At 69.9% G+C, this 112,078-nt stretch carries 90 protein-coding genes; 38 read left to right on the forward strand and 52 right to left on the reverse strand.

The features are described from left to right. Positions 1–133 precede the first annotated feature (133 nt). The 4 genes from ABDJ40_RS01275 to ABDJ40_RS01290 all read left to right on the forward strand — a co-directional run bounded on the left by ABDJ40_RS01275 (position 134) and on the right by ABDJ40_RS01290 (position 5,452). Complete coding sequence (locus tag ABDJ40_RS01275) at positions 134–550, forward strand: F0F1 ATP synthase subunit epsilon (RefSeq protein WP_347605046.1); 417 nt, start codon at positions 134–136, stop codon at positions 548–550. 168 nt (positions 551–718) lie between these two features. Then, positions 719–1,588 carry a D-hexose-6-phosphate mutarotase gene (locus tag ABDJ40_RS01280; RefSeq protein ID WP_347605049.1) on the forward strand — a complete coding sequence of 290 codons (870 nt, stop codon included), beginning with the start codon at positions 719–721 and terminating at the stop codon, positions 1,586–1,588. A gap of 84 nt (positions 1,589–1,672) precedes the next feature. Beyond that, complete coding sequence (gene hemE, locus ABDJ40_RS01285) at positions 1,673–2,761, forward strand: uroporphyrinogen decarboxylase (protein WP_347605052.1); 1,089 nt, start codon at positions 1,673–1,675, stop codon at positions 2,759–2,761. 570 nt (positions 2,762–3,331) lie between these two features. Continuing rightward, positions 3,332–5,452: a primosomal protein N' gene (locus tag ABDJ40_RS01290; protein WP_347605055.1), complete on the forward strand. Its 2,121-nt coding sequence runs from the start codon at positions 3,332–3,334 to the stop codon at positions 5,450–5,452. Positions 5,453–5,470: 18 nt separating this feature from the next. On the opposite strand, the gene ABDJ40_RS01295 is transcribed toward ABDJ40_RS01290, so the two are convergent. Together ABDJ40_RS01295 and ABDJ40_RS01300 are read right to left on the reverse strand one after the other, a co-directional pair. Continuing rightward, the gene (locus tag ABDJ40_RS01295; protein WP_347605058.1) at positions 5,471–7,984 is read right to left on the reverse strand and encodes an alpha/beta hydrolase family protein; all 2,514 of its coding nucleotides are present in this window, start codon (positions 7,982–7,984) and stop codon (positions 5,471–5,473) included. Then, entirely contained in the window at positions 7,981–8,943 is a 963-nt protein-coding gene (locus ABDJ40_RS01300) for an AEC family transporter (protein ID WP_347605061.1), read from the reverse strand. Before ABDJ40_RS01300 ends, ABDJ40_RS01295 begins: the two co-directional genes overlap by 4 nt. 93 nt (positions 8,944–9,036) lie before the next feature. Between ABDJ40_RS01300 and ABDJ40_RS01305 the strand changes: the two genes are divergently transcribed. Beyond that, the gene (locus tag ABDJ40_RS01305) at positions 9,037–10,089 is read left to right on the forward strand and encodes a serine/threonine-protein kinase (protein ID WP_347605064.1); all 1,053 of its coding nucleotides are present in this window, start codon (positions 9,037–9,039) and stop codon (positions 10,087–10,089) included. Positions 10,090–10,140: 51 nt separating this feature from the next. Here ABDJ40_RS01305 and ABDJ40_RS01310 read toward each other — a convergent pair whose 3' ends face one another. Further along, on the reverse strand, positions 10,141–10,956 hold the full coding sequence (locus ABDJ40_RS01310) for a substrate-binding periplasmic protein (protein WP_347605067.1): 816 nt from the start codon (positions 10,954–10,956) through the stop codon (positions 10,141–10,143). Between the two features lie 146 nt (positions 10,957–11,102). On the opposite strand from ABDJ40_RS01310, the gene ABDJ40_RS01315 reads away from it, so the two are divergent. The 3 genes from ABDJ40_RS01315 to ABDJ40_RS01325 all read left to right on the forward strand — a co-directional run bounded on the left by ABDJ40_RS01315 (position 11,103) and on the right by ABDJ40_RS01325 (position 16,542). Then, positions 11,103–13,172: a UvrD-helicase domain-containing protein gene (locus tag ABDJ40_RS01315; RefSeq protein WP_269632247.1), complete on the forward strand. Its 2,070-nt coding sequence runs from the start codon at positions 11,103–11,105 to the stop codon at positions 13,170–13,172. A gap of 156 nt (positions 13,173–13,328) precedes the next feature. After that, positions 13,329–14,462, forward strand: coding sequence for a Fic family protein (locus ABDJ40_RS01320; protein ID WP_347605071.1), 1,134 nt, complete (start codon positions 13,329–13,331; stop codon positions 14,460–14,462). Between the two features lie 100 nt (positions 14,463–14,562). Continuing rightward, a complete protein-coding gene (locus tag ABDJ40_RS01325; protein WP_347605074.1) occupies positions 14,563–16,542 on the forward strand; it encodes a PEP/pyruvate-binding domain-containing protein in 1,980 nt (659 codons plus the stop codon). Between the two features lie 121 nt (positions 16,543–16,663). Here ABDJ40_RS01325 and ABDJ40_RS01330 read toward each other — a convergent pair whose 3' ends face one another. Together ABDJ40_RS01330 and ABDJ40_RS01335 are read right to left on the reverse strand one after the other, a co-directional pair. Next, entirely contained in the window at positions 16,664–18,988 is a 2,325-nt protein-coding gene (locus ABDJ40_RS01330) for an alkaline phosphatase D family protein (protein ID WP_347605077.1), read from the reverse strand. Between the two features lie 88 nt (positions 18,989–19,076). After that, positions 19,077–20,588 carry an OmpP1/FadL family transporter gene (locus ABDJ40_RS01335; RefSeq protein ID WP_347605080.1) on the reverse strand — a complete coding sequence of 504 codons (1,512 nt, stop codon included), beginning with the start codon at positions 20,586–20,588 and terminating at the stop codon, positions 19,077–19,079. A gap of 263 nt (positions 20,589–20,851) precedes the next feature. Between ABDJ40_RS01335 and ABDJ40_RS01340 the strand changes: the two genes are divergently transcribed. After that, the gene (locus tag ABDJ40_RS01340) at positions 20,852–21,544 is read left to right on the forward strand and encodes a lysoplasmalogenase (protein ID WP_347605083.1); all 693 of its coding nucleotides are present in this window, start codon (positions 20,852–20,854) and stop codon (positions 21,542–21,544) included. On the opposite strand, the gene ABDJ40_RS01345 is transcribed toward ABDJ40_RS01340, so the two are convergent. The 3 genes from ABDJ40_RS01345 to ABDJ40_RS01355 all read right to left on the reverse strand — a co-directional run bounded on the left by ABDJ40_RS01345 (position 21,545) and on the right by ABDJ40_RS01355 (position 24,400). Next, the gene (locus ABDJ40_RS01345) at positions 21,545–22,399 is read right to left on the reverse strand and encodes a LytR/AlgR family response regulator transcription factor (protein WP_347605086.1); all 855 of its coding nucleotides are present in this window, start codon (positions 22,397–22,399) and stop codon (positions 21,545–21,547) included. A gap of 73 nt (positions 22,400–22,472) precedes the next feature. Then, positions 22,473–22,874 carry a hypothetical protein gene (locus tag ABDJ40_RS01350; RefSeq protein ID WP_347605088.1) on the reverse strand — a complete coding sequence of 134 codons (402 nt, stop codon included), beginning with the start codon at positions 22,872–22,874 and terminating at the stop codon, positions 22,473–22,475. After that, a complete protein-coding gene (locus ABDJ40_RS01355; protein WP_347605091.1) occupies positions 22,871–24,400 on the reverse strand; it encodes a sensor histidine kinase in 1,530 nt (509 codons plus the stop codon). The genes ABDJ40_RS01350 and ABDJ40_RS01355 overlap by 4 nt, the downstream gene beginning before the upstream one ends. Before the next feature lie 282 nt (positions 24,401–24,682). On the opposite strand from ABDJ40_RS01355, the gene ABDJ40_RS01360 reads away from it, so the two are divergent. Next, positions 24,683–26,527, forward strand: coding sequence for a methyl-accepting chemotaxis protein (locus tag ABDJ40_RS01360; protein WP_347605094.1), 1,845 nt, complete (start codon positions 24,683–24,685; stop codon positions 26,525–26,527). Between the two features lie 11 nt (positions 26,528–26,538). Here ABDJ40_RS01360 and ABDJ40_RS01365 read toward each other — a convergent pair whose 3' ends face one another. The 4 genes from ABDJ40_RS01365 to ABDJ40_RS01380 form a co-directional block, all read right to left on the reverse strand. Then, complete coding sequence (locus ABDJ40_RS01365; protein WP_347605097.1) at positions 26,539–27,081, reverse strand: DUF4124 domain-containing protein; 543 nt, start codon at positions 27,079–27,081, stop codon at positions 26,539–26,541. Positions 27,082–27,204: 123 nt separating this feature from the next. Further along, positions 27,205–27,774, reverse strand: coding sequence for a YceI family protein (locus tag ABDJ40_RS01370; protein ID WP_347605100.1), 570 nt, complete (start codon positions 27,772–27,774; stop codon positions 27,205–27,207). A 44-nt stretch (positions 27,775–27,818) separates the two neighbouring features. After that, the gene (locus ABDJ40_RS01375) at positions 27,819–28,433 is read right to left on the reverse strand and encodes a YceI family protein (RefSeq protein WP_347605103.1); all 615 of its coding nucleotides are present in this window, start codon (positions 28,431–28,433) and stop codon (positions 27,819–27,821) included. A 35-nt stretch (positions 28,434–28,468) separates the two neighbouring features. After that, entirely contained in the window at positions 28,469–29,014 is a 546-nt protein-coding gene (locus ABDJ40_RS01380; RefSeq protein WP_269632234.1) for a cytochrome b, read from the reverse strand. A gap of 182 nt (positions 29,015–29,196) precedes the next feature. Here ABDJ40_RS01380 and ABDJ40_RS01385 point away from each other — a divergent pair, with 182 nt between their 5' ends. The 5 genes from ABDJ40_RS01385 (at position 29,197) to ABDJ40_RS01405 (ending at position 38,930) form a co-directional block, all read left to right on the forward strand. Beyond that, on the forward strand, positions 29,197–29,772 hold the full coding sequence (locus ABDJ40_RS01385; RefSeq protein ID WP_347605106.1) for an HD domain-containing protein: 576 nt from the start codon (positions 29,197–29,199) through the stop codon (positions 29,770–29,772). Positions 29,773–30,139: 367 nt separating this feature from the next. Next, positions 30,140–31,987: an ATP-binding response regulator gene (locus tag ABDJ40_RS01390; RefSeq protein ID WP_347605109.1), complete on the forward strand. Its 1,848-nt coding sequence runs from the start codon at positions 30,140–30,142 to the stop codon at positions 31,985–31,987. Then, on the forward strand, positions 31,965–36,110 hold the full coding sequence (locus tag ABDJ40_RS01395) for an alpha/beta fold hydrolase (protein ID WP_347605112.1): 4,146 nt from the start codon (positions 31,965–31,967) through the stop codon (positions 36,108–36,110). Before ABDJ40_RS01390 ends, ABDJ40_RS01395 begins: the two co-directional genes overlap by 23 nt. Beyond that, a complete protein-coding gene (locus ABDJ40_RS01400) occupies positions 36,107–37,771 on the forward strand; it encodes an alkaline phosphatase D family protein (protein WP_347605115.1) in 1,665 nt (554 codons plus the stop codon). The genes ABDJ40_RS01395 and ABDJ40_RS01400 overlap by 4 nt, the downstream gene beginning before the upstream one ends. A 97-nt stretch (positions 37,772–37,868) precedes the next feature. Continuing rightward, positions 37,869–38,930: an alpha/beta fold hydrolase gene (locus tag ABDJ40_RS01405; protein WP_347605118.1), complete on the forward strand. Its 1,062-nt coding sequence runs from the start codon at positions 37,869–37,871 to the stop codon at positions 38,928–38,930. Positions 38,931–38,956: 26 nt separating this feature from the next. Here the strand turns inward: ABDJ40_RS01405 and ABDJ40_RS01410 are convergent, their stop codons facing one another. The 4 genes from ABDJ40_RS01410 to ABDJ40_RS01425 form a co-directional block, all read right to left on the reverse strand. Next, positions 38,957–39,802 (reverse strand): DUF6683 family protein, encoded by an 846-nt coding sequence (locus tag ABDJ40_RS01410; protein WP_347605121.1) that lies wholly within the window; start codon positions 39,800–39,802, stop codon positions 38,957–38,959. 35 nt (positions 39,803–39,837) lie between these two features. After that, complete coding sequence (locus ABDJ40_RS01415) at positions 39,838–41,517, reverse strand: hypothetical protein (RefSeq protein WP_347605124.1); 1,680 nt, start codon at positions 41,515–41,517, stop codon at positions 39,838–39,840. Between the two features lie 161 nt (positions 41,518–41,678). Next, positions 41,679–42,089, reverse strand: a complete 411-nt coding sequence (locus ABDJ40_RS01420; protein ID WP_347605127.1) for a GFA family protein — start codon at positions 42,087–42,089, stop codon at positions 41,679–41,681. Further along, positions 42,082–42,570 carry a VOC family protein gene (locus tag ABDJ40_RS01425; RefSeq protein ID WP_347605130.1) on the reverse strand — a complete coding sequence of 163 codons (489 nt, stop codon included), beginning with the start codon at positions 42,568–42,570 and terminating at the stop codon, positions 42,082–42,084. Before ABDJ40_RS01425 ends, ABDJ40_RS01420 begins: the two co-directional genes overlap by 8 nt. A 183-nt stretch (positions 42,571–42,753) precedes the next feature. Between ABDJ40_RS01425 and ABDJ40_RS01430 the strand changes: the two genes are divergently transcribed. Then, the gene (locus ABDJ40_RS01430; RefSeq protein ID WP_347605133.1) at positions 42,754–43,260 is read left to right on the forward strand and encodes a GNAT family N-acetyltransferase; all 507 of its coding nucleotides are present in this window, start codon (positions 42,754–42,756) and stop codon (positions 43,258–43,260) included. Between the two features lie 196 nt (positions 43,261–43,456). Here ABDJ40_RS01430 and ABDJ40_RS01435 read toward each other — a convergent pair whose 3' ends face one another. From ABDJ40_RS01435 to ABDJ40_RS01475, 9 genes are all read right to left on the reverse strand, one after another. Continuing rightward, on the reverse strand, positions 43,457–43,849 hold the full coding sequence (locus ABDJ40_RS01435; RefSeq protein WP_347605136.1) for a DUF1801 domain-containing protein: 393 nt from the start codon (positions 43,847–43,849) through the stop codon (positions 43,457–43,459). A gap of 18 nt (positions 43,850–43,867) precedes the next feature. Continuing rightward, positions 43,868–44,275, reverse strand: a complete 408-nt coding sequence (locus tag ABDJ40_RS01440; protein WP_347605139.1) for a VOC family protein — start codon at positions 44,273–44,275, stop codon at positions 43,868–43,870. After that, positions 44,272–44,781, reverse strand: a complete 510-nt coding sequence (locus tag ABDJ40_RS01445; RefSeq protein ID WP_347605142.1) for a helix-turn-helix transcriptional regulator — start codon at positions 44,779–44,781, stop codon at positions 44,272–44,274. Before ABDJ40_RS01445 ends, ABDJ40_RS01440 begins: the two co-directional genes overlap by 4 nt. A gap of 88 nt (positions 44,782–44,869) precedes the next feature. Further along, positions 44,870–46,045: an alkane 1-monooxygenase gene (locus ABDJ40_RS01450; RefSeq protein WP_347605145.1), complete on the reverse strand. Its 1,176-nt coding sequence runs from the start codon at positions 46,043–46,045 to the stop codon at positions 44,870–44,872. Positions 46,046–46,108: 63 nt separating this feature from the next. Beyond that, a complete protein-coding gene (locus tag ABDJ40_RS01455; protein ID WP_347605148.1) occupies positions 46,109–46,570 on the reverse strand; it encodes a DUF3224 domain-containing protein in 462 nt (153 codons plus the stop codon). A gap of 121 nt (positions 46,571–46,691) precedes the next feature. After that, complete coding sequence (locus ABDJ40_RS01460; RefSeq protein ID WP_347605151.1) at positions 46,692–49,403, reverse strand: M16 family metallopeptidase; 2,712 nt, start codon at positions 49,401–49,403, stop codon at positions 46,692–46,694. A gap of 91 nt (positions 49,404–49,494) precedes the next feature. Further along, positions 49,495–50,220: a site-2 protease family protein gene (locus ABDJ40_RS01465; RefSeq protein ID WP_347605154.1), complete on the reverse strand. Its 726-nt coding sequence runs from the start codon at positions 50,218–50,220 to the stop codon at positions 49,495–49,497. Next, positions 50,217–51,191: a DUF2167 domain-containing protein gene (locus ABDJ40_RS01470; RefSeq protein ID WP_347605157.1), complete on the reverse strand. Its 975-nt coding sequence runs from the start codon at positions 51,189–51,191 to the stop codon at positions 50,217–50,219. The genes ABDJ40_RS01465 and ABDJ40_RS01470 overlap by 4 nt, the downstream gene beginning before the upstream one ends. 198 nt (positions 51,192–51,389) lie before the next feature. After that, a complete protein-coding gene (locus tag ABDJ40_RS01475) occupies positions 51,390–53,417 on the reverse strand; it encodes an Ig-like domain-containing protein (protein ID WP_347605160.1) in 2,028 nt (675 codons plus the stop codon). 320 nt (positions 53,418–53,737) lie between these two features. Here ABDJ40_RS01475 and ABDJ40_RS01480 point away from each other — a divergent pair, with 320 nt between their 5' ends. Continuing rightward, complete coding sequence (locus ABDJ40_RS01480; protein ID WP_347605163.1) at positions 53,738–55,345, forward strand: S41 family peptidase; 1,608 nt, start codon at positions 53,738–53,740, stop codon at positions 55,343–55,345. Between the two features lie 83 nt (positions 55,346–55,428). Here ABDJ40_RS01480 and ABDJ40_RS01485 read toward each other — a convergent pair whose 3' ends face one another. After that, positions 55,429–58,986: an indolepyruvate ferredoxin oxidoreductase family protein gene (locus tag ABDJ40_RS01485; RefSeq protein ID WP_347605166.1), complete on the reverse strand. Its 3,558-nt coding sequence runs from the start codon at positions 58,984–58,986 to the stop codon at positions 55,429–55,431. Between the two features lie 879 nt (positions 58,987–59,865). Here ABDJ40_RS01485 and ABDJ40_RS01490 point away from each other — a divergent pair. The 3 genes from ABDJ40_RS01490 to ABDJ40_RS01500 are packed head-to-tail and all read left to right on the forward strand — an operon-like array spanning position 59,866 to position 63,897. Then, positions 59,866–61,182, forward strand: coding sequence for an HlyD family secretion protein (locus tag ABDJ40_RS01490; protein ID WP_347605169.1), 1,317 nt, complete (start codon positions 59,866–59,868; stop codon positions 61,180–61,182). Further along, positions 61,179–63,299 (forward strand): peptidase domain-containing ABC transporter, encoded by a 2,121-nt coding sequence (locus ABDJ40_RS01495; protein ID WP_347605172.1) that lies wholly within the window; start codon positions 61,179–61,181, stop codon positions 63,297–63,299. The genes ABDJ40_RS01490 and ABDJ40_RS01495 overlap by 4 nt, the downstream gene beginning before the upstream one ends. 52 nt (positions 63,300–63,351) lie before the next feature. Next, positions 63,352–63,897 carry an Lrp/AsnC family transcriptional regulator gene (locus tag ABDJ40_RS01500; RefSeq protein WP_269632209.1) on the forward strand — a complete coding sequence of 182 codons (546 nt, stop codon included), beginning with the start codon at positions 63,352–63,354 and terminating at the stop codon, positions 63,895–63,897. Positions 63,898–63,904: 7 nt separating this feature from the next. Here the strand turns inward: ABDJ40_RS01500 and ABDJ40_RS01505 are convergent, their stop codons facing one another. Both ABDJ40_RS01505 and ABDJ40_RS01510 read right to left on the reverse strand, forming a co-directional pair. Beyond that, positions 63,905–64,462, reverse strand: coding sequence for a lipocalin family protein (locus tag ABDJ40_RS01505; protein ID WP_347605175.1), 558 nt, complete (start codon positions 64,460–64,462; stop codon positions 63,905–63,907). Positions 64,463–64,543: 81 nt separating this feature from the next. Next, the gene (locus ABDJ40_RS01510; protein ID WP_347605178.1) at positions 64,544–65,449 is read right to left on the reverse strand and encodes a LysR family transcriptional regulator; all 906 of its coding nucleotides are present in this window, start codon (positions 65,447–65,449) and stop codon (positions 64,544–64,546) included. A gap of 74 nt (positions 65,450–65,523) precedes the next feature. On the opposite strand from ABDJ40_RS01510, the gene ABDJ40_RS01515 reads away from it, so the two are divergent. After that, positions 65,524–66,519, forward strand: a complete 996-nt coding sequence (locus tag ABDJ40_RS01515) for a sodium-dependent bicarbonate transport family permease (RefSeq protein ID WP_347605181.1) — start codon at positions 65,524–65,526, stop codon at positions 66,517–66,519. A 33-nt stretch (positions 66,520–66,552) separates the two neighbouring features. Here ABDJ40_RS01515 and ABDJ40_RS01520 read toward each other — a convergent pair whose 3' ends face one another. The 3 genes from ABDJ40_RS01520 to ABDJ40_RS01530 are packed head-to-tail and all read right to left on the reverse strand — an operon-like array spanning position 66,553 to position 67,929. Then, entirely contained in the window at positions 66,553–67,245 is a 693-nt protein-coding gene (locus ABDJ40_RS01520; RefSeq protein WP_347605184.1) for an ArsR/SmtB family transcription factor, read from the reverse strand. Positions 67,246–67,249: 4 nt separating this feature from the next. Continuing rightward, positions 67,250–67,594 (reverse strand): antibiotic biosynthesis monooxygenase family protein, encoded by a 345-nt coding sequence (locus ABDJ40_RS01525; RefSeq protein WP_347605187.1) that lies wholly within the window; start codon positions 67,592–67,594, stop codon positions 67,250–67,252. Beyond that, entirely contained in the window at positions 67,591–67,929 is a 339-nt protein-coding gene (locus ABDJ40_RS01530) for an NIPSNAP family protein (protein WP_347605190.1), read from the reverse strand. The genes ABDJ40_RS01525 and ABDJ40_RS01530 overlap by 4 nt, the downstream gene beginning before the upstream one ends. A 167-nt stretch (positions 67,930–68,096) precedes the next feature. Here ABDJ40_RS01530 and ABDJ40_RS01535 point away from each other — a divergent pair, with 167 nt between their 5' ends. After that, complete coding sequence (locus ABDJ40_RS01535; protein WP_347605193.1) at positions 68,097–69,146, forward strand: transporter; 1,050 nt, start codon at positions 68,097–68,099, stop codon at positions 69,144–69,146. Positions 69,147–69,545: 399 nt separating this feature from the next. Further along, positions 69,546–69,950 carry a hypothetical protein gene (locus ABDJ40_RS01540; RefSeq protein WP_347605196.1) on the forward strand — a complete coding sequence of 135 codons (405 nt, stop codon included), beginning with the start codon at positions 69,546–69,548 and terminating at the stop codon, positions 69,948–69,950. Between the two features lie 139 nt (positions 69,951–70,089). Here ABDJ40_RS01540 and ABDJ40_RS01545 read toward each other — a convergent pair whose 3' ends face one another. From ABDJ40_RS01545 to ABDJ40_RS01570, 6 genes are all read right to left on the reverse strand, one after another. Next, on the reverse strand, positions 70,090–71,076 hold the full coding sequence (locus ABDJ40_RS01545) for a type 1 periplasmic-binding domain-containing protein (RefSeq protein ID WP_347605199.1): 987 nt from the start codon (positions 71,074–71,076) through the stop codon (positions 70,090–70,092). 252 nt (positions 71,077–71,328) lie between these two features. Next, complete coding sequence (locus ABDJ40_RS01550) at positions 71,329–73,773, reverse strand: two-component system response regulator (RefSeq protein WP_347605202.1); 2,445 nt, start codon at positions 73,771–73,773, stop codon at positions 71,329–71,331. Continuing rightward, positions 73,770–75,683 carry a PAS domain-containing protein gene (locus ABDJ40_RS01555; protein WP_347605205.1) on the reverse strand — a complete coding sequence of 638 codons (1,914 nt, stop codon included), beginning with the start codon at positions 75,681–75,683 and terminating at the stop codon, positions 73,770–73,772. The genes ABDJ40_RS01550 and ABDJ40_RS01555 overlap by 4 nt, the downstream gene beginning before the upstream one ends. A gap of 143 nt (positions 75,684–75,826) precedes the next feature. Then, positions 75,827–77,797 (reverse strand): RDD family protein, encoded by a 1,971-nt coding sequence (locus ABDJ40_RS01560; protein ID WP_347605208.1) that lies wholly within the window; start codon positions 77,795–77,797, stop codon positions 75,827–75,829. A 72-nt stretch (positions 77,798–77,869) separates the two neighbouring features. Continuing rightward, entirely contained in the window at positions 77,870–78,748 is an 879-nt protein-coding gene (gene nadC, locus ABDJ40_RS01565) for a carboxylating nicotinate-nucleotide diphosphorylase (RefSeq protein WP_347605211.1), read from the reverse strand. 44 nt (positions 78,749–78,792) lie between these two features. Then, on the reverse strand, positions 78,793–79,494 hold the full coding sequence (locus ABDJ40_RS01570; protein ID WP_347605214.1) for a fumarylacetoacetate hydrolase family protein: 702 nt from the start codon (positions 79,492–79,494) through the stop codon (positions 78,793–78,795). 108 nt (positions 79,495–79,602) lie between these two features. Here ABDJ40_RS01570 and ABDJ40_RS01575 point away from each other — a divergent pair, with 108 nt between their 5' ends. Then, entirely contained in the window at positions 79,603–80,670 is a 1,068-nt protein-coding gene (locus ABDJ40_RS01575; RefSeq protein ID WP_347605217.1) for a septal ring lytic transglycosylase RlpA family protein, read from the forward strand. 88 nt (positions 80,671–80,758) lie between these two features. Continuing rightward, complete coding sequence (locus ABDJ40_RS01580) at positions 80,759–82,294, forward strand: methyl-accepting chemotaxis protein (protein WP_347605219.1); 1,536 nt, start codon at positions 80,759–80,761, stop codon at positions 82,292–82,294. Positions 82,295–82,316: 22 nt separating this feature from the next. Here ABDJ40_RS01580 and ABDJ40_RS01585 read toward each other — a convergent pair whose 3' ends face one another. Then, entirely contained in the window at positions 82,317–83,063 is a 747-nt protein-coding gene (locus ABDJ40_RS01585) for an SDR family oxidoreductase (RefSeq protein WP_347605222.1), read from the reverse strand. Positions 83,064–83,163: 100 nt separating this feature from the next. Between ABDJ40_RS01585 and ABDJ40_RS01590 the strand changes: the two genes are divergently transcribed. Both ABDJ40_RS01590 and ABDJ40_RS01595 read left to right on the forward strand, forming a co-directional pair. Further along, positions 83,164–84,318, forward strand: coding sequence for a GGDEF domain-containing protein (locus tag ABDJ40_RS01590; protein WP_347605225.1), 1,155 nt, complete (start codon positions 83,164–83,166; stop codon positions 84,316–84,318). Next, a complete protein-coding gene (locus ABDJ40_RS01595; RefSeq protein WP_347605228.1) occupies positions 84,312–85,475 on the forward strand; it encodes a GGDEF domain-containing protein in 1,164 nt (387 codons plus the stop codon). Before ABDJ40_RS01590 ends, ABDJ40_RS01595 begins: the two co-directional genes overlap by 7 nt. 18 nt (positions 85,476–85,493) lie before the next feature. Here the strand turns inward: ABDJ40_RS01595 and ABDJ40_RS01600 are convergent, their stop codons facing one another. After that, positions 85,494–87,119, reverse strand: a complete 1,626-nt coding sequence (locus ABDJ40_RS01600; protein WP_347605230.1) for a GGDEF domain-containing protein — start codon at positions 87,117–87,119, stop codon at positions 85,494–85,496. 158 nt (positions 87,120–87,277) lie between these two features. Next, a complete protein-coding gene (locus ABDJ40_RS01605) occupies positions 87,278–88,795 on the reverse strand; it encodes a CoA-acylating methylmalonate-semialdehyde dehydrogenase (RefSeq protein WP_347605233.1) in 1,518 nt (505 codons plus the stop codon). Between the two features lie 149 nt (positions 88,796–88,944). Here ABDJ40_RS01605 and ABDJ40_RS01610 point away from each other — a divergent pair, with 149 nt between their 5' ends. Continuing rightward, positions 88,945–89,898 carry a LysR family transcriptional regulator gene (locus ABDJ40_RS01610; protein ID WP_347605236.1) on the forward strand — a complete coding sequence of 318 codons (954 nt, stop codon included), beginning with the start codon at positions 88,945–88,947 and terminating at the stop codon, positions 89,896–89,898. 193 nt (positions 89,899–90,091) lie between these two features. Here ABDJ40_RS01610 and ABDJ40_RS01615 read toward each other — a convergent pair whose 3' ends face one another. Continuing rightward, entirely contained in the window at positions 90,092–90,655 is a 564-nt protein-coding gene (locus ABDJ40_RS01615) for a flavodoxin family protein (RefSeq protein ID WP_347605239.1), read from the reverse strand. A 340-nt stretch (positions 90,656–90,995) separates the two neighbouring features. Between ABDJ40_RS01615 and ABDJ40_RS01620 the strand changes: the two genes are divergently transcribed. Beyond that, positions 90,996–91,691 carry a YecA/YgfB family protein gene (locus tag ABDJ40_RS01620; RefSeq protein ID WP_347605242.1) on the forward strand — a complete coding sequence of 232 codons (696 nt, stop codon included), beginning with the start codon at positions 90,996–90,998 and terminating at the stop codon, positions 91,689–91,691. 42 nt (positions 91,692–91,733) lie between these two features. Here the strand turns inward: ABDJ40_RS01620 and ABDJ40_RS01625 are convergent, their stop codons facing one another. The 4 genes from ABDJ40_RS01625 to ABDJ40_RS01640 all read right to left on the reverse strand — a co-directional run bounded on the left by ABDJ40_RS01625 (position 91,734) and on the right by ABDJ40_RS01640 (position 97,508). Then, complete coding sequence (locus tag ABDJ40_RS01625) at positions 91,734–94,160, reverse strand: S9 family peptidase (RefSeq protein WP_347605245.1); 2,427 nt, start codon at positions 94,158–94,160, stop codon at positions 91,734–91,736. 29 nt (positions 94,161–94,189) lie between these two features. Next, on the reverse strand, positions 94,190–94,720 hold the full coding sequence (locus ABDJ40_RS01630; protein WP_347605248.1) for a GNAT family N-acetyltransferase: 531 nt from the start codon (positions 94,718–94,720) through the stop codon (positions 94,190–94,192). A 61-nt stretch (positions 94,721–94,781) separates the two neighbouring features. Then, positions 94,782–96,107, reverse strand: a complete 1,326-nt coding sequence (locus ABDJ40_RS01635) for an Hsp70 family protein (RefSeq protein ID WP_347605251.1) — start codon at positions 96,105–96,107, stop codon at positions 94,782–94,784. A gap of 84 nt (positions 96,108–96,191) precedes the next feature. Next, the gene (locus ABDJ40_RS01640) at positions 96,192–97,508 is read right to left on the reverse strand and encodes a D-amino acid dehydrogenase (RefSeq protein WP_347605254.1); all 1,317 of its coding nucleotides are present in this window, start codon (positions 97,506–97,508) and stop codon (positions 96,192–96,194) included. 192 nt (positions 97,509–97,700) lie between these two features. On the opposite strand from ABDJ40_RS01640, the gene ABDJ40_RS01645 reads away from it, so the two are divergent. Both ABDJ40_RS01645 and ABDJ40_RS01650 read left to right on the forward strand, forming a co-directional pair. Continuing rightward, positions 97,701–98,657, forward strand: coding sequence for a LysR family transcriptional regulator ArgP (locus ABDJ40_RS01645; protein ID WP_347605257.1), 957 nt, complete (start codon positions 97,701–97,703; stop codon positions 98,655–98,657). A gap of 307 nt (positions 98,658–98,964) precedes the next feature. After that, positions 98,965–99,192, forward strand: a complete 228-nt coding sequence (locus ABDJ40_RS01650) for a hypothetical protein (protein WP_347605260.1) — start codon at positions 98,965–98,967, stop codon at positions 99,190–99,192. Between the two features lie 45 nt (positions 99,193–99,237). Here ABDJ40_RS01650 and ABDJ40_RS01655 read toward each other — a convergent pair whose 3' ends face one another. Both ABDJ40_RS01655 and ABDJ40_RS24720 read right to left on the reverse strand, forming a co-directional pair. Further along, a complete protein-coding gene (locus ABDJ40_RS01655) occupies positions 99,238–99,660 on the reverse strand; it encodes a universal stress protein (RefSeq protein ID WP_269632177.1) in 423 nt (140 codons plus the stop codon). 567 nt (positions 99,661–100,227) lie between these two features. Next, the gene (locus ABDJ40_RS24720) at positions 100,228–100,536 is read right to left on the reverse strand and encodes a helix-turn-helix domain-containing protein (protein WP_430765583.1); all 309 of its coding nucleotides are present in this window, start codon (positions 100,534–100,536) and stop codon (positions 100,228–100,230) included. A 213-nt stretch (positions 100,537–100,749) separates the two neighbouring features. Between ABDJ40_RS24720 and ABDJ40_RS01660 the strand changes: the two genes are divergently transcribed. The 5 genes from ABDJ40_RS01660 to ABDJ40_RS01680 all read left to right on the forward strand — a co-directional run bounded on the left by ABDJ40_RS01660 (position 100,750) and on the right by ABDJ40_RS01680 (position 103,482). After that, positions 100,750–101,265 carry a hypothetical protein gene (locus ABDJ40_RS01660; protein WP_347605263.1) on the forward strand — a complete coding sequence of 172 codons (516 nt, stop codon included), beginning with the start codon at positions 100,750–100,752 and terminating at the stop codon, positions 101,263–101,265. Between the two features lie 67 nt (positions 101,266–101,332). Then, positions 101,333–101,965 (forward strand): antitoxin Xre/MbcA/ParS toxin-binding domain-containing protein, encoded by a 633-nt coding sequence (locus tag ABDJ40_RS01665; RefSeq protein WP_347605266.1) that lies wholly within the window; start codon positions 101,333–101,335, stop codon positions 101,963–101,965. Positions 101,966–101,988: 23 nt separating this feature from the next. Beyond that, a complete protein-coding gene (locus ABDJ40_RS01670) occupies positions 101,989–102,483 on the forward strand; it encodes a hypothetical protein (protein ID WP_347605269.1) in 495 nt (164 codons plus the stop codon). Further along, complete coding sequence (locus ABDJ40_RS01675) at positions 102,461–103,009, forward strand: Uma2 family endonuclease (protein ID WP_347607328.1); 549 nt, start codon at positions 102,461–102,463, stop codon at positions 103,007–103,009. The genes ABDJ40_RS01670 and ABDJ40_RS01675 overlap by 23 nt, the downstream gene beginning before the upstream one ends. Further along, positions 103,006–103,482 (forward strand): hypothetical protein, encoded by a 477-nt coding sequence (locus tag ABDJ40_RS01680; RefSeq protein WP_347605272.1) that lies wholly within the window; start codon positions 103,006–103,008, stop codon positions 103,480–103,482. The genes ABDJ40_RS01675 and ABDJ40_RS01680 overlap by 4 nt, the downstream gene beginning before the upstream one ends. A 158-nt stretch (positions 103,483–103,640) precedes the next feature. Here the strand turns inward: ABDJ40_RS01680 and ABDJ40_RS01685 are convergent, their stop codons facing one another. The 4 genes from ABDJ40_RS01685 to ABDJ40_RS01700 all read right to left on the reverse strand — a co-directional run bounded on the left by ABDJ40_RS01685 (position 103,641) and on the right by ABDJ40_RS01700 (position 107,016). After that, positions 103,641–104,705, reverse strand: a complete 1,065-nt coding sequence (locus ABDJ40_RS01685) for a glyoxalase superfamily protein (protein ID WP_347605275.1) — start codon at positions 104,703–104,705, stop codon at positions 103,641–103,643. Continuing rightward, positions 104,687–106,234 carry an IS66 family transposase gene (gene tnpC / locus ABDJ40_RS01690; protein ID WP_430765584.1) on the reverse strand — a complete coding sequence of 516 codons (1,548 nt, stop codon included), beginning with the start codon at positions 106,232–106,234 and terminating at the stop codon, positions 104,687–104,689. Before tnpC ends, ABDJ40_RS01685 begins: the two co-directional genes overlap by 19 nt. Before the next feature lie 63 nt (positions 106,235–106,297). Further along, complete coding sequence (gene tnpB, locus ABDJ40_RS01695; protein WP_347605278.1) at positions 106,298–106,633, reverse strand: IS66 family insertion sequence element accessory protein TnpB; 336 nt, start codon at positions 106,631–106,633, stop codon at positions 106,298–106,300. Continuing rightward, on the reverse strand, positions 106,630–107,016 hold the full coding sequence (locus ABDJ40_RS01700; RefSeq protein ID WP_347605281.1) for a transposase: 387 nt from the start codon (positions 107,014–107,016) through the stop codon (positions 106,630–106,632). The genes tnpB and ABDJ40_RS01700 overlap by 4 nt, the downstream gene beginning before the upstream one ends. 297 nt (positions 107,017–107,313) lie before the next feature. Between ABDJ40_RS01700 and ABDJ40_RS01705 the strand changes: the two genes are divergently transcribed. Then, positions 107,314–108,210, forward strand: coding sequence for a YfgM family protein (locus ABDJ40_RS01705; RefSeq protein ID WP_347605284.1), 897 nt, complete (start codon positions 107,314–107,316; stop codon positions 108,208–108,210). A 237-nt stretch (positions 108,211–108,447) separates the two neighbouring features. Here ABDJ40_RS01705 and ABDJ40_RS01710 read toward each other — a convergent pair whose 3' ends face one another. Continuing rightward, a complete protein-coding gene (locus ABDJ40_RS01710) occupies positions 108,448–110,505 on the reverse strand; it encodes a hypothetical protein (protein WP_347605287.1) in 2,058 nt (685 codons plus the stop codon). A gap of 462 nt (positions 110,506–110,967) precedes the next feature. Here ABDJ40_RS01710 and ABDJ40_RS01715 point away from each other — a divergent pair, with 462 nt between their 5' ends. Then, on the forward strand, positions 110,968–111,621 hold the full coding sequence (locus tag ABDJ40_RS01715; RefSeq protein WP_347605290.1) for a hypothetical protein: 654 nt from the start codon (positions 110,968–110,970) through the stop codon (positions 111,619–111,621). Positions 111,622–112,078: the final 457 nt, after the last annotated feature.

The following is a 112,078-nucleotide window of genomic DNA, read 5'->3' on the forward strand; positions in this document are numbered from 1 at the left end:
GGACAGGAAGTCCGGCTGTGCGCGGCGCCTAGCCTGAGACCCGACTGCTTGCTTCCTGCACCTTCTTCCTCGCTTGGGGCGAGGGTTGGGAAGCAGACGACTTACTTCAACTTCAACGCTAGAAAGATTGAACATGGCAACCATTCATGTTGACGTGGTGTCCGCCGAGGAGAGCATCTTCTCGGGCGAGGCCAAGTTCGTCGCGTTGCCGGGTGAAGGTGGTGAGCTGGGCATCCTGCCGCAGCACACGCCGCTGATCACCCGCATCAAGCCCGGCGCGGTGCGCATCCAGCGTGCTGACAACGGCCAGGAAGAGTTCGTGTTCGTGGCCGGTGGCATTCTGGAAGTGCAGCCGAACCGCGTGACCGTGCTGGCTGACACCGCCATCCGCGGCAAGGACCTGGACGAAGCCAAGGCCACCGAGGCCAAGAAGCTGGCCGAGGAAGCGATGAAGAACGCCAAGAGCGACATCGACTTCGCCAAGGCGCAAGGCGAGTTCGCCGCCATGGCTGCCCAGATCGCAGCCCTGCGCAAGTTCCGCAAGAAGTGAGGGCCGCCGCCCTCAGCCTGCCCCCGGGCCGCTGAGCGGTGGTCTTCCCACGGCGCCCGCCGACGCAAGTCCGGCGGGCGTTGTCTTTTCCCTTTCCGGATTTCAGCCGATTTCAGCCGAGGTCCTCGAATTCAGGCAGCATCCGCCGCCACCCCACAGGTTCCCGCCATGCCCACGCCCATCGCCCTGACCCGCCACCACGGCCTCGAAGCCCTGGAACTCGTCGCGCCCGATGGCGCCCGTGCGGTCCTGCTGCTGCACGGTGCGCACCTGACTTCCTGGATCCCCGCGGGCGGGGAGGAGCAGCTGTACCTCTCGCCCCGCAGCACCTTCGCAACTGGCCAGGCCATCCGCGGCGGCGTGCCCCTGATCTTTCCGCAGTTCAGTGCGCGCGGCCCGCTGATGCGCCATGGCTTCGCCCGCACCAAGCCCTGGCAGCTGCTGCAGGCCGAGCAGGGCGCCGACGACGCCCTGGCTGTGCTGCAGCTCACCGACGATGCCGCCACCCGCATGGTCTGGCCGCATGCCTTCTCGGCCGAGCTGTCGGTACGGGTCAGCGGGCAGAGCCTGGACATCGAGCTGGCCGTGGAGAACACCGGCGACTCGGCCTTCGACTTCACCGCCGCCCTGCACACCTATCTGCGCACCGGCGCGCTGGACGCCACCAGCCTGCGCGGCCTGGCCGGCCTGCACTACTGGGATCAGGTGAAGAACGCCGAGCAGCTGCAGCGCAGCGACCTGGTCCTGCCCGGCAGCCCTGGCTGCGAGGATCTGGACCGCATCTACTACCAGCTGAAGAACCCGCTGCAGCTGATCGATGAATCCGGCCCGCAGCGCCGGGCCCTGGACCTCCTGCAGCAGGGCTTCGAGGACACCGTGATCTGGAATCCGGGCGCCGCCAAGTGCGCGCAGCTGGCCGACATGCCGGCCGAGGGCTACCAGCACTTCCTGTGCGTGGAGGCCGCGGCCATCGAACGCCCGGTGCTCCTGCAGCCGGGCGAGGTGTGGAGCGGCATGCAGAGCCTGCGTCTGGCCTGATGCTGAAGGCGCCCGGGGCGCGATGCGCCTCTTCTTGATCCAGCCCCGGCATGACCTGGCTCAAGACGCCGATAATCGCGGCCCATGAGCGCTCCCCTGCAAAACGACACCTTCCTGCGCGCCTGCCTGCGCCAGCCGACCGACTACACGCCCGTCTGGCTGATGCGCCAAGCCGGCCGCTACCTGCCCGAGTACCGCGACACCCGCGCCCAGGCCGGCAGCTTCATGGGCCTGGCCACCAACACCGACTACGCCACCGAGGTCACGCTGCAGCCGCTGGAGCGCTATCCGCTGGACGCCGCCATCCTCTTCAGCGACATCCTCACCGTGCCCGACGCCATGGGCCTGGGCCTGTCCTTCCAGCAGGGCGAGGGACCCAAGTTCGCCAAGGTCGTGCGTGACGAGGCCGCCGTGGCCGAGCTGGCCGTGCCGGACATGGACAAGCTGCGCTACGTCTTCGACGCCGTCAGCTCCATCCGCAAGGCGCTCAATGGCCGCGTGCCGCTGATCGGCTTCTCGGGCAGCCCCTGGACCCTGGCCTGCTACATGGTCGAGGGCGGCGGCTCGGACGACTACCGCCAGGTCAAGGCCCTCATGTACAGCCGCCCGGACCTGATGCACCGCATCCTGCAGGTCAACGCGGACGCCGTGGCTCAGTACCTCAACACCCAGATCGAGGCCGGCGCACAGGCCGTGATGGTCTTCGATTCCTGGGGCGGGGTGCTGGCCGACGGCATGTTCCAGGAGTTCAGCCTGGCCTATTCGCGCCGGGTGCTGGCCCAGGTCAAGACCGAGCATGAAGGCCAGCGCATCCCGCGCATCCTCTTCACCAAGGGCGGCGCCCTGTGGCTGGACGAGATCGCCGAGGCGGGCGCCGATGTCGTCGGCCTGGACTGGACGGCCAACCTGGCCAAGGCCCGCGCCCAGGTGCAGGACCGCGTCGCCCTGCAGGGCAATCTGGACCCGAACGTGCTGTTCGCGCCGCCCGAGGCCATTCGCGCCCAGGTCCGCCGTGTGCTGGACAGCTTCGGCCGTCCGCAGCGTGCCGACGGCGGCTGGGGCGGCCATGTCTTCAACCTGGGCCATGGCATCAGCCAGTTCACGCCGCCGGAGCACGTGCTGCACCTGGTGGACGAGGTGCACCAGCACTCGCGCCGTCTGCGCCAGGCCTGATCCCGGCTGCTGCGCCAGAATGGCGGCCAGCCGCCCTCTGGCCAGCGCAGCAGACCTTGCGGAGGGCCAGCCGGATGGGCCGGGAGCGGGCTGCGTCGCAGTCCAATGAATCGCAGGCCATGAGCGGGCCATGAGCGGGGCAATCGCCGCGCAAGGCCCGTGAATCAACGGCCCAATGGCTGTGAAGTCTGCACAGTAAGTAGACACTTATCCCCAAAAAGGGGGCGGGCGTTCCAGCTTGTGGCAATTGCTGCGGCGCATCTCGGGGTTTCCACGATTGCCGGCTAAGTGCTTGATTTTATTGATGTTGATCAGTTCGCATCGCGAATCGGCAGTCCGCAGGGGCGAACGGACCAGGGCAGGGCGGGACCAGCAGCCCGGCGGTGAGCGCAACTTTTGCACAAAGTTATCCACAGCTTGGGAGCGCTCCGCGCCAAGAGCCTGGATGAATCAAGCAGTTAGCGGGGATTTCGAGGGCAGACATGCAGAAAACGCGGCAAGTGCGGCAGGCTTTCCAGGGCTCCGGCCCGGCCTTCGCCTGTCGGGCCGCGAGGGCTCCGGAGGCGATCGATGAGCGCCGCTGACCAGGCCGAAGCACCCTCGGCGGGCCCGCTGCACCGCCTGCAGGTGGCCGTTGATGCGCCCCAGCACAGCGGCCTCAGCGATCCCCTGAGCTACCGCGCCGCACAGGCCTGGCCACCGGGCACCCTGCTGCAGGTGCCCCTGGGCAAGCGGGAGCTGCTGGGCCTGGTCTGGGACGCGCCAGGGCAAGACCTGGCCCCCGGGGGGCAGGTCTTGCCTGATGAGGAGCTGCGCGAGGTGGGCGAAGTGCTGGACGCCTTGCCGCCGCTGTCGGCGTCCTGGCGCCGGCTGCTCGAGTTCGCCGCGCAGTACTACCAGCGCGCCATCGGCGAGCTGGCCTTGTCCGTGCTGCCACCGCAGCTGCGCGAGGTCAGCGCGAAGCAGCTGCAGGCCAAGCTCAAGAAGCTGGCCAAGCTGCCCCCGCCGCCGGTGCCCGAAGCGCCGCCCGTGATGCCCCAGCTCAGCGAGGCGCAGCAGGCGGCCCTGGCCCAGCTGGACGGCATGCTCCAGGCCTCTCCCGAGGCGGCAGCACCGACGCCGGTACTGCTCTATGGCGTGACCGGCAGCGGCAAGACCGAGGTCTATCTGCGTGCCGCCGAGCAGGCCCTGGCGCAGGGGCGGCAGGTGCTGGTGCTGGTGCCCGAGATCAACCTCACGCCGCAGCTGGAGGCCCGCTTCGCGGAGCGCTTCGCCGGGCGGCGCATCGTCTCCCTGCACAGCGGCCTCACGCCGGCGCAGCGCCTGCAGAACTGGCTGGCCGCCCACCTGGGCCAGGCCGAGCTGATCCTGGGCACGCGCCTGGCCGTCTTTGCCTCGTTGCCGCGCCTCGGGCTGATCGCCGTGGACGAGGAGCACGACCCCAGCTACAAGCAGCAGGACGGTGCGCGCTATTCGGCCCGTGACCTGGCGGTCTACCGGGCGCGGCTGGAGAAGGTGCCGGTGATCCTGGGCTCGGCCACGCCCTCGCTGGAGAGCTGGCACCACGCCAACACCGGCCGCTACCAGCGCCTGGTGATGCCCCAGCGCATCGGCGGCGGCGCCATGCCGCGGGTGCGCCTCTTCGACATGAACACCCTGGCGCGCACAAAGGGCGTGACCACGGCCCTCACCGCGCCCCTGCTGGAGGCGCTGCGCCAGCGCCTGGCTCGTGGTGAGCAGAGCCTGATCTTCCTGAACCGGCGCGGCTATGCCCCGGTGCTGCATTGCGGCGAGTGCAACTGGAAGAGCGACTGCCCGCACTGCAGCGCCTGGCGCGTCTTCCACAAGGGCGACCGCAGCCTGCGCTGCCACCACTGCGGCTTTGCCGAGCGCGTGCCGATGGCCTGCCCGACCTGCGGCAACCTGGACATCGCCCCCCTGGGTCGTGGCACCGAGCGCCTGGAGGAGCAGCTGGCGCAGGCCCTGCCCGGTGCCCGCGTGGCCCGCATCGACGCCGATTCCACCCGGCACAAGGGCCAGCTCGAGGAGCAGCTCGGCGCCGTGCATGCGGGCGAGGTGGACATCCTCGTGGGCACGCAGATGATTACCAAGGGCCACGACTTCCGCCGCATCACGCTGGTGGCCGCGGTGAACCCGGACGGCGCGCTCTTCTCCAGCGACTTTCGCGCGCCCGAGCGCCTCTTCGCGTTGCTGATGCAGGCCGCCGGCCGCGCGGGGCGCGATGCCGAGGTGGCTGCGCGCAGCGAGATGTGGGTGCAGACCTGGCACCCGCAGCACGCGCTCTACCAGGCCCTGCAGCGGCACGACTACGAGTTCTTTGCCGCCAGCCAGCTCGCGGAGCGCGAGTCTGCCGCGCTGCCACCCTTCTCGCACCTGGCCCTGATGCGGGCCGAGGCGCGCACCGCCGAGGGCGCGCAGGCCTTTCTTGAGGCGGCCGCGGCGCTGGCCCAGGCGCTGCCGGATGCGCAGCAGGCGCTGATCTACCCGCCGGTGCCCATGAGCGTGGCCCGCGTGGCCAATGTGGAGCGCTTCCAGATGCTGATCGAATGCGGCCAGCGCTCGGCCCTGCAGCGCCTGCTGTGGCACTGGCTGCCCCTGCTGCAGGCACTCAAGCGCGAGCACCGCGGCCTGCTGCGCTGGGCCATCGACGTCGACCCGCTGGCCATCTGAGCCCTGCGCGCGGCGGCCTCAGCGCGGTGCCGAGGCCTTGCCCTCGCGCGGTTCCCGGCTCTCGCGCGGGTCGCCCAGCCAGGTCTTGAGCCAGCGGCTCATCTCCCACTGCACATGGCCGGCGGACTCGCGGGCGCTGTAGCCGTGGGATTCCAGGGGCAGCATCGTGAGACGCACCGTGCCGCCCAGGCCGGACAGCGCGTGGTACAGGCGCTCGCTCTGCAGCGGCGGCGTGCCCGCGTTGCCGTCCTGCTCGCCGTGCAGCAGCAGCAGGGGCTCCCTGATCTGTGGTGCGTAGAGCAGGGGCGAGAGGTTGAGATAGACCTCCTTCGCATCCCAGAGTGAGCGGCGCTCGCTCTGGAAGCCGAAGGGCGTCAGCGTGCGGTTGTAGGCGCCGCTGCGGGCGATGCCGGCCTTGAAGAGGTCGGTGTGCGCCAGCAGGTTGACGGCCATGAAGGCGCCATAGCTGTGGCCGCCCACGGCCATGCGTTTCGGGTCGGACACGCCCAGGTCCTCGGCCTTGTCGATGATGGCGCGGGCGTTCATGGTGATCTGCTCGATGAAGCCGTCGTTCACCGTCTTCAGGTCGCCCACGACGGGCATGTGGGCGTCGTAGAGCACCACGAAGCCGTCCAGCAGCAGGGCCAGGGGGCTGATGCCGTTGAAGCTCAGGAAGCGGTTGGGGGCGCCGCTGACTTGGCTGGCGATGGAGGCGTCGCTGTATTCCATCGGATAGGCCCAGACCAGGGTGGGGCGGCGCTCGCCCTCCTTGTAGTCGGGCGGCAGGTACATCCAGAAGGACATGTCCACGCCGTCCGAGCGCTTGAAGCTGATGAACTCGCGGCGGATCCTGCGCAGCTGCGGCGTGTTGTCCTTCAGCCGTGTGAGGGCCTGCAGGCTGTTGCCCGAGGCCAGCTCGCGCAGCGCGAGGTTGGGCGGCTCGCTGGCACTCTCGCGGCTGAGCAGCAACTGCTTGCCGCCTTCCAGCACGGCCAGGGGCGTCTCGTAGCTGCCCTCGGGCGACTGGAACAGGCGCTGGGCGCTGAGGTCCCGCAGCGAGAAGCGGTCCAGGAAGGGGCGATCACCCTTGGGGCTGGCGCCGGGGCCCGTCATCAGCAGGTCGCCGCCCAGGGTCTGCACCACGAGGTGGCCGTTGGGCAGCAGGCGCGTCAGCGGCGTGCCGGGGTGGCGGAAGCGCTCGCGCTGGCTGAACTCGAACAGGGGCTTGCTCTGCGTGCCCTTGAGCGGCAGCAGGTAGCTGCGCTGCCAGGCGCGCTGGCGGTCGACCTCGGTGAGCAGGGCGTTCTGGCCGTCGTCCAGGAACTGCAGGCGCGAGAAGCGGTGCGGCATGCGCTGCACTTCCTGGGGCTCACCGGTGAAGGGCGGGTCCAGGCGCATCACGCGGTCGCGGAAGGCCACGCGCTGGGCCGGGTTGCCGCCGTCCAGAGCCTCGATCCAATAGACGGCCGCATCCTTCATGGGTGAGGCATAGAACACGCGCGGCCCGGGCAGCACGCCGTCGATGGCCACGCCGCTCTTCAGGGGCATGCGTGCCAGCTCGCGGATCAGTTTGCCGTCGCGCTGGCGCACTTCCACGGTGGTCGGGAAATCGTCCCAGGGCAGGCGGTAGCTGAAGGGGCGGCTGATGCGCTCGGTCAGCAGGTACTGGCCCTCGCCCACGCTGCTCACGCTGCTGTAGAGCTGGGGCGGGCCGAGGTCCCGGCTGGCGCCGCTGGCGAGGTCCACCCAGGTCAGCACCGAGCGGGCGTGGTACTCGAACAGGGCTTCGTCCTGCGGGCCGTGCAGCAGATCTGGATGGGTGCGCTCGGGCGAGGCCAGGCCCCGGCTTTCCTCGCTGATGGGCTGGGGCGCCAGGCGGGGCGGCGGGCCGCGGTGGTCGGGCACGCTCAGCACGACCAGCTCGCGCGGGTTGAGCCACGCCTTTTCGCCCTGGGCCAGCACCTCGTTGAGCCGCAGGCCCTGGATGGGGCGCACGGCGCCGCTGGCGGTGTCGCCCACCCACAGCTCGTTGGCCCGCTCCATGCGGCGTTCGATGAGGAAGCGCTGGCCGTCGGGGGCCCAGGCGAAGTCATGCCACAGGCCGCCGGCGGGCAGCTCGACCACGCGTTCCGGCGCGTCCGGCTGCAACAGGGCCCTCAGCCGCAGGCGCCGGATGGCGGCTAGGCCTGGCGCCACGCCGCTGCCGGCGTCGAAGCGGGTGCCGGCCAGGTGCAGGGTGGGGCGCTGCAGGTCCTCGACGGTCGAGAAGCGGCGCGTCTCGATCAGCGCCAGCTGCTGGCGGTCCGGCGAGGGGAGCAGGCGCGGCAGGGGCGCGGTGTCCAGCAGCTCGCGCACGGCGGGCGAGGGTTGCTGGTAGCCGGCTGCACCGGCGGCCGTGGGCAACAGGGCGCTGGCAAGCAGCAGGCCGGGCAGGACGGTGAGGGCGTGGCGGAGAAGGCGCATGGCGGCGGGGGCAGGATGCCGCGCACGATAGCGCACGCGGCTGACGGGGGCATCGAGGCCCTGGCTCATGGCTGCGGCACCAGCCAGGTCGCCAGCCCGCTGAAGCTGAAGAAGGCGATCACGGTGGAGGCCATGATGATGCGGGCGATGCGACCGTTGTCCGCCCCGTAGCGCTCGGCCAGCAGGGAGACATTGCTGGCGCTGGGCAGGGCCGCAGCCAGCACCAGCACATGCAGCTGGAAGGGGCTGAGGTCCAGGCCCATCTTGACGGCGGTGGCGCCGAGCAGCAGCACCAGGGTCGGGTGCCCGAAGAGCTTGATGAGGGCCACCGGCAGGTAGCGCTCCGGGGGCGTGCGCGTGTGGGCATGCTGGCCGGCGCGCCACAGCACCGCGCCGATGGTGAACAGGGCCACCGGCGAGGCGGCATCGCCCAGCATCTTGACCACCGTCATGAGCATGGGCGGCAGGGTGTAGCCGCTGACCGAGCTCAGCGCGCCCAGGGCGATGGCCCAGGGCAGGGGGTTGGACAGCGCGCCCTTGAGCGCCTGCCAGAGGGCCACGCGCCAGTGGCTGCCGCCGGCATCGTGGGCCCGCGCCAGGGCGATGCACAGGGAGCTGGTCACGATGAGGTCGGCCAGGATGGTGCAGATCACCGGCGCCGCCGCGGCCTGCCCCATCAGCGCCACCAGCAGGGGCACGCCCATGAAGCCGGTGTTGGGGAAGGCGGCGACCAGGGCGCCGAAGGAGGCGTCCTTGAGGTGGGTGACGTCGTCCAGCGTCAGGAACAGGGTCACGCCCACGATCAGCAGGGCCGAGGCCAGGTAGACCGCCAGCACCGCCGGGCTCAGCAGCTCCAGCAGCGGCGTGCTCGCGCCGAAGCGGAACAGCATGCAGGGCAGCGCGAAGAAGAGCACGAAGGTGTTGAGCCCCGGGATGGCGCTTTCCGCCAGCAGTCCCCGGCGTGCGGCCAGGTAGCCGCAGAGCACCAGGGCGAAGAAAGGCACGGTGACGGCGATGACGGCTTGCATGAGGCGCGAGTATCGCAATACGGGCTTGTATCCAGCTGAAAAGGGGGGGACCGTCTTTGTGCGCTGGCGCTTACATTTACGCCTGCAATCTGTATGAACGCTCCGCTGCCCGAAGGACCGGCCACCGCGCCGCCCGACCTCGATTCCCCCCTGCATGTGCTGCCGGTCGGCGAGCGCCTGGGTGTCTGGCGCATCGTCGAGGACATCCAGGTCTGCGCCTCCGGGCACTGGTACCGGGGCGAGCACTCGCTGGCCGCCGAGCAGCAGGTGGCGGTGCTGGTCTACGAGCAGGCCGCCGATGCCGCCCTGGTGCTGCTGCGCTTCGCCGAGGAGCAGCCCGGCCTGCAGAGCCTGCGGCACGTCGACATCTCCCTGCCCCAGGACAGTGGCCTCACCGCCGACGGCCTGCCCTACGTGGTGCTGCGCTGGATGGAGGGCCAGCCCCTGCTGCCCGCCGCAGCGGAGTTGCCCCTGCGCAAGCGCCTGGAGCTGGTCTGCGACCTCTGCGACCTGCTGGAGGTGCTGCACGAGCATGGCCAGGTCCTGCGCGAGCTGGACCCGGGCACGCTGTGGCTTTCGCCCGAGCAGCGCCTGCGCCTGATGGGTCAGGGCCTGGCGCCCATGATGGCCGCCGAGGGCCCGGGTGACTTCGGCTACAGCTCGGCCGCCATTCCTCTGCTCGCTCCCGAACAGCTGGACGGCCAGCCGCCCCACCTGGCCAGCGAGGCCTATGCGGTGGGCATGCTCATGTGCCTGCTGGTCAACGGCCGCCTGCCGGGCAGCGACAGCCTCATCGTCGGCCACCTGGGCGCGCCGGTGCATTCGCTGGCGGCCTGGGTGAGCCTGAGCCTCGGCGAGCGCCAGGCCTTGGACGCCATGCTCAGCAAGTCCACCGCGGCCAGCATGATGGAGCGCTACACCACGGCCAAGGCCCTGGCGGATGACATCCGCGCCTGGCTGGCCGGCGAGGTGCCCTCGCCGCTGCCGCCCACGCCCACGCTGTCCATGCCGCGCATCAAGCCCAGCCGCAAGCAGGCACCGCCGCGGCGGCCGGCCTGGCGCCAGTGGCTGCTGCCGGGCATCGTCGTCGGCGCCCTGGGCGTGCTGGGCCTGGCCCTGTGGGCGATGAGCCACCTGCGCGGCTGAGGGCGGCAGGCCCCGAGCCCATGCCATGGCCGGGCGAGCGCATCCCGAGGCTCAGGGGCTGTAGGCCCGCGCCGGCAGGCGCCACAGCGCATTGCTGGCGCCGTCCATCTCCGGCAGGCCCACGCCCCATTTCTGGTTGAGCCGCGGCCATTCGCCCGTGCGCCTGAGCTGCTGCAGGGCCAGCTCCAGTGTTTCGCACAGGGCGGGTCCGGGCGGCTGGCGCGAGCAGGCGAAATGCCCGCGCAGCTGGCCGATGGCGGGCCCCTCCACAGGACCCAGCTGCTGCAGCAGGCCCAGATGGGCCAGGACCGGCTGGGTGTTGCGCTCATTGGTGGCCAGCAGGGCCACGCGGCCGGTGCGCAGCATGCGCAGGCCGGTCTCCACGTCGCGCACCGTGGTCAGCCGCAGCAGGGGGCGGGCCTGCTCGAAGGCCTCGCCATAGGCCCAGCCGGCCACCTGCGCGATCTCCAGGCCGGCCAGGGCGCGGTAGTCCCCCTGCCAGTGTGGGCGCGGCGCGGGGCCGCCGTAGAAGACCAGGCGGTCCTCGTAGAAGGCCGAGGGCGCGAAGACGAAGCGCTGCTCGCGCTCGGGCGTGCGGTAGGGGCCGATGAGGATCTGGGCCTGGCCATGCTCGACCATGGCCTGGGCGCGCGGCCAGGGGTAGTGCTCGAAGCGCAGCTGCCAGCCCCGCTGCTGGGCGACGGCCTGCAGCAGCTCCACCGCCAGGCCCTCCGGCGGATTGCCCGGCACGGGCATGAACAGCCGGGGAAAGCTGGTGCCCACGGCCAGGACCTGCTGCGCCATGGCGCCAGACGCCATCACCACGACGCACAGGCCTGCCACCCACCCCCGCCAGCGACCCATCATGAGGCACCTTCCCTGTCCAGGTGGGCAGATGATAGGGAGGGGCAGGGCGGCTGTCAGCCCTGGCACCGGGTGGCAGCAGGGCTGTCAGGGGCGGCTTGTATGATTCGCGGCCCGGTGCCGAGGGCGCCGGATCAGCCCCTGCCGCCATGTCCGCCGATCCCACTGCCACCCTGAATCCCGCCCAGCTCGAAGCCGTGCACCATCTGCACGGGCCCTGCCTGGTCGTGGCCGGTGCGGGTTCGGGCAAGACCCGCGTGATCACCACCAAGATTGCCCGTCTGCTGCAGGCCGGCTACCAGGCGAAGAACATCGCCGCCATCACCTTCACCAACAAGGCCGCGCAGGAAATGCGCGAGCGGGCCAAGGGCCTGGTGGGCGCGCGGGCGGCCAAGGACCTGGCTATCTCCACCTTCCACTCCCTGGGCGTGCGCCTGCTGCGCGAGGAAGGCACGCGGGTTGGCCTGAAGGAGCAGTTCTCCATCCTGGACAGCGACGACGTGCTGGGCGTGCTGCGCGATGCCGGCGGCACCACCGACGCCAACATGGCCAAGCAGTGGCAGTGGACCATCTCGCTGTGGAAGAACATGGGCCTGAACGCCGAGATGGCGCTCAAGGCCGCCAAGGACGAGCAAGAGCGCGTGGCCGCCGTCGTGATGGGCCGCTACCAGGAGCGCCTGGCCGCCTACCAGGCGGTGGACTTCGACGACCTCATCAGCCTGCCCCTGAAGCTGCTGACCGAGGACGCCGAGGCCCGCGGCAAGTGGCAGGACACCCTGCGCTATGTGCTGGTGGACGAATACCAGGACACCAACTCCGTGCAGTACGAGCTGCTCAAGGCCATCGTGGGCGAGCGCGGCATGTTCACCGCCGTGGGCGACGACGACCAGAGCATCTACGGCTGGCGCGGCGCCACCATCGAGAACCTCAAGCGCCTGCCGGTCGACTACCCCAATCTCAAGATCATCCCGCTGGAGCAGAACTACCGCTCCACCGGCGCCATCCTGCGCGCGGCCAACAACGTCATCGAGACCAATCCCAAGCTCTTCCAGAAGAAGCTGTGGAGCGAGTACGGCGACGGCGAGCCCATCGCCCTGGTCGAGGCCGACGGCGAGGAGCACGAGGCCGAGCGCGCCGTGGCCCGCATCCAGGCCATCCGGGCCAGCCTCGGGGCCAAGGTCAAGTTCGCGGACTTCGCCATCCTCTACCGCGCCAACCACCAGGCGCGCATCTTCGAGCAGGCCCTGCGCCGGGCCGAGATCCCCTACAAGGTCAGCGGCGGCCAGAGCTTCTTCGACAAGAGCGAGATCAAGGACCTCTGCGCCTGGCTGCGACTCTTGGTCAACCAGGACGACGACCCCGCCTTCCTGCGCGCCGTCACCACGCCCAAGCGCGGCATCGGCCACACCACCCTGGGCGCGCTGAGCCAGTTCGCGGGCCGCTGGAAGATCAGCATGTACGAGGCGCTGTTCTCGGACTCGCTGTCCACCGTGCTCAACAAGAAGGCCATCGGTTCCCTGCACGAGTTCGGCCGTTACCTCAATGACCTCGAGTACCGCGCACGCCATACCGAGGGCGCCGAGGACGCCAAGACGCTGATGCTGGAGTGGCTCAAGGACATCGGCTACGAGCAGCACCTCTACGACAACGACGAGAACGAGAAGGCCGCCGCCGCGCGCTGGAGCAACGTCCTCGATTTCGTCGACTGGGTGGCCAAGCGCTGCGGCGGCCAGCTGGCCCAGGACGGCGGCGCCACCTTCGAGGAGCCCAAGCAGACGGTGCTGCAGGTCGCTCAGACCATCAGCGTGATCCTGTCGCTCTCCGAGCGCGGCGAGGAGCAGGACCAGGTCGTGCTGACCACCCTGCACGCCTCCAAGGGCCTGGAGTGGCCGCATGTCTTCCTGGCCGGCGTCAACGAGGGCCTGCTGCCCTTCAAGGCCGACGACGAGGAGATGACCGCCCAGCGCCTGGAGGAGGAACGCCGCCTCATGTACGTGGGCATCACCCGCGCCCGCACCACGCTGGCCGTGAGCACCCTGCGCCGCCGCAAGAAGGCCCGCGAGATGGTGATGGGCATCCCCAGCCGCTTCATCGCCGAGATGCGACTGCACGAGTCCGGTATCAAGGAAGACCCGCGCGAGAAGCTCAAGCGCATGCGCGAGGAGCTGGCGGCCAAGGCCGCGGCCGCGGCCGCGGCGGCGAAGCAGAACGAGCGCTGAAGGGGCTGCTGCCCGTCACGCTAGGGGCGCCGCGCCCTGCCGGTGCTGCCGGCGCCTTCGCTTTGCGCAGACAATGCTGCCACCCCCAAGCGCGGCTGAAGTTCGGCCTGCTGGCATCGCATGATCCCCCCGCCCTGCGGCAGGAGCGCGCCCCGCATGAGATTCGAGACCTTTGTTGCCGGCCAATGGATGCCGCGCTACCAGTACAAGAGCTTCGAACCCACGCCCATCAACGGTGAATGGCAGTGGGAGGACCCGCACATCGCGGTGCTCCTGGAGCAGGCGAACCGGGCGCTGGGGGAGCTCAACGCCTTTTCGCTGATCGTTCCCGACGTCGATCTTTTCATCCAGATGCATGTGGTCAAGGAGGCGCAGACCTCCAGCCGCATCGAGGGCACGCAGACCGAGATGGACGAGGCCCTGCTGCCCGAGGAGCAGGTGCTGCCCGAGAAGCGCGATGACTGGCGTGAGGTGCACAACTACATCGACGCAGTGAACACGGCCGTCGCCGCACTGGCCGAGCTGCCTCTGTCCAATCGCCTGCTCAAGCAGACGCATGCCACGCTGATGCAGGGCGTGCGCGGGGAGCACAAGCAGCCGGGCGAGTTCCGCAGCAGCCAGAACTGGATCGGCGGCTCCAGCCTCCAGGACGCCGCCTTCATCCCTCCGCATCATGAAGGCGTGGCCGAGCTGATGAGCGATTTGGAGAAGTTCCTTCACAACGAGGCGGTGGCCGTGCCGCACCTGGTGCGGATCGCGCTGGCGCACTACCAGTTCGAGACCATCCACCCGTTCCTGGACGGCAACGGGCGGATCGGGCGGCTGATGATTCCGCTGTACCTCGTGAGCTGCGGCATCCTGGCCAAGCCCTCGCTGTACCTCTCAGACTTCTTCGAGCGCAACCGGGCCAGCTACTACGACGCCCTGATGCGGGTGCGGACCAGCCATGACCTCATCCACTGGGTGCGTTTCTTCCTGAGCGGCGTGGCCGAGACCGCACGCAAGGGACGGGATGTGTTCCGGGCGGTCCTGCAGTTGCGCACTGAAGTCGAGCAGCAGGTGATGAGCCTGGGCAAGCGAAGTGCGACCGCCCGCGAGGCGCTGCACCTGCTCTACCGCAAGCCTGTGGTCACGGCCGGGCGGTTGGTGGCCGAGCTGGGCATCAGCACCCCAACTGCCAACGTCTTGATCCGCGAATTCGAGCGCCTGGGCCTCCTGCGCGAGAACACGGGGCGCCAGAAGGGGCGCGTCTATGTCTTTGATCGCTACCTCAGCTTGTTCATAAGTTAAAGAAGATCCGTTTTCTTTACCTTAGATGGCACTTAAAGTAAACATGGTGTGGATCGTTGGCCGGCCCGCACTGCTTCCAAGCACAGCAACTTCCTGCCTCATGTCGTTTCGACTTTGTCTTGCCATCCTGCCTCTGGCCGCTGCCGCTGCCGCCATGGGCACGGCCCACGCCCAGACCGAATCCAAGCCCTCCGCCCTCGTCGCCCAGCGCATCGGTCGGCCTCAGCTGGCGTTGGCGCCCGACCCCGCGCCCTTCCTGAGCGAGCTGCCGGATCGCGCCAGCTTCGACCGCATGGCCCGCGTCTACGACCCGGGCACGCCTGAGGCGCAGCCGCATGTGCTGTTCGTGATCGACCGGCAGGCGGCGCAGGGCAAGGTCTATTTCGTCAACACGCGGCGCCATGCCCTGCATGAGGACTTCCTCAAGGCGCGCCATCTGGTGACCAGCTGGGAGCCGGGGGTGCGCACGCGGCTCTACCAGCAGCCGCAGCGGCGCTTCATCCTGGGCATGGTCAGCTGGCAGCCGCAGCTCAAGGGCTTTGTCTTCGAATTCTGGGAGGGCGACCGCCAGACGCCCGAGCTGCTGCGCACGGCGCAGGCGGTGCTGGCTCGCGACATGAGCTTCGCGCCCCTGCGCTTCAAGGCCAATGCCGCCCAGCACGAGCAGGTGGCGCAGGAGGCCGGCATCGAGGCGGTGACGCAGGCCCAGCTCATCGCCGGCCGCAGCGCGCTGGCCTACAACCCGGGGCGTGCCTTCGGCCGCCTGCGCCTGGTGGAGGATATCGAGCAGGTCGACGACCTCGCGCCGGAGGACATCGTCGTGCTGCGCGAGGCCCCGCTGGCGCTGCCGCCGGTGGCCGGCGTGATCCTGGCCTCGCCCTCGACGGCACTCTCGCACGTCAACCTGCTGGCCAAGGGCTGGGGCATTCCCAACCTCTACCTCAAGGACGCCTGGCAGCAGCTGCAGGGCCTGGACGGGCAGACGGTGTGGCTCGACGTGCGGCGTGGCAGCCAGCGGATCGAGGCGCGCGCCGAGGCGCCCGCCGGCTGGCGCCCGGTGTCACGGCAGGCCAAGGCGCGTCTGCTGAGCGCGCCGGACCTGCGCCGCCAGCAGCCTCTGCCCCTGGCGCAGATGCGCCTGAAGGACATGAGCGCCTGTGGCGGCAAGGCCGCGCGCCTGGGCGAGCTGCAATGGCTGCAGTCGCAGGGCCGGCTGCCGGCCACGGCGCCGGTGCCGGACGGCTTCTGCATCCCCTACGGTGCTTTCGCGGCCTTCATGGCCCAGCCCGAGGTGAAGGCGCGGGTGGCCCAGGCGCTGTCGGAAGGTGGCTTCGAGGGCAGCCCCGGTCAGCGCCGCGCTGTGCTCTCTCGCCTGCGCGAGGACCTGCTCGCCATGCCCCTGCCCGCCGGCCTGGAGGCGCAGTGGGAGCAGCAATGGGAGCGGCAGCTGGCCCGCGCGGGCGTCTTCGTCCGCAGCTCGTCGAATTCGGAAGACCTGGCCAACTTCAGCGGTGCCGGGCTCTACAGCACCGTGCCCAATGTGCGCACCGAACTGGCCCGCGCGGTCAAGACCGTCTGGGCCTCGGCATGGAATGCCGAGGCCTTCGAGGCCCGGCGCCAGGCCGGCCTGCGTCATGAACAGGTGCAGATGGCCGTCCTCGTGCAGAAGGCCGTGGACTCGCGCATGTCCGGCGTGATGATCACCCGGGACCCCTTCGACGCCACGCGCAGCGGCGTGGTCTATGTCTCGGCCAAGCGGGGCATCGGCATCAAGGTGGTGGAGGGCAAGCGCATTGCCGAGCAGGCGCTCTTCGAGGAGCGCAGCGGCGCCATCGAGCGCCTCTCCAGCTCGGCGGAAAGCACCGAGCTGCGCCTGGACGAGTCCGGCGGCCTGAAGGAAGTGGCCGTGGCCTCGGCTGCGGTGCTGCAGGACGCGCAGGTGCTGGCCCTCTCGCGCCTGGCCCTGGCCATCCGCCGCGAGCTGGGCGGCGTGGAACAGGACATCGAATGGGCCATCGACGGCGAAGGCCGCCTGGTGATGCTGCAGGCACGGCCCTTCGTGCAGCGCAGCGCCTACTGAGCGCCTGACGGGGTCAAGCGCCTGGCGGGGTCAGGTCTTGCCTTGCGGCGCTTGCGCACCCGCGCCGCCATGAAAAAGGGCTGCCCGAAGGCAGCCCCTTGCATGAGCGGGTCGCGGGGACTCAGCTCACCGTCAGCGTGGCGCTGCCGCTGGGCACGCGCACGGTCTTGACGCTGGCGATGGCGTCGGTGGGCGCGGCGCCGCCGCTCAGGCGCTTGACCTTCTTGAACTGGCAGACCAGCTCGGTCTTGGACAGGCTCACCACCGCATAGCCCTGGGCATCCGTGTCCGCATGCTTGATCCAGGGGTTGTTGAGCGCGGGGGCGGCGCCGGTCGTGGCGTTGGCCAGCGGGTTCAGGCGCTTGACGATCTCGCTGGAAGGCACGGACGCAGGCGGGATGCCCAGCGCCGCGGCCAGCTTCTGCTGGATCAGGCCGTAGAGCGTCATCGCTGCTGCCGAGCGGCCGGTCGCGGCCAGCATGGCGATGGTGCCGGCGATCACGCCGCCCATGCCACCCGTGAGGGTCTCGTCGAAGGTGTTGATGATGGCCGTGGACAGGCCCGGCGTAGGCTGCACCGCGGCGGCCGGGATCATGCCGGCCTGGATCGCCCCCATCACCGCTGCCTGGACGGCGGCCGTGTTGCTGAGGTCGGTCACGCCCGCGGCCTGCGCGATGCCTGCCGACAGCATCTTGATCGCGATGCCTTCGGCCTCGGCCTCGCTGGTGGCCACCAGGGGCTTGAGGTCGCTGAAGCCCGGCTGGCTGGCGGCGCCCAGGAAGTAGCTGAAGAAGCTGTTGGAGGACATGCCGGCGGTGACCAGGTCCACCATGGCGGGCACGGGCGTCGCGGCCTTGTAGTCGACCATCACCTGGCCGGCGTAGAAGGCGTGGATGTCACCGGTGACGGCCACCACGTTGCTGATCTTGTTGTCCACGATGTGCTTCATCAGCGCCTGGCGTTCGGCGTTGTAGCCGTCCCACTGGTCGGCGTTGAGGATGAAGCGCTGCTTGAAGGCCGCGGGGGCGGTAGGCAGGGCGGCGCCGTCCACGCTCATCTTCAGCAGCGAGGTCTCGTTGCCCCAGATCTTCCACTGGGCGGTCGACGCCGTGAGGGTCTGCAGGAACCACTGGCGCTGGGCGGCGCCCAGCACGCTCACCAGACCCAGCGGGTCGGGCAGCTGCTTGCCGGCGGCCAGCTTGGCGGCCTCGACGGCGTTGAGCGTGGTCTCCGGCACCATGTAGCGGGCGCCGATGGAGCCGATGGCCTGGCCGGTCAGTGGGTTGGGGGCGGCCTCGGGGATGAGGTGGTCGGCGCGGTAGAGGCGCTGGTCCGTCATCACCAGGTGCATCAGCTTGCCGAACTTCAGCTCGCGGTAGATGCGGATGTTGCTGATGCCGTAGCCCGGGTCCAGCGTGAAGCTGACGTCGGCCGGCATGAACTCGAACCAGGCCTGGCTTGCCGAGCGGCGGCGCGAGGTCTGGGCGGTGTTGTCGCCCACCGAGGTGGCGGCATTGAACGTGCCGTTGTCGTAGGTCTCGCGGTCCTGCCAGCAGTCGTCGGAGAACTCGTGGTCGTCCCAGATGGGCACGAAGGCGAAGCGCTCGTGCACGGCCTGCAGGCGCGGGTCGCTGCGGTAGCGCTTGTAGAGGTAGCGGTAGTCAGCCAGGGTGGTGGCGTACTTGCCCTTGCCGGGCAGGTCGCTGCCATTGGGCAGCAGCAGGGCGGTGTGGGCAGGCTCGACGCCGCCGGCCTGGTAGTCCGCACCCACGGCTTCGTAGATGTAGTCGCCCAGATGCACGACGAAGTCCACCGGTTCCTTGGCCAGCTCGACCATGCCGGCCCAGTGGTTCACGCTCCAGTCCTGGCAGGTGGTGAAGGCGAACTTGAGGCTGTCGATGTCGGCGTCGGTCGCGGGGGCAGTCTTGAAGCGGCCCACCTTGGAGCGGCTGTCGCCGGCCTGGAACTGGTAGAAGTAGGTGGTCGCCGCCTTCAGGCCGCTGATGCGGTGGCGCAGGGTGTTGTCGTAGAAGGCGTAGACGGGCACTTCCAGGTCGGCATCGAAGCTGCCGGCCAGGGCGGTGTTGCTGCCCAGCAGGGCGCTGTTGTCGGCGGCGGTGATGCGCAGGCGGACCTTGAAATTGGCGTCGACGCTGGCGGGCGTGATGTCATCGGCGCCGGCCGGCACCACGCGGGCCCACAGCAGCACGCCATCGCTGCGCGGATCGCCCGAGGCCACGCTCTGCGGGAACTTGTAGGCGCCGCTGGCGGATGCGGTCTCGGGCAGCGGGGTGCTGCTGCCGGGGAAGGTCTCGGGCAGGGGCAGCACGGTGCTGCCGTTGTCACCGCCGCCCATGCAGCCGGCGAGGCCGCCCAGGGCGGAGGAAGCGGTGATCAGGGCGCCGGTCTGCACGACCGAACGGCGCAGGAAATTGCGACGGTCCATGAGGGACTCCAATCAGGATGAGGGCGGGAGCACTGGGGCTCCCGCGGGGTCAGGTCTTGTCCGGGTAGGGGACGGTATCGAGGCGCGTTCAGAAGCTGTGGTTCAGCTGCAGGCCCAGCGTGGTGGCCTTGCTCTGGTAGTTGCCACGCACGGTCGCATTGCTGCAGTTGCAGGGCTTCTCGCCTTCGCCGTCGTCGGTGATGGACATGGGGGCGTCCTTCAGCTTCACATAGCCCAGGGCCAGGTCGACGCTGGTCTGGGCGCTGAACTTCCAGTTCATGCCGAAGGCCAGCCAGTCGCGGTCGGAATCCGGCAGGGCGGCTCCGCGGTACTGGCCCTGCACGGGCGACTTGTCGCGTGCGGCGCCGGCACGCAGGGTCAGCTTGTCGTTGAACTGGTACTGGGCGCCGACGGAGGCGCGCCAGACGTTCTTCCAGTGCTCGGGCGTGATGGACGGCGGCGTGGTGCTGTCGAACTTGATGCGCAGCTCCTCCAGCGTCGACTGGCGGTGCCAGGTGGTGTCGGCCATCAGGGCCCAGCGCTTGTTGAGCTGGTGGAAGATGTGGAAGGACACGGAGTCCGGCGTCTTCACCTCCAGGCTGGCGCCGGAGTCGTTGTGGTCCAGCTTGCCCTTGCCGTCATAGGGCGCGCCGGTGGCGGCGGCCAGCACGTTGGCGGGCAGGGTGGCCGGCTGGGTCCAGTCGGCGCTGCCCTTGAGCTTGTGCCGGATGCCCGAGCGCCAGGCCACGCCCACGCGGGTCTGCTCGTCCAGCTCCCACAGCAGGGCCAGGTTCATGCCCAGTCCCCAGTCCTGTCCCTTGACGTGCACGCCGCCGTCGAACATGGGATTGGCATAGACCTGGGCGGCCTGCTGCTGCAGCTGCACGGCGATGCCGGAGGCGCCCGCCGCGGCCGCCTGCTGAGCCGCGGCCAGCAGGCCGGCGGCATAGGCGTTGCCATAGGGCACGGCGCGCTTGATGTCACCGTGCATGTACTCCAGCGTCAGGCCGGCGGACACCGAGAGCTGCTTGGCCGGCTTCCAGGCCACATTGGGGTTGAAGGCCAGAGACTTCAGCTCCACGAAGTTGACGTTGTAGCGGCCACCCCAGTCCGGGCGGTAGTCCAGCTTGGCGCCGGAGGGCACGAAGATGCCCAGGCCGTAGGCCAGATCGTCGGAGGCCTTGTAGGCGCCGTAGAGGTGCGGCACGAAGGTGGCCTTGGTGGGCTCGACCACGTCGCCGGCCACCGAGGTGGCCTTGGGCTGGAAGCCCGAGCCCGGCAGGCTGATGTAGGAGCCGGCATCGGTGAACTTCACCTTGGGGTCCACGTAGTCCAGCACGCCGCTGACATGCCAGCCCTTGCCCAGGCGGGTCAGGCCGGCGGGGTTGGTGAAGATCGTGCTGGCGTCGACGGCTTCCGCGCCGTTGGAGTTGGCCGTGCCTTCGGCGGCCGCGCTCTGGGTGCCGAAGCGGTAGCCCGAGGCCAGGGCCTGGCCGGCGCACAGGGCCAGGCCGGCAAGCGCCAGCAGGCGCAGGCGGGGGGCGGAGCGTTGGGGGCGGTCGGCGTGCGCGCGCGCGCCAGCCTGCAGGATGCGGTGCATGGAGGTCTCCTCTTTGTCGTGGTGACGGAGAGCGACGCGTCGCTGTCCGGGATCACATGGGAGACCGATTCTGCGAAGGCTTTGTTGCAAGGGGGCGAGGGAAAATGCCGGGGCTGTCGTTCGCCGCCGACGAATCGCGATGGATTAGAGACTTGTCTCCAGAACGACAATGTGCTGGGGCTCCGGGCGTCCTCGATCCTCACCGGCGCCTTGCGGGCTAACCCCGGCGCCGCACGGCACGGGCCGCGGCCAGAATGCCGGCCATGCGATCTCCCTTCCTGCTGCCTCTGCTCATCCTGGTGTCCGCCTGCATCGCCATCGCCTCGCTGGGCGGTCTGGGCCTGAGCCCGGAACTGGGCTTCGCGGCCAAGCCGCTCACCACCATCCTCATCCTGCTGTGGGCCTGGCCCCGGGGGGCAGACAGCGCCCGGGCGGCCCGCTGGCTGCGCTGGGGCCTGCTGTTCTCCCTGGGGGGCGACGTGGCCCTGCTGTGGCCCGAGGCCGGCTTCCTGCCGGGCCTGGTGAGCTTCCTGATCGCCCATCTCTGCTACATCGTGGGCTACTGCCAGCGCTCGCGCTTCGGCCGGCCCTGGTGGCCTTTCGCGCTCTACGCCCTGGTGGCGGGCGCGGTGCTGCACCGGCTGTGGCCGGGCATTCCGGGCGATCTGCGGATCCCCGTGCTGGTCTATGTGGGCTGCCTGGCCAGCATGGCCTCCCAGGCCTGGGCCTGGTGGCGCAGCAGCATGGGCGGGCCGGACGAGGCCCTGGCGCGGCGCGCGGCCTGGGGCGGCACGCTGTTCCTGTTCTCGGACGCGATGATCGCGATCAACAAGTTCGCCTTTGCCGGCCAGCTGCCTCACGCCACGCTGCTGATCCTCAGCACCTACTGGCTGGCGCAGTGCTGCTTCGTGGCCAGCCTGCGCCCGGCGCTGGCGCCGGACGAGGCGGGGGGCTGATCACATGCCCTTGAAGAGGTGGGTGTAGCTGCGGCTCACCTCGAGCTTCTCGGTGAGACCCTTGACGGCCACCAGCTGGCGGCCGCGGAAGTCCCGGCTGATGCCGGCGATGGCCTTCACATTGACCAGCGTGGAGCGGTGGATCTGCCAGAACAGCTGCGGGTCCAGCTCGTCCACCAGCTCCTTGATGGGCTTGCGGATCAGCGCCTCGATGCCGGCGGTCTGGACGCGGGTGTACTTCTCGTCGGAGATGAAGAAGAGCACGTCCTCGACCGGGATCATCTGGATGCTCTGACCCACGGTGGCCTGGATCCACTGCAGGTACTTGGGCGCCCCGCCGGGATTCAGCTGGGCCGAGAGCTTGTGCAGCAGCTGCTGCATGGGCTGGCCGGTCGGCAGGGCGGCCGTGGGCGCCTCGCCGGCCTCGGCCTCGCTGCGCTGGGCCAGGCGCTTCTTGACCCGCGCCACGGTGATGGCCAGGCGCTCGCGCTCGGCGGGCTTGAGCACGTAGTCCGCCACGCCCTGCTCGAAGGCCTCGACGGCGTACTGGTCATAGGCGGTGATGAAGACGATCTCGGGCACCAGCCAGCTGTCGTCGTCCGGGAGCTGCACGATCTGGCGGGCGGCATCCACGCCGGTCAGGCCCGGCATGCGGATGTCCAGGAAGACCAGGTCCGGGCGGTGCTCGCGACACAGCTCCACGGCTTCCAGGCCGTTCTTGGCCTCGGCCACGATGTCCAGCTCGGGCCAGACCTCCATCAGCCGGCTGCGCAGCTGCTCCCGCATCAGGCGTTCGTCGTCGGCCAGCACGGCGCGGATGCGGCCGTCGGCGCTGTCTTGGGTGGTGTCGTTCATGGGCGGGATGCTAAAGGCGTCAGGTGGCGGGCGGGGCTACAGGTTGACCCGGAGACCGCCCCGGATGGCGCGCTCAGGGACGGGGCGCCGGTGCGGCCGCCCGGGCCTTGGGGCGACGCAGCAGCAGCCACAGCACCAGGATCACCAGGAAGGCCGGCGAGAACACCACGGCGCCCACGCCGCAGAACACCAGCACCAGCAGGCCCACCACGCCGCCCACGATCAGCAGGGGCAGGCCCACGGCGAAGAGCAGCACCAGGGGCAGCACGATGAAGCACACCAGCCCGCCAACGCCCAGGCCGATCAGGGCGCCGATGAAGTCGCCGAGGTCCGGGTCGGTCCATTCGTCACCGTTGACGACGATGTGGACACCGGGCTCGGAGAAGACATGGTGCGCCAGGCTGAATCCGCCGAGGATGCTCAGCAGCACCACGCCCAGGGCGAGGATGAAGAAGGCCTTGAAGAGGGTTCTCATGCGGAAGCTCCTTGTTCGTCGGTGCGGCTGCGGTAGGGCACGGTGATGGTCACCACGGTGCCGGAGGGCTGGTTGGCGGCGATGGTCACGCTGGCGCGGCCGCCATACAGCAGGGAGAGTCGTTCGCGGATGTTGGCCAGGCCCACGCCGGTGCCGGCGGTGGCGGCGCGGCCGAAGCCTAGGCCGGTGTCGGCCACCGTGATGGCCAGCTTGCCGTGCAGCACCTCGGCGCGCACCTTGAGGCTGCCGCCCTCGGCCTTGGGTTCCAGGCCGTGCTTGATGGCGTTCTCGACCAGGCTCTGGATCATCATGGGCGGGAACTCGGCGGAGAGCAGCCCGTCGGGCACGTCGATCTCGGTCTGCAGCCGGTCCTCCATGCGCACCTTGAGGATCTCCAGGTAGGGCCGGATCACCGCCAGCTCGCGGCCCAGGTCACGCACGCCGGCGGCATTGGCCTCGCGCATGGTGGGCATGGAGGCGCGCAGCAGGGCGATCAGGTTGCGCTGCATCTGGGAGGCGCGCGGCGGGTCGGTCTCGATCAAGTGATCAATGGAGGCCAGGGTATTGAAGAGGAAGTGCGGCTCCACCTGTGCCTGCATGGCGGCCATGCGGGCCTCGACGACCTGGCGCTTGAGCGACTCGGCCTCGGCCGTCTCGGTGGCCTGCGCCGCCTTCACCTCGGCCTGGATGCGGCCCTTGTAGGTCGCCTTGACCAGGGCCGAGGCCAGCACGAAGAGGATGGAGAAGTCGATCAGGAACTCGCCCCAGTGGATGACCCGCACGCGGGAGTGCCAGCCGGTGCTCGCCTCCTCCTGGGTCTTCTCCAGCTCGGCGACCACCTTGTCCAGCTCCTCCTGGACCTGGCGGCGGGCGTCCTCGGCCTCGTCGCGGGCGGCCCGGGCTTCCTCCAGCTGCTGCCGGGCGGACTCCTGGGACTGCTTCAGCGCCTCCTCCAGCTGGCTGCGCAGCTCGTCCTCGCTCACCTCGACCTTGGCGGGCTTGCCGGCCTTGTCTGACTTGTCCGCCTTGTCCACGGGCACCCGCACCACCAGATTGGGCAGGTTGATGTGCACGCCTTCCTCCACCGCCTTGTCGGCCGAGGCCGGGGCGCTGGCGCTGGCCGCCGGCTTGGGGCGCTGCTCGATGCGGATGCCGTGCTTGTCGATCGCCACGTCCAGGTGCACGCCGTCCTCGCCCTTGCCGAGCTTCTCGGCGATCTTGCGGGCGGACTCCTCCAGCGATTCCTCGTCCTTGTGCGTGATCCTGGGCGGCGCCTTGGGCACCGGCTTGGGCTTGGTCACGCTCTTGACGGGCGGCGCACCCTCGTACTGCTCGGTGATGCGCCAGGTGAAGGGCGGCATGTTGCTGAGGATGTTGGCGCCGATGATCAGCAGGATGGACAGCAGGATGAAGCGCCGCCAGCTGATGCTCACCAGCCAGCTGGCATAGACGTGGAAGCCACGCACGCTGGCCCGGGCGAAGCGCTGCCAATGCTCATACCAGGTGGGGGAGGGGTGGGCGTTCATGGAATGGACCTGCTTTTGCTGTTGAGACGGACTGTACGCAAGCCGCACCGGGCGCCCCAGGCGCAGGCGACAGGCTGCACGGACCAGGGCCCCATCTGCACCCCGTCCGGATGGGCGCGGCAGCCCCGCGCCGGCCTCCACCCAGGGGGCCCGCCCACTTCGTGACACAGGTCACGCCGGGCAGCCCCGGGCGTGGCGCCGTCATCGAGCCATCACAGCCCCTGCCTACCGTGCCGGCACGGACCGCCAGGAGAGCGGTTCTCTTCGGATGGGATGAACGAGATGAAATACTGGCAAAGCCTGAGGAGCCGGTTGCTGTTGGCGGCCCTGCTGTGTCTGGCCATGGGCACCCTGCCGCTGGTGCAGGGTGGGCGCGAGGCGGGGGAGGCGCTGGAGCGGGCCGAGCGGCAGTCTCTGGCGCTGCGGTTGAACAAGGGCTGGTGGACCGTCATGGAGCTGGCCCAGCAGCAGCGCCAGGCCGCCCTGATGCCGGACGCCGGCACGGCTGCGGCCTCCGACGCGCCGCTGCGCCAGGCTCTGCAGCGCCAGCAGACGGAGCTGGCCGCCGCGCCGGGCCTGGGCGAGCTCGCGCCCGCGGCGGCCGCCCTGGCGCAGGACTGGGGCGCGCAGGGCCCCGCCGCCAGCGCGACCACGCCCCAGGCCCGGCTGCAGGCCTTCGATCACTGGCTTCAGGCTCTGCAGCGCGAGGTGGACCGGCTGCACCTGCAGTCCGGCCTGTGGCGGGAGGCCGACCCGGCCGTGCATTTCGGCAGCCTGGCTGCCCTGCAGGAGGCGCCGCGCGCCGTCGAGGCCCTGAGTCAGCTGCGCGATCTCAGCCGCGCCGCCCTGGTCGACGACGTGGCCGCCATGGCGGCGGCCCAGACCCGCTACGCCGTGCACGGCGAGGCCATGGAGGCCCTGCTGCTGCGCCTGCCCCAGGGCAGCGCGCTGGCTCAGGCCTTGAGCCAGCAGCGCCAGACCCTGCTGGCCACGCTGCAGCAGGCTGCCGCCGATCCGTCCTTCCCCCTGGATCAGCTGGTGAGCCAGCTGGAGGCCGCGCGCGGCCAGCAGCTCTCGCTGAGCCAGCAGCTGCTGGCCCAGGTGCAGGCCACGCTGCAGCGCCAGGAGGCGCAGCGGCGTGAGGCGCGCTGGCAGCAGCTCGGCCTGACCCTGCTGCTGCTGGGCGCCGCGGTGGCCCTGATGGCCTGGACCTTGCGCAGCGTGCTGCAGGGCCTGGGCGAGGCCGTCCATGTGGCCCGGCGCATTGCCCAGGGCGACCTCTCCGTGCAGGTGCCGCAGGACCGGCCGCTGGAGCTGGCCCGGCTGCTGGCCGCCGTCGAGGCCATGCGCCAGCGCCTGCAGGGCATGGTGCAGGGCATGGGCCAGGTGGCGGCGCGCATCCAGGAGGCCGCGGGCGAGATCGCGCAGGGCAACGAGGACCTGGGCGAGCGCACCGAGCAGGCCTCGTCCCGCCTGCAGCAGACCAGCGCCTCGATGGAAACGCTGTCCGCGGCCGTCAGCGGCACCGCCGGGCTGGCCGAGCAGGCCTCCGAGGTGGCGCGGGCCGCCAGCGCCGTGGCGGTCCGGGGCGATGTGGCCGTGCAGGAGGTGATCCTCAACATGCAGGCCCTGCACCAGGCCTCGGGCCAGATCGGCAGCATCAGCGAGCTGATCGGTGGCATTGCCTTCCAGACCAATCTGCTGGCCTTGAATGCGGCGGTCGAGGCGGCCCGGGCGGGCGAGCAGGGGCGGGGCTTCTCGGTCGTGGCCGCGGAGGTGCGGGCCCTGGCCCAGCGCTGCTCGGGCGCGGCGGCGGAGATCCAGCAGCTGACCCGCAGTTCCGTCGAGCGCATGAGCAGCGGCGCCGAGCTGGCGCGTGGGGCCGGCGGCATGATGCAGCAGATGCTGGCCAGCGCGCGCGACGTCTGCGGCGTCGTGACGCAGATCGAGGGCAAGTCCTCGCACCAGCGGCGTGACATCGCCGAGCTGACGCTGGCCGTGCAGAACGTGGATCAGCTCACCCAGCAGAACGCCGCGCTGGTGGACCAGTCGCGCGCGGCCGCGGCGGCCCTGCGCGAGCAGGCCGGCACCCTGGCCGGGCAGATCGCGCAGTTCAGGCTGGCCTGAAGGCGGCGGTCCTACTCGAGCTTGCAGCCCTGGCGCATGGCCAGTTGCTGCGTGTCGCGGATCCGTCGCATGGCGGATTCGGCCTGGGCGTCGTAGATGCGGCTGCCCGACGCACGCCCCTGGCGGACGGCGTTGTTGTAGTTGCCCCAGGCTTCGCCATATTGCTTGGCCATGCTGTCGCAGAGGCTGGAGTTGCCGTTGCCGCTGCTGCCCTCCGTGCGGCGTTCGGTCGGGCGGCTGCCGAGGGCGGTGCCGCCCGCGCCCGGTGTTTCAGCGGCTGCGCGGTCCTTGGGCAGGGCGTCGATGCGCGCCTTTTCCCGGGCCACGCGCTGGCGGGCCTCCGCCACCTCCTCGTCGGTGGGGCCGGCCGAGATGGACACCTGGTCCGCCTTGCCCTCGTCGCAGGGGGTGGACTGGTAGGTGGTCTGGCCCTTGCGCTGGCACTTGTAGACCTGGGACCAGGCGGGCGCAGCCAGGCCAAGGCTGGCGATCAGCAGCCATTTCAGGGGGCCGTTGCCGGGGGTTCGGGTCGTCGTGAGGGTCAGGTCGTCCATGGGTGCGCCGCTCGAGGGTTGCGGCGGGCAGTATGCCAAAGTCGCGCAAGAAAAAGGCCCGCCGAGGCGGGCCTTGTGCCATCGTCCGGGCGCCGGGACGGTGCCGGGGCCCGATGCGGCCGCTTACTGGCGCACGGCCTCGACCTGGATGATCAGCTTGACCTCCTTGGGGAAGCCCCAGGCCAGGCCGTAGTCGATGCCCCACTGGGTGCGGTCGATGGTGGTCTCGAAGTCGCCGCCGCAGACCTCGCGCTTGAGCATGGGGCTCTGGTAGCAGTTGAAGTGCTTGGCCGTCAGGGTGACGGGGGCGGTCTTGTCCTTGAGCGTCAGCTGGCCGCTGACCGCGGTGACCTTGTCGCCGTCGAAGCTGAACTTGTCACCCACGAACTTGGCCTGGGGCCACTTGGCGCTGTTGAAGAAGTCATCGCCCTGCAGGTGCTTGTTCATGCCGTCCACGCCGGTGTTGACCGAGGCGATGTCGAAGCTGATCTGCACCTTGCCGGTCTTGGCGGCGCGGTCGATCTCCACGGTGCCTTCCTTCTTGTCGAAGCGGCCGCGGTTGGTCGAGGTGCCGAAGTGCTGGATCTCGTAGGTCACGAAGGTGTGGGTCGGCTCGATCTGGTACTTGGCGGTCTCGGCCTGGGCAAGCACGCAGGCGGCCAGCAGGGCGGAGGCGATCAGGGTCTTCTTCATGGGGTTCCTGTGGGTTGGGAGGGGGAGGGGATGAGAGGCGCGGCTCAGAGGGGGGCCACGCCGGAGAACACGAGCTTGAGCTTGACGGTGACTTCGTTGGCGACCATGGAGGTGTCGCTCCACTCGCCGTCGCCGATCTTGAAGTCCAGGCGCTTGAGCACGAAGCTGCCGCTGGCGGTGGTCAGGCCCTTGTCCTGCACGAGGGCGACGGGCACGCTGAGGTCCTTCTGCAGGCCCTTCATGCTCAGCTTGCCGGCCACCTCGAAGCGGTTGCCGCCCAGGGGCTTGATGGCGCTGCTGGTGAAGACGGCCTGGCCCAGCTTCTTGCTGTCGAACCAGGCCGGCTTGGCCAGCTCGGCGTCCAGCATGGGGTCGCCCAGGGTGACGCTGGAGAGGTCGATGCTGAACTGCACCTTGCCGGCCTCGGCCTTCTTCGGGTCAAAGCCCAGCTGGGCTTCAAAGCGCTTGAACTTGCCGTCCACCGGCACGCCCATCTGCTTGCTGACAAAGCTCAGCTCGCTCTGCGCGGCGACCAGGGCGGGAGCGGCGGCCGGGGCCGCAGCGGGGGCGGCAGGAGCCGGCTTGGCCTTCTGGGCCAGGACCGGGGCGGTGATCAGGCCCAGGCTCAGCAGCAGGGCGGCGGTGACGGTGGTCTTCATTCGGAGGGGCTCCACGGGCAATGGGTTCACGGGCTTCAGCGACGGGCCGGCATCATGCGCAGCAGCAGGCCGTCCTTGTCGATCAGGTGGTGCTTGAGGGCGGCAGCCACATGGGCGAGGACCAGCAGGGCCAGGCCCCAGGCCAGCAGCTCGTGCAGCTCCTTCAACTGGTGGGCGAGGGGCTTGTCCACCGGCACGAAGTCCGGCAGCGGCAGCACGCCAAACCACACGATGGGGAAACCGGCCGCCGAGCTGTAGGCCCAGCCGCTCAGCGGCACGGCGAAGAAGGCCAGGTACAGCAGGAAGTGCACCGCATGCGCGGCGCGGGCCTGCCAGGCGGGCATCGGCAGGTCGGCCGGCGGGCGGTGGCCCAGGCGCCACAGCAGGCGCAGGGCGGACAGCGCCAGGATGGTCACGCCCGCCCACTTGTGCCAGTTGAAGAGCTTCAACCGGGTGGGCGACAGCGGCAGGTCCGACATGTACAGGCCCATGCCGAAAGCGCCCACGATGGCGACGGCCAGCAGCCAGTGCAGGGCCATGGCGGTGGCGGTGTAGCGGGGCGTCCGGGTGGGCAGGTTCATGGCGATTCCTCGGTGAATGGACGTGAGTGTCGCGGCCGGCCGCCGCGGGCGGTTTCAGCTTGCTTGAGGTCAAGGTTCAGTGGATTTGAACGGAGGACGGGCTCACCCTGCCGGAGGTCATGGGCCTGTCACGCGGGGCCCGCAGACTGGCGGGCTCCTGCCGTCTTCCTCTGGAGAGCCCCATGGACCTGATCGACCGCATCGAGGCCCTGTTCCTGCGCCGTGGGCGCGCCACCTACGAGAGCGAGGCCCCGCAGGCCGTGCCGGTGCTGGCCCATGCCCTGCAGTGCGCGCAGCTGGCGGAGTGGGCCCATGCCGACCACGAGCTGGTGGCCGCCTCCTTGCTGCATGACCTGGGCCAGCTGATCGACGCCGAGGCCCAGGCGCCGCTGCGCATCGAGTCCCACGAGACCGCGGCCCTGCCCCTGCTGGCCCAGGGCTTCGGCCCCGGCGTGCTGGAGCCCATCCGCCTGCATGTGCAGGCCAAGCGCTATCTGGTGTCGACCGAGGCGGGCTACGAGGCCGGCCTCAGCCTGTCCTCGCGCCTGAGCCTGGAGCACCAGGGCGGCCGCATGAATGCCGAGGAGCGGCTGCTCTTCCTGGCGCAGCCCTATGCCCGCGAGGCCCTGCAGCTGCGGCGCTGGGACGACCTCGCCCGCCAGCCCGGCAAGCGCACGCCGCCCCTCGCCTACTACCTCGACCTCCTGAGCGATCTCATGCGCGAGATGCGCACGCCGCCCCGTCTTGCAATCGCTTGAAATCCCCGCTTCCCACTTGAGGGGGATAGGTCCGCGCGCCGGTGCCCCAGATACTGCATCCCGGATCACGCGCTGCCTGGACCTCAGCGTGTTGATCGAGGGGAGGAGTGCTATGCCGACTCACCAAAGCCCATTGGGGTGGCGGTGGTCGGCATAGTCATTTGTGGCGCCCCGGGCGAGAGTCCCCATTCGAGTTCGGGCAGCGTACCCGGCGGTATAGTCAGCGCACTTTGGTCAGCGCCTTGTGTGCCCAGGTCCGCTCCATGTCCTTCCGTTCCCTGTCCCTGCGCTTGTTGGCAGTACCGCTGAGGGGTGGCTGCGCAGCGTTGGACCGCGAGGCCCGCAGCCCCCTGGGGGATTGCGCCCCATGAGTCTCAAGGAACGCCTGGCGATCTGGACGGGCTGGCGCGCCGCGCCGCCCCACGAGACGCGCGACGAAGCCCAGCTCCTCATCAGCGTCGAACTCCTGCGCCTGCTGGCCCAGCAGAGCCGGCGCATGCCCTATCCCGTCGGGCTCAGTGCCTTCTTCATGGCCCTGATGGCCGCATTGCCGACCCGCTCTGCCTGGCCGGTGCTGTGGATGCTGGCCGTGCTGGGCACCCTGCTGCTGCGGCGTCATGTGCTGGGTCGGCTGCCTCAGCTGGATCACTACCCTGTCTCGCAACGCATGCGCTGGGCCGTGATGCTGAGCCTGCTCAACGGGCTGGTGTTCTCGATGGTGCTGGTCTTCTCGGCCGCCATCAGCGACTACGAACGCATGGTGCAGACCATCCTGCTGCTGGGCCTGTGCGCCGGCGCCGTGGCCAGCACCGCGGGCTACCTGCCCGTGTTCATGGCCTTCTCCGGGCCCGTGACCCTGGCCAACGGCCTGGCCTGGCTGACCGGCGGGGCCGGCGCGCATGCCACGGTCTGGCAGGACGCGGTGATGGGCGGCCTGATCCTGCTGTTCGGCTTCATGCTGCGCAATCTGGCGCGGGACAACTACCGCGTCTTCTGTGATTCCGTGCTGATCCGCCAGCAGCAGGTCAAGAGCAACCAGCAGCTGCGTGCCGCGCTCAAGCAGACCGAGCAGGCCATGCAGGCCAAGACCCGCTTCCTCGCCTCGGCCAGCCACGACCTGCGCCAGCCGATGCATACGCTGACCCTGTTCGGCTCCGCCCTGCTGCGCCGCCGCCTGGACGAGGACAGCCTGGGCGTGGTGCGCAACATGAATCTCGCCATCGACGCGCTCTCGGGCCAGATGGACGCGCTGCTGGACATCTCCAAGCTCGACGCCGAGGTCGTGCCCGTGCACCCCAAGGTCTTCAACCTGGGCCACTGGCTGGGCCGCTTGCAGCAGGAGTTCCTGCCCAGCGCCCAACGCAAGCGCCTGGAGCTGACCCTGATCTGCCCCATGAACGCCTACGTGGAGACCGACGCCCTGCTGCTGGAGCGCGTGGTGCGCAACCTGATCGACAACGCGATCAAGTACACGCAGGCAGGCCAGATCAGCATCGTGGCCGAACGCCGCGGCGAGCTGTGGCAGGTCTCGGTGCGTGACACCGGCTGCGGCATTGCCGAGGAGGAACAGCAGAAGGTCTTCGACGAGTTCTACCAGATCGGCAACAAGGAGCGCGACCGCGCCAAGGGCCTGGGCCTTGGGCTCTCCATCGTCAGCCGCCTGGTGGACCTGCTGGACCTGCATCTGCAGCTGGAGTCCACGCCGGGGGTCGGGTCTTGCTTCACCCTGGGCATCGAGGCCGCCGAGCAGGGGCCGGACAGCCAGCTCGACGAGACCGGCGACGCCCGCTCCCTGCGCGGCCTCAAAGTGCTGGTGGTGGACGACGAGGAGCTGGTGCGCCAGGCCATGTGCACCCTGCTGGCCGAGCTGGGCTGTCAGGCGCGCTGCGCCGGCACCACCCGCGAGGCCGTGCTGCTGTGCATGCAGCAGGCGCCGGACCTGCTGCTGATCGACTACCGCCTGCGCGGCAGCGACGACGGGCTCTCCGCCGTGCGCTCGCTGCGCAACCTGGTCCCGGCCCTTCCGGCCCTCCTGATCAGCGGAGACACGGCGCCGCAGCGCCTGCGCGATGCGCAGGCCGCCGGCCTGGAACTCCTGCACAAGCCCGTTCGCGCCGACCAGCTCATGACCGCCATGCAGCGGGTGCTGACCGGCGTCTCGCACGTTCCACGGTCGGCCAGGGAGGCTGAAGATGTACGAGGAACCCCGGCATGAGGACAGGCGCCGCCATCACTGGCTCTCCCGCCCGCTGAGCGACTGGCTGCTGGCCCATCCCCGCGAGGAGGCCGGCGTCCTCGATGCCGACGTCATCATCGTCGGCAGCGGCTATGGCGCGGCCGCGGCGGCCGAGCAGCTGTCCCGCTGCGCCGACGCGCAGGGCACGCCGCCGAAGATCCTCCTGCTGGAGCGCGGCCTGGAATACCTGCCCGGCCGCTTCCCGGCCCGCATGGCCGAGCTGCCGGGGCATGTGCGCGTCTCGATGTCGGACGAAGGTCGGCGTGGCCAGGTGAAGGGCTACCGCGAGGCGCTCTTCGACTTCCGCCTGGGACCGGAGCTCTGCGTGGTGCTGGCCAACGGCCTGGGCGGCGGTTCGCTGATCAATGCCGGCGTGATGCTGGAGGCCGAGGCGGACGTCTTCCGCGGCCCGCGTTGGCCGGACCGTCTGCGCCGCGATCCTGACGGCATGGCCCCCTGGTACGCCAGGGCCGCACAGCTGCTGGGCGCCGAGCCCGCCGCACCGCAGGGCCACCGGGGCGAGCCCAACACCATTGCCGCACTCACCCCGCATGCGCCGCGCCGCGCAGACTACCTGCGCAGCCTGTCCGCGCCCGGGCTGCCTGCCCGCGAGGTGCCCCTCACCGTGGCCTTGCGGGCGGATCCGCGCTCCGCGGCGGGCCTGCCCCTGGACCGCTGCATGGCCTGCGGCGACTGCGCCACGGGCTGCAACCACGGGGCCAAGGAGTCGCTGGACACCAATCTGCTGTGGCTGGCGCGTCGCCGCGGCGTGGAGATGCTGACGGGCGCTACCGTGCTGCACCTGCGGCCCGAGGGCCTGGACCCGCGCACCGGCGAGGCCGCCGCCTGGCAGCTGGCCGTGCTGCCCACCGACGAGAACCAGGCACGCCAGGAGGCCCGGCCTTTTTTGCTGCGCGCCCGCCGCGTGGTGCTGGCCGCGGGCAGCCTGGGCTCCACCGAGATCCTGCTGCGATCGCGGCGCCAGGGCCTGACGCTGTCGGACCGCCTGGGCGAGGGCGTCAGCGCCAACGGCGACCTGCTGGCCGCCGTGCGCGACACGCCGGCGCTCGACGCCCTGGCCGACGAGTCCCAGGACCCCGCCACGCGCCAGGCCGGCCCCACCATCACCGCCATGCTGGACGCCCGCCAGCTGCGCGATCCCGATCCCGAGCGCCCGCCTCCCGGCGCCGGCCAGGCACCGCTGCTGGGCTGCGTGCTGCAGGACCTGGCCATTCCCGGCCCCATGCGCTGGGCTTTCGAGCAGCTCTTTGCCCTGGGCGAGACCCTGGACGGGCTGTCCCGCCCCGACCGCAGCGAGCATGGCGCCGGCTTCGACTTCCCCGATCCCTACGCCATCACCCGGGCCGCCAGCGCCCGCACCCTGCCCGTGGCCCTCATCGGCATGGACGCCGCGCAGGGCCGCATGAGCCTGCAGCCGGGCCGGGCCGGTGAGGACGCCGATCCGGGCAGCCTGCAGATCCGCTGGCCTGGCCTGGGGAGCGACCCTCAGGTGCTGTCCCGCCACCGCTGGTTGCGCCAGCACCTGGCCGCGCGCGGGCAGCGCCTGCTGGCCAACCCGCTGTGGGAGATCCTGCCCGAGGCCATGGGCTTTCTCATCGACGACCGCAAGGGCCCGCTGCTGACGGTGCATCCGCTGGGCGGCTGCGCGATGGCGGACCGCATCGAGGACGGCGTGGTGAACGAGTGGGGTCAGGTCTTGCGTCCGTCCGTGGGCGCGGAAACGCTGGGGCCGCCCGATCGCGTCTACCCAGGCCTGGCGGTGCTGGACGGCGCCATCGTGCCGGGGGCACTGGGCATCAACCCGGCGCTGAGCATCACTGCGCTGGTGCTGCGCGCGCTGCCGGAGCTGTGCCGCCGCTGGGGCCTGCAGGCCGGCGCGGAGACGGCCTCGCAGGACCCCTTCTGGCTGCACCGCCCGATCTACCGCGACCGCCGCGGCCCGCCGCCGCCGCAGCGGCCCACCCTGGTGGAGCTGCGCGAGCAGCTGGTTGGCCTGGTGCGGGTGCCTGGCGCGCAAGGGGGCGAGACCAAGCAGCTGGAGCTGAGCTTCGAGTTCGAGCCGACGACGGTGCAGCGCCTGGTCGAGCCCGGCCCCGACCGCGTGCTGCACGGCACGCAGGCCTGCCGGCTGCGGCTCTTCGATACCCGGCGCGATCCGCTGCGGCCCGGGCAGCGCATGGCCGTCAGCGCGCAGGGACCCGACGCGGGCCACAAGCTCTGGAAGCATGCCGAGCATCCGGATGCGGCGGCGCGCTGGATCGCGCCGCTGGAGCAGGTCAGCCTGCGTGTCTTCCACCGCGCGCCCAGCCACGCGCGGCAGCGCCTGTGGCGCGGCATTTGGGCCTGGTGGCGCAACCGCGGCTGGCGTGACACGGTGCAGGCCCTGCAGGAGCGCCTGGCGCAAGGGGCAGCGCCCCGGGCGCGCCCCCGGAGCGCCTGGGCCGCGCTGTGCGAGCGCTGGGCCAATGCCCTGGCCCTGGCCAGCCACGGTGGGCAGGAGCGGCTGATGCGCTACGAACTGCGCATCCCCGCCACCCTGCCAGACGCTCCGGACTGGGCCCGTCCCCTGCTGGGCCAGCGCGTCGTGCTGCAGAAACACCTGCGATACACCCGGCGCGGCAATCCTTGGCAGCAGCTGACGCAGGCCCGGCTGGAGCAGGGTCCGTTTCGTGCCGTCGACGGGTCCGGCCCCGCCGTCCTCGCGCTGGACCTCGACGAGCTGGCCCGTCAGCGCCAGCCCCTGCTGCGCCTGGTGCAGGCCGAGGACCTCAGCAGCGCGCTGCGCGACGTCGGCAGCCTGCTGGCCTACATGAGCCGGCTGCTGATGGGCGTGCATGCCTGGACCTTCCGCAAGCCTGACGCCGCGCCGCCGCGCGAGATCCATCGCCTGCCAGGCGCCGTGCCCGGCCTGCCCCTGCCCGAGATCCAGGAGATCGCAGTGGGCCGCTGCGAGGATGCCGGCCTCTCGCGCGGCCCGGCCCGTCATGCGCACGAGGCCAGCGGGCCGGTGATGATCCGCCTCACGCGCTACCGCCGCGAGGGCGGCCGGCCCCTGCTGATGATCCATGGCTACAGCGCCAGCGGCACCACCTTCGCCCATCACTCGGTGCAGCCCGGCCCCGCAAGGCTGATGCACGAGGCCGGCTGGGACGTGTGGATCCTGGACCTGCGAACCAGCGCCGGCATGCCCACGGCCCGCCTGCCCTGGACCTTCGAGGAGTGCGCGCTCAACGACATCCCCGTGGCCATGGACGCCGTGCGCCGCGCCACCGGCGCCGTGCCCATCGACGTGCTGGCCCACTGCATGGGCTCGGTGATGCTGCACATGGCCCTGCTGCAGCCGCAGCGCCAGCCCGAGGAGCATTTCTTCCCGCTGCGCCGGGCCTTGATGGAGGAGGGCTGGATTCGCCGGCTGGTGATCTCGCAGGTCACGCCGCGCATGGTGTTCTCGCCCACCAATGCCGCCCGGGCCCTGCTGATGCAGCACCTGCGGCCCTACCTGCCCCTGCAGGACTTCAGCTTCCGCCCCGAGCAGCCGGGCCTGATGGACGAGCTCGTCGATCGCCTGCTGGCCAGCCTGCCCTACCCGGACGAGGAGTTCGACCTCGAGAACCCGCCCTTTCCCAGCCTGCGCCGCACGCCCTGGACCCGCACCCGCCATCGCATGGACCTGCTCTACGGGCGGGACTTCGCCATCGCCAACGTCGCGCCGCCGGTCTTCGACTTCATCGACGACCACTTCGGCCCTCTCAACATGGACACCGTCGCCCAGGCCATCCACTTCTCGCGCAGCCGCGAGCTGACCGACTGGCGCGGCGCCAGCCTCTACCTGGACGACCTGCGCAAGGCCTTCGCGCAGCTGGCGAAGTTCCCCGTGCTGTCCCTGCATGGCGAGCTCAACGGCCTGTGCGAGCCGGAGAGCGGCGAGCTGCTGCACGATCTCTATGCCCAGGGCGCGCCGGGGCGGCACGAGTTCCGGCTCATCGTGGGCCATGGCCACCAGGACTGCCTGATCGGACATGACATCGAGCAGGCGGTCTTCCGCCATGTCATCGAGTTCCTGCGCCGGGAGATGCCATGAACAAGCCCTTGCCACCCGTCGAGCCGCGCTGCGCCTGGCCGCCCCTGCACCGCGTGGAGCGCCGCCAGGAGGGCGAGGCGCTGGCCCTCCTGACGGCCCTGCGCCCTGAGCTGGGCTGGCCGCGCCAGTGGGCCTGGCTGCCGGTGCGCGAGACGCCCGCGGGCTATGAGCCGCTGCAGCCTGCGCGCCCCTTGCGCGAGCAGGTGCGGCTGCGCGACTTCGAACTGGCCGGGCAGCGTCATCCTGGCGAAGCCCTGCGCTGCCGCCTGCCGCTGGACGAGGTGCCCGCCGAGCCCGGCACCGGCCTGCTGTGTCTGCTGCTTTACGCGGACCTGCGCGGCCAGTGGGTCGAAGCCGCCCGGCGCAGCAGCTCGCCCGACGAGGAGCTGGAAGCCGCGCTGCAGGCGGCGCTGGCCATGGATGCGCTGGAGCTGCGCCACGCCTTCGTGCCCCGGCCCGAGCCCGAGGAGGCGGCGCCCCGCGAGGAGGGGCTGAGCTTCATCCTCGCCGCCTGCCAGTACCCGCCGGGCCTGCTGGATGCGCGCCAGGGCGCCGAGCGTGACCCGCGCCGCGCCGGTCCCGTGGATGCCGCCCTGGCCCGGATGGTGGACTTCACGCGCCACACGCCCGAGGGCCGAGCCTGCTCGCTGCTGCTGATCGCGGGCGACGAGATCTACGCCGACGCCAGCGGCGGCCTGGCCGACGCCCACAACTCGGTCGAGCGCTACACCCGCGCCTACCAGCACTTCAAGGCCGGCCTCGTGCGCCACCTGCCGCCCACGCTGCAGCGCATCGTCCATGCGCCGGACGACCACGAGATCGAGGACAACTGGGGCCCGGTGCTGCGCGCCGACGGCCAGGTGGACGACGGCCGCTGGGCGGCGCCAGCCCGCGCCGCCGCCTGGGCGGCGCGCTGGGAGCCGGGCGAGCGCGAGGGCCTGCATGCGCACTTCTGGCACCGCTTCGACTGGCGCGGCGTGCGCTTCTTCATTGCCGATGCCCGCCTGGAGCGCCAGCCCCGGCCGCAGTCGCGCCTGATGTCCGCCCGCATCATGGGCGATGCGCAGTGGCAGGCGCTGCAGCAGTGGCTGGCTCAGAAGGACGAACGCCCGGACGAGCGCCCTCGCGTGGTGCTCAGTGGCTCCCTGCTGCTGCCCCGGCGCCGCAGCGTGGCCGAGTTCCCCGGCGCCGCGGCCGCCAGCGACGCCTGGGACGGCTTTCCCGCCAGCCAGCACGGCCTGCTGCGCGCGCTGTGGCGGCACGGCGCGCAGGACGTGCTCTTCCTCTCCGGCGACGAGCACCGCAGCGGCTACGCCACCGCCTGGGTGGGCGTGGACGACGGCCAGGGCGGCCTGCGCGAGGACCGGCCCCGGGTCCGCCTGCTGAGCGTCCACAGCTCGGCCCTGCATGCGCCCTGGCCCTTCTCGGTGACGGAGGCGGAGGCCTTCCAGGTGCCGGACTCCTTTGCGCTGATGCCCGATGCCGAGGCCCCCGCGGGGCCGGCCCTGCGCTGTCTCGTGACCGCCTGGGCAGACCACCCGGGGGACGGGTTTGCCGTGCTGAGCCTGCGCGCGGGGCAGGTGAGCGTGGCCTTCGAGCGCGGGGCGGGCTGCCGGCACACGGTCGTCTGGGAGGCCCGCGGCGCAGGCCATCCGGCGTGAGGCCGGGCTCGCCGGCCACGTATCCAGGGGTATGCCGACTGGCAGCCGCCGGCGGGATCGCTACGCTCCAGCATCTCAACCAACCACCGCTCGCCCCATGCCAAGACGCGCTCTCGCCCTCCTTGCCATTGCCTGTCTGCTGCCTGCCTGGGCCCTCGCGGCCACGGACGCCCCGCCCGCCACCGCCGCCTGTGCATCGCCGGCGCAGCGCGTCGACGAGCAGGGCTTCGTCAAGCTGGGCGGCATCGAGCAGTGGGTCACGGTGAAAGGCGAGCGCTGCGGCAACCCCCTCGTGCTCTTCGTCCATGGCGGGCCGGGCAATCCGCTGAGCCCCTATGGCGATGCCATGTTCGGCGCCTGGGCGCGGGACTTCACCCTGGTGCACTGGGACCAGCGCGGCTCCGGCATGACCTTCGGCCGCAACCCGACGGCCGACGACGTGCCGCTGACCCTTGCGCAGCTGGTCAGCGACGGCAACGAGCTGGCGGCCTACCTGGCGCAGCGCTTCGGTCAGAAAAAGGTCATCGTGTGGGGCAGCTCCTGGGGCTCGGTCCTGGGCCTGCACATGGTGCATGCGCATCCCGAGCTGTTCCACGCCTACCTGGGCACCTCGCAGATGTTCGACGCGGCGGAGAACGGGGCGCAGAGCTATGCCCGGCTGCTCCAGCGGGTGCAGGACGCACAGGACCAGGAGGCGCTGGCGGTGCTGCAGGCCGTGGGCGCACCGCCCTGGACGGACCCGCGCAGCTTCGGCAAGGTGCGCCGTGTGATCCGCCGCTACGAAGCCCAGCGCACGATCCCGGCGCCCAAGGCCTGGTGGCAGCCCCCCGCGTTCTACGCCACGCCCAAGGCGCAGGCGGCCTACGAGGCCGGCGAGGACTACTCCTTCCTGCAGTTCGTGAGGCTCAAGGGCGATGGCATGGCCTCGACGATCAAGCTGAGCCAGCTGGGCACCGAGTTCCGGCTGCCGCTGTTCTTCGTGCAGGGCGCCGAGGACCTGCTCACCACGCCCGACGTCACCCAGCGCTATGTGGACAGCCTGAAGGCACCAGTGAAGGAGCTGGTCCTGCTGCCCCAGGTCGGGCACGACCCCAACCAGCCCATGCTGGACGCCCAGTACCGGCTGCTGCGCGAGCGCATCCTGCCGCTGATCCGCTGATCCGTTGAGCCGCGGGATCGCGGCCTTCAACGGATCTCCAGGCCCTGCGCGCCGATCTGCATCCGCTCCACCCCCACGCCCAGGGCCGTCTCCAGATTGGCCCGGGCCGTGTTGCGGAAATTGACCTCCTCCGCCGGATTGGGCTTGAGCCTCAGCTGCTCGCGGTAGACGACCATGAAGGTGCCCACCATGGCCAGCTGCTCGTACATGGCGCGCCGCTGGGCCGGGCTGGCCTGCTGGATGCCGGCGTTCTGGCCCAGCAGGCCCTGCATCTGACGCACCAGGGTCTTGAAGTGCTCGTCGGCCACTTGCTGCTGCGTGAAGGCGGCGTAGTTGCCCGCGATGAAGGCCGCCACGCCCGCTGCGAGGTCATTGGAGGCCAGGCCCAGCTGCGTCTCCAGCTTCTGCCAGAAGGCGAAGGACTCCTCGAAGGCCTTGCTCATGGCGCCGCGCTGGGCTGCCGGGAAGCGCTGGGCCAGCTCGGTGGCCGACTGCCGCAACTGCGCCGGGCCCTCGACCAGCAGCGGTGCCGCGGCCTGGGCCGGCGCCGCGGTGAACAGGGGGGCGGTGCCCTGGCCGGCGCCGGTTCCGGCGCTGCCGCCCGCCAAAGGGCCCGCACCCTTGCCTGCGCCGGCTGGCGTCCCCGGCGCGTTGCCGGCGGCCGGCTTGCCCAGCATGGCGCGCATCTGCTCGGCCAGGCTCAGCGTGGGCGTGGCCTGGGCGGCTGGCGCGGCGGCGTTGCCGGCACTGGGCAGGCCCAGCAGGGTGGCCGCCACCAGCACCAGGGTGGCGGCGGCCGCTTTCGGCGTGTGCGCCGGGCGGTGCCGCAGCGGGGTCAGGTCTTGCGTCAGGGAGAAGGAATGAGGATGCATGGAACTCTCCGTCGGGGCTGCACGCGGTGCAGCGCTCACTTGTTGATCGAGTAGCTGCCCTGGCCGAGGTAGACCGAGCGGCTGCCGTCGTCCACCGGGAAGCTGAGCAGGCGTTCCTCGTGGCCGTCGTCGTAGCGCAGCACCGCCACATAGCCGCTGAGGGTGTAGCTGCCGCGGCGGCTGGCGCCGTCGTCCTTGCGCGCAGGGCCGGAGGTGGTGGTGACGTTGCCCAGGCCGGTGCCGACGGTACCGGCGAACACGCTCTGGCTGCCCTTGCCGTCGCCCGATGAGGCGCCGTGGATCACCGTGCCCTGGACGGCGGCCAGGCTGCCCGAGCCGGACTGGGCATAGAAGCTGCGTTCGAAGCGGCCGTCGCGGCTGAAGCGGATGCTGTTCGTGGAGGCGGTGCCGCCGGTGAACAGGCTGCCGTGGAAGGCGCTGCGGCTGTAGCTGCCCTCCAGGCGGGTGCCGGGCGCCCAGGGCCGCATGGGCCGGTGCTGGGCGGCCTCCCAGGCGCCCTCGGGCGCGCCCTGCTCGTTCTGTGCCTGGAAGTCGTAGTGCTCACCCCGGGCGCGCCAGCGTGCCCATTGCTGCGGCTCCAGGCGCCGGGAGCGGCCGGCGTCCAGCTGGTCGGGGGGCATTTCGGTGCGCAGGTAGGCGCTGCCGTCGCGCAGCAGGAAGCGCACGTCCTCCCGCCACTGCGAGCCGTTGCTGTAGTCCCCGTAGCCGTAGAGCACGACGGCGGTCAGCTCCTTCTCCTGCACGCCCTGGCCGGGCTTGCCCAGCACGCGCTGCAGGGGCACGGGCTTGCGCCGGAGGGCCTGGGCCGGCAGCGGGGAGGCCTGCAGGCCGCTGGGGTCGCTGAGCCAGGCGGCATCGGAGAGCTCCACGGTGTAGGCGCGCGGGTTCTTCACGTCGCCCCGCAGCACCACTTCGCGGCCCAGCAGCGGCTCGGCATCGAAGCGCAGGACGATGGCGCGCTGCGCGCTGAAGGAGCCCTCGTCCTGCACCAGCTGGAAACTGACGCGGTCGTCCAGCCAGCGCACGACCCGCCCCCTGACCAGCACATTGGACAGCGGCCGGCGCGCGTCCTGGCCGCCGCCCGCCTTGCCCGCGGGCTCGATCAGCTTCAGCAGCTGGGCGATGGTCAAGACCTGACCCCCGCCCAGCGATCCCGGCACCACGGGCAGGGGCTCGGGCGCATGGGCCAGCTTTTCCGCGATGAGGGCCTGGGCGGTGGCCACGGCGGCGGGGTAGAGCGTGCTGGCGTCCATGGTGGGCGTGGACCAGTCCTGCATCAGCGCCTCGCAGGCCTTGTCGGGCTGGGGCTCGTCCAGCACCCGCTGGTGCATGGTCTCGCTCATGTCCTTCCAGGGGGGATCGCGGTGCTGGCGGGCCGCCAGGCTCATCACCACCGAGCGCAGCAGCGGCAGGCGGTGGCGCGTGCGCCAGTCGGCAAAGGCGGTCTGCAGGGCCGCGCTCTGGGGCACGCCCATCTCGACGCAGGCCCGCACCGAGGCCTCGGCCATGGCGTCCAGCGTGGCGGCACCGACCACCTGCCCCATCGTGCCGGCGTCCAGCGCTGACGCGGCCGCGGCTGCCGTGGCCGGGGCGCCCAGGGCGAGCGTCAGCCCCAGCCCCAATGCCTGCACGCTGGTCCTGATCCGGTGGCGGGGCTTGCGCAGCCCCTTCTCGACGCCTGTCTCGGCCTTCATGGCACCCCTCCCTGCACATCCTGTCGTCGATGCCAGGCGGGCCTCCGCCCCCACCTGCACCGCGGCGACACCATGCCTGTTCCCGGGCGCTTGTGGCAGCGGAGATGTATCGGCGCGTTAACCCCCGCCCGGCGACCCCCTAGTCCGCAGGAGGCAGGGCCTCAGCACTTGCGGGGGGCGTCCGCCGGTCGGTCGCCGGGGTAGTGCCCCGCCAGCTCGAAAGGCGGCAGCCAGGACTCGCGCCGCACGGTCCACAGCTCGTAGTGCGGGCGGAACTGGTCGGGGGCGTCCAGCGCACCGAGGTGCACCTCGATCTCGTCTCCCGAGCGCGAGAAGACCGAGGAGCCGCACTGCGGGCAGAAGTGGCGGCCGCGGTAGTGCTGCGTGGGGCCGCTGATCGCGACGGCCGTCTGCTCGAAGATGGCCGAGGCGTGGAAGAGGGCGCCGTGGTGCTTGCGGCAGTCCAGGCAGTGGCACAGGCCCACGCGGCGGGGCCGGCCGGTGGCCACGAGGCGGACCCGGCCGCACAGGCAGCCGCCGCTGACGCTGTCCAGGGGGCCGCCCTCAGCCACGCCGGGCCGCCTCGATGGTGGCGATGTCGATCTTGACCATGTCCATCATGGCCAGGAAGACCCGCCGGGCGACGGCGGGATCGGGGTCCGAGATGCCCTCGCTGAGCACCCGCGGCGTGATCTGCCAGTGCACGCCCCAGCGGTCCTGGCACCAGCCGCAGGCGCTGGGCCGGCCGCCGCTGCTCAGCAGGGCGTCCCAGAGCCGGTCGGTCTCGGCCTGATCCTCGGTGGCGACCTGGAAGGAGAAGGCCTGCGTCGGCGGGAAGCCGGGGCCGCCGTTGAGGCCCAGGCAGGGAATGCCCATCACGCTGAACTGGACAGTCAGCACGCTGCCGGCCTTGCCGCTGGGGAAGTCGGCCGGCGCGCGACAGATGGGGCCTACGTGGCTGTCAGGGAAGGTGCGGGCGTAGAACTCGGCGGCCTCGAGGGCCGTGCCGTCGTACCAGAGGCACAGGGTGTTCTTGGGCGTCGTGGGCGTCATGAGGGGGCTCCGGCTGAAGGATGGGCGCGCCCGGCCCGGACGGCCGGGCGCCTTGGTGAAGACTAGCCGAGTCGGCCTGGTCTGCCGGGGCGCCCGCCCTGGTCGGTGCAGGGTTGTTGCGGGGCGGTCAGCCGCGCCGTCCAAGGGCCACAATGCCGGCAATCTGCGATTGCCCGCCTGCCCATGTCACCGTCCCGCATCTACCTCCGCCCGCCCGAGGCCGCCGACGCCCCGGCCTTCCTGGCCGCCGTGGCCGCCAGCCGGCGCCTGCACGGTCGCTGGGTGTCGCCGCCGGCAGATGCCGTGGCCTTCCTGGCCTGGCTCGATCGCATGCGCCAGCCGGGGCAGCAGTCCTTCCTGGTCCTGCGGCGTGACGACGACAGCCTGGTGGGCGTGGTCAACCTCAGCCACATCGTGCTGGGCGCCCTGCGAAGCGCCTACCTGGGCTACTACGCTTTCGCGCCCCACGCCGGCCAGGGGCTGATGGGCGAGGGCCTGCAGGCGGTCTGCCGTCACGCCTTCCGGGTGCTGAAGCTGCATCGCGTGGAGGCCAACATCCAGCCGGGCAATGCGGCCTCCCTGGCGCTGGCGCGGCGCTGCGGCTTCCAGAAGGAGGGCTTCTCGCCGCGCTACCTCAAGATCGGCGGGCGCTGGCGGGACCACGAACGCTGGGCGCTGCTGGCGGGCTGAGCGCCGGTGCTTCGCCCGCGGGCGCGGCGGGGGCCAGGGCCGTCAAGGCCGGCAGGGCCACGGCCTGCACGCGCACGCTGTGCTCGGCCACCGGTCGGCGGTCCACGACGGGGCGGGGGTGGAAGAACTGGAACATGGAGCCATAGCTGGAGGCCGGGGCCCGCATTTCAAGCGCGGGCCGGCTCCTGGCGTGGGGTCAGGCCTTGCCGGCGTTGTAGTCGGCCGCCGCACGGATCAGGGCTTGCAGCGCCGGCCCGTCCACCACCGCGTCCTGGGCGAAGTCGATCGCGCGGCGCACGCGGCCGTCCAGGCTGCTGTTGAAGAGGCCCGACGGGTCGGGCAGCGAGGCGCCATGGGCGAAGGTGAGCTTCACGTGGCGCTGGTAGGTCTCGCCGGTGCAGATCAGGCCGGCATGGGTCCAGCAGGGGCCGCTCCATTTCCAGTCTTCCTCGATGTCGGGCCTGGCCTCGAGGATCAGTGCGCGCAGCCGGCCCAGCAGGGCGCCGCGCCAGTCGCCCAGGGTGGCGATGCGCTCGTCGATCAGGGTGGAAGGGGCGGGGCCTGCGGGCTTGGCGCTGCGGCTGGGCATGGGCGGTTCTCCTGTCGTTCAGTCGCGGGTCTGGATCAGCTTCCAGCCATTGCCGGAAGGGTCGCGGAAGCCAGCGTCCACGCTGCCGAAGCGCTCCACGGGCTCCTGGGTGATCTCCACGCCGGCGGCACGGAAGCTCGCGCAGCTGGCGCGGCAGTCCTTCACGCGCATCACCAGGGGCGGCATGGCGCCCTTGGCCACCAGGGCCTGCAGCGCTTCGGCCGTGGCCGCGTCCTGCATGGGCGGGCCGGGCTTGAAGAGGCCCAGCTGCACCTCCGGCTGCTCCGGGTGCTGCACCGTCAGCCAGCGGAAGGGGCCGTTGCGCACATCCGTGTGCACCTTGAAGCCCAGCCGCTCCACGTAGAAGGCCAGGGCTTCGTCCTGGTCGTGAACGTAGAGGCCCATCACGTCGATGCCTGCATTCATGTCAGCTCCTTGTCGCTGTCAGTGTCCGAGGCCTCGTTTGTAGCGGCTGCGGCCTGGCGGCGCTTCTCCGAAACTGCGCTGAGCAGATCGGGGCGGTGGGCGGCCATCAGGTGGCACAGGGGCATGCCGGCCAGGGCCTGGACGGGGGTCTCGCGGCGCAGCTGCTCGCGCACGGCGGCGGGGTGGCTGCCGGTGATGTCGCGGAAGGTGCGGCCGAAGGTGCCCAGGCTCTCCCAGCCGGTCTGCAGGGCGATCTCGGTGACGTTCATCTCGGTGTCCCGCAGCAGGGCGCAGGCGCGCTCGATGCGGCGGCTCAGCAGGTAGCGGTGCGGTGGCAGGCCGAAGGCGGCCTTGAAGGCGCGGGCGAAGTAGGCCTCGGTGAGCCCGCACAGCGCGGCCAGGCGCTGCACCGGCCAGGCCTCCTCGGAGGCTGCGTCCATGCGGTCCCGGGCGCGCAGCAGGCGGAGCAGCAGCGCGGGGCTGGGAGAACGGGGGGGCAGGGACATGCCAGGGAAAGGGCGCGGCCGCCCTGTCGTCGGGAAGCTGCGGATGATAGAGGCGGCGCGGCGCAACGCCTGCCGCAGGGCCTTGCGTTCAGCGGGAGGCTGGCGTGCCCCAGCGCGCCAGCAGGCGTCGCCGGCGCGAGGGCTGCAGATTGGCCCGGCCCAGGTTCCCGCGGTAGTGGGCGACGACGCGCGGGTCCATCACCCGGAACCACAGCGGCGGCACATAGGCCAGCAAGAGCATGCCGGCGTAGCCCGAGGGCAGCTGCGGGCTTTCGTCGAAATGGCGCAGCACCTGGTAGCGGCGGCCGGGGTGGGCGTGGTGGTCGCTGTGGCGCTGCAGCTGGTAGAGGAAGACGTTGGACACGCGGTGGTCCGAGTTCCAGGAATGCGTGGGGTCGCAGGGCGTGAGGCGGCCTTGCGCATCACGCGGGCGCAGCAGGCCGTAGTGCTCGATGTAGTTGACGACCTCCAGCAGGCTGATGCCGTAGGCCGCCTGCGCCGCCAGGAAGAGCAGCACCGGCGCGCCCAGCCACAGGGCCAGGGCGCCGTAGAAGGCCAGGGTCATGGCCCAGGCCTGCAGGCACTGGTTGCGCCAGTGCCAGGCGGGCAGGCGCAGCCGAGCCAGGCGTTCGGCCTCGATGGCCCAGGCCGAGGCCAGGCTGCCGAAAACGGTGCGCGGCAGGAAGGCCCAGAAGCTCTCGCCCATACGGCTGCTGGCCGGGTCTTCCGGCGTGGCCACGCGCAGGTGGTGACCCCGGTTGTGCTCCACGTAGAAATGCCCGTAGGCCACGGGCGCCAAGGTGATGCGCGAGAGCCAGCGCTCCCAGCGCGGCCGCTTGTGGCCCAGCTCATGGGCGGTGTTGATGCCCACGCCATTGATGCCGCCCACGCTGAGCACCAGGCCCAGCCAGCCCCACAGGCTGAGGGGCTGCGTGGCGGCGACCCAGGCGCCCTGCACCGTGAGGCCGTACTGCAGCGGCACGAAGAGCACGAGCAGCACGCGGTACCAGGGGTCGGACTCGATGCGGGCGCGCTCCTCCTCGGGCGTGTTGCTGCGGTCCTGGCCCAGCAGGGTGTCCAGCAGCGGGATGCCGACATAGACGACCAGGGTGCTGATCCACAGCCAGAGCTCGTCGCCCGTGGCGAGGTAGCGCAGCACATTGAGCCAGACCAGCGCAGGAAAGGCTGGGGACATGAGCCACCACCAGCGCTTGGGGTCGCGCCAGCGGGCCTGGGTGGGCGATCGGGAACTGAGCGTGCGCATGGCCGTCCTCCTGTGCGCCGTGGCGCTGCGGCCGGGCCATGCTGCGCCTGGCGCCGGCCAGCGTCAATCCCGAGGCGGGGTGGCGATACCGGCCTGCTCCGGCAGCGTGTAGGCCAGCTCGTAGTGGTGCACGCCGCCCTCGATGCGCAGCGTCAGCTCGCCCGTGATGCCCTGCAGTGCGCCCATGCCGGAGCCCGGGACGATGGCGATGCGCAGGTCGTGCCGGCCGGCCCGCATGAGGCCCAGGTGCGCCAGCGCGAAGCCGCCCGGGCGGCCCTGCAGCGTGCCCTGGAAGGACTCCAGCGCCACATAGGCGGCCTCGCCCTGCTGGGGCTGGCCGGCCGCCAGCATCTCGCCCAGGGAACGACCCTGCAGGCCGCCCTCGAACTGCTTTTCCAGGGGCCGGCGCGCCTGGGCCGGGCCGCCCTCCGGGCTGGCCATCAGCTGCGGAGGCTGGATGCTGACCTTGAAGGTGCCGCTGCAGTGCTGCGGCGCGACGGTCTCGGCGTGGGGGGCTGGTGACATGGCGTGGGTCATGAAAAAGGGGGCCTGCCTGGGCACAGGCGGGCCCCCATCTTCGCAGCCCGGGGCGGGCGGCGGCATCGAATGACCCCGCCCTGCGCACGGGCAGGACGGGGTCCCGGGATCACTTGAAGTCGCCGGCGAAGACCAGCTGGAAGGCGTCCAGCCTGAAGTGCTTGCGCAGGGCGGCGTTGACCTGATCCAGGGTCTGCTGCTGCAGGGCCTCGTCCAGCTTCTGCTCGCGCGCGAAGCTGCGGTTCAGGCGCTGCTGGCTGCTGAGCATGCCGGCCACCGCGCCGTCCTGGGCCAGGCTCAGGCGGCGCTGGTTCAGCAGGGCCTGCTTGGCCTCGTCCAGCTCCTTGGCATTGAAGCCGTCCTTCAGGGCGCGCGCCACCTCCTCGCGCAAGGCGGTCTCGACCTTCTCGCGGTTCTGCGGCGCGAAGATGGCGTAGACGTACCAGGCGCCGGAAGGGTCCTCCGCGCCCAGGTTCACGCCGGTGCCGGTGCCGTAGGACAGGCCTTCCTTCTCGCGGATGCGTGTCCACAGGCGCGAGCTGCCGCCGCCGCCCAGGATGTGGTTGGCCAGCTGCAGGGCGGCCAGGTCCGGCGAACTGTCATCCAGGGGCAGGGACTGGACGCCCAGCATCATGGCGTTCTGCTTGTCCGGCGTGCGCAGCAGCTGCACCTGGCCGGGCTTGTCCACGTGCAGACGGGGGATGCGGCTGTAGGCGGCCTGGGCCTTCCAGCTGCCCAGCTCGGCGCTCACGGCGCTCTTGACGGCGGCGGCGTCGAAGTCCCCGACCATGGCCAGCTGGGCCTGGCTGGCACCGTAGAAGGCGGCATGGAAGGCCTTGAGCTGGTCCAGCGTCACCGCCTTCACGTCCGCCTCTTCCTCCTCGAAGCTGCGCACATGGCGCACGTCGCCGCGGGGCTCGGTGTTCAGGGCCACGCCCACGGCCTTCTGCGCGATGCCTTCGGGGTTGTCCTTCTGGGCCTGGATGCCGGTCAGCGACTGGGCGCGCAGCTCTTCCAGGCCAGCGGCTTCCAGGCGCGGCTGCTTGAGGATCTCGCCGATCAGGCTGAGGGCCTGGAGGGCGAATTCCTTCTTGGTGCTCCAGCTCAGCACCACGCGGTCGGCAGAGGGGCTGCTGATCTGCAGCTCGACCTTGGCGGCGTCCAGCGCGTCGCGCAGCTGCTCGCGGGTCTTGCCGGCCGTGCCCATCTTGAGCATGGCGGCGGTCAGCTCGGCCACGCTCTGCTGGCCGAAGAGGCTCTTGGCGTCACCCAGCTGCAGTGCCAGCACGCCGCGCACCGCCTCGCCGCGGGTGGGCTTGGGCAGCAGGGCCAGCTTGAGGCCGTTGGGCAGCTGGCTGCGCTGGGTCGAGCGGTCCAGGTTGGCGGGGCTGGCATCGAAGGCGGCGACCACGCCGGCCGCGGCCTGCGGCTTGAAGGTCTTGAGCTCGGCGGCCACGTCCACGAAGGCCGGGGCCGGCGCGCGCACCGGCTTCTCGGTCGGGATGTACTGCGACAGCGTGCGGTTGGCCGGCAGGAAGCGCTCGGTGGCCACGCGCTGCACATCGGCCACGGTCAGCGCCTTGACGCGGTCGCGCAGCAGGAAGAAGAGGCGCCAGTCGCCTTGCGCGATGGTCTCGGACAAGGTGATGCCCACCTGCTCCGGGCTGGTGAAGAGCTTTTCCCAGCGGTTGAGCCAGCGGGTCTGGGCGCGCTTGAGTTCCTCCTCGGTGACGGGGCGCTCGGCGAAGCCTTCGGTCACGGCCAGCAGCTCGCGGTTGAGCTCGTCCTGCGAGGCCTTGGGGGCCAGCTCGGCGATCATCATCGTGAAGCCGGGGTCGGCCAGGGCCAGGCCGAAGTTGCCCACGCTGGCGGCCAGCTTGGTCTCCTCGACCAGGCGCTTGTGCAGGCGGCCGCCGGGGGCCTCGGTGAGGATGAGGTTGAGCACCTCGATGGCGGCCTGGTCCGGGTGCGCGCCCGGGGTCACGTGGTAGGCGGCCAGGCTCATGGGCGTGCCGCCCTGGCGGCGCACGGTGACGGCATGCTCGCCGTCCTGCACCGGGTCGATGGTGTAGAGCTTGGTCAGCTGGCGCTTCGGCTTGGGCAGCTTGCCGAAGCTCTGCTCCACCCAGTCCAGCACCTTGTTGGCGTCGAACTTGCCGGCCACGATCAGGGTGGCGTTGTCCGGCTGGTAGTGGGTGCGATAGAAGGCCTGCAGGCGGCCGATGTCCACGTTCTCGACGTCGGCGCGGGCGCCGATGGTGTCCTTGCCGTAGTTGTGCCACTGGTACATGGAGGCCAGGGTGCGCTGGGTGGTGACGCCGCCCGGGTCGTTCTCGCCCATCTCCATTTCATTGCGCACCACGGTCATCTCGGTGTCCAGGTGGCGGCGGGCGATGTAGCTGTTCACCATGGCATCGGCCTGCCAGCTGAGGTACCACTTGAGGTTGTCCTCATTGGCAGCGAAGGCGGCGAAGTAGTTGGTGCGGTCGAACCAGGTCGAGCCGTTGGCGGCCAGGCCGCGCTTGGTGAACTCGGCCCAGGGGTCCTGGTGCTTGGGACTGCCCTTGAAGATCAGATGCTCCAGCAGGTGGGCCATGCCGGTCTCGCCATAGTTCTCATGCCGGGAACCCACGCGGTAGGTCACGTTGACCGTGGTGGTGGGCTTGGAGGCGTCCGGCGCCAGCAGCACCTGCATGCCGTTGGGCAGGCGGTACTCGCTGATGCCTTCGACGCTGTGGACGGGCTTGAGCGAATGCGCCTGGGCGCCGAAGGCAAAGGCCAGGCCCAGGGCCAGGCTCAGGGGGTGGAGCGTGCGTGTCATGGTGGCGGTGCAGGTTTTCAACCGCGGCGAGTGTGCACCCGCCGGGGTCGTGATGATGAAAGTCAGAGAAGGACGGGCGGGAGGGGCGGCCTCAGTGCAGGCCGGCGGGGCGCTGCAGCATTTCGTGCACGTCGTGGCTCATCAGGGCCAGGAAGGCGGCGAGCGCGAGGTAGTAGGTGCCGTATTCCCATTTCACCGCGGCGGGCACGGCGTAGTAGGTCTGGCCCTCGGCGCTTTCGCTGCGGTACTTCCAGGCCTTCCACAGCTGCGGCCAGGCCAGCACGGCCATGAGGATCAGCATGGGGCTGGGGCGCCACACGAACAGCCCCACCAGCACCGGCACGCCCAGCAGCCAGATGCGTGGCGAGAGCACGGCGGTGATGCGCCCGCCGTCGAAGGGCGAGACGGGGATCAGGTTGAAGAGGTTGAGGAAGAAGCCGGCGTAGGACACGGCCAGCAGCCAGTCGACGCTCCAGCTGCGGGCCATCAGGTAGCAGACCGTGGCGCCCACGGTGCCCAGCAGGGGGCCGGCCAGGCCCACGAAGGCCTCGGTCTGCGCGTCATGCGGCTGGTCCTTGAGCTCGATCCAGGCGCCCACGAAGGGGATGAAGGTGGGCAGGCCCACGTTCAGGCCCTTGTAGCGGGCTGCCAGGTAGTGCCCCATCTCGTGCACGAAGAGCAGGGCGATGAAGCCCGCCGCATAGCGCCAGCCGTAGAGCAGGGCATAGACGCCCAGGGCCAGCAGCATGCTGCCGCCCGAGAGCAGCAGCTTGCCCAGCTTCAGGCCGGAGAACAGCAGCAGGAGCAGCTTGATCATTCGGCGGCCTTGCCGCCCTCGGGGCGCGGCATGGGCAGGGTGTCCTGGTGGGTCTCCACGACCGCGGCCTCTTCCTTGGGCTTGCGCTTGAAGAGCTTCAGGAGGGCGCCGCCGAAGCCCAGCACGGCCAGGATGGCCAGCTTGGCGAACTTGGCCAGGAAGGCGAAGATCACCGCGAAGAAGCCCAGCTTCTTGGCGCCCACGCCCAGCACCAGCGCGGCCAGGCCGTACTCGGCGACCTTGTCGGTGCTGCTGTTGAAGTCGGCGTAGCGCTTGCCGTCATTGAACTCCATCGCGCCCAGCAGCTCGCGGGCCTGCTCCTTGTGGGCGCCCAGGTCCTTCAGGTCCGTGACCAGGTTCAGGCTCAGGTAGCCTTCGCGGCCCAGGGCGTAGGTGTTGTAGTTGACGCCCTGTTCCTCCTCGGCCGGTGCGTTCTTGCTGCGCGAGCTCATGGCCCAGACCAGGCGGTGGCTGTCGGCGGCGTAGGCGGGCTTCTCGGCCCAGCCCACGATCTCCAGCTCGGGCACGCCCATCTTGGCGCGCTCCTTGTTGCTGGCCTCGGTGCCTTCGCGGTAGGACTTCAGCAGGTCGTCGGCGTTCCAGTCCTTGGCATCGTCATCCTTGATGTAGCCGGCGCCCTCGAAGCGCAACACGGCAAACCAGCCGTCCTCGCCGCCTTCGGGGAAGACCAGGCCCAGCAGGTCGCTGTAGTCGCCTGGATTGCCCATGGCGCGCATCAGCTTGGCGGCCTGGGGCTGGGGGATGAAGACCTTGCCCGCAGGCAGGTGCAGCACGGCCTGGTTGGCCAGCGTGACGTCGCTGGGGCCGGCCGTGGCGGCCTGCTTGGCCTCGGCGAAGACCTGGGCCGAAGGATCGGGGGCCTCGTCGGCCAGGGCCGGTCGGCCCAGCAGGGCCAGAGGCAGGCTCAGCAGACATGCGGCGGCCAGGCGCCGCCAGAAGTTCGTGTTCATGGATTCCTCCCTGCGGTGTGGCTACCGCTGATGGTTGTCTGAAGCGAAGGCAGGGCCCGGGCACGGGACGGCACCGGTTCAGGCCCGCCCACGGCTTGGCCGTATGCGGCCGCCGCGGGAGTCTAGCAAGGCGCCGACACCTGCCGCCCCGGCGCCGTGGGGCTCGTCTCCCGAGGCGGGCCGGGCGCCCCGCGCCTGTCAGGGCCCGGCGCGCTCGTAGCGATAGGGGGTGCTGGTGAAGGCCTGGTCCGGTGTTGCCAGGGCATGGCCGCCTTCAATGACCAGGGCCCCGGACTTGTCGCTGCTGAGGCCCCACCATTGCAGGACGAAGTCCGCGGCCTCGTTGCCGAGGCGGACCTGCAGGCTGCCGTCGGCGGCCAGCATCCAGCGGCCCTCGTAGCTGTCATGGTGGGTCATCAGGCTGGCGCTGCCGTCGGCGCGCAGCTGCAGGGTGCGCAGGAGGCGGCTGATGCGCCACTCGCCGATCAGCTGCTCGCGCTGCCAGTTCAGCGCGGGATCCTGCACATAGGCCTCGCCCAGGCTGGCGCCCTGGCCCTGCGGCCCTTCGTAGAGGGCATGCATCAGGAACTGCCGGGGGGCGCTGCGCTGCACCAGCTGCAGGCGCCAGCGCTGGCTGCTGCCGTTCTCCACCAGCAGCTCGCCGCCGTCCAGGCGCCAGCGCCAGCTGCGGCCCGCGATGCTGCCGTCGGACTGGAGGTCCAGCGGCGCGGCCAGCAGGGGGCCGACCCCGGTGTGGGCCTTGAGCTCCAGGGTCTCGGCGATGGGCAGGAACCAGCGGCCGGGGATCTCCGCGGCCTGCAGGGCCAGCGGCGCGTCGCTGAGTCCCAGGCTCAGCTGCTCGCCTTGCACGGCCGCGCCGTCCTCGGGGCCGCAGTCGAACTCGCTGGTGCACACGCTGAGCTGCAGCACGTCACCGAAGGCGAAGCGGCCCAGACGCCGCATGCCCTGGAGGTACTGGTGGTAGGGCTGGTCGAAGATGTCTGTGCCCGCCGCCTGCTCGGTGCCGCTGCCGCTGAGCAGCAGGGCGCCCTTGCCGTTGATCTCCCAATGCAGGGCGCCGTGGGCCGGGGCAAAGCTCTGGCGGGGACGCAGCTGCCCGGTGCCGCCCGCCTGCAGGGTCAGCAGGGCGCTGCTCTTGGCCGTGCTGAAGACGGGGGCCTGGTCCAGGGCACCGACGGGGCCCAGGATGTAGCGGGCGGGCAGGCTGGCCTGCGTGAAGGGACTGCGCGCCAGCAGGGCGGTCTGGGCCTCCTGGCGCAGGCGCTCCAGGGTGTCGCCCAGGGTGGCCTCGGCGGCGGCACGGAATTGCCGCAGGCCGGCGTCGTCCGCCATCAGCTGGGCCAGCGTGGCGATGCCGTCGGGCAGCGGCACCAGGCCCTGCCGGGCGGCCAGAACCAGGGCGCTGCGATCACCGACGCCTTCCACGGAATAGCCGGACACCGCGCGGCGCAGGGCCAGCTCGTCAGGCACGCTGCCCTGCTGGGTCAGGCTGCGGTGCTGCCCCAGCAGCAGCGCGGCTTCGCCGATGCTCGACTCGTCCACCTGCAGGGCCGAGAGGCGGCCGGCATCCAGGCGCCGGGCGTCGCCCGCCAGCGTCATCAGGGTGGCGCCGGACGCGAGGTAGAGCTCGGCACGGTCGCGCGGATGGCCGCTGTCTTCCTTCAGGCGCAGGCGCAGCAGGCTGTCGCGCTGGCTGGCGTCGGCGAGCCACAGCTGGAGGCGGTAGCTGCCTTTTTCGTCCGTCTGGGCGCTGGCCAGGGCCTGGTCGCCGGACAGCAGCTCCAGGCCGCGGCGGGCCTGCCCCTGGCCGCCCAGCAAGACCTGACCCTCCAGCAGCAGTTCGCGGCGCAGGGTCAGCGATACCGTGGCCTGCTGGGTGAGCCCCTGGGCGTCGTGCACCTGGTAGGTGAAGCGGTCCTGGCCCAGGGCATGGGCGGCCGGCGTGTAGCGGATGCGGCCGCCCTCGATGCTGGCCTGGCCGAGGCTGGGGGCCTGCACGCTGTCCAGCACCAGTCCCTGGCCCTGGTCATTGGCCAGCACGTCGATCAGCAGGGTTGCGCCGTTGTCCACCGTCGCGCTGTCGTCACGGGCCTGCAGCGCGGCCGTCAAGGGGGCGTCGCCCGAGCCGCAGGCACCGAGGGCGAGCAGGCCTGCCAGCAGCAGGGCCAAGGGCAGCCGGCGCTGCCGGCTCGTGAGCTGTTTCATTGAGACGATGCCTCCAGTCATCGGTTGCCCCGCGGACGGGGCGCCACGGGAGCCCTCCCCAGGGTCCCGACGAAAGCCCGCAGCCTAGCCGCAAGGAGGCGGCCCTTTGTTGCTGCAGATTGCTGCTCAGGGGCATCCCCCTTGGCGAAAACCCGTGCAATCCGGCACGGAGGGCAGGGGCTCGGTGCGATTGCCGCGCAAAAAGCAGCACGCGCCGACGGGCTGCAGTGTCAAATCGCGGGTTTTGTCCGGCGATCCCCGCCGCTGACGACGCGAAACCGGTGTCAGGTGACCGAGATCACCCCGCACGAGGAGGATGAATGAACACACGATGGAATGGGGCGGCCCTCGGCGCCGTCCTGGGCGCCTGCGCGCTGCTGAGCGCCTGCGGTGGCGGCGGTCCCAACGCCGGAGCGCCGATCTTCGGCAACGTGCCGTCGGACAATGCCACCCCCGGCACGCCCAGCACCCCCGTCAACGAGCCCCTGAAGCCCAGCGCTGTCTATGCCCAGCAGTGCGCGCCCGAGAACGCGCAGGCCCCGGCCGGCAATCGCAACGGCAGCCTCAGCCAGGAGAAGCGCTGGCTGCGCTCCTACTTCGACGAGGCCTATCTGTGGCGGGAGTCCGTCCCCAACGTGAACGCCAGTGCGGCGAGCTTCAGCAACACCGCGGACGTCCAGGGCTCGCTGGAGGCCTATTTCGACGCCCTGCGCAGCCCGGTGCTGACCGCCAGCGGCGCGCGCCAGGATCGCTTCAGCTTCATGATCCCCACGGCCAAGTGGCAGCAGATGACCCAGGCCGGCGTGGACGCGGGCTTCGGCATCGAATGGACCATGGCCTCGCCCACGCCGCCGCGCGGCATCCGCATTGCCTACGTCATGCCCGGCAGCCCCGCTCAGCGTGCCGGCCTGCGGCGCGGTGACACCCTGCTGACGGTGAACGGCGTGTCCGCCGACACCAACGACCGCGCCGGCATCGACGTGCTCAACGACATGGTGAGCCCCGACCAATTGCAGAAGCGTTTCGACTTCAGCTTCAGCCGCGCGGGCGGCCAGAACGTGCAGGTGAGCCTGCTCAGTGCCGAGGTCGAGACCCAGCCGGTGGCCCTGGACGAGGTGCTGACCGGCGCCGACGGCAAGAAGGTCGGCCACCTGATCTTCAACACCCACATCGCCAAGGGCGAGATCCAGCTGATCGATGCCATGACCCGCTTCCAGCAGGCCGGCGTCTCCGACCTGGTGGTGGACCTGCGCTACAACGGCGGCGGCCTGCTCTTCATGGCTTCGCAGCTGGCCTACATGGTGGCCGGCTCCCAGCAGACCAGCGGCAAGGACTTCGAGCGCAGCCGCTACAACAGCCTGCGCCAGGCCACGGAGGGCGGCGCGACGCCCTTCTACGGCGTCTCCTGCCTGCTCGACGCCAACTTCCAGTGCACCTCCGAGCGCCCGCTGCCCGCGCTGAACCTGCGACGCGTCTATGTGCTGGCGCAGAGCGGCACCTGCTCGGCCAGCGAGGCCTTCATCAACGGCCTGCGCGGCGTGGACGTGGAGGTGGTGCTGATCGGCGGCAAGACCTGCGGCAAGCCCTATGGCTTCACCGCCAAGGACAACTGCGGCAACTCCTATTTCCCCATCGAGTTCGGCGGTGTCAACAACAAGGGCTTCGGTGACTACGCCGACGGCTTCGTGCCCGGCGGCAACGGCGCCACCGGCCTGCCCGGCTGCGCGGTGGCGGACGACCTCGGCCACGAGCTCGCCAACCCCGGCGAGGCCCTGCTGGCGACGGCCCTGGAGCACCGCATCAGCGGGCGCTGCCTGGCCCAGGCCCCGGGCATGCGCCCGGCCAGCGCCCGGCCGCGCGAGGGCGATGTGGCCCTCATGCTCAAGCGCTCGCCCGTGCGCAGCAACGCCTTCCGCCTGCCGCGCTGATCGCCGTCGCGCCTGCCCCAAAGACAAAGCCCGCAGGCCTTCCGGCCTGCGGGCTTTCTTCATGGGGCTTGATCAGGCGTTGATCAGGCAGCCTGCCACTGCTTCATCAGGCCGTCCCACTTGGCGCGGGCGGCGTGCACATGGCGCTCTTTCACGTGGCCGTAGCCGCGGATCTCTTCCGGGATGCGCGCGATGTCCGAGGCCAGGGCGAGGCGCTCGGCCGTCAGGCCCTTGGCCAGGATCTGCTCGATGCTGGCGCGGTAGTCCTGGATCAGCTGGCGCTCCATCCTGCGTTCGGCGGTGTAGCCGAAGATGTCCAGCGCCGTGCCGCGCAGGCCCTTCAGCTTGGCCAGCACGCCGAAGGCCGGGCGAATCCAGCTGCCCATCTGCTGCTTGACCAGCTCACCCTTCTCGTTCTTCTTGGCCAGCAGGGGCGGGGCCAGGTGGTGGACGATCTTGTAGTCGCCCTCGAACTGAGATGCGATCTTCTCGACGAACTTCCGGTCGCTGTGCAGGCGGGCGACCTCGTACTCGTCCTTGTAGGCCATCAGCTTGAACAGATAGCGGGCCACGGCCTCGGACAGGCGCGTGCTGTTCAGCGGCTTCTCCGCGGCGCGGACCTTCTCGACGAAGGCCTGGTACTGCGCGGCGTAGGCGGCGTTCTGATAGTCCGTGAGGAAGGCCACGCGCTTGGTGATCATCTCGTCCAGGCTGTCGCGCTTGACGATGTTGATGACCTGCTGGGCGGCGAACAGCGACTGGACCGCGGCCAGGTCATGGGCGCAGCGGCGGCCCCATTCGAAGGCGGCCTTGTTGTTGTCGATCTGCACGCCGTTGAGCTCGATCGCACGCATCAGGGCGGCGTAGCTGAGGGGCACCCGGCCCTGCTGCCAGGCGTAGCCCAGCATCAGCGGGTTGGTGTAGAGCGAGTCGCCCAGCAGCTTGACGGCCACGTCTTCCGCGTCGAAGGCGCGGAAGTGATCGGTCCCCACGGCCTTGGCCACGGCGGCTTCGCAGGAGGCGCCGGGGAAGGACCAGTCGGCGTTGTTCACGAGGGTCGCGGTGGGCGAGCCATGCGTGTTCAGCGCGACGAAGGTGCGGCCTTCACGCATGACGGCCAGCGTGGTCTTGTTGGCGGCCACGATGGAATCGCAGGCGATCACCAGCTGCGCCTCGGCCGTGCCGACCTTGGTGCAGTGGATGTCTTCCGCCTTGTTGGCGATCTGGATGTGGCTCCAGGTCGCACCGCCCTTCTGGGCCAGGCCCGCGGCGTCCTGCGTGATGACGCCCTTGCCTTCCAGATGGGCGGCCATGCCCAGCAGCTGGCCGATGGTGATCACGCCCGTGCCGCCCACGCCGGCCACCACGATGCCCCAGGCCTCCTCGGCGTTGGGAATCACGGGCTGGGGCAGCTCGCCCAGCTTGGCATCGAAGGGTGAGATGCGCTTGTCCTTCTTCGGCTTCTTGAGCTCGCCGCCCTCGATGGTGACGAAGCTCGGGCAGAAGCCCTTCACGCAGCTGAAGTCCTTGTTGCAGGTGTTCTGGTTGATCTGGCGCTTGCGGCCGAAGTCAGTTTCCAGCGGCTCGATCGAGAGGCAGTTGGACTGGATGGAGCAGTCGCCGCAGCCCTCGCAGACCAGCTCGTTGATCACCGTGCGCTTGGCCGGGTCGACCAGCTTGCCGCGCTTGCGGCGGCGGCGCTTTTCGGTGGCGCAGGTCTGGTCGTAGATGATGGCCGTGGTGCCGGCGATCTCGCGGAACTCGCGCTGGATGCGGTCCAGCTCGTCGCGGTGGTGCACGGTGACGCCGGCCAGCAGCGCCACGCCGTTGTACTTCTCGGGCTCGTCCGTGACGATCACCAGCTTCTTCACGCCTTCCGAGATCAGGCTCTGCATGATCTGCAGCACCGTGTGGCCCTCGGCGCGCTCGCCAACCTGCTGGCCGCCCGTCATGGCGACGGCGTCGTTGTAGAGGATCTTGTAGGTGATGTTCACGCCCGAGGCGATGCTCTGGCGGATGGCCAGGATGCCCGAGTGGAAGTAGGTGCCGTCGCCCAGGTTCGAGAAGATGTGCTTCTCGTTGGTGAACCACTGCTGGCCGGTCCAGGGCACGCCCTCGCCGCCCATCTGTGTGAAGGTGGCGGTGTTGCGGCCCGGCATCCAGGTGACCATGTAGTGGCAGCCGATGCCGCCCACGGCGCGCGAGCCTTCGGGCACGCGGGTGGAGGTGTTGTGCGGGCAGCCGGAGCAGAACCAGGGCGTGCGGTCGGCGCCGCCGGCGGCCTTTTCCTCGGCCTTCAGCGCGTTCTCCTTGGCGTCGATGACGGCCACGCGCGCATCCAGGCGGGCGGCGATGTCGGCATCCACGCCCAGCTTCTTCAGCCGCTTGGCAATGGCGCGGGCGATGAGGGCTGGGGTCAGGTCGGCCTGCGGGCGCAGCAGCCAGTTCTTGCTGGGATTGGGCAGGCCCCATTCGCCGCCCATGCCGCCCTCGGCGTCGTCATCGAACTTGCCCAGCACGTGCGGGCGCACGTCGGAGCGCCAGTTGTAGAGCTGCTCCTTGATCTGGTACTCGATGACCTGGCGCTTCTCCTCGATCACGAGGATCTCCTGCAGGCCGGTCGCGAAGTCGCGGGTGATGTTGGCCTCCAGCGGCCACACCACATTGACCTTGTGCAGGCGGATGCCCAGGCGGCGGCAGGTGTCGTCATCCAGGCCGAGGTCGTGCAGGGCCTGGCGGGTGTCGTTCCAGGCCTTGCCGGAGGCGATCAGGCCCAGGCGGTCGTTGGGCGTGGCGATGACGTTGTAGTTGAGCTTGTTGGCGCGCACATAGGCCAGGGCGGCGTACCACTTGTGGTCCATCATCCGCGCTTCCTGGTCCAGGGGCGGATCGGGCCAGCGGATGTGCAGGCCGCCGGCCGGCATGGGGAAGTCGTCCGGCGTGATGATGTTGACCCGGTCCGGGTCCACGCTGACGCTGGCGCCCGATTCCACGATCTCCTGGATGGTCTTCATGCCGGACCACAGGCCCGAGAAGCGGCTCATGGCGATGGCGTGCAGGCCCATGTCCAGGATGTCCTGCACGCTGGACGGGAAGAACACCGGGAAGCCCGCGGCCTTGAAGACGTGGTCGCTCTGGTGGGCAGCGGTGGAGCTCTTGGAGATGTGGTCGTCACCCGCGATGGCGATCACGCCGCCGTGCTTGGAGGTGCCGGCCATGTTGGCGTGCTTGAAGACGTCGATGCAGCGGTCCACGCCCGGGCCCTTGCCGTACCAGAGGCCGAAGACGCCGTCGAACTTCGCCTTCTCCTTGAACAGGTCCAGCTGCTGCGTGCCCCACACGGCGGTGGCGCCCAGCTCCTCGTTGACGCCCGGCTGGAACACGATGTTCTGCTTGGCCAGGTGCTTCTTGGCGGCCATCAGGGCCTGGTCGTAGCCGCCCAGCGGCGAGCCCCGGTAGCCCGAGACGAAGCCGGCGGTGTTCAGCCCGTTCATCGCGTCCCGCGTGCGTTGCAGCATGGGCAGGCGCACCAGGGCCTGCACGCCGCTCATGAAGGCACGACCGCGGTCGAGCGCGTACTTGTCGTCCAGGGTGACCTTTTCCAGCGCGCGCAGGATGTGTTCGGGCAGCGGTGCATTCATGCGAGGGGTACTCCGAGAGGGGGTGCCGAAGAGAGGGTGGACCAGGTCCGGCATCACCTCGCATCAGGAGGTGCATGTGCAGGCGGCTTGTGGCCGCCGGACCTTCCGGGGGGTGGCTGCAGTATGGGCCGGGGAGGGAGTGTAGGGAAAGAGGGTGGGTGTGTCTTTTCTAAGTTTGCGCAGTCAAGCCCTTGTCTGGCATGAAGATGGTGGCTTCTGGTTCAATTGGGAAATGTCTTGATCGCTCAATCGCAATAGAGGGAAAAACCCGGAGTCCGAAGGCCTGTGCTGCGGCTGAAAGCTGGCCGTCCGGCGCTCGTCGGGCCGGCGCATCGCGGCGCGCATGACTTAAGGCACCTGATAGATATGTCAGGTGGCTGTCCCGTGAAACTGGGATAACCTGCCGCTACTCGAACAAAGGCGGACGTTTCGATACAGAGGCGACGCACCGGCTGAAGAGAAAGCAACGAGGATCGCGCGGTGCATCAGGCACTGCTCGGGGAGAAACTGGAGAGGCCCGGCCCGTGATGGGTCGGGCCTTTTATTTTTGCCACATTGCATGCGGGCGTTTGGAAGGCTGCATCGCACGGCTTGCTGGATGACGCGTCCGGCCAGAGGCGTGGTCTGCCGCCTGCCTGGGATGTCAGCCGGGTGGACAGGCCCTTGTCGCGCACCCGGCGCTGCTGGCGTGCACCTCGAACGCCGCCCTGACCCCCTGAGCGCCGGCTGGATTCATCGCCATGGCCATGGAGAGTGGCAAAGTCTCTCTAGGCAAGCGGTCCGGCCGCGTCGATGATGTTGCGCCTGGCCGGCGGCCAGATTCCATTCCAAAGAACGAGCGTGAGCCGGATGAGGGAGACCCTGTTCAGAACCGAAGTGATGCAAGTCCAGTCCACCCAGTGGCTGGGCTCCATCCGCATCGGCCGCCCGCCCAGCTTTGCCTGGCTGACGGGCATCGCCCTGGCCCTGCTGGCCGGGCTGCTGGCCTTTGCGCTGCTGGGCGAGATCAGCCGCAAGGCGCGTGTCTCCGGTGTGCTGCTGCCCACGGGCGGGCTGATCGGCGTCACCGCGCCGCAGGCCGGCACCGTGGCCGAGCTGCTGGTGAAGGAGGGCGATGAGGTTCAGGCCGGTCAGCCCCTGCTGAAGATCCGCTCGGAGCGCCGCCTGGCGCAGGGCGACGTGGCCCTGCTCAATGCCCAGGCCCTGGCCCAGCGCCGTCAGAGCCTGGACACCGAGCGCCTCCTGCAGCAGCAGCAGGCCCGCCAGCGCGCCGATGCGCTGAACGACCGCCTGCGCAGCCTGCAGTCCGAGGAGCGCCAGGCCCAGGGCGAGCTGGACTCCAGCCGCCAGCGCGCCCAGCTGGCGCAGAAGAGCGTCGATCGCTTCAACGAGCTGGCGCGCAGCGGCTATGTCTCGGCCGCCCAGGTCCAGCAGAAGCAGGAAGAGCTGCTGGATCTGCAGATGCGCGAGCGCAGCGCCGAGCGCAATCTCCAGGCCCTGCAGCGCGATGCCCAGGCCGTGCGCGCCGACCTCACCGCCAACGAGACCAGCCTGCGCAGTGCGCTGGCCCTGGTCGACCGCAACCTCGCCAGCCTCTCGCAGGAAGCCAACGAGAACGAGGCCCGCGGCGCCGCGCTGGTGCAGGCCCCCCAGGCCGGGCGCGTGGCCACGCTGTCCCTGCATGCGGGGCAGTCGGTCCTGGAGGGGCAGGCCTTGCTGAGCCTGGTGCCCCAGGCCGGCGAGGGCCGGGGCGACCAGGCGCTGGAGGCCCAGCTCTTCGCGCCCAGCCGCACCAGCGGCTTCGTCCAGCCGGGCCAGCAGGTGTGGCTGCGCTATGCCGCCTACCCCTACCAGAAGTTCGGCATGGCGCGCGGCCGCGTGGTGGCGGTCAGCCAGGCGCCGCTGTCAGCGCAGGAGCTGCCCACCGGGCAGAGCCAGGCGCTGCAGGCCGCGGGCCAGTCGGGCGAGCCGCTGTACCGCATCCGCGTGGCCCTGGACCGCCAGGACGTGCAGGCCTATGGCGCGACCCTGCCGCTGAAGCCGGGCATGAGCCTGGACGCCGACGTGCTGCAGCAGCGCCAGAAGGTCTGGGAATGGGTGATGGAGCCCGTCCTGGCCGTGTCCGGCCTGGCGCCTTTCGTGAACACGCCTGAGGACGGCAGCCCCGCGCCGCAGAAAGCCGGGGCCCCGCGATGAAACTCTTCCTGCAATCCGAAGCCGCCGAATGCGGCCTGGCCTGCCTGGCCATGGTCGCGAGCCATCATGGCCTGGGCCAGGACCTGGGCGAGCTGCGCCGGCGCTTCCCCATCTCGCTGAAGGGCGCCAAGCTGGCCAGCCTCATCAGCCATGCCGGGGCCCTGGGCTTCTCGGCGCGCCCCCTCAAGCTGGAGATGGAGCACCTGGGCCAGCTGAGCCTGCCCTGCGTCCTGCACTGGGACCTCAACCATTTCGTGGTGCTCAAGAAGGTCGGTGCCAGGTCTTGCGTGGTGCTGGATCCGGCCATCGGCGAGCGCCGCCTGAGCCTGGCGGAGATGTCCAGCCACTTCACCGGCGTGGCCCTGGAGCTGACGCCCAATGCCGACTTCAAGCCCGCGAAGCAGGCGCCCCGCCTCTCGCTGGGTTCGCTCACGGGCAAGGTCAGCGGCCTCAAGCGCTCGCTGCTGCAGATCCTGGCGGTGGCGGTGGTGCTGGAGGCCTTTGCCGTCGTCGCGCCGCTGTTCAACCAGCTGGTGGTGGACGAGGTGCTCAGCAGCGGAGACGCCGAGCTGCTGGGCGTGCTGGTGCTGGGCTTCGGCCTGCTGCTGCTGATCCAGACCGCGCTGTCCCTGGGCCGCTCCTGGATGGTGGTGCTGCTGAGCCAGACCCTGGCGCTGCAGTGGCAGTCCAATGTCTTTGCCCACCTGATCCGCCTGCCCACCGCGTTTTTCGAGAAGCGCCACCTGGGCGACATCACCTCGCGCTTCGGCGCCGTCAACGCGATCCAGCGCAGCCTCACCACCGCGGCCATCGAAGCCGTGCTGGATGGGCTGATGGCCCTGATCGCGCTGGCCATGATGCTGCTCTATTCCGTGCCGCTGACCGCCATCGTGCTGGGCGCGGTGGCGGCCTACGGCGCCCTGCGCTGGGTGGCCTACCGGCCCTTTCGCGATGCCTCCGCCGAACGCCTGATCATTGCCGCCAAGGAGAACACGCACTTCCTGGAGACCCTGCGCGCCATCACGCCGCTGAAGCTCTATGGCCGCGAGGACGAGCGCCGCGCGCGCTGGCAGAACCTCATCGTCGACGTGCAGAACCGCGACGTGCGCACGGCCAAGATGAGCATGGCCTTCCAGACCGCCAACACGCTGATCTTCGGCCTGGAGAACCTGGCGGTGCTGTGGCTGGGCGCCCGCACCATCCTGCAAGGCCAGCAGAACCACGCGGTCGCGCTGACGGTGGGCATGCTCTTCGCCTTCGTCAGCTACAAGAGCCAGTTCACCAGCCGCGTGGGCAAGCTGATCGACTACGGCGTGGAGCTGCGCATGCTGTCCCTGCATGGCGAGCGCCTGGCCGACATCGTCCTGGAAGCGCCCGAGCAGGACGATGTCCCGCACAGCGAGCTGGACCACCTGGCGCCCTCGCTGGAACTGCGCAAGGTGTCCTTCCGCTATGCCGAGGGCGAGCCCTGGATCCTCAAGGACGCCAGCTTCAAGGTGGAGGCCGGCGAGAACGTGGCCGTCACCGGCCCCAGCGGCGCGGGCAAGACCACCCTGCTGAAGATCCTGCTGGGCCTGCTGCCGCCCACCGAGGGCGAGGTGCTCTACGGCGGCGTGCCGGTGCGCCACCTGGGCGTGCGCAACTTCCGCCGCCAGATCGGCACTGTCATGCAGGAGGACGCCCTCCTGACGGGCAGCCTGGCCGACAACATCAGCTTCTTCGACAGCCATCCGGACCGCGATCGCATCGAGCATTGCGCGGCCCTGGCCCAGCTGCATGAGGACATCCGCCGCATGCCCATGGGCTACCAGACCCTGGTGGGCGACCTCGGTTCGGGCCTGTCCGGCGGCCAGAAGCAGCGTCTCCTGCTGGCCCGCGCCCTCTACAAGCAGCCGCGCGTGCTGGCCCTGGACGAGGCGACCAGCCACCTGGACATCGCCAATGAGCGTGCCGTCACGGCGGCGCTGGCGCAGATGAAGCTGACGCGCCTGGTCATCGCCCACCGACCCGAGACCATCGCAGGCGCCCAGCGCGTGGTGCAGGTGCGCGAGGGGCAGGTGCTGGAGCTGGCGCGCCAGGTGAGCAACGGGCCGGCGGACAGCACGGCAGCCCTCTGAGGCGTCGCACTCCTCCAGTAGGATGGGTGCTCCGCTGCCAGCCTGCCGAGCCATGACCAAGACCAATGCCTCTCTCGCCACCCGCGGACGCCTGCCTGCGCCGGAGTCCGAGGACCCGCAGGGCGAGCGCCTGGACCGCTGGCATGTGGCCATCCTGGCCGAGCTGCAGCGCGACGCGCGCCTGTCCAATGCGGAGCTGGCCAGCCGCATCGGCCTGTCCACGGCGCCCACCTGGCGGCGGGTCAAGTGGCTGGAGGAGCAGGGCTACATCACCGGCTACCGCGCCGAGCTGGACCGCCGGCGCCTGGGCCTGGGTGTGCTGGCCTTCGTGCGCCTGGACGCCGACCGCAACAACGCCTCGGCGACCAAGGTGCTGGAAGAGGCCATCTGCCAGCTGCCCGAGGTGATCTCCTGCCACTACATCTCCGGCGCCGGCACCTTCGAGCTGCAGGTGCTGGCCACGGACCTCGACGCCTTCAGCCGCTTCACCATCGACACGCTGCTCAACCTGCCCAACGTCAAGGACGTGCACACGAGCTTTTCGCTGGGCGAGGTCAAGGCCGGCGGCGGCGTGCCGCTGGGGCACCTGAAGCCCTGATGGAGCCTCAGCGGCCGTCGCCGGGGCCGGCCGTGGTGATGGTGGCGCTCTGCGGCGTGCGCTGGAAGGCGCTGCGATCGAAGCCCAGCGCTGCCGCACGGTCCAGCAGGGCCTGCAGCCGTGACTCCGGCAGCTGGGGTTCGCGGGCCAGGACCCAGGCATAACGCCGGTCGGGCGCCCCGACCAGTACCTCGGTATAGCCCTCGTCCAGCGCCAGGATCCAGTAGTCCCCGTAGAAGGGCCAGAAGAAGGTGACCCGCAGACGGGCATTGCCTGAATCCGGGACCACCTTGGCATGGCCGCGGACGTCGTCCATGCCCCCGTCGGCCGTGCGGCAGCGGTTGATCACCTCGATGCGGTTTCCGTCCTGGCGGTACTGCGCCTGGGTGTCGGCCACGCACTGGCGCTGGAAGCGGTTGGGCAGCCGCGCGATCTCGTACCAGCGGCCGGCGTAGCGCGCCAGGTCCACTTGCGGCACGGTGGGCAGGGGCGCATCCGCCCCGAAGGACAGTCCGGCCAGGCACAGGGCCGGCAGCATCAGCAGGACGCGGATCATCGAACGCATGGGGACCTCCTTCACATGATGGCTCGGACGCTGGCCGCCGTGCCTCGTCCTCGCGGCATTCTCGGCCTTGCGCCGGCGGCCTCAGGAATGGACTTCCCAATGGCCCGCCAGCCCCTGCAGATGCTGCAGAAAGGCTTGCGCCAGCGGGCTCAGGCGCTGGCCGGGCAGCCACATCACTGACCAGGCCGAACGCACCGGGAAGCGGTCCACCTGCAGCACGGCCAGGCCTTCGCTGGCCGGATCGGCCGACAGGGCATGGCGGGACACCAGGCCCAGGCCCATGCCTGCCGCCACCGACTGCTTGACCGCCTCGTTGCTGCCCAGCTCCAGCCGCACGCGCGGGCTCAGCCCCAGCTTCTCGAAATGGGCATCACCGGCAAGCCGCGTGCCGGAGCCGGCCTCGCGCAGGATGAAGGGCTCCTCCTGCAAGCGCTGCGGCCGCACGCGCGCGCGCCCGGCGAGTGCGTGCCCCAGCGGTGCGATCGGCACCAGCGGGTTGTCCAGCAGATGGGCCCGCTCATGAGGCAGGCCGCGCGGCGGGATGGAGAGGATGTAGAGGTCGTCCTGGTGCGCCCGCATGCGCTGCAGCACGCCGTCGCGGTTGAGCACCTGCAGGGCGATGTCCACCTGCGGATGCCGGGCACAGAAGGCGCCGAGCATGCGGGGCACGAAGTACTTGGCCGTGCTGGCCAGGGCGATGCGCAGGCGCCCGTGCTGCAGGCCGCGCAGGCCGGCCAGGCGCTGCTCGAGCGCCTCCCACTCGGACTGCAAGGCGCGGGCCGTGGCCAGCACCGCCTCGCCCGCCTCGGTGAGCTGCAGGCGCTTGCCGAACTGCTCGTACAGCGGCAGCCCCGCAGCCTCGGACAGCTCCTTGAGCTGCATGGAGACCGTGGGCTGCGTGACGTGGCAGGCTCGAGCCGCACCGGTGATGGAGCCCGTCTCGGCGAGGGCCAGCAGCAGCTTCAGCTGACGGAAGGTGGCATGCATCGATGAATGTCGATGGAAAGCATCAGAACAATTGATTTTCCATGATTGTCTGATGTCCCTAGCATCCAGGCCTCATGAATGCCCTTCTTGATCCCGCCCTGCTGTTCTTCGTCCTCGGCCTGCTGGCCGGGGTGCTGCGTTCCAACCTCGAGGTGCCGGCGCCGCTGTCGCGCTTCCTGTCGCTGTACCTGCTGATGGCCCTGGGGCTCAAGGGCGGATTCGCCCTGCACCAGACCGGCCTGAACGGCACCGTCGTCGCCGGCCTGGCCAGTGCCATGGCCTTGGCCGTGCTGCTGCCGCTGCTGGACCTCCCGCTGCTGCGCCGCTGGCTGCCGCCCTACGATGCCCTGGCCGTGGCGGCGACCTACGGCAGCGTCAGTGCCGTCACCTTCGTGACCGCCAGCCACCTGCTGGAGGTGCAGGGACAGCCAGCCGGCGGGCACATGGCGGCGGCCATGGCCCTGATGGAGTCGCCGGCCATCATCCTGGCCCTGATGCTCAGCCAGCGGGCCCGCGCGGCGAGCACCGTGCCGGCCGGCGGTGCCCTGGCACTGGGCGGGCCGACGGCGGCGCTCGCGCCGGGCGGGGGCGGCCATTGGCGCGAGGCGCTGACCGAGGGCGGCACCCTGCTGCTGCTGGGCGCCCTGGCCATCGGCTGGATCACCGGACCGGCAGGTGCTGCAGCGATGAAGCCCTTCACCGGCGAGATCTTCAAGGGTCTGCTGGCCTTCTTCCTGCTCGACATGGGCCTGCTGACCGCCCGCCAGCTGCCGGGGCTGCGTGCCCTGCCGGTCTCGCTCTTCGCCTATGCGCTGGGCGCGCCGCTGCTGCATGCCGGCCTGGCCCTGCTGCTGGCCGGGGCCCTCGACCTGCCGGTGTCCGATGCCATCCTGCTGGCCGTACTGGCCGCCAGTGCGTCCTACATCGCCGTGCCCGCCGTGCTGCGCCACGCGGTGCCCGAGGCCCGGCCGGCGGTGTACATCGGCCTGTCGCTGGGCGTTACCTTTCCCTTCAACCTGCTGCTGGGCATCCCGCTGTACCAGTGGGCCGCTCGAGCCTGGCTGGGCTGAGGCCAGACGCGGTGAAGGGCGGCGGCGGGGGCGTCAGCCCGTCAGCTGGGGCAGCAGGATCTGCAGGCCCGGCGGCGTGAGCTCCACCGAGCGGCCCTCGCCCCGCCGCAGCCAGCCCTGGGCCAGGCAGTGGGCCAGGATGGACTCGGCCAGCTGGCCGGCCAGGTGGTCGCGGCGCTCGGACCAGTCCAGGCAGGCATAGGCATAGCGCCGGCGCGTGGGCAGCGGCGCCTGCAGGCCCAGGCCCTGCAGCCAGGCACGGCCCGCAGCCGTCAGCTCGAAACCTTGCGGCACCGCCTGCAGCCCTTGCAGCGCGTGCAGGCGCTCGTACAACTGCACGCCCAGCTGGCCGGCCAGATGGCCGTAGCAGCAGCGGGCCGCCCGCAGGCGCTGGCGGGCCGGGGCGGCCCAGTGGCGTGCGTGGCTGTCGCGTTCGGCGACCAGGGCCAGGGCCTCCAGCGCATGGGCCACCTCCGGCCCGGCCAGCTGGTAGTAGCGGTGCCGGCCGCGGGACTCGCAGCGCAGCAGGCCCGCATCCATCAGCCGACCGAGATGGCCACTGGCCGTGGCCGCCGTGACCGAGGCCGCGCGGGCCAGCTCGCCGGCGCTGGCGCAGGCGCCGGACATCAGGTAGGCCAGCATGCGCGAACGCGCGGGATCGCCCATGGCAGCGGCCACGCGGGCGATGCGGGGTTCGTGGGGAGGGTCCGTGTCGAGAGCGGCCATGGCTTCAGCCTAACGCATGCCGGGAGTCCTGCGGCGCCTGCGCGCGGTCGTGCAGGCCGTAGTCGCGCAGGACCTGGGCCACGCGCAGGCGGTAGTCGGCAAAGAGCTGCCCGCGGCCCTGGCGCTGGGCCGCGCGATGGTCCATCTGCTGGCGCCAGCGGGCCACGGCGGCCTCGTCGCGCCACAGGCTCAGCGAGAGGTAGCGGCCGGGGCGGCCGAGGCTCTGGAAGCGCTCCACCGAGATCAGCCCCTCCTGCTCGGCCAGCACCGACTGCAGGGCCGCGGCCTGGGCGAGATAGGCCTCGGCCTGGCCCGGGAGGGCTTCCAGCTCGAAGAGGACGGCGATCATGGCCGGCACTCCGCGGCGCGGTCCCGGGTGGCGGCCACGTCCTCCAGCCAGCTGCGCTCCTCACGCAGGATGAAGCGGTGCTGGCGGGCCTCCTCGAAGTTGGCGCGGCCTTCGGGATCGCGGCGCAGCGCCGCGCGGTAGCGCTCGTAGGCCGCGAGATCCTCGAAGCCGATGAGGCCCCAGGCGATGTCATTGCTGCCCTCGTGAGGCAGGAAGTAGCCGATGAGCTGGCCGCCGCAGCGGGGGATGATGCGGCCCCAGGCCTCGGCGTAAGCCTGGAAGGCGGCGCGCTGGAAGGGGTCGATCTGGTAGCGGATGAAGCAGGTGAGGGCCATGGGATTTCCAATGTTGCGAGAGCCCCCATGCTGCCGGCCGCCGCTGCGGCCATGCTTCGGCGCGGGCCGAAGCATCAGCTCCTCGTGGCCTGCGGGCGCCTTCGCCGCCCCTGTCATCGCGCGGACATGGCCCGGCCCTAGGCTGGCCGGTCCGCCAAGCGCCCACCATGCCGAACGAGAACCCGAACCCGGCTCCTGCCACCGCCCAGCTCCCCTCTTATGGCGCCAGCGAGCAAGGCCTGATCTGCGCCTACCGTTTCGACGCTGGCGGCCAGGCCAGCGCGCTGGGCCAGGTGCCTTCGCCGCAGGTGCTGGCCGAGGCGCCGCCCGGCTTTGTGTGGCTGCACGTGAACCTGAGCCATGCCGGTGCGCTCCAGACGCTGCGCCAGGCCGGCATGCTGGACGACGAGCTGCTGGCCGCCATGCAGCAGGGTTCGCGTGCGACGCGCATCGAGCGCCAGGGCGAGACCCTGTTCGCCGTGGTCAACGACGTCACCTTCGACTTCAGCTTCGATCCGGACGACATCGCCACGCTGTGGGTGCACGTGCGCCCGGGCTGCGTGTTGAGCGCGCGCCGCCAGCCGCTGCGCTCGGTGGACCGGCTGCGCATGGCCGTCAAGCGGGGCGAGGGCCTGCGCTCGCCCATCGCCCTGCTGGACCACCTGCTGCAGGACCAGGCCGACGAGCTGCAGGCGATCGTGCGCCGCACGGCCGATCGCATCGACGACATCGAGGACGAGCTGCTCCGGGGCCGCCATGCGCGCCATGCCGGCGAGGTGGCGCACCTGCGCCGCGTGCTGGTCCGGCTGCAGCGCCTGCTGGCGCCCGAGCCCAGCGCCCTGGCGCGCACGCTCGCGCACCCGCCCGCCTGGGCGACGGACGAGGACCGCGCCCAGCTGCAGCGTGCCAGCGAGGAGTTCGCCCTGGTGCTGCGCGATGCGGCTGCGCTGCAGGAACGCATCAAGCTGATGCAGGACGAGACGGCGGCGCGTCAGGCGGAGGAGAACAACCGCAGCCTGTTCACGCTGACGGTGGTCACGGTGCTGGCCCTGCCCATCAACCTCGTGTCGGGCCTGCTGGGCATGAATGTGGGGGGCATTCCGCTGGCGGATCACGGCCAGGGCTTCTGGATCATGCTGGCCCTCATCGCCGCCTTGACCGGCCTGGCGACGGTGCTGGTGCGGCGGCAGGTGCGAGGGGCGCGCGACGGCGGCTGAGCAGGGCCCGGCGGCCGTGACGGTGCGGTGACGCGCAGGCACGACAGAGGACCCTGCCATCCCTGGCAGGTTCGGGCGCAGGAGCGCTGGCAGGTCAAGCATCCGTCACCGGGATCGGTGAGCATGCGGCCATTCCTTCTCCAAGCCCCACCATGCCGCAGAACACCGCTTTCGGCCTGTCGTCCGGCCTTTCTTGCCGCCCCCCCGTGGCCCCGCCCCTGCCTCGCGTGACCGAATGCCACGGCGCAGGGCGCCGGCTGCGGTCCGGGGTCGCGCCGCGGGCGGCTTGCGGTGCTCCTCATGCCGCAGGATGTGCCGGGGCTCGGCATCGCAAGAGTGACGGATGCCGCCGGGAGTGCGGCTTGCCATGCTCGTCCTTCCCGAGTCTGGAGTCTCACCATGATTGACAAGCAATCGACCGGCCGCCGCTGGGGGTGGCCCATGCTGGCCCTGCTGTCGCTGGCTGCGCTGCTGGCGGGCGCCTGGTGGCTGGCCAGCGCACGTCCCGACACCACCCCCGGCTTCCTCCAGCCGCGGGCGAGCCAGCAGCCTGCGCAGACCAGTCGGCAGGCACGCCCGCATCCCCATCCCGCGGCGCAGGGCACTGGCGAGGCGCCGCGCCGCCGGCCGCCGGTACAGGCGGCTGCGGGTGAGGCGCTGCCGTCCCTGTCCGCCGGCTTTGCCGCGCAGGCCGTGCGCAAGGCCTCGGCGCCGGATGGCGAGCCGGAAGCCGCCCCGGCGCGGATGCTCGCCCGGCAGGACGCGCGGCGCCAGCTGTCGCTCAAAGCCTGGCTGCCGATGTGAGTACGTGGCGCTGTCCGGGCGTCCACTGCCGGGCTCGCCGGGGTCGGCTCCATGAAGAACGGCCGGCAAGGCGCCGGCCGTGGTCAGGGCAGTGCGGTGTGCCAGGGTTCGCGCGAGCGCGGCGCTGGCCCGGGCCGTCTCACCGGCTGGCCAGCACCTGGGGGCAGGACGCGGGCTTGCTGCCGGGCGGCACCACCGTGAAAGGCATGCCCGCCCAGGGCGTGCCCTTGCCGCACTCGGGGCCGGCCTTGCATTCGCAGCTCTTGGCCTTGACCAGCTGGTCCATGGCCTGGGCGTCACGGCTGCCGGCCTTGACCGGGCGGGTGGCGAAGCTCAGCTGCAGGGCATCGTCGGGGACGATGCCGTCCCGGGCCAGGGCCTGGCCCAGCACCGTGCGCTGGCCCAGCGCCTCGCTGGCCGCGACGGCGCGTGAGGCATTGCGCTGGCGCTTGAGGTAGGCCAGGGCCACCTCCATGGCCGCATGGCCGCGGGCCGCCGACACGCTGAAGGGCTTGCGGAAGGCCGCCTCATAGGACGCGGCGACCTCGGCCCAGCGGCCCTTGTCCACGCTGAGCGCGGGGCACAGGCCGGCGTCGTACTTCTCGGAGACCGGCGTCTCGAAATCGATCCAGCACGTGCTGGACGCCGTGACCCGCAGGCCGGTCTGGGAGCGCAGCTTGGCCGCGATCTCCTCGGCCACCCCGGCGCCCACACGCCCCAGCTGCAGCAGGCCGTCATGGCTCTTCAGCCGTTCGGCATTGGCCGACACCATGGGCACATTGGCCGCCTTGAGCATGGAGGGCACCTCGCCCAGCACGCAGAAGCCGCCGATGACCAGGTCCACCTTGGCGGTGAGAAAGGACTGCGCCGCCGCCTGCGCCTTCCGGGCGTCGCAGCCGCTGTCCTTGACGACCAGCTTGGGTGCGGGCTGCAGGGAGGTGGTCTTGAGGGCCAGGGTCATGCCGTCGCGCATGTCCTCGGCCTGACTGGTGCTGGGCCAGGACTCCGGCAGGATGGCGCCGATGCTGAGACTCTGGGCCTGGACCAGCCCGGGGGCAGCCAGGGCCAAGCCCAGCAGGGCGGCCGTGAGTGAGCGGGCCGGGCGGGCAGGCTGGATGTTCAACATGGGGTCCCTTCGACGTTTTATGAATCGCTTTGCATCGCCGTTCTCCATGGGGAACGACACTCCCGTCAGCGCATTCGCATGCTATGCAAGCCGGGCGCAGGTTGTCTGAGGGAAAGCGCGCAGAAGCGATGGGCCGAGCTGCCTAATTCGCGGCAAAGCGGCGTATTGCACAGGAAAGGCGGCGCCGGGGCGCGGCCGTGTGCGATGCCGGGGCGTCAGTCCTGCGGGTTAATACCGGGGGCTGGGGCGCGCTCAGTGCAGGTGTCGCGCCAGCTCGGCCTGCAGCTGGGTGAGTGCGAACTCATGGGCCGGGACCGCCTTGCTGAACAGCCAGCCCTGGGCTTCCTCCACCCCCAGGGCCTGCAAGGCCTGACGCTGCGCCGCGCTCTCCACGCCCTCGGCCGTCAGGGCCAGGCCCAGGGCGCGGGCCAGGGCCACGATGGCGCGGGTGATGGCCTGGTCGTTGGCATCCGTCTCCAGGTCGCGGATGAAGCTGCGGTCGATCTTGAGGCGGTCCAGCGGGAAGTACTTGAGCATGGACAGCGAGGAGAAGCCGGTGCCGAAGTCGTCGATGGCCAGCTTCACGCCCAGGCGGCGCAGCTCGCCCAGCAGGCGCTGGCCGCTGTCCACGGTCTGCAGGGCACTCTCGGTGAGCTCCAGCTCCAGGCGATCGGCCGGGAAGGCATGCTGCAGCAGGGCCTGGCGCACGGCGTTGACGAAGCCCTCGCGCTGCAGCTGGCGCGCCGAGACGTTGACGGCAATGCGCTCCAGGTGCAGGCCGGCGTCCAGCCAGGCGCGGCCCTGGCGGCAGGCCTCCTGCAGCACCGCGCGGCCGATGTCCTCGATCAGGCCGCTTTCCTCGGCGATGGGGATGAAGCGTTCCGGGCTGATGGCGCCGTACTCCGGATGCTGCCAGCGCAGCAGGGCCTCGGCTCCCAGCACGCGGCCGCTGGCGAGCTCGACGATGGGCTGCCAGTGCAGCTGCAGCTGCTCGCCGACGCGGGCGCGGCGCAAGCCCTGCTCGATCTGCAGGCGCTCCACGGCGCGGGCGGCCAGGTGGCTGTCGTAGATCTCGCAGCGGTTGCGGCCGGCGGACTTGGCGGCATACATGGCGGTGTCCGCGGCCTTCACCAGCTCGTCGGCCGTGCTGGCATGCTCGGGGAACAGGGCCAGGCCGAGGCTGGCCGAGACCGAGACCGGCTCGACCCCCTCCAGCTGCACGGGCTCGCGGATGGCCGCGAGCAGCTTGTCGGCCAGGGCCAGCAGCGCGTCGCGCTGCGCCAGCTGGCTCAGCAGGATCACGAACTCGTCCCCGCCCAGGCGGATGGCGACGTCCGAGCGGCGCAGGCAGGCGCACAGCCGCTGGGCGATGGCGACCAGCAGCTCGTCGCCGCGGTGGTGGCCCAGGGTGTCGTTGATGGCCTTGAAGCCGTCCAGGTCCAGGAAGCACAGCGCGAAGCCGCCGCCCTCCGGCTTGGCATCGCTGGCGCCGATGAACTGCTTGAGGCAGTAGTCCATGTGGTGGCGGTTGCCCAGGCCGGTCAGGGCGTCGTGGAAGGCCAGGTGCTGGATCTGCGTCTCGGCCCTGCGCAGGGCGGAGATGTCGGTAAAGCTCAGCACCTGGTGGCTCAGGCGGCCGTCGTCGGAGAACACCGGGGCCACATGCTCCCAGGCGGGGAACTGGCTGCCGTCGCGCCGCTTGCACAGCACCTCGCCATGGCGGGGCTCGGCCTGGTTGTGGGGGTCGTGCAGGAGCAGGTCGGTCTGGCGCTGGGTGTGGAGGATGTCGGTCAGCCGCGTGCCCAGCACCTCCTCCGCCGCCCAGCCGGTCAGGGTGCAGAAGGCGGGGTTCACGGCTCGCAGACGGCCGTCCACGTCCAGGATCACGATGGCGTCGGCGGCGGACTCGAACACCACCGCAGCCTGGCGCAGCTGGGCCTCGGAGTCCACCTGGCTGCTGACGTCGCGGAACACGCCGATGATGCGGGCCTCCTGCGCGAAGTGCCGGGCGTGGATCTCCAGCCAGAGCTGGCGCTGCGGCCCCAGCTGCCAGCGCGCCAGGGCATGCAGGTCCTGCCCGGGCTGCGAGCGCAGGGTGCCGAGCCGCGCCTGTGAGACGGCATCCAACCGGGCCATGAAGGCCTCGCGGGTCAGGGCGGGCGGGAGGCCGGCCTGTTCGAACAGGAGCGCCGCATGGCCGTGCAGCTCCAGCTCGTTGCCGCTGGCGCCGAACTCCAGCACGCCCAGCCGGCCGGCATCCAGGGCCAGGCGATAGCGCAGCTCGGCGCGCTCGGCCTGGCGCTCCACCTCGCGCCGGGCCAGGGCCATGTGGATGGTGGCGTTGAGCTCGCGCAGCTCAAAGGGCTTGAGCAGGTAGCCATAGGGCGCGGTCAGGCCGGCCCGCTTGAGGGTCTCGGGTTCTGCATAGGCGGTGAGGTAGACCACGGGCACGCGGTACTCGTCCATCAGGCGCTTGGCGGCGCGGGTGCCGTCGCCGCCGGCGCCGAGGTTGATGTCCATGAGGACCAGGTCGGGCGGCTCGCGCCGCGCCAGCTCCAGGGCATGGCTCTCGGAGGCCGCGACGCCGCAGACGCGGTAGCCCATGGACTCCAGGTCCTGCTTGAGGTCCAGGGCCACGATGCGCTCGTCCTCGACGATCTGGATGCGCACCTCGGCGCGCTCACCGGCCGTGCTCATGCCGCACCCCCCGGCTGCCTGAACGCCAGGCGGATGCAGGTGCCCGGCCCCGCCACCAGGGCCAGCCGTGCCTCGAGCTGATCGGCCAGCAAGGGGATCAGCTGGTAGCCCAGGGTCTGGCACTGGTCGTTGTCGGGCAGGGCCTGCATGCCCGGGCCGTCGTCGGCGACCTCGATCTCGAACAGGCCCTGGGCATCCCGCGTGGCCCGGATGCGGATGCAGCCCTGGCTGCGCTGCTGGAAGGCGTGCTTCAGCGCATTGGTGACCAGCTCGTTGACGATCAGGCCGCAGGGCACGGCCGCCTGCAGGCTGATGCTGAGGCCTTCGCCGGGCAGGTCCAGTTGCATGGCGATGTCCTTGCCGGGCTCCACATAAGCCTCCCGCAGCAGGGCAGCCAGGCGGCTCAGGTAGGGGCCCAGTTCCAGGGCGGAGAAGTCGCTGCGCTCGTAGAGCAGCTGGTGGGTGAGGGCCATGGCCTTGACACGGCTCTGGCTCTCGCGCAGCACGGCGCGCACCGGCTCGTCCACGTGGCGGGACTGCAGCCGCAGCAGGCTGGAGACGATCTGCAGATTGTTCTTCACCCGGTGGTGCACCTCGTTGAGCAGCGCCGTCTTTTCCTTGAGTGCCCGCTCCAGCAGGGCCTGGGCGGCGAGGCGGTCGTCGATGTCAACCACGGTGGCCAGCACTTCGGGCGGCTCGCTGCCCGGGATCGGGTTCAGCCCCACCTCGATGTTGAAAAGGCTGCCGTCCGAGCGCAGGCCCTGCAGCCGCTTGCGCTTGCCCATCAGGCGGGGCTGGGCATCGGCGAAGTAGGAGCGGATGTGGTCGGCATGGGCGGGACGGTCCGTGGTGGGCACCAGGCGGTCGATGCAGCCGCCCACCAGCTCGCTGGCCTCGCTGCCGAACAGCCGGCCCATGGCGCGGTTGGCCAGCAGCATGCGGCCCTGCACGTCGACCAGGGTCATGCCGTCGGGCGCGGCCTCGAAGACGCTGCGGAAGCGGGCCTCGCTCGCCCGCAGGGCCCGCTCGCCCGCCACGCGGTCCGAGACGTCGATGCCCGAGGGCACGAGATGCAGCACGCGGCCCTCGTCGTCCAGCATGGGGGCCAGCATGAAGTCCACGGTGACCCGGGCGTCGCCCCGCATGCGCACCACCACGTCCTGGCGCACGACCTGACCCTGTGCCGCGGCGTGCACCGCCTCGCGCAACCAGTGCTGCATGGCGGGGTCGTAGCTCCACCAGTAGGTGTCCCAGAAGGGGCGTCCCTGGACCTCCTCGAGGCTGATGCCGGCCGCCTCCAGCGGTGCGCGGTTGGCTTCCAGCACGGTGCCGTCGAGATCCAGCACACCCACGAAGGCGAAGAGGCTGTCCAGCACCCGCCGCAGCCGGGCCGCACTGGTGCGCTGCCGGCGCTCGGCCTCCTGCTGGACGCTCTTGTTGACGGCCTGCACGAGTACGCCCTGCACGCCGCCATCGCCACCGCGGATGGGCAGGTAGCTGGCTTCCCACTGCGAGAGCTCGCCAGGCCGGCTGGGCACCTCCAGCAGCAACTCGCAGCCCAGCAGCGGCTCGCCGGCATCCAGCACGCGTCGCAGCAGGGGCTGCAGCTGCGGCCAGGCCAGGGGCAGGACCTCGCTCACGCAACGACCCAGGGCCTGCGCGGGCGGCACGCCGTTGAAGGCGGCCAGCGTGGGATTGATGCGCCGGTAGCGCAGCTCATGGTCGAGCACGGCCAGGCCCACGGGGAGCTCGCTGGCGAAGAGCAGGTCCAGGGTGGCGTCGCTCAGCGGCGGCGGGCTGGACGGGGGCGAGAAGGCGGGCGCCAGCATCTCAGGCGCTCCGCCCTGCAGCCCGCCCGTGCCCGCGCGGGCCGGGGTCTGGCCGGTGAACCCCTTGCCGATCTTCCTCAAAAAGCGAATGCATGCGGCCACTCCCTGGCTTGGCCGGGGCTGCAGCAGCCCGGGCTGACGGCCAGTCTAGCCGTGGCGCGAGGCCTGCGCCATCGTTGTGCATGCCGCCTGTCGTGCCGACGCGGCGATGCCCTCGGCGGGGGTCAGGCCGGGCGCTGGAACATCAGCCGTTCGGCGAGTTCCCGCTGCTGCACGGGCAGGCGTCCCAGCTGGTCCAGGATCTGCAGGACCTGCTCGCAGCGCGGCGCTGCCGGCACGCCCGGCTGGGCGCCCCACCAGTGAGCCAGCATGCCGGGCGCCAGCGGCCCCAGGCGGCGGCGCACGACCTCCAGCTCGACGGGTGTCGGCACATTGGAGCTGCGGCGGGCCCGCGGTGAATTGGCGGCTTCCTGCATCCAGTGGCTGTCGGTGACATGCAGCTCCAGGGGCAGCAGGCGGCGCAGGATGAGCTGCCCGCCCAGCAGGCCCTGGCAGGCCTCGGGGCTCTGCGCCTTGGCCGCCCGCAGCTGGGCCTCCACCTGGCGGACCAGCTGGTGGCGCAGCACCGGCTGCAGCTCGTGGACCAGGGTGCCCATCTGCTCGGCGGCCACCATGTAGCCGGCGGCCTGCACGGCGTCTTCAGGCAGCTGGGCCTGGCGGGCGGCCTGCATGCGCTGGGCGGCCAGCTCGATGCTGCCGGAGAAGCGGCCCTCCAGCGCATACCAGGCCGGGTTGGCGCGCAGGGCCTCCACATAGGCCTTGAGCGGGCTGTCGGCGCCCGGTGGCAGGAAGATGTCCAGGGTCTTGGGCGGCTCGGGGATCAGCGAGTGGCTGATCAGCTCGTCCATGGTGGGATACCACATGCTGCGCGAGGGCGTCTTCAGCGTGCGGTTGATGAAGTAGTCCGGCAGGTTGAGCTTGCGGTAAGTCTTTTCCAGTTCCTGGTTGGCCAGCTCGTCGAAGACCGGGTTGTAGGTGCCGGAAGAGGCCCGGTGGAAGCCCAGGCGGGCCTCGGGCATCAGCTGGCGCGACGGCGCGGCCAGGAAGAGGATGGTGCAGGCGCTCTCGCAGTGCTCGACCACCCAGGCGCTGGCGCCGGAGCGGCCCGAGATCATCTCGGCCATGCGCTCGGCCTCGTGCAGGCGGCCGCCCGGCGATTGCAGCTCGAAGCGCTGCAGCTGGGGCTGGGCCTTCATCAGGGTGTCCAGGCGCGTGGCATCGCCCATGCCGATGGGACCTTCCATGCGCACGGTGGTGCCGTCCTCGGCCAGGTGGAACTCGGTGCGGCCGATGGGGTCGATGCCGCGGGCCATCTGCCAGTACTCACCCAGCTGGGGCAGGAAGCCCACCAGCAGCGAGGCGGCGACCTGCAGCATGCCCAGGCCCATCAGCAGGCGGGCGCCGTAGCCCCACAGCGCGGCGCCGTGGTGACGCAGGTAGTTGCCCGCGGAGCGCCAGGCCCCGACCACGCACCAGGTGTCCAGGGCCAGCATCAGGGGCCAGCCCACCATCACGGCGATGGCGCTGGCCTGCAGGTGCTCGCCCTTGGCGCCGATCCAGCTCATCAGCCCGGTGATCAGCATGGCCAGCGGCGTGGCCAGCAGCAGGTTGTTGATCCAGAAGCTCTGCGCCAGGCCTTGTTCGCCGCGCCAGTGACGCAGCACATAGCCCAGCTCCTCGGGCTCGCCTTCTGCACGCGCGCGGCGCCAGACCACCTGGGTGCCGGCCAGGCGGTCATGCCAGCTCTGCCCCCGGGCGTCCACGGCGGACCACCACAGGCCCAGGCCCAGCGGCAGCAGGGAGACGAGGGCCCCGACCCAGCGCAGCAGCGTCTGCTTGAGTGTGGGCTTCTCGCCCGAATAGAAGTCGACCACCCGGATGCCGCTGAACAGCATGCCGAAGCTCGCCCCCTGCCAGGCCCAGAAGCCGACGAAGTACAGCGCCGGCAGCAGCCAGTTGACGAAGAGGCTGGTGGGGCTGAAGTCGTCCAGCCGGCTGACCAGGCGGTGCTGGCTCACCCACAGGACGGGCGCGCCCAGCAGCACCAGCAGCAGGGCGTCGATGCAGAAAGCCTGTACCCGGACCACCAGACCGGCGGGCCACAGCTTGGGTCTGGGCTTGAAGATTGGATCCATGTCACTCCCTCGGGGCCGAGGCTCCCGGGCCCGGCGGTTCAGCCCCGGGAGTGTACGCAGGCGCCGGGGTATTCAGGCCGGGGTGTCGACGGGGCCCTCGACGCGCATGGAGTAGTCCACGGCCTTGATGTCCTTGGTCAGCCGGCCGATGGAGATGCGGTCCACGCCCGTGGCGGCGATCCAGCGCAGCTGGTCCAGGGCCACGCCGCCGGACACCTCCAGCAGCGCCCGCCCGGCGTTCAGCGCCACGGCCTCGCGCATCATGGCCTCGCTGAAGTTGTCCAGCAGCACGCTGGTGGCACCGGCGTCCAGGGCTTCGCGCAGCTCGGCGATGGACTCGACCTCGATCTGGATGTCCACGCCCGACTGCAGTGCCTGGGCGGCCCGCAGCGCGGCGCCCACGCCCCCCGCTGCGGCAATGTGGTTCTCCTTGATCAGGATGCCGTGGTAGAGGGCCAGGCGCTGGTTGGCGCCGCCGCCCACGCGCACCGCGTACTTCTGGGCCAGGCGCAGGCCCGGCACGGTCTTGCGGGTGTCCAGCACGGCGCAGCCGCGCGCAGTGGGACTGGCGCCGGCGATGGCGTCCACGTGCTGGCGGGTCAGCGTGGCGGTGGCCGAGAGCAGCTGCAGGAAGTTCAGCGCCGGGCGCTCCGCGCTGAGCAGGGCGCGGCCGTCGGCCACGATGTGGCAGACCAGGGTGTCGGCCTGCATGCGGGCGCCTTCCTCGTAGCACCAGGCGATGCGGCTGGCGGGGTCCAGGGCCTTGAACACGCCCTCGAACCAGTCGCGGCCGCACAGCACGGCCTCTTCGCGGACCCGCACATGGGCCTTGACCTGCCGCCCGGCTGGCACCAGCTGTGCCGTCCAGTCGCAGCGGCCGATGTCCTCGAACAGGGCATCGCGGATGTTGCGCTCGCGCGCTTCTTGCAGGGTTTCGTCGTGGTCGAACATGGCAGGGGGCGGGGGAAGCGGGGAGGACTCGCGGGCGTCCGTCGTCATTCGGCAGGGCCGATTGTCAGGGCGAGGGCGCCCAGGCCGGCGATCTCTCCGGCCAGGCGGTCGCCGGGCAGCACGGGGCCCACGCCATCGGGCGTGCCGGTGTAGATGAGGTCGCCCGGCTTCAGGTGATAGAACTGGGACAGATTGGCCACGATCTCGGCGACGTTCCAGATCATGTCGGCCAGGTCGCCGCGCTGCTTCTGCACGCCGTTGACGGACAGCGTGATGGCACCGGCGTCCATGGGCCCGCATTCGGCCGTGCGCACCAGCTCGCCCAGCACGGCGGACTGCTCGAAGCCCTTGGCGACGTCCCAGGGCCGGCCGGCCTTCTTGGCTTCGGCCTGCAGGTCGCGACGGGTCATGTCCAGGCCGGGCGCGAAGCCCCAGATGGCGGCGCGCGCCACCTCGGGGCTCACCCGGAACACCGGCGCGCCCAGGGCGATCACGAGCTCCATCTCATAGTGGTAGTCCTGGGTCCCGGGCGGATAGGGCACCGTGGTGCCGCTTGGCACCAGGGCCGAGGCCGGCTTGGTGAAGTAGAAGGGCGGCTCGCGGCTGGGATCTCCGCCCATCTCGCGGGCATGGGCGGCGTAGTTGCGGCCCACGCAGAAGATGCGCGAGACCGCATAGCGGCGGTCCGTGCCACGCACCGCGGCACTGGGCTGCTCGGGAGGGGTGAAGATGTAGGCGCTGTTCATGGAGCATGGCCTCTGCGACGAAGCCCGCAGCATACAAGGCGGGCGCGGCGGAGGTCGAAATCCCTGGACATTCTTGGCGAGGCCCGCGCCATGGTTTAGGGTTGCGCCATGTCAAGAATGCTCCCCGCCATTTCCTTCGCCTGGCGCCGCACCGGTCCAGCATGGCTGGCCGCGCTGGCGATCCTGGGCGGCTGCGCCAGCCGCGCGCCCGTGTCCTCGCCCGCCAGCCTGCCCTCGCGGGCGCCCGCCTCCGACCGCGACGGCCCCGAGGCCCAGGTGCCGCCCAACCTGATGCAGGTGCCCGATGCCGAGCCGCGCCTGGAGCCCATCCGCAAGGGCGGCCCCAACAAGCCCTACGAGGCCCTGGGCCAGCGCTACGAGCCCATGACCGACGACGCCCCGCTGGCCGAGCGCGGCCTGGCCTCCTGGTACGGCCGCAAGTTCCACGGGCGGCCGACCTCCAGCGGCGAGCTCTACAACATGTACGCGATGACCGCGGCGCATGCCACCATGCCCATCCCCAGCTACGCCAGGGTGCGCAACCCGGCCAACGGACGCGAGGTCATCGTGCGCGTCAACGACCGGGGGCCCTTCCACCCCGGCCGCATCGTTGACCTCAGCTACACGGCCGCGCTGAAGCTGGACATCCTGCGCGGCGTCACGCCCGTCGAAGTGGAGCGCATCACCTACGAGGACATCCGCACCGGGGCCTGGCAGCGGCGCGACGGAGGCACCCGCCTGGCGCAGGCTCGGGACGCCCGGCCTGGCGCAACACCTGCCCCCGCCGTGCCCCAGGCCGTCGCCACGACGCTGCCGGCGACCCTGCCCGCCGGCGCTGTCACGACAAGCTCCGCCCTGCCGCAAGACCTGACCCCGACCCCAGTCCCCGAGGCGGTGAGCCAGCCCATTCCCGAGGGCGGCACCGCGCCGAAGGCCGCAAGCAAGGGCTTCTGGGTCCAGCTGGGGGCCTTCAACCGCATGGATGGCGCCGAGGCCTTCCGGCAGCGGCTCAGCCAGGAGCTGGACTGGCTGTCGCCCCTGCTGGCCATCTTCAAGGAGGCGCAGATGCACCGCCTGCAGGCCGGCCCCTATGCCAGCCGCGAGGACGCCCGCTCGGCCGCCGAGCGCATGCGCCAGGCCCTGGCCCTGACACCCCTGATCGTCGAGAGGCGCTGACGCCACGCTCCGTGCGCAGAGTCCTGGCCCTGCTGGACACCCGGCGCTACAGTCGGCGGCACAGGTCCACCGAATCCGGAGCGTTGCCATGCAGTTCAGCAGCATCAAAAGTCGACTGATCCTGTTCTCGGTCCTGCTGATCGTCCTCCTGGGCATCAGCGGGGGCTGGAGCCTCTACGCGCTGGGGCGCGTCAACGACAGCATGCAGACCGTCTACCAGGACCGGGTGGTGCCGCTCAAGCAGCTGAAGGAAGTCTCCGACGCCTACGCGGTCAACATCGTGGACACCACGCACAAGGTCCGGGCCGGCACCGTCGAGATGGGTGCCGCCCTGCGCCTGCTGGATGAAGCCGAGCGCGACATCGCCAAGTACTGGGGCGAGTACATCGCCACCAAGATCGAGGGCAATGAAGCCGTTCTGCTGGCCAAGGCCAAGCCGCTCAAGGGGGCTGCCGAGGCGGCGGCCGCCAAGCTGCGTGGCATCCTGGGCAAGCAGGACCGCGAGGCGCTGGAGGCCTTCGCCACCAAGGAGATGTACCCGGCCATCGACCCCTTCACCGGGGCAGTGTCCGAGCTGGTGGACGAGCAGCTCAAGGTGGCCGAGCAGGAGTACCAGCTGAGCCAGGCGACCTACCACCGCTCCGTGATGATCGTGCTGCTGATCTTCGCCGTGGCCCTGGTGGCCGCGCTGGTGCTGGCCTGGCGCACGGTGGCCGCCATCATGCGGCCCCTGGGCGAGGCCTTGCGCCTGGCCGGTGCCATCCGGGAACGCGATCTCAGCCAGCGCTCCGACCTGCAGGAGCGCAACGAGATCGGCCAGCTGCTGCAGGCCATGCGCGAGATGCAGCAGGGCCTGGTCGAGACCGTCCAGCAGATCCATCACAGCGCCGGGACGGTCTCAGGCGCCTCCAGCGAGATCTCCCAGGCCAGCCATGACCTCAGCGCACGCACCGAGGTGCAGGCCTCGGCCCTTGAGCAGACCGCCGCCTCCATGGACCAGATGGCCGCCGCGGTGAAGAACAACGCCGCCTCCGCCGAGCAGGCCAACGCCCTGGCCCACGAGGCGTCCGGCACGGCCGAACGCAGCGGCGAGGCGGTGGGCCGCGTGGTCAGCACCATGGACCAGATCAACAGCAGCTCCAAGAAGATCGCCGACATCATCGGTGTCATCGACGGCATCGCCTTCCAGACCAACATCCTGGCCCTGAATGCGGCCGTGGAGGCCGCACGCGCCGGCGAGCAGGGCCGCGGCTTCGCGGTGGTGGCCGGCGAGGTGCGCACCCTGGCCCAGCGCAGCGCGCAGGCGGCCCGCGAGATCAAGGCCCTGATTGGCGAGAGCGTCGCGCAGGTCGAGAGCGGCGCCGTGGTGGCCGCGGAGGCGGGGCGGACCATGGGCGAGCTGGTCGAGCAGGTGCAGCAGGTGACGGCCATGCTGGGCAATATCTCCACGGCGACGCGCGAGCAGAGCGCCGGCATCGCCCAGGTCAACGTCGCCATCACGCAACTGGACCACAACACCCAGCAGAACGCGGCCATGGTCGAGGAGTCCACCGCCGCCGCGGCCAGTCTGGCCCAGCAGGCCCAGGCGCTGGCGGGCATCGTGGGGTCCTTCCGCCTGAGCTGAGGCGGAAGGACTGCTGCCGCGCTCAGCGACCGCCGGTGACGTCCAGCATCGTGCCGGTGGTGTAGCTGGCGGCCTCGGACAGCAGCCAGGCGATGGCCTCCGCCACCTCCTCGGCGCGGCCCAGGCGCTGCATGGGGATGCCGGCCGCTGCCGAGGCCAGCGCCTCGCTCATGCCGCTGTCGGCGTGGATGTCGGTGGCGATGATGCCGGGGCGCACGCCGTTGACGCGCACGCCCTCGGCCGCCACCTCGCGGGCCAGGCCCACGGTGAAGGCCTCGATGGCTGCCTTGCTCGCCGCATAGTCCACGTAAAGCCCCGGCGAGCCCAGCAGCGCTGCACGCGAGGACAGGTTGACGATGGCGCCCCCCGCGCCGCCGTGCGCCCGGCTCATGCGCTTCACCGCCTCGCGGGCGCACAGCAGGCTGCCCATCACGTTGACCGCGAAGACGCGCTGCCAGCGTTCGGGCGCCATCTCGTCCAGCCGTGCCTTGGGGGCCACTACGCCGGCATTGTTGACCAGGCCCCACAGCGGGGCGGGCTGCTGGTCCAGGCGCTGGAACAGGGCCAGGACCTGGCCCGGATCCGCCACGTCGGCCTGCAGCAGCAGGGCCTGGGCGCCCAGCGCGCGGACCTGCGCGGCGATGCGCTCGGCGGCGGCGGCGTCCCGGTGGTAGTTGAGGGCGATGTCATAGCCGGCCTGAGCGCAGCGCAGGGCGGTCGCCGCGCCGATGCCGCGGCTGGCGCCTGTGATCAGGATGATTTTGCGCATGGGCCTCATTGTGGGTTCAAACGGATAGGATCAGCGGGGCCAATCTCTGGGAAGATGGCTGGCCTTGAGCTGAGTCCGTCCCAGGCCTGCCCCGCAACGCATGATCGAACTGGATTCCAACACCCTGCTCCTGGTCAACGCCCTGTTCGGTGCGCTGGCGGTGGGCGTCTGGTTGCTGCTGGCCTTTCCCTTTCGTGTCGCCCGTCAGGCCTGCGTGCTGCTGGCCGGGGCTCAGGCCCTCATGCTGCCGCCCCTGCTGGCCGGGCCCGGGCCGGTCCAGGCGCTGGCCGGCATCTGCACGCTGATGGCCCTCGGGATGCTGAGTCTGGGCCTTCGCCAGCTGCTGCGCCTGCGCCAGCAGCGCCTGGACTTGCTGAGCCTGCTGGCCCTCGGGCTGTTCGCCGACCTGGCCCGCCTGTCGGGGCTGTCGACGGGCCTGTCCACCGCCCTCATCTCCTTGAGCATGGCCGCGCTGTGCCTGCTGGCCGGTCGCGACCTGCTGCTGGGCAGCCTGGGGCTGGCCGGCTGGCTGCGCGTGGGGCTGGTGGCGCCCTATGCGCTGTTGGCCTGCTTCCTGCTGCTGCGCGGCATTGCCCTGGCGCAGCAGGAGCCGGGCGTAGGCTGGCTGCTGCAGGACCCTCGCCGTCATGCCGGGCTGGCGGCGGCCTGGCTGGTCCTGGCCATGGCCATTTCCGGCGGGCTCATCGCCCTGGTGCTGAGCCGGCTGATCCAGCGCATCGAGTCCCTGACCCGCCATGATCCGCTGACCGGCCTGTGCAACCGGCGGGAACTGCGGGAGCAGCTGGCCCGGCAGCAGGTCCGGGCCCAGCGCGGCCGCTGTCATGCGCTGCTGATGGTGGACCTCGATCATTTCAAGCGCATCAACGACGAGCTGGGCCACGCCGCCGGTGATGCCGCCCTGCGCCACGTGGCGCGCCTGCTGCAGGCCTCCCTGCGCGAGCAGGACTGCGCGGCCCGCTATGGCGGCGAGGAGTTCGCGCTGCTGCTGCCGGACACGCCCCTGGCCGGCGCCCAGGCCCTGGCCGAGCGGCTGCGCGCCGCGCTGGCCGCCAGCGTGTGGAGCTGGCAGGGCCGGCACTGGCCCCTGACGGCCAGCCTGGGCCTGGCGATGGCGGCCCCCGGCCGTTTCGCCGACGCGCTGGTGGAGGCGGCGGATCGCGCCATGTACCAGGCCAAGGCCCAGGGGCGCAACCGTGTCTGCCTGGCCCCGCCCGTGGAGGGCGCGGCATGCTGAGCGTCAGCGCCCAGACCCTGGTGGCCGCCACCGTGCTGGTGCTGCTGATCGCCTGCCTGCTGTGGCTGGTCTTCGCTTTCGGGCTGAAGCTGCAGCCGCGGGCGTCCAAGGGCATGGCGGCGGCCAACGTGCTGCTCGCCTCGGCCCTGCTGCTCAGTGGCCTGCGTGGCGGGCTGGAGCGGCCCTGGCTGACGGTCTATGCGGCGGATCTCACCGGCACCGCCGCCTTCGCCTTGCTGAGCCTCGTGCCGGCCTGGCTGGAGGAGGGGCGCCCGCCCTGGCGCTGGCCGCTGGCGCTGTGCCTTCTGGCCCTGCTGCTGATGCCAGGTTTCGTGATGGGCTGGCCCATGCGCTGGCATGGCACGGTGCTCTACTGCATCCAGGCACCCCTGCTGGGCCTGGCCTCCTGGCAGGCCTACCGGCTGGTGCGCAGCCGGACGCGGCCGGCCTTCGCCCTGGCGCTGAGCTTCCCGCTGGGCGCTCTGACCCTGCTGCTGGCGGCCCGTGCCGTCGAGCCCCTGCTCTGGCCGGGCAACACACCGGACCTGCGCTCCGGCAGCGGCTTCAACGTGGCCTGGCTGTGGGCGGGGCTGGTGCTGGGCATGGTGGTCAACTCCGTCGTGGCCTTCCTGGTGCTGGCGCAGCTGGTCCTGCGCATCCGCAAGCTGACGCTGTACGACCCGCTCACGGAGGTGCTGAACCGCCGTGCCATCGGGCAGGCGATGGAGCAGGCCCATGCGCGCTGGCGGCGCGGCGAGCCCTATGCCCTGGTGCTGCTGGACATGGACCACTTCAAGGCACTCAACGACACCCTGGGCCATGGCGCGGGCGATCAGGCGCTCAAGGCCCTGGTCGGCGCGCTCAAGCCCTGTGTGCGCGATGACGACGCCCTGGGGCGCTGGGGCGGAGAGGAGTTCCTCATCCTCCTGTGCGACACCGGCCTGGCCGGCGCGGCGCTGGTGGCCGAGCGCATGCGGGCCAACCTGGAGGCCCAGCCCCTGCTGTGGGGGCCTGAGCAGCGACGGCTGACGGCCAGCTTTGGCATTGCCGAAGTCCTACCCGAAGACAGCAGCCCCGAGGCGGTGCTGATGCGGGCCGACCAGGGCCTCTACCAGGCCAAGCGGCAGGGACGCAACCTGGTGCAGTCGCGCGAGTGAGCCACCCGGGCCGGCGGCTCAGGCCAGGGCGACGCGGTTGCGGCCCAGGTGCTTGGCGCGGTACATGGCGGCGTCGGCACGGCTGATGAGCAGGTCCGTCGAATAGGGCGGGGCGCTGGCCAGGCCGATGCTCAGCGTCACCGCCAGCCCGGGGGACAGGTCTTGCCAGTCATGGGCCTCGACGCTCTGGCGCAGGCGCTCGCACACCTCGAAGGCGCGGTCCGCCACGGTGTCCGGCAGCACGGCCAGGAACTCCTCGCCGCCGTAGCGCAGCAGCAGGTCGCTGCCGCGGGTGTTCTCGCGCAGCAGCTGGGCCAGCTGCTGCAGCACGGCGTCGCCGATGGCATGGCCGTGCTGGTCGTTGATCTGCTTGAAGTGATCGGCGTCGATCAGGGCCAGGGTCAGCGGGCGCTGCTGCTGCTCGCAGTCCAGGATCAGGCCGGGCATGCGCGCCTCCAGGAAGCGGCGGTTTCCCAGCCCGGTCAGCGGATCGCGCTGGACATGGGCTTCCAGCTCTTGGGTGCGGGCGGTGAGGGCATCGACCTTGCGGTGGGCCTGGTCGGCCGCGGCCCGGGCCTGCTCGGCCTCCAGACGGCTGACGAAGAAGCGCGACTGCGCCATCAGCTGGGCCACACTGCGCCGCCGCTCCAGGCGCTGGAAGGCTTCCAGGTGGTGCAGGGCTTCGTCCAGGTTGCCCTCGGCCTTGGCGCAGCGGTAGGCCACACGATGCAGGCGCAGCGCCTGATAGCTGTTGAACAGCACGGTGGTCTCGTCCTGCACGGCCAGCACGTGGGACCAGGCGCGCGCGAGGTCGTCCTGTGCCAGGGCCATCTCAGCCAGGTTGCAGTGCACGCGGCCGGCCAGGGCGTCGAACTGCCGCGCCTGGGCCTGCGCCAGGGCGGCGCGCAGATAGGGCTCGGCCTCGCCCAGCTCCCCCAGCAGCAGCAGGACCTCGCCGAGGTTGCTGTCGGTGAGGGCCAGGGCATAGAGCTCGCCCAGCTGCCGGGCATGCGGCCGCACCTCGCGACCATAGTGCAGGGCCCGCTGCAGGGCCTCCTGGCAAGCCTTCTCGTGGCCGCTGTCTCGCATCAGGTGGTACTCGCCCAGGGCCGTGGTGCAGAGGTTGTTGAGGGTGATGACGCGCTCGTAGGCCGTGGCCTCGTCTCGCACCAGGGCGGCGGCCTCGTTCATCAGCCGCTCGGCTTGCCAGGGGTCGCCCATGCGCTCGAAGCAGGCGCCCAGCGCATTGAGCGCGGCGGCGAGCACGCGCTTGTCGTCCAGGGCGCGGGCCAGCTCGTGGCACTCGTTGGCGCAGTTGAGGCCGGTCTCGAAGTCGCCCAGCTCGGAGGCGGCCAGGCTGGTCCAGCGCAGCAGCTCGCACAGCGGAGCGCTGGCGCCCAGCGGGCGCATGAGGGCCTGCACCTCCTGGGAGAGCTCCAGCATCTCCTGCAGCTCGCCGCGCCGGTAATGGAAGTACACGCGCAGGCGGCCGGCCTCGATCTGCTCGCTCAGGAAACCCAGCTGGCGGGCATGGGTCCAGGCCTCGCCGGCCCGCGCGAGGCCCAGCTCCAGCGTGGCCTCGTGCTGGGCATCGCGGGCCTCCTTGAGGCACTGGGTCAGGCGGTCGGTGAGGGCAATGGGCATCTCGGGCGTCGGCTTCAACAGCAATGAAGCGAAGCCGGCTAGCGTAGCCGAAACCGGCGTCAGCCCCGCGTGCTGACGTCACGTTTGCGAGCCCACCGCAAAGGCAGCGGCCCGCTCTGTCACCCAGATGACAGGGCGGGCCGAGTGCGAGGTGGCGGTCAGCGGTGCGTGGGCATCGCGAACTGGGCGCCCTTGGGAGTGCTGGCGGGCCAGCGCTGCATCACGCTCTTCTGCTTGGTGTAGAAGCGCACGCCTTCCTCGCCGTAGGCATGCATGTCGCCGAACAGGCTCTTCTTCCAGCCACCGAAGCCATGCCAGGCCATGGGCACGGGGATGGGCACGTTGATGCCCACCATGCCCACCTGGATGCGGCGTGCGAACTCGCGGGCCACATTGCCGTCGCTGGTGAAGCAGGCGACGCCGTTGCCGAACTCGTGCGCATTGACCAGGTCCACCGCGGTGGCGAAGTCGGGCACGCGCACACAGGCCAGCACGGGGCCGAAAATCTCCTCGCGGTAGATGCGCATGCCGGGCGTGACATGGTCGAACAGGGTGCCGCCGGTGAAGAACCCGTCTTCGTGGCCGGCGACCCGATGGCCGCGGCCGTCCACCAGCAGCTCGGCGCCCTCGGCCACACCCAGGGCGATGTAGCCCTCGATGCGCTCGCGGGCCTCGCGGGTCACGATGGGTCCCATCTCGGCGGCCGGGTCCATGCCGTTGCGGATGACCAGGCTGCGGGCGCGCTCGGCCAGGCGGGGCATGATGCGGTCCGCCGCCTCGCCCACCAGCACGGCCACCGAAATGGCCATGCAGCGCTCACCCGCCGAGCCGTAGGCCGCGCCGATGAGGGCGTCGACGGTCTGGTCGATGTCGGCATCGGGCATGACCACCATGTGGTTCTTGGCCCCGCCCAGGGCCTGGACGCGCTTGCCCTGCGAGGCGCCCGTCTCGTAGATGTACTGGGCGATGGGCGTGGACCCGACGAAGCTGAGGGCCTTGACGTCCGGGTGGTGCAGCAGGGCATCGACCACGGTCTTGTCGCCCTGCACCACGTTGAAGACGCCGTCCGGCAGGCCGGCTTCCTTGAGCAGCTCGGCCACGAAGAGGCTGGGCGAGGGGTCGCGCTCGCTGGGCTTGAGGATGAAGGCATTGCCGCAGGCGAGGGCCACCGGCGCCATCCACATGGGCACCATGAACGGGAAATTGAAGGGCGTGATGCCGGCCACGACGCCCAGGGGCTGGCGCAGGGTCCAGTTGTCGATGCCGTTGGAGACCTGCTCGGTGAAGTCGCCCTTGAGCAGTTGCGGGATGCCGCAGGCGAATTCGACGATGTCGATGCCGCGGGCGACCTCGCCCTGGGCGTCGCTGAAGACCTTGCCGTGCTCGGCGGTGATCATGGCGGCCAGGGTGTCGTGGTGGCGATGCAGCAGCTCCAGGAACTTGAACATCACGCGGGCGCGGCGCAGCGGCGGGGTGTCTGCCCAGGCGGGGAAGGCGGCCTGCGCGGCGGCCACGGCGGCCTGCACGTCTTCCACCGTGCCCAGCTGCAGCTGGCGGGCCACGGCGCCGGTGGCGGGGTTGTAGACGGGCTGGCGGCGCTCGCCGCGGGCGGCCACGCGCTGGCCGGCGATGAAGTGGCCCAGCTCGCGGGCGTCGGTGTAGGCAGGGGTGCTCATGGGGTCGCTCCGGGGAAGAGGTGGATGCCGGCGCTGGGTCGGCGGGGATGCAGGCAGTCTAGGGAGCGCCATTCGGCCTGCCTAGCCCAATGGGCTGACTTCATTGTTCAGTAATATGAACAATCCGCTGCAGCGATTCCTGGTGATCCATGACGACGTCCATTCCCGCCTCCCGCGCTCCCGCCCGCGAGGAGCAGCACTGGCTGCAGCTCCAGGCTCTGGTGGCGGTGGCGCGCCTGGGCAGCTTCACGCAGGCGGCGCAGCGCCTGGGCCTCTCCAAGGCGGCGGTGAGCCAGCGCATCGCGGAGCTGGAGCGGCACCTGGGGCAGCAGCTGGTCCAGCGCAGCACGCGCTCGGTGCGGCTCAGCGAGGCGGGCCGGCGCCTGGTCGAGCAGGCCGAACCAGGCCTGCAACTGCTCAGCCGCAGCCTCAGCGAGGCCCGCGAGGCCGCCGGTACGCCGCGCGGCCTGCTGCGGGTCACCGCGCCCGTGGCCCTGGGCCGCCAGCACATCGCGCCGGCCCTGCCTTCGTTCTTCGAGCGCTATCCGGAGATCCGGATCGAGCTGGACCTCTCCGATCGCCTCGCCGCGCTGGCCCAGGAGGGCTTCGACCTCGCCATCCGCCACACCAGCCGGCCGCCGGACACCCACGTGGCCTTCAAGCTTTGTGCCTCCCAGGCGCTGCTGGTGGGCAGCCCGGCCTACCTGGCGCGAGCCGGGCGCCTGCAGCACCCAGCTGAACTGGCGGCGCACGCCTGCCTGCCCTACCTGCGGCCGGGGCCGGCGCAGTGGTTCTTCGCCCGGGGCAAGGGCGAGGCCACGGAGCGGGTGCGGGTGCCTGTGCAGGGCCTGCTGCGGGCCGGGAACAGCGAGGTGCTGCGTGAAGCCGCCCTGGCCGGCCTGGGCCTGGCCCTTCTACCCGACTTCAGCGCCCGCGACGCCCTTCGCCAGGGCCTGCTGGAGCCCGTGCTGACCGGCTGGCGACCGGTGGACTTCTTCGGTGACGCGATCTACGCCATCCACCCCTGGAGCGGCCACACGCCGCAGCCGGTGCGCCTGCTGGTGGAGCATCTGCGCCAGTGCCTGCACGCCGGCTTCGAATGAGGCCCCGCGCGGGCCGGCCGGGCAAAAAAAACGCCCAAGCACTTGCGTGCTCGGGCGGATAAGTCCTTGGGTAAGGACGTCGTTGGGATCCGTGCTGGCCCTGAGGCCGGCATGGGTGCAACTCTAGGGTTGGCCCTGGGGGCTCGCTATCCCTACTTAGTGGGATGAGCCCCCTCTTTGGCAAGCAGATGTTTCAAACCCCCGCAAACCAGCGGGTGGCCTGAGTCAGGGCCTCCTGGTCCGCGCGGATGGCCTCGGGCGCGCCGCCCTTGCCCCACAGCGCGCCCATCCAGGCCATGCCCAGGAATTCGGCGCACAGGCGGGTGCTGTCCATCATGGGCTGGGCCTTGCTGCGGTCGCCGCTGGTGGTGACCAGCCACAGGCGGCGGCCGGCCATGCGGGCCTTGAAGTCCAGGCCGGGCACGCGCATCCAGGCACTGAAGTGGTCCAGGTAGAGCTTCACGGTGGCCGGCAGGCTGTACCAGTAGACCGGCGCGACCAGCACCAGGTCGGTGGCCGCCAGGGTGGCGTCCAGCAGCTGGCGGGCGTCGCCCTCGGGCATGGGATAGCTGCCGATGTCGTGACGGTGGTCGACGAAGGGCGGCAGTGTGAGGTCGGCCAGGCGCAGCCACTGCTGGCTGGCCCCGGCGGGCAGGTGCTCGGCAGCGGCGCGGGCCAGGGCCTCGGTGTTGCCGACGACGCCGGCCACGCGGGTGCTGGCGGTGAGGAAGAGGAAGTGGCGGGAGGAGTCGCTCATGGGGTGAGTCAGCTGGGCGAGACAGGGGGGAGGGGGCGAGACGCAGCCGGCATTGTGCGGGCCGCGGGCCCGATCTGCCCGGACCTGCGGCAATGCCCTGGCAAGGGGCGACGCGCCGGATAATGCAGGCATGAGCACCTCCAAGCCGCGCAAGCCTTCCGCCCTCCGTCCCGCCGCCTCGAAAGGGGGGGCGCAGGGCGCCTCGAAAGGCGGCAAGAGCGGGGGCCCGGCAGGCGATGCAAAGCCGCGGCGCCCCGCGGGAGGCGCCCCAGCCACACCGGCTGGCGGCCTCGGGGTGCGCAAGTCTGGCGGTCCGGCACGGCCCGCCCGGCCGGGGCCGGTGGCTGCCCCGCGCCCGACGGCCGCCGAGCGTGCCAAGGCCGACGAGCCCCTGTCCGAGCAGGACATGGAGCGCCTGCAGGACCTGCTGGACGCCGTGCCCGCGCCGCTGGAGCCGCTGGACATCAGCATGCTGGACGGCTACCTCGTGGGCGTGCTGCTGCAGCCGCGGCCCGTGCCCTTTGCCGACTGGGCGCCCTTCGTGCTGGACCCTGACGGCCGCCAGCCGCCCCGTCAGTTCGATGGCGAGGCCCTTTTCGCCCTGGTGCGCCGCCGCCATCGCGAGCTCAACACGGCCATCGCCGAGCGCCAGTGGTTCGACCCCTGGGTCTTCGAGCTGGATGAGGACGCCGAGCCCTCCGAGGTCGTCTACGCCTGGGTGGCCGGCTTTGCGCTGGCCTCCGAGCATTTCCCCGCGCTGATGGAGGAAGAGGCGGCCGAGCTGCTGGAGCCGCTGGCGCAGCTCTACATGCACCTCGACCCTGACGACCTCGAGGACGCCGAGGAGCTGATCGAGGAGATCGAATCCCTGGAGCCGCCCAGCGATGTGGCCGAGGCGGTGGAGTGCCTGGTGCGCGCCAGCCTGCTGCTGGCCGACGTGACGCGCCCGCTCAAGAGCACCCAGCCCGCGGGCCGCCCGGGTGGCCCGCGCCGGCCGGGCCCCGGGGGGCGCGGCGGTCCGTCTCGTCGCCACTGAAGGCGGCCTGACCCCTGCGGCGGGGTCAGGTCTTGCGCGACCTCAGTTCAGCGGCTTGCCCTCGCCGACCTGGCGCTTCATCCACTCGCTCATTTCCCACAGCGTGTGCCCGATGGACTCGCGCGCCGTGTAGCCATGGCCCTCGTAGGGCAGGGACACGAAGCGCACATGGCCCCCCGTGCCGGCCAGCGCCTGGTACAGCCGCTGGCTCTGGAGGGGGAAGGTGCCGGGGTTGTCGTCGCTGTCGCCGTGGACCAGCAGCAGCGGCTCCTTGAGCTTGTCCGCGTAGTTGAAGGGCGAGAGCCGCTGGTAGACGTCCTGCGCCTCCCAGTAGGTGCGCTGCTCGCTCTGGAAGCCGAAGGGCGTCAGCGAGCGGTTGTAGGCGCCGCTGCGGGCGATGCCGGCCTTGAAGAGGTCGGTGTGCGCCAGCAGGTTGGCCGTCATGAAGGCGCCGTAGCTGTGGCCGCCCACCACCATGTGGTCGCGTGAGCTGACGCCCAGCTCGACAGCCTTGTCGATGATGGCCTGGGCATTGCTGGTGATCTGGGCGATGAAGCTGTCGTTGACCGTCTTGGGGTCACCCACCACGGGCATGGTGGCGTCCATCAGCACCACGTAGCCGTCCAGCAGCAGCATCAGCGGGCTGCTCGCGCCGAAGCTGGTGAAGCGATTGCCCGAGCCGCTGACCTGGCCGGCCACCGAGGCGTCCGTGAACTCCAGCGGGTAGGCCCAGACGAAGGTCGGGCGGCGCTCGCCGACCTGGTAGCCGGGCGGCTTGTAGAGCCAGAAGGACAGCTCCACGCCGTCGGCCCGCTTGAACTTCACCAGTTCGCGCTGGATGTCGCGCAGCTGCGGGGCCGGGTCGGTGTAGCGGGTGAGGGCCTGCATCTGAGCCAGGGCCGGGCCGCTGCGCAGCACCAGCTGCGGAACCTCGCTGGCGCTCTCGCGGCTGAACAGCACGCGCTCGCCGCGGGCATCGAGCACCGTCACCGGGCGTTCGTAGTGGCTGCCGCCGGCGCGGTAGAGGCGCTGCACCTGGCCGTCGGCCAGCTGCATGCGGTCCAGGAAGGGGCGTTCGCCCTCCGGGCTCGCACCAGCGCCGACCAGCCACAGCGCGCCCTCGTCCACGCGCAGGGCCTGGCGGCCGTTGGCCTGCATCCGGCGCAGGGGCTGGCCGATGTCCTTGTAGCGGTCGCGCAGCGAGCGCTCGCTGAGCAAGCGGGCGGGGGCCGGGGTGGGGCCGAGGTCCAGCAGGCTCAGGCGCATCCACTGGCGGTCGCGGTCCACGTCGGCCTGCACGGCCTGGCGGCCGCCTTCGAGGAACTCCATCATCGAGACCCGGCCCACGCTGCGATGCAGCTCCTGCGGCTCGCCGGTGTAGGGCGCGGCCAGGCGCATCAGGCGGTCGCGGTGCTCGGCCTTGCGGCGGGGATCGCCGCCGTCCAGGGCCTCGATCCAGTACAGCGCGGCGTCCGCGCCCGGCGAGCCGGTGTAGTGGCGCGGGCCGGTGATCACGCCGTCCACCGGCACGTCCTTCTTCAGCGCGATCGGCGCCAGCGTGCGCAGCACGCGGCCTTCGGCATCGCGCAGCTCGACCTCGCGCCCGAAGTCCTGCCAGGTGACCTGGTAGCTGAAGGGCTGACGCAGGCGCTCGGTCAAGACCTGACCCTGCGTGCCGACCGCCTGGAGGGAGGCGAAGAGGCCCGGCTCGCCCAGTGGCTGCAGCTGGCCGGTGCGCAGGTTCACGCGCGTCAGCTGGGAGCGGGCGTAGTGGGCGAACAGGGCTTCGTCCTGCGCGTTCTTCAGCAGGTCCTGCAGCGTGCGTTCGGGCGACTGGCGGCCCAGGGATTCCTGCACGGTCGGGCCGTCCGGGGCCTCGAAGCGCGGCGCCGGGCCGAGCCTGGGCGGCACGGCCAGCACCAGCAGGGTTTCGGGGCCCTGCCAGGCCACGTCCTGTTCGAGCACGGTGTTGAGCTGAAGGCCTTGCAACTTCTTCAGCGCGCCGTTGGCCGCCTGGCCCAGCCAGAGCTCCACGCCGGCCGGCGTGCGGCGGTTCAGCAGGAAGTGCCGGCCGTCGGGTGACCAGCGCAGGTGGTGGAAGCCACCGCCGGGCGGCAGGGCGACCGGGCGCTCGGCGCCGCCGTCCAGCGGTCGCAGCACCAGGGATTCCAGCGAGGGCGTGCTCAGCAGGGGCGCATGGGCCGCGGGGTCGATGCGCATGCCGGCCAGCTTGAGCGCCGGTCGCGCCAGGTCCGCCACCTGGCGGTAGCGCTGGCTGCGCTGCACGGCCAGGGTCTTCTGGTCCGGCGAGAGGCTGTGGGTGGGCAGGGCCGGTGCATCCAGCACGGCGCGCAGGGCCGGGCTGGGCTGCTGGTAGCGGCTCACGGCGCTGGCGGCCGGGGCGCTGTCGTCAGCGCGGGCCTGCCCGGGCATCAGCGTGCCGAAGGCCAGGGCCAGTGCGAGGCTCAAGGGGGCCATCGAGGGACGGAGGGGACGGATCATGACTTCAAGGCTTCCGTGGAGAGGAGGGGCTTGGACAGCTGGATCATCAGCGTGCCCGTCAGGTCGTTGGGCCCCTGGTCGGTCTGCACATAGCCGTGGCGGCGGTACAGCGCGATCAGGGGCTTGTTGGTGGACGAGGTCCAGGTGCAGCAGCGCGCCAGACCCTGTGCGAGGAACCAGTCCTCGGCGCATTGCAGCAGGCGGGCGGCCAGGCCGGCCCGGCGGTGGGCGGGCCAAACGTAGGTGGTGGAGATCAGCCCGAAGCGCGCCTCGGCCGGGCCTTCGACGCGGAAGATGGTGTGGGCCAGGACCTCGCCCCGTGCGCCGAGGGCCAGCACGACGCGGGCCCGCGCCTGCGCCGGATCCAGGTGCCAGCGCACCCGATCGCGCAGCCAGTCCAGCGTGTACATCGCGGTGCCGCGGGCCTCGCCCTCGACCTCGATGAGGGTCTGGCGCATGCCCTGGGCGACCCGCTCGATCTCGTCGGAGCGGGCCAGATCCAGGTCACGGAGCAAGGCGGTCTGCATGGTCTGCGGCGCGTGGCAAAGCCCTGAAATCTAGCAGGGACGGCGCTGCGCCGGCAGCGGGTCAGGGCGCGGTCTTGAACAGGCGTGCGGCATGCAGCCCCAGGCCGCTGGCCACCGAGGCGAAGGCGTCGCCCTGGATGCGCCGGGCCGCGGGGTAGTCGGCGGCGATGCGTTCCGCCAGCGGCAGCAGGCCGGTGGAGCCGCCGGTGAAGTAGAGGGCATCGATCTGGTCCAGCCTCAGGCCCGCCAGGGCCACGGTCTCTCGGCCGGCTTCGGCGATGCGCTCGATGTCCCGGCCCAGCGCCTGCTGCGCGCCCCCGGCGCTGAAGCCCACCGTCAGGCCCGGTTCGATCAGGCCCAGGTCCACCGAGACCTCCCCGCCTGCGGCGACGGCGATCTTGGCGTCCTCGGCGCGGCCCGCCAGCTCGTGGCCCATGCGGTCTTCCAGCACGGTCATGAGGCGGTCGTGGTGGCGGGTGTCGCCGTAGAAGCTGCGCATGCCGCGCAGCTCGGCCACGCGACCCGGGCTGTAGACGGTGTTGATCAGGTGCCAGGTGGCCAGGTCGAAGTAGACGCCGCTGGGCACCTCGCGCGGGGTCTGGCCGGGCTTGGCCGGGCCCAGGCTGCGGTAGCCGAACTCCGGCAGGATGGCGGCCAGCTCCACGTGGCGGTCGAAGTCGGTGCCGGCGATGTGCACGCCATGGCTGGCCAGGATGTCCTCGCGGCGGTCCAGGCGCGCCATGCGCTCAGGGCCCACGCGCACCACCGAGAAGTCCGAGGTGCCGCCGCCGATGTCAGCCACCAGCACGCGCTGCTCGCGCGGCGCCTGGCGTTCGTAGTCGAAGGCCGCGGCGATGGGCTCGAACTGGAAGTGGATGTCGGTGAAGCCCACGGCGCGCGCGGCGGCCTCCAGCGAGGCCTGGGCGGCGGCGTCGCGCGCGGGCTCTTCGTCGACGAAGAAGACCGGGCGGCCCAGCACCACGCGATCGATGGCATGGCCGGCGCTGGCCTCGGCCTGGCGCTTCAGGCGCTTGAGGTAGCCGGCCAGCATGTCGAAGTACTTCACGCCGCGGCCGCCGCCCACGTCCGTGGTCTGGTCGATCAGGGCCGAGCCCAGGATGCTTTTCATGGAGCGCATCAGGCGGCCGTCCGCCCCTTCCACGTAGGCGGCAAGCGCGGCGCGGCCGAAGGCGCGGGGCGGTCCGTCCGCGTCATGGCGGCCTTCGGCGAAGTAGAAGACCGCTGTGGGCATGGTCAGCCGCCCGGGCTCGAGCTCGACCAGGCGCATGGCCCCGCTGTCCCCGTTGGCGTCGGGAATGGCGATGGCGGAATTGGAGGTGCCGAAGTCGATGGCACAGAAGCCGGTGGCGCGGGAGGAGGCAGACATGACAGCGCCCAGAAATGCAGAAGCGGGGCGCGGATTGTAGTCATGCCGCCCGCCGCGGCCTGGCCCGCGGCGGCGATCGGGTGATCAGGCCGTGGCCATGCGTCGCGCCGGCGCGGCCGGCAGGGCGTCGCCGTAGAAGCCGAAGCCCTCCAGCGCCGGGCGCTTGCCGCTCAGCAGCTCGGCCAGCGCGCGGCCGGAGCCGGCGCCATGCGTCCAGCCCAGGGTGCCGTGGCCGGCATTGAGCCAGAGGTTGGACACCTTCTTCGAGCGGCCGATGTAGGGGATGTTGGTCGGCGTGCTGGGGCGCAGGCCGGTCCAGTAGTTGCGCTCGCCGAGGTCGGCCACGCCGGGGAAGAGCTCCTCGTAGCGCTTGACCAGGGCGTCGCAGCGCACGCGCGAGGTGGGCGTGTCCAGGCTGGTGTCCAGGCCCACGAGCTCGGCGGTGCCGGCGATGCGCACGTAGTCGCCCAGGCGGGAGATGGCGATCTTGCGGGTGTCGTCCAGCAGGCTGACCACGCTGGCCTGCTCGGGCTTCTTCAGGCGCAGGGTGGCCGAGTAGCCCTTGGCGGGGTAGATGTTGAGGAACTCGCCCAGCGGCTTGAGCAGCTGCGGCGTGTAGGAGGCCATGGCGGCCACGAAGGCGTCACCCTTCACCACGGTCTTCTGGCCGGTGCGCACGTGGGCGATCTGGGCGCCGCTGACGGCCTGACCCTCGCGCTGCAGGGCCAGGATGTCGTGGCCGTAGAGGAAGGTCGCGCCGCGGGCGATGCAGGCCTGGGCCAGCTTCTGGGTGAAGACGCGGGCGTCGCCGGATTCGTCGCTGGGCGTGAAGGTGCCGCCGAAGATGTTGTTGCCGAAGGCGCGCAGGGCGGGCTCGACCTTGAGTACTTCGTCGCGGCTCAGCACGCGGCGGTCCACGCCGTGGGCGCGCATCACCTCGGCACCGGCGGCGCCGGCGTCGAAGTCGGCCTGGCTGGAGAAGAAGTGCAGGATGCCGCGCTCCAGGCGCTCGTACTCGATGCCCGTCTGCGCCACCAGGGACTTCAGCGATTCATGGCTGTAGCGGCCCAGGCGCACCAGCTGCTCCACATTGCGCTCGAAGGCGGCATTGGTGCACTGGGTCAGGAAGCTCAGTCCCCAGCGCCACTGGGCGACTTCCAGGCGCGGGCGGAACAGCAGGGGGGAGTCGTCGCGCAGCAGCCACTTGGCCACCTTGAAGGGCGCGCCGGCATTGGCCCAGGGCTCGCAGAAGCTCACGGAAATCTGCGCGCCGTTGGCGAAGCTGGTTTCCATGGCCGCGTCTTCCTGGCGGTCGACCACGACCACCTCGTGCCCCTCCTCCAGCAGATACCAGGCGGTGGCGACGCCGATGATGCCTGCACCCAGAACGACGACTTTCATCTGTACTGCTCCTGCGAAGGAAGCCCGCGGGCGGGATTCCCGAATGATCGACGCTCGGGCGATCGAGTTGAAGGGGGAAGAGGGCTGGAAACCGACGCGGGCGTGAGGCTCGACACGGCTGGCGCATTCTCCGCAGCCTGATGGAAATCAAGAAGCGCCATTCATATTTCTCGCGCTACATTAATTGAACTTATGAAAGACCTGGATTCCGCCGGACTCGACTGCCTGGCCGCCCTGGCGGACGAGCGCAGCTTCGAGCGCGCCGCCCAGCGCCTGAGCGTGACGCAGAGCGCCGTGTCCCAGCGCCTGCGCAGCCTCGAGGCCCAGGTCGGCCAGCTGCTGGTGGTGCGCTCCCGGCCCCTGCGGTTGACGGAGCCGGGCAAGGTGCTGCTGCGCTTCGCCCGCCAGCTCCAGGCCTTGCGCACTGACGTCGCCCGCGAGCTGGGCAGCCAGGTGACGCCGCACGAGCGCCTGCCCATCGCCGTCAACGCCGACAGCCTCGCCACCTGGGTGCTGCCCGCGCTGGACGGCCTGGTGCAGCAGGGCCTGCGCGAGGGCTTCGGCCTGGAGCTGATCGTCGACGACCAGGACTTCACCCACGACTGGCTGCGCCAGGGCGAGGTGCTGGGCTGCGTCAGCACCGTCAAGCAGGCGCTGCGGGGCTGCGTGGTCCAGCCGCTGGGGGTGATGTCCTATGTGGCCGTGGCCAGCCCGGACTTCGTCGCCCGCCAGCTGTCCTCGGGGCTCAACGAGGCCAACTTTGCGCAGCAGCCCTTCCTGGTCTTCAACCGCAAGGACGACAACCAGGTCCAGTGGATCAGCAAGGCCTTCGGCGTGCGCCACCCGCGCCTGAAGGAGCGCTACGTGCCCTCCAGCGACGCCATCGTGCGGGCCGCGTGCATGGGCTGGGGCATCGCGGTGGTGCCGGAACTGCAGGTGCGCGAACGGGTGCGCAAGCGGCAGCTGCAGCCCCTGCGGCCCGAGGTCAGCGTCGACCTGACGCTGTACTGGCATCAATGGAAGCTGGTCAGCGAGGCCGCCCCAGCGCCGGGGCGTGTCGCCCTGCTGGACCAGGTCGGCCAGGCGCTCAGCGCGGGCGCCAAGGGGGCGCTCAAGCCCTTGCAGCCCCGCCGCCGGTCTGCCAGCTAGGCGCCGGGCCCGGTCTTGCGGCCGGCCAGACGGCGGGGATGCCCTTTCGGGCAGGGCCGGCCAAAGTCACCGGGAATGCACGGATGACACCGGCAACAAAGCCATGCAGTTGCATCACTTTGAAAGCGCGTGCGTTTTTGCCAACTGCGCGTCGTTTTCCACCCAATTTGGGGGTATCTGCGGGCGCTGGGACGCGCACACTGGAACCCTGCGTGATCCAGCGCAATACGCGCCGGAAACACGTCGGAACCGCGATGGAATCGGGCCTTCCGCCTTTTTCCCGCCCAGCTGTAAGACGAGGTCCACCATGCGATTTGCCCCTGCCGCCGCACTGCGATTCTTCCGCCGTCAGCCCAGCAATCGCCCGGTCCAGGACCCGGCGGACATGGGCACCGCCTTCGGCCTGGAGGTCACCCTCGAGGATGAGGCTGATTCATTTCGGCGCACCAGCGATTACCAGACCCTGGAGTCGTCCCAGACCGTGCCGGTGAGCAGCGGCGAGTCGCCGCTGGCCTGGTTGCATCGCCGGGGCTAGATTTGCCCGGTTCCGGCCTGAATAGGCGGACCGGGGACTGCCCGGTCAGCGCACCAGCAGCACGGGCACGTCCGTCTGGCTCATGACCTTGGTGGCCACCGAGCCCAGCACCAGATTGCCCAGGGTGCTGTGGCCATGCGAGCCCATCAGCAGCAGGTCGAACTTGCCCTTGTTGGCGGCGGCGCCGATCACATCGGCCGCCGGGCCCACCTTGCTGATGAACTCGGCACGCACCTTCTGCTTCTCGAAGAAGGTACGGACGGTCTTGAGCACCTTCTCGGCCTCGTCGTCGTAGTAGGACTTGAGCACGGCCTTGTCCAGCACTGCGGCGGCGCGGGGCGGCACCGCCGGGACCGCATGCAGCACGGTGTACTGGTGGGCGTTGCCCAGCCATTCATCGTGCGCGACCAGGTAGGCCAGCATGCGCTTGGTAAAGGAGCTGCCGTCGACGGCGACCAGAATCTTCATGCCATATCTCCCCGCCTGTTGAGGCGTCTTGTGGATGAGGGTGCAGGCGCCAGTCTGGCACAGGCTCGGGGGCGCGGATTGATGCATCTCAAGCGCCGGGGCGCTCCGGTCGACCTTCAGACCTCGACGCAGCGCAGCGGGTCGTAGTCCGCCGCTTCTCCCTTGCGGCCGTGGCCGCGGGCGTTGCAGATCACGCGGGTCTGGCCCAGGGCGTGGCTCACGCGGTAGTCGTGCCGGCAGTGCAGATGCCCGTTACTAGCAACTACAAAATGATGGACATCGCCAGAATGCCGATCAACACTGATAAATCTCTCTGTCCAGGTGTTTACCCTAGTTGTCCATCTTTCTAACGGAAATGGACATCATTCTTGGTCAGCAGAGCCGCTGTTGTCTCCTGGAGCCAGGATTGGGCGCATTCACTCGAACGCGGAACGTTTGCTCAAACTCCATGAGAAGCGGCAAGTCTGGGTCCTATTGAATGCGGACTTCCTTCTTGCGCCGCCACGGTATCTCAGCGCGCCCAAGGCTGCCCCGCTAACGCCTAGAACGGCGAACCTCGCAAAGCCGTCAGCGGCTTACCTTAGGGCGTCCTGGGCGCCGCGGAGGCAGCGCGGCAAGCGCTGCAACCCTCTTGTCAGGGTCATTCAAGTAGCCCAGCGCTTGGCGAGCCAGTTTGTCCGGCGTGGTTTGTAGCGCCAACGAAAGCGCGAAGACCACCCCCATCGTCGGGCTCTTCTTGCCGCCCTCCACATCGGCTAGGTAATTCCGATGAATGCCGGCGGCGTGAGCCAACTGCTCCTGGGTCTGCGACGTCTTGGAACGCAGAGTAGCCACGGCGAGGCCGACCGCGAAGTCCCAATCCGGTAAAGAAACCATACCTGCCCGTCGTTCAAACGGGACAGTCTTCCTATTCTGTTAACTTGAATAAATCCTCTATAGTGTGCATTATTGCGGCAAGCAGGCTCTAAGCATCTCGTTGCGGCCAGGTCGCCTTCGCCCAACGCCTTGCTTGCGGACAGCTTCACACACTCATCTTGCCTTTCGCTGTGCTTGCCCCTCAGCGGGATTCCCGATACGGAGATTGCCCACATGCTCAGCGTCAGTAATTCCGAACTCATCGTAGAGATTGCCTCAAGTTCTTACCAGTGGCCTCGGACAACCAAGCCGTTTATCAGCGCTATCGTCCGCAGCGGCGGCGACGGCGAATACTCGTCGATTCAGAACATTTGCGCAGCGTCAGCCGTTGAGTTCGCCCTTGGTGTTTCCTTCGAAACCGAAACCCTCCTGATCCTCAATTGCTGCGTAGTGATCGACGGAGCTTGGGTTGTACGCAGGATTAGTGAAGTTCTCCTTGGTGAACTTGGCGGCGCTGCCGTGGCTGTCTTTCGTGACGACCAGAACATTGACTTTTGCCCTGATGCCCCAACAGTGCCGGCATCACAGGTGGCCGGTCTCACGCTGATTTGCACTGCAATCGGCCACACGCCAGTGGATCGCCTGCCACCGGTTGAGTCAAATGAACACAAGCTCTACCGCGGCTTTAAACACTCGAAGACGAAGGGCACCAATCCAGAATCCCCGGCCGAGGCTACCGCGAACACTTGATTCAGTTCCCGGACGTCGCACAAACCACATGCGCGTTACGCCCCTGTAGCCATCACCTGGCCGCCACATGCAACTCGCACTCTGCCCCGCCTGTAGGGTCGTCTATCAAGTTGTCAGCCCGACCGTCCTGCTCGGCCTGGACGATGAGCCCGCCTACGACGTCACCCACTGTCGGCTATGCGAATGCGCGTCCGGACTGTTTCTGCCACTAAAGGATGCGCCTGCCTTGGCGTCCGACGACATCGGCTTCCCGGCTGCGGTCGTTCCGATTCTCGAAGGGCCGCACCGCGACTGGTGTTTAGTCGGCCCAGAGCAGTTGGTGCTGCTCGCGAACGCTGGTCTGCGCGTGCGACTGGTGCGCCACCTGGCTGATGAGATGCGAGTTCCGGTAGCGCTCGTTGCCGAGTGGGTCGGATCGCCTCTGGCGGATGTCCTAAAGCCGATGCCAGGCAAGACGCTCGAACTGGATCAGGGGTTGCGCCTACTGTGGATCGCGCGCTTGATTGGCCAGGTCCAGGAGATGATCGACGGTGCGGGCAAGTACGCGGATTTCAACGCGCCGGCATGGATTGGAGCCTGGCTGCAAACTGCACACCCAGTGTTGGGCGGTGTGACCCCAGGCGACTACCTGCTCCGCTCGGACGGGCCACAGTCCGTGAGCGATCTACTGGCGCGCTTGGAAAGCGGCGCGTACTCTTGACCCTAAAACAACGAGGCACTTTGATGAGCCCGCGACCCACCGACAGGGCATCCGACATCGAAGCCCAAGATCAGCTTACGGAGTTGGACGAGCTCGGCGGTTGGGTGCTTGCCAAAGCCGCGCTCGACGGCTTGGCCGATATGGCCGAGGGCCGATTGGTTGAGGACGGTGAGCTCGAAAAAGCCCTGGCGGTCGTGCTGCCGCAGCCTCGCTTTAAAGATCGAGTTGCGTGGCGCTGGCGCCAAGCATCGCATCGGCCTTTCCCGCATGCCCAACCAGCATGCAGGCAGCAACGTCTATTCGTATCGTATTCGTACCGTACCCACGAAGCCATGGCCAAGAACACTGCACCGCCACCTCCGTCGCTGCCTGCGTCGGAGAACGCTTCAGGCGAGGCCGAAGGGCAACTCCGCGGACGCAATGTGCAGATGGCCGATCCATCCATCTATTCCTTTCCGAGGAGAAAGCAGCACGATGGGCTTGCTCCTTCAGAAGATGACCTTGGCAGAGTTTCTTGACTGGGAATCGTCTCAGCCCCAGCGCTTTGAGTTTCATCGCGGCAGCGTTCTCCGCCTGGGCGACGTCCCTGCTCGCCACAACCGCGTCACCATGAATCTGGCGATCCGCATCGACAAGCACCTCGATGGCACAGCCTGCCAAGTCTTTGCCACAGGCATGAAAGTTCAAACAGCTGACTCGATTCTGTACCCCGATGTCTTGGTGACCTGCGGGAAGGCTGTAGCAGGCGACGAACAACTTGTTCATGACCCGAAGCTCGTGATCGAAATCCGGCCGCCGAACGAGCGGGACGACCGGCACGATAAGTTCAACGCATATCGCTCGCTTGCGTCGTTGCGGGAGTACGCGCTGATTGACCCGGTCGACCGTCGGGTCGAAATCTTCACGATGGTCGAGACCGGTGCGTGGGCCTATGCGGACCAGACGAGGGACGGCGTGCTGACACTGCGCAGCATCGACCTTGCGATGCCGTGGGGTACGGTACTCAAAGGCGTGGCGACTGCCAATGGACACGCGACACCATGACATCGGACAAGCCCTTCAGCGAGCTCGTACCTGCTGACTTTCCTCGCCCATGCGGCGGGTCCGTCAGCGGTGTGCAGAACAAGCTCATCGCGCGCAAGATCGACGGCCGGTTCATCGTCGATGGCATGACCGATGAAGAGCTTTGGACGCGCTACGACACCTGCCGGGACCTGGCCACGAAGCTGACCGAGCATGCGAAGGCGAAGCGTGACCAGTACGCTGAGTTGAGCCTTCCGGAGCTCCTGCGACGGTTTCGGGCGGGCGTCGTCAAGCGAGGATGGGACCTCGACGCTGAGGAGCTCGACTGGGTGATGCGGCGCGTTGCGGTTGCGATGGGCGGCGAGCCTGATGATGCGCCGGGACAGCTCACCTGGGATGCCAGTTGGTTCGCGATCAGCCAAGTACCAACCGAGGCGCCAGTGGAAACCTTAGTCGACCGGGTCCGTGCCAAGCTTCTGCAGGGAACGCTATAGCCCTTAAGCAAGGGACGGTTCGGTGCTTGTATTTGTACCGTACCCGCGGTCGCACACCAGTGCGGTACGGGTACGTTATCAAATGCGGCTCGACCGGCAGCTCCGAAAAACACGCAACGCGTACGAAGGAGCTGCCGTCGGGTGCAGTCCTCCTCGCATCACCAATCGACAAGCGTTGCTTTTGGCTTCGGCCAGTTCTCGCGCAGCATTTCTTGCACAGTCCCTACCCAGGCTTCGTCCATGGACGCGGTCAGCCCGACGTAGCCATTTCCTTGCACCCACGTCTCCAGCCGAAATGCCAAGCCCTCGACGGCGTTGTTGCCTACGATGTCTGAGACGTAGGCAATGCCGTCCTTGCTCACACGCAGTTGACGGTGTTGAGAGTCGTCTCGGGAACCCAGAAGCCGAGCGACATTGGCATGCGTTAGCTGAGCGGAGTCCTTCAGGTCGATCCTGAAGCCCTCACCCCTGGGCAGCACCTCGCCGCGCTGGCGTGCAAAGGCCAGGTCCGCATGGAGGGCAATGCCTGCAATCACCCTGGCTAGCCGCCTAAGCATGAGCTCTTCAGACGTATGCAGCGCGTCGTCGCTCGCCACCATAAAGCTGCCGCGGGCGCCCTTGCCGCCGAACTTGTCATCCCACTCGAGGACATCCGCTGCAGCTAGTTCGTCTCGCGTGAACGCGACACCTGGCCAAGGGTCATAGCTCCTGTCACACAGGCGATACACATCGTCATCCCAGCGCGCGCGGTCTTGCACGAAGACGTAGGGCACTCGCCCGCCGATAAGGTTGAGCATCTTGCGGCGCGCATCTCTCTGCACACTGGTCGCAATCGTCTCGAGTTGCTGCGCCCAACGAATCAACTCAAGGATCGAGTCGTAGAACTTGGAAGGTCTTCCCAAGGAGCGCGGCGGCAGACTCGGTAGCGGCTGTTCAGCGAGGAACCAGACGGGCGCGATTGCCATCTCCGCCGGCTTGGAAGGCGCCGACTTCCCAGCAGCCGATGCTGCGTTCCAATCGCGGAAACCGCGCTCGTGCGCTGCGGCCTCGAGTGCCGCCGACCGAGACATCTTGCTGCCAGATGCAGCCGATTGAGCCTGAAGCTCGCCTGCGCGCGCCTTTAGCGCGCTCGCCAAATCATTGCCTTTGGGAGATTTATCGTAAGCAGCCAGCGAACACATGTTGACAGAAGCAGAGCGCTCAGTCAGATAGCCGGGACCCATTGGTGCGGCAGCAATTCTCCGATGTCGCAGGCGCGTTGTGTCGGCAGCCGTTGCAGGACGTCCTTGAGGTAGGCGTACGGGTCATGCCCGTTGAGCTTGGCTGACTGGATCAGGCTCATGATGGCCGCGGCACGCTGCCCGGCCAGCAGCGTGCCGGCGAACAACCAGTTCTTGCGTCCTGTGGCCCAGGGACGGACTTGCTGTTCGTCGTGGTTGTTGTCAATGGGCAGCGCCGGGTCGTCGAGGTAGCGCGTGAGCGCAGCCCAGCGCTTGAGGCTGTAGTCGATAGCCTTGGCCGTGGCGGTGCCGTCCGTGATCTTGCCGCGCTGCGCCAGTAGCCAGTCGTGCAGCGCCTTGGCGATGGGCGCTGCGCGTGTTCGTCGCTCGTGCAGCCGCTGCGGCGCACTGAGCAGCTTCACCTCGCGCTCGATCCCGTACAGCTGGCCGATGAGGTCGATGGCCGCCGCCGCGATGGCGCTCTTGTTGGCCTCGTGCAGCTCGACGAACTTGCGCCGCGCATGGGCCATGCAGCCGGCCTCCGTCACGCCCAGTGCGAAGCTGGCCTTGTAGCCGGTGTAGTCGTCGCACACGAGACTGCCACGCCAGTCGCCCAAGAAGGCCCGAGCGTGTTCACCAGCCCTGGACTCGGTGAAGTCGTAGACGACGGCGCGCAAGGGCTCGAACGCGCCCGCGGCATAGGCCCACAGGTAGGCGCGATGCGTCTTGCCGCTGCCAGGAGACAGCATGGCCACCGGCGTCTCGTCGGCATGCACGACCGGGCAGGCCAGGATGTGAGCCTTCAGCGCATCGACCAGCGGCTGCAGGCGCAGGCCGCAGATGCCGATCCAGGCGCCCAGCGTCGAGCGGGGGAGCGCGACACCGGCGCGGCCGAAGATGGCTTCCTGCCGGTAGAGCGGCAGGTGGTCGGCGTACTTGGCGACCAGCACCTGCGCCAGCAGCCCGGAGGTGGGGATGCCCTTGTCGATGATCTGCGCCGGCACCGGCGCCTGGGTCAGCGTGCGGCACTGCGCGCAGGCCCACTTGCCACGGATGTGACGCTCGACGGTGAACACGCCTGGCGAGTAGTCCAGCTTCTCGCTGACGTCCTGGCCGATGCGCTGGAGCGCACAGCCGCAGGCGCAGGTGGTGTTCTCAGGTTCGTGGTGGCGCTCGATGCGCGGCAGCTTCGCCGGCAAGGCTGCGCGCTTGGGCCGTTCGCCAGGTGTTGCTGGCGGCTTCTTTTTGCCCAGCAGTTCCTGCAGCTGTGCCTCGGCCGCCGCAATGTCGGCGTCCAGGGCCTCGTCGAACAGCGCGCGTTGCTCGGCATCGAGCTGCTCGCTCTTCTTGCCGAACTTCAGGCGACGCAGCTGGGCGATCTCGAACGAGAGCTTCTCCAGCTTCGCGTCGCGCCGGTCGATCTCCTGACGGTCATGCTCGATGCGACGAAGCAGCTTGGCGCCGAGTTCACCAAGGCCCGCCGCTTGCATCGCGGCGAGTTCCTTGGCGGAGATGGGCGGGTCTGCGAGCATTGGGACCAGTGTGCGCAGCATCAGGCGCGCTGACCATCGGCGCTCGCACCGATTGCCTTGGCCTCAGGTCAGGCCGATCACGCCAGCCTCACCGATGCGCTGCCAGGGCAGGCCCAGCACCAGGGCGTCAAGCTGCTCGCGGGTCAGGGACTGCGGCGCACCGCAGCCGCCGCCGGGCCAGATAAAGCGCCCCTGGTGCAGCCGCCGCGCCGCCAGCCAGATGCCGATGCCGTCATGCACCAGCACCTTCAGCCGCGTGGAGCGCTTGTTGGCGAAGACGTAGGCGTGGTGTGGGCGGGCCGAGCCGAAGAACTGCACCACCCGCGCCAGTGTCGTATCGGTGCCGGCGCGCATGTCCAGCGGCTGGGTGCACAGCCAGACCGCGTCCACACGAATCATCGAAGCCAGTCCCTCAGCCAGGCGGCGCAGTCCCGGGCTGCCGCGGCAGGCCAGACCAGCTTGATGACGGTGCCAGCGCGCTGCAGCTCGATGCGAATCTCGCCGTCTACCGTCGGCGCTGGCAATGCCAGCGGGATGAAGGTCGGCGGCGGCATCGGCGGCGGCTCGGGATCAGCGGGCGCGCTCACCGGCGGCGCGACGATCTTGTGCTCGGCGTCGATGACCCACTTGCGCAGCATGTTGGCGTTCAGACTGTGCGCCAGCGCCACGGCCGCGATGGACACACCGGGCTTGAGGCATTCCTCGATGACCGCCGCCTTGAACTCCGCCGTGTGCCGCCGCCGACGGCGCCGGCCCATCAGATCGACCCCATAAGTGTTCACGTGTCCGCCTCCTTTTACGCGGACACATGTTCACTACCAGGGCGCCTTCAGATCAACATGTGTTCCCTGGCTGCTTACCATTATAGGAAGCCATACTCCAACGCAAATGAATTGCAACAGGGAAACGCTATGTCGATGAAGGATTTGTGGTCGAAGTTCTTCCGGGGTGACTCGACACCGAAACTCGCGCCCGACGCACCCCGCCCTGCACCCACGGCGCCAACTCGGGCTATCGTGGCTCCAACGCCTTCCAGGCAGCGAGCATCGGCACTCCGCGACTCTCAGCTATCGCACGGCGTGCTGTCCGTCGACTCGCTGCGCTTCATCGGCCAGGCCTCGCAATCGCCGAACAAACGCTGGGTCGTGGGAAGCACGGACCGCTTACCAGGCATGAACTCCCGGCTGGACCATCGCGACGGCTCGGTGGTGCTGCTCGACTACCAGGCAGACGAAGTAGTGCTGCGGATTGCGGACCTATACCGCCCGATGGAATCGGACGTTGCCGATACAGGAGCATTCGTGGTCTGCGACGCTAACTTCGGCAACCGACTGAGCTCAGAAGTCCTGGGGTTTGACGCGACGCAGCAGAAGGTACTCCATAGAAGCTACTCAGCCAACGTCTACAACCTCGCCATTTCCAAGTGTGGTCGCTACGCGGTCGTGCAGACTGCTAACGCTCCGGGCGCCGACGGGAACATCTTGGAGCTATTCGACCTGCAGGCCGGCACGAACCTCTTCTCGAAAACGCCTTCGACTGGTTGGGCCGACGACTATGTGTTCACAGTGGGTGAGGACGGCGGGTTGAAGAAGCTGTCCGTCGTCCACAAGGAAACTGGGCGCTTCAACTACTCGCCTGCCGGGGACTTCCTTGACCAAGCCAAGTATCGCAAGGCGCGGCTCTTCAAGGGCTCGCCCGAGTCACGCATCTATGGGGCCAAGAATGAGCTGAAGGCAGACCCGACGAACCGCGAGCTCGCTGAGGAACTGCTAGCTTCACTCGATGCGGCACTGAAAGAGCTGGATCGGTCGCGCGTCGACTACCTGTCTACGGGGCTTCGAACTAAGGGTGAAGCCTTGGAGATTTTGGGGCGCACAGCGGAGGCCGTGGCAGCGTACGAGCAGGCGCTCGCGGCAAATCCGAAGGCAGGTGTGGCGACGAGGGTAGCGAAGCTGAAGAAACTGGGGGCGGGATAAGCGTACTGCTGGAGCACCGGCGGGGCGCGCCGCTTGCGAACGCCTGTCAACGCGAGCTCGCAAGGTCTTTGCGCCACCTAACACACGGCAACGCAAAAATGCGCATAGATGCGTATTCACGCAAGTGGTGCATTGACTTCCAGATTAGCAAGGAAGCGGTCGAACTCGCCACGCTGGAATGGGTCTCGAGGTTCAACCATCACCGGCTGCTGGAGTCCCATTGCCGCCAAGTGAAGTTCACTCGTCCGTACTCGGCCTAGAGAACCAGACACGCGCCGCCTCCGGGTTCGCGCGCTTCCACGCCTCCAGGTCTCTCCCCCTAAGGAACGAATCGCCCGGCTTCGTATCCAGCAGTCTTTCCCCCGCTCGATCCGAACGTGGCTGGCTCTCGAGGAACCTGGCGCGCCCTCGTTCTGGTATTGCAGGCCGTACAAATACCTCACGCTCCTTGTCCCAGCGCACGCCCATACCTGGAGTGAGCTTGCCAAACGGCTTGGCCAGTCCGGCCGCCATCTCCGGAAACAGCAGCGAGAGCAATCGGTCAAAAGCCGGGTCGCGCATGTAGGTGGTCTCGTCGGCCAGAATGCTGTTGCGCACCTCGGATACCCAGCCATCGAACCACTCCTGTTGCTCGGTATTGAACTGCGGTGGGTACGCCCTGGCGGCGATGAAATAGATGGACAACGCCGACAGCTGAGGCCCTGTCGTCTGCCGAATGGCGTTCAACACACCCATGAGGTTGTCGCTGCGATAGCCGACCGGCCGCCCAAGCTTGATCGACATCACCCGACTCAGGATGCTGCCCGTTCCTACGAGGTTCTCGTCACCAGCCTCTGGATAGCCGCGTATGGCCAGTTTGTCCGCGGCGTCGGCAACGAGCTCACGAGCAGAACGCGCTGCCTCTCGGTCGCCACGGGCAGCGTCGAACATACAGGTCACTGCGTCCAGGTACTCGGACGCAATGTCCGATAACGGCGTCGACAAGACCTGTGCCCGTCGGTCAGAGACCCACTTGGCGTGGGCATCCAACGCGGCCCTTTCATCTTCCACCTGCTTGACCAGCCGGGCCAGTAACGCCGAGCGTTGCCACTCCAGGTCCGGATTGAAGAGCCAGCGTTTCGTCGCAACTTCATCGACTACCAGGCGCTTCAGTTCGTCCCGATTCACTCGACCACCAGCCAGGCTCAGGTCAATTTCCAGCGTCGCCTCGCCCGTCGCCTGAATCCGGTCAAGTCGCTCCTCGTCGATCTGGTTAGTGACCCTCACCTCGATGAGCAAAGGTAGATGCCGCGCGTGCCCATCTGCCCCGAAGGATTCGCATGTGATGTCCGGAACCAAACCTCCGTTCCGCATCTCCGAGCGTACGCTGGCCAAGCGAAGTTGTTCTTCTTCCTCGACCCATCGCCCGTGAATCGTCTGGCCGTCGATCCCCGGAACTTCGACATCAATAGTCACCTCGGGGATGGTGAGTCGCTCGGTCTCCTCGAGGATTCGCTTGACTTCGTAGTGCAGCACGGTCTCCCGGCGGAGTATTGGGTCGAGCCCTTCCGGCAGGACCAGCCCATTCGGGACGTCGTCAAAGTAAAAGCGCGCCCGATCACGGGCCGCGACCTCTGCCCGCCTCTGCAGCTCTGGGTCATCCCAATGGGAGGCCCAGCACATCTCGATAGGCTGCAGGCGTGCTCGGCGCCGAAGTTCATCCGGCGTAAGGGCCGCGAGCTCCGGGTCGCTGATGGCCAAGTAGATGGTGGGGGCGAGCACGCCATCTGGGCTTTCATGGCCCTGCATGCCGGGCGTTCCGGTCAGGTCAACTCGCAACTGGCGGCCATCGTCGAGCGTGACGACAGCGGTTGCCCGGTCGCGATAGTCGATCTGGCTGATATGAATCCGAACGGGCGGCAGTTCGACCCACGCCTCATGAAACTCGCCACTTAGGCCCGCGACCCGGGCCGACATCCTCCGCCGGGGAAGGTCGAGCCAGCCCTCTTCGTGAAGCTGGCGCAGCGCTGCGGCGCGGGCGGCCAGCACCAAGCATTCGTCTCGATGGGCACCGTCTGGGTGGCGAAAATGTGGCCGCCGCACAAACTCGGCTTTGGCGGCGTTGACCGCTACCAGAGGCTTGCCACAGCTCGGACACTCGCAGCCGCACTTGCTACCGCGGTGGTCGGCATCGAGCTCAAGGATGTAACGGGGCTCTCCGGTCGATGAGTCGCGCGCCCACGCCATCACCAAATCAGCCAGTGCCTGGCGCGCGTCAGGTGCATCGGTAACGACGAGATTGGCTGGGCCACTCATGTGAAGCAGTTTCGCACGCGGCCAAGTGGCGGGCACTGATTGGGGCTCACTGCCGTACCCGTTGCAAATGAACATATCGCGCGTCGCGACCAGATACCACCGGCGGCTCAGCAGCGGTTGCTGACCGTCGAGCGTCTAGGTAGCAAACACGCTGTTGGCCAGGTGCCCGGCATCGGAAGCTAGCCGGGCCCAAGGGCATTGCGTTCGCTCGCGACGGCTCGGCGCGCCGCTGGGATTGGGAAAGCGCACATTGTTGCCGCCTTGGTTGCACTAACGAGTTCATGGTTGCCACCGGCACTGAATTGCTGTCAAAATTCGAGCAGGCGATGACTCGCCCGGGCTTCCGGCCCAAGTTTTGAGCGACTTAAATCGGACTCCCCAAGATTCAGCACGAACACGTCGCATGGTGTCACTCGCGGCGGACGTTAAACGCTCTTCGTTCGCTGCAGCAATAGGACAACCATGGAAAAGTTCGCTCGCTGGAGCGGCGTGGTCTACGCCGCCCTTCCCAAAGTTCACCGTGTCAAGCTCGGCCAAGTTCATCAGCTCTTGGCTGCATGCTTTGGCCATGCCTCCTACGCCTCATTTCGCGATGCCGACCTTCGGGTTCTGAATCAAGGTGCATGCTACGTTTGCTTTGATGAGGGCGCCGGGGTGCGCCGTGCTAACAGCCTAGGAATTCCGATCACCCAGGCGCAGTGGCGGGAAGCATGGATGGCACTCAAGCCTAGCGGCGTATCCGGCCATACGTGGCTAATCGAAGCACGAGAGATGGAGTTGGCTGCTCGCTTGACGTTTGAGAATGCAGATCACCCTCAAATTCAGGCGATCAAACGTTCCATCGGGATGGGCGACGGCCATTGGGCGAGCTCGGCTCGTTGCCTCGATGAAATCGACGCTCTTCCTGAGCTCCTGCGATTCGAAGTGCTGGGAGATGTCCAGGCTTTCGGAAACAACGTCTTACTGTCGGTGCCAGTCACAGCGGAGTGTGTGTTCAAGAGGATTGGCCGCGGGATGTACGCCGCCGGAGAACTGGTGAACGTCGTCCAGCGCGGCGCTCCGCGTGAATACGAACCCGAGTTCGAGGGCGAGCTCTACGGTATGTCTGAGGACTGAATCGCTACTTGAACGGCAGCCCTCTGGGGCTGACCGCTCAATCTGCGAACTCAGAGCCTCTTACATGGAGCACTCGTAACATGCCTGCGTACCACTACCAATGTCCTGGGTGCTGCTGCACCACCTACATCGACCGCTTGCCAGAAGGTGAGGACTACGTCTACGTTTTCAGCGGGCTCTGCTGGGACTGCGAGAAGCAGCAACGGCAGCAGCAAGAATATGACGATGATGACTGACTCGTCAGCCTAGCCACGGAGGAACATCAGCGACGTGGAGTTTCGTGAGTACCGCCCATCGGTAGCCAGCAGGCTGGCCCACGGTGCTCGAACTGCGCGCCTGAGACCTGAACTTGGCTCGCGGGCTTTCCACTAGAGGAACAATCCGAACGAGGCGCGATGAAGAGGGCGCGCAGCTCTGACTTGCAGCTGTCGCGCGAACGGCATAGGCTTATTCATTG

This window comes from Roseateles flavus (genome assembly GCF_039872765.1).
Taxonomy (GTDB): domain Bacteria; phylum Pseudomonadota; class Gammaproteobacteria; order Burkholderiales; family Burkholderiaceae_C; genus Roseateles_B; species Roseateles_B flavus.

What these genes read in the sequence shown, in the direction of transcription:
- ABDJ40_RS01645 (WP_347605257.1), top strand. Translation starts at nt 97,701, where the DNA reads ATGAAAGACCTGGATTCCGCCGGACTCGACTGCCTGGCCGCCCTGGCG.
- hemE (WP_347605052.1), top strand. Translation starts at nt 1,673, where the DNA reads ATGAGCGCTCCCCTGCAAAACGACACCTTCCTGCGCGCCTGCCTGCGC.
- ABDJ40_RS01610 (WP_347605236.1), top strand. Translation starts at nt 88,945, where the DNA reads ATGACGACGTCCATTCCCGCCTCCCGCGCTCCCGCCCGCGAGGAGCAG.
- ABDJ40_RS01550 (WP_347605202.1), bottom strand. Translation starts at nt 73,773, where the DNA reads ATGAGCACGGCCGGTGAGCGCGCCGAGGTGCGCATCCAGATCGTCGAG.
- ABDJ40_RS01540 (WP_347605196.1), top strand. Translation starts at nt 69,546, where the DNA reads ATGATTGACAAGCAATCGACCGGCCGCCGCTGGGGGTGGCCCATGCTG.
- ABDJ40_RS01375 (WP_347605103.1), bottom strand. Translation starts at nt 28,433, where the DNA reads ATGAAGACCACCGTCACCGCCGCCCTGCTGCTGAGCCTGGGCCTGATC.
- ABDJ40_RS01710 (WP_347605287.1), bottom strand. Translation starts at nt 110,505, where the DNA reads ATGAGTGGCCCAGCCAATCTCGTCGTTACCGATGCACCTGACGCGCGC.
- ABDJ40_RS01650 (WP_347605260.1), top strand. Translation starts at nt 98,965, where the DNA reads ATGCGATTTGCCCCTGCCGCCGCACTGCGATTCTTCCGCCGTCAGCCC.
- ABDJ40_RS01350 (WP_347605088.1), bottom strand. Translation starts at nt 22,874, where the DNA reads ATGAGAACCCTCTTCAAGGCCTTCTTCATCCTCGCCCTGGGCGTGGTG.
- ABDJ40_RS01315 (WP_269632247.1), top strand. Translation starts at nt 11,103, where the DNA reads ATGTCCGCCGATCCCACTGCCACCCTGAATCCCGCCCAGCTCGAAGCC.
- ABDJ40_RS01580 (WP_347605219.1), top strand. Translation starts at nt 80,759, where the DNA reads ATGCAGTTCAGCAGCATCAAAAGTCGACTGATCCTGTTCTCGGTCCTG.
- ABDJ40_RS01575 (WP_347605217.1), top strand. Translation starts at nt 79,603, where the DNA reads ATGTCAAGAATGCTCCCCGCCATTTCCTTCGCCTGGCGCCGCACCGGT.
- ABDJ40_RS01675 (WP_347607328.1), top strand. Translation starts at nt 102,461, where the DNA reads ATGACCTTGGCAGAGTTTCTTGACTGGGAATCGTCTCAGCCCCAGCGC.
- ABDJ40_RS01410 (WP_347605121.1), bottom strand. Translation starts at nt 39,802, where the DNA reads ATGCATCCTCATTCCTTCTCCCTGACGCAAGACCTGACCCCGCTGCGG.
- ABDJ40_RS01685 (WP_347605275.1), bottom strand. Translation starts at nt 104,705, where the DNA reads ATGGGTCCCGGCTATCTGACTGAGCGCTCTGCTTCTGTCAACATGTGT.
- ABDJ40_RS01560 (WP_347605208.1), bottom strand. Translation starts at nt 77,797, where the DNA reads ATGGATCCAATCTTCAAGCCCAGACCCAAGCTGTGGCCCGCCGGTCTG.
- ABDJ40_RS01385 (WP_347605106.1), top strand. Translation starts at nt 29,197, where the DNA reads ATGGACCTGATCGACCGCATCGAGGCCCTGTTCCTGCGCCGTGGGCGC.
- ABDJ40_RS01605 (WP_347605233.1), bottom strand. Translation starts at nt 88,795, where the DNA reads ATGAGCACCCCTGCCTACACCGACGCCCGCGAGCTGGGCCACTTCATC.
- ABDJ40_RS01295 (WP_347605058.1), bottom strand. Translation starts at nt 7,984, where the DNA reads ATGAGCCAGGGCCTCGATGCCCCCGTCAGCCGCGTGCGCTATCGTGCG.
- ABDJ40_RS01395 (WP_347605112.1), top strand. Translation starts at nt 31,965, where the DNA reads ATGTACGAGGAACCCCGGCATGAGGACAGGCGCCGCCATCACTGGCTC.
- ABDJ40_RS01520 (WP_347605184.1), bottom strand. Translation starts at nt 67,245, where the DNA reads ATGGCCGCTCTCGACACGGACCCTCCCCACGAACCCCGCATCGCCCGC.
- ABDJ40_RS01280 (WP_347605049.1), top strand. Translation starts at nt 719, where the DNA reads ATGCCCACGCCCATCGCCCTGACCCGCCACCACGGCCTCGAAGCCCTG.
- ABDJ40_RS01455 (WP_347605148.1), bottom strand. Translation starts at nt 46,570, where the DNA reads ATGTCACCAGCCCCCCACGCCGAGACCGTCGCGCCGCAGCACTGCAGC.
- ABDJ40_RS01680 (WP_347605272.1), top strand. Translation starts at nt 103,006, where the DNA reads ATGACATCGGACAAGCCCTTCAGCGAGCTCGTACCTGCTGACTTTCCT.
- ABDJ40_RS01545 (WP_347605199.1), bottom strand. Translation starts at nt 71,076, where the DNA reads ATGTTGAACATCCAGCCTGCCCGCCCGGCCCGCTCACTCACGGCCGCC.
- ABDJ40_RS01670 (WP_347605269.1), top strand. Translation starts at nt 101,989, where the DNA reads ATGAGCCCGCGACCCACCGACAGGGCATCCGACATCGAAGCCCAAGAT.
- ABDJ40_RS01485 (WP_347605166.1), bottom strand. Translation starts at nt 58,986, where the DNA reads ATGAATGCACCGCTGCCCGAACACATCCTGCGCGCGCTGGAAAAGGTC.
- ABDJ40_RS01510 (WP_347605178.1), bottom strand. Translation starts at nt 65,449, where the DNA reads ATGCATGCCACCTTCCGTCAGCTGAAGCTGCTGCTGGCCCTCGCCGAG.
- ABDJ40_RS01440 (WP_347605139.1), bottom strand. Translation starts at nt 44,275, where the DNA reads ATGAATGCAGGCATCGACGTGATGGGCCTCTACGTTCACGACCAGGAC.
- ABDJ40_RS01465 (WP_347605154.1), bottom strand. Translation starts at nt 50,220, where the DNA reads ATGATCAAGCTGCTCCTGCTGCTGTTCTCCGGCCTGAAGCTGGGCAAG.
- ABDJ40_RS01525 (WP_347605187.1), bottom strand. Translation starts at nt 67,594, where the DNA reads ATGATCGCCGTCCTCTTCGAGCTGGAAGCCCTCCCGGGCCAGGCCGAG.
- ABDJ40_RS01450 (WP_347605145.1), bottom strand. Translation starts at nt 46,045, where the DNA reads ATGCGCACGCTCAGTTCCCGATCGCCCACCCAGGCCCGCTGGCGCGAC.
- ABDJ40_RS01585 (WP_347605222.1), bottom strand. Translation starts at nt 83,063, where the DNA reads ATGCGCAAAATCATCCTGATCACAGGCGCCAGCCGCGGCATCGGCGCG.
- ABDJ40_RS01640 (WP_347605254.1), bottom strand. Translation starts at nt 97,508, where the DNA reads ATGAAAGTCGTCGTTCTGGGTGCAGGCATCATCGGCGTCGCCACCGCC.
- ABDJ40_RS01495 (WP_347605172.1), top strand. Translation starts at nt 61,179, where the DNA reads ATGAAACTCTTCCTGCAATCCGAAGCCGCCGAATGCGGCCTGGCCTGC.
- ABDJ40_RS01530 (WP_347605190.1), bottom strand. Translation starts at nt 67,929, where the DNA reads ATGGCCCTCACCTGCTTCATCCGCTACCAGATCGACCCCTTCCAGCGC.
- ABDJ40_RS01490 (WP_347605169.1), top strand. Translation starts at nt 59,866, where the DNA reads ATGCAAGTCCAGTCCACCCAGTGGCTGGGCTCCATCCGCATCGGCCGC.
- ABDJ40_RS01445 (WP_347605142.1), bottom strand. Translation starts at nt 44,781, where the DNA reads ATGTCCCTGCCCCCCCGTTCTCCCAGCCCCGCGCTGCTGCTCCGCCTG.
- ABDJ40_RS01405 (WP_347605118.1), top strand. Translation starts at nt 37,869, where the DNA reads ATGCCAAGACGCGCTCTCGCCCTCCTTGCCATTGCCTGTCTGCTGCCT.
- tnpB (WP_347605278.1), bottom strand. Translation starts at nt 106,633, where the DNA reads ATGATTCGTGTGGACGCGGTCTGGCTGTGCACCCAGCCGCTGGACATG.
- ABDJ40_RS01390 (WP_347605109.1), top strand. Translation starts at nt 30,140, where the DNA reads ATGAGTCTCAAGGAACGCCTGGCGATCTGGACGGGCTGGCGCGCCGCG.
- ABDJ40_RS01500 (WP_269632209.1), top strand. Translation starts at nt 63,352, where the DNA reads ATGACCAAGACCAATGCCTCTCTCGCCACCCGCGGACGCCTGCCTGCG.
- ABDJ40_RS01600 (WP_347605230.1), bottom strand. Translation starts at nt 87,119, where the DNA reads ATGCCCATTGCCCTCACCGACCGCCTGACCCAGTGCCTCAAGGAGGCC.
- ABDJ40_RS01310 (WP_347605067.1), bottom strand. Translation starts at nt 10,956, where the DNA reads ATGATGGGTCGCTGGCGGGGGTGGGTGGCAGGCCTGTGCGTCGTGGTG.
- ABDJ40_RS01325 (WP_347605074.1), top strand. Translation starts at nt 14,563, where the DNA reads ATGTCGTTTCGACTTTGTCTTGCCATCCTGCCTCTGGCCGCTGCCGCT.
- ABDJ40_RS01370 (WP_347605100.1), bottom strand. Translation starts at nt 27,774, where the DNA reads ATGAAGAAGACCCTGATCGCCTCCGCCCTGCTGGCCGCCTGCGTGCTT.
- ABDJ40_RS01475 (WP_347605160.1), bottom strand. Translation starts at nt 53,417, where the DNA reads ATGAAACAGCTCACGAGCCGGCAGCGCCGGCTGCCCTTGGCCCTGCTG.
- ABDJ40_RS01665 (WP_347605266.1), top strand. Translation starts at nt 101,333, where the DNA reads ATGCAACTCGCACTCTGCCCCGCCTGTAGGGTCGTCTATCAAGTTGTC.
- ABDJ40_RS01360 (WP_347605094.1), top strand. Translation starts at nt 24,683, where the DNA reads ATGAAATACTGGCAAAGCCTGAGGAGCCGGTTGCTGTTGGCGGCCCTG.
- ABDJ40_RS01590 (WP_347605225.1), top strand. Translation starts at nt 83,164, where the DNA reads ATGATCGAACTGGATTCCAACACCCTGCTCCTGGTCAACGCCCTGTTC.
- ABDJ40_RS01435 (WP_347605136.1), bottom strand. Translation starts at nt 43,849, where the DNA reads ATGCCCAGCCGCAGCGCCAAGCCCGCAGGCCCCGCCCCTTCCACCCTG.
- ABDJ40_RS24720 (WP_430765583.1), bottom strand. Translation starts at nt 100,536, where the DNA reads ATGGTTTCTTTACCGGATTGGGACTTCGCGGTCGGCCTCGCCGTGGCT.
- tnpC (WP_430765584.1), bottom strand. Translation starts at nt 106,234, where the DNA reads ATGCTCGCAGACCCGCCCATCTCCGCCAAGGAACTCGCCGCGATGCAA.
- ABDJ40_RS01595 (WP_347605228.1), top strand. Translation starts at nt 84,312, where the DNA reads ATGCTGAGCGTCAGCGCCCAGACCCTGGTGGCCGCCACCGTGCTGGTG.
- ABDJ40_RS01380 (WP_269632234.1), bottom strand. Translation starts at nt 29,014, where the DNA reads ATGAACCTGCCCACCCGGACGCCCCGCTACACCGCCACCGCCATGGCC.
- ABDJ40_RS01300 (WP_347605061.1), bottom strand. Translation starts at nt 8,943, where the DNA reads ATGCAAGCCGTCATCGCCGTCACCGTGCCTTTCTTCGCCCTGGTGCTC.
- ABDJ40_RS01480 (WP_347605163.1), top strand. Translation starts at nt 53,738, where the DNA reads ATGAACACACGATGGAATGGGGCGGCCCTCGGCGCCGTCCTGGGCGCC.
- ABDJ40_RS01340 (WP_347605083.1), top strand. Translation starts at nt 20,852, where the DNA reads ATGCGATCTCCCTTCCTGCTGCCTCTGCTCATCCTGGTGTCCGCCTGC.
- ABDJ40_RS01615 (WP_347605239.1), bottom strand. Translation starts at nt 90,655, where the DNA reads ATGAGCGACTCCTCCCGCCACTTCCTCTTCCTCACCGCCAGCACCCGC.
- ABDJ40_RS01330 (WP_347605077.1), bottom strand. Translation starts at nt 18,988, where the DNA reads ATGGACCGTCGCAATTTCCTGCGCCGTTCGGTCGTGCAGACCGGCGCC.
- ABDJ40_RS01460 (WP_347605151.1), bottom strand. Translation starts at nt 49,403, where the DNA reads ATGACACGCACGCTCCACCCCCTGAGCCTGGCCCTGGGCCTGGCCTTT.
- ABDJ40_RS01515 (WP_347605181.1), top strand. Translation starts at nt 65,524, where the DNA reads ATGAATGCCCTTCTTGATCCCGCCCTGCTGTTCTTCGTCCTCGGCCTG.
- ABDJ40_RS01335 (WP_347605080.1), bottom strand. Translation starts at nt 20,588, where the DNA reads ATGCACCGCATCCTGCAGGCTGGCGCGCGCGCGCACGCCGACCGCCCC.
- ABDJ40_RS01415 (WP_347605124.1), bottom strand. Translation starts at nt 41,517, where the DNA reads ATGAAGGCCGAGACAGGCGTCGAGAAGGGGCTGCGCAAGCCCCGCCAC.
- ABDJ40_RS01320 (WP_347605071.1), top strand. Translation starts at nt 13,329, where the DNA reads ATGAGATTCGAGACCTTTGTTGCCGGCCAATGGATGCCGCGCTACCAG.
- ABDJ40_RS01630 (WP_347605248.1), bottom strand. Translation starts at nt 94,720, where the DNA reads ATGCAGACCGCCTTGCTCCGTGACCTGGATCTGGCCCGCTCCGACGAG.
- ABDJ40_RS01290 (WP_347605055.1), top strand. Translation starts at nt 3,332, where the DNA reads ATGAGCGCCGCTGACCAGGCCGAAGCACCCTCGGCGGGCCCGCTGCAC.
- ABDJ40_RS01570 (WP_347605214.1), bottom strand. Translation starts at nt 79,494, where the DNA reads ATGAACAGCGCCTACATCTTCACCCCTCCCGAGCAGCCCAGTGCCGCG.
- ABDJ40_RS01715 (WP_347605290.1), top strand. Translation starts at nt 110,968, where the DNA reads ATGGAAAAGTTCGCTCGCTGGAGCGGCGTGGTCTACGCCGCCCTTCCC.
- ABDJ40_RS01305 (WP_347605064.1), top strand. Translation starts at nt 9,037, where the DNA reads ATGAACGCTCCGCTGCCCGAAGGACCGGCCACCGCGCCGCCCGACCTC.
- ABDJ40_RS01365 (WP_347605097.1), bottom strand. Translation starts at nt 27,081, where the DNA reads ATGGACGACCTGACCCTCACGACGACCCGAACCCCCGGCAACGGCCCC.
- ABDJ40_RS01275 (WP_347605046.1), top strand. Translation starts at nt 134, where the DNA reads ATGGCAACCATTCATGTTGACGTGGTGTCCGCCGAGGAGAGCATCTTC.
- ABDJ40_RS01355 (WP_347605091.1), bottom strand. Translation starts at nt 24,400, where the DNA reads ATGAACGCCCACCCCTCCCCCACCTGGTATGAGCATTGGCAGCGCTTC.
- ABDJ40_RS01505 (WP_347605175.1), bottom strand. Translation starts at nt 64,462, where the DNA reads ATGCGTTCGATGATCCGCGTCCTGCTGATGCTGCCGGCCCTGTGCCTG.
- nadC (WP_347605211.1), bottom strand. Translation starts at nt 78,748, where the DNA reads ATGTTCGACCACGACGAAACCCTGCAAGAAGCGCGCGAGCGCAACATC.
- ABDJ40_RS01655 (WP_269632177.1), bottom strand. Translation starts at nt 99,660, where the DNA reads ATGAAGATTCTGGTCGCCGTCGACGGCAGCTCCTTTACCAAGCGCATG.
- ABDJ40_RS01635 (WP_347605251.1), bottom strand. Translation starts at nt 96,107, where the DNA reads ATGTCTGCCTCCTCCCGCGCCACCGGCTTCTGTGCCATCGACTTCGGC.
- ABDJ40_RS01400 (WP_347605115.1), top strand. Translation starts at nt 36,107, where the DNA reads ATGAACAAGCCCTTGCCACCCGTCGAGCCGCGCTGCGCCTGGCCGCCC.
- ABDJ40_RS01345 (WP_347605086.1), bottom strand. Translation starts at nt 22,399, where the DNA reads ATGAACGACACCACCCAAGACAGCGCCGACGGCCGCATCCGCGCCGTG.
- ABDJ40_RS01470 (WP_347605157.1), bottom strand. Translation starts at nt 51,191, where the DNA reads ATGAACACGAACTTCTGGCGGCGCCTGGCCGCCGCATGTCTGCTGAGC.
- ABDJ40_RS01660 (WP_347605263.1), top strand. Translation starts at nt 100,750, where the DNA reads ATGCTCAGCGTCAGTAATTCCGAACTCATCGTAGAGATTGCCTCAAGT.
- ABDJ40_RS01430 (WP_347605133.1), top strand. Translation starts at nt 42,754, where the DNA reads ATGTCACCGTCCCGCATCTACCTCCGCCCGCCCGAGGCCGCCGACGCC.
- ABDJ40_RS01425 (WP_347605130.1), bottom strand. Translation starts at nt 42,570, where the DNA reads ATGACGCCCACGACGCCCAAGAACACCCTGTGCCTCTGGTACGACGGC.
- ABDJ40_RS01535 (WP_347605193.1), top strand. Translation starts at nt 68,097, where the DNA reads ATGCCGAACGAGAACCCGAACCCGGCTCCTGCCACCGCCCAGCTCCCC.